Annotated in this window: 115 protein-coding genes and 2 pseudogenes; 51 read left to right on the top strand and 66 right to left on the bottom strand. The window is 73.1% G+C overall.

Annotated elements, in window-relative coordinates; all coding sequences use genetic code 11:
- Positions 1 to 202: 202 nt before the first annotated feature.
- The 3 genes from ACWDXC_RS35025 to ACWDXC_RS35015 all read left to right on the top strand — a co-directional run bounded on the left by ACWDXC_RS35025 (position 203) and on the right by ACWDXC_RS35015 (position 3,427).
- Positions 203 to 1,864: a bifunctional metallophosphatase/5'-nucleotidase gene (locus tag ACWDXC_RS35025; protein WP_449989365.1), complete on the top strand. Its 1,662-nt coding sequence runs from the start codon at positions 203 to 205 to the stop codon at positions 1,862 to 1,864.
- Between the two features lie 121 nt (positions 1,865 to 1,985).
- On the top strand, positions 1,986 to 2,867 hold the full coding sequence (locus tag ACWDXC_RS35020; protein WP_449989363.1) for an alpha/beta fold hydrolase: 882 nt from the start codon (positions 1,986 to 1,988) through the stop codon (positions 2,865 to 2,867).
- 116 nt (positions 2,868 to 2,983) lie between these two features.
- The gene (locus ACWDXC_RS35015) at positions 2,984 to 3,427 is read left to right on the top strand and encodes a pyridoxamine 5'-phosphate oxidase family protein (RefSeq protein WP_449989361.1); all 444 of its coding nucleotides are present in this window, start codon (positions 2,984 to 2,986) and stop codon (positions 3,425 to 3,427) included.
- Here the strand turns inward: ACWDXC_RS35015 and ACWDXC_RS35010 are convergent.
- Positions 3,396 to 4,628: an MFS transporter gene (locus tag ACWDXC_RS35010; RefSeq protein ID WP_449989358.1), complete on the bottom strand. Its 1,233-nt coding sequence runs from the start codon at positions 4,626 to 4,628 to the stop codon at positions 3,396 to 3,398. The genes ACWDXC_RS35015 and ACWDXC_RS35010 overlap by 32 nt on opposite strands.
- A 201-nt stretch (positions 4,629 to 4,829) precedes the next feature.
- On the opposite strand from ACWDXC_RS35010, the gene ACWDXC_RS35005 reads away from it, so the two are divergent.
- Together ACWDXC_RS35005 and ACWDXC_RS35000 are read left to right on the top strand one after the other, a co-directional pair.
- Entirely contained in the window at positions 4,830 to 5,630 is an 801-nt protein-coding gene (locus tag ACWDXC_RS35005; RefSeq protein WP_449989355.1) for a glycerophosphodiester phosphodiesterase family protein, read from the top strand.
- A 58-nt stretch (positions 5,631 to 5,688) separates the two neighbouring features.
- Positions 5,689 to 6,135 (top strand): DNA-binding protein, encoded by a 447-nt coding sequence (locus ACWDXC_RS35000; protein WP_219510722.1) that lies wholly within the window; start codon positions 5,689 to 5,691, stop codon positions 6,133 to 6,135.
- Here ACWDXC_RS35000 and ACWDXC_RS34995 read toward each other — a convergent pair.
- Positions 6,132 to 6,914, bottom strand: a complete 783-nt coding sequence (locus tag ACWDXC_RS34995; RefSeq protein WP_219510720.1) for an NAD(P)H-dependent oxidoreductase — start codon at positions 6,912 to 6,914, stop codon at positions 6,132 to 6,134. The two genes, ACWDXC_RS35000 and ACWDXC_RS34995, sit on opposite strands and share 4 nt — an antisense overlap.
- A 113-nt stretch (positions 6,915 to 7,027) precedes the next feature.
- Here ACWDXC_RS34995 and ACWDXC_RS34990 point away from each other — a divergent pair, with 113 nt between their 5' ends.
- From ACWDXC_RS34990 to ACWDXC_RS34980, 3 genes are all read left to right on the top strand, one after another.
- A complete protein-coding gene (locus ACWDXC_RS34990; protein WP_449989351.1) occupies positions 7,028 to 7,930 on the top strand; it encodes a helix-turn-helix transcriptional regulator in 903 nt (300 codons plus the stop codon).
- Between the two features lie 11 nt (positions 7,931 to 7,941).
- The gene (locus tag ACWDXC_RS34985) at positions 7,942 to 8,679 is read left to right on the top strand and encodes a VOC family protein (protein WP_449989348.1); all 738 of its coding nucleotides are present in this window, start codon (positions 7,942 to 7,944) and stop codon (positions 8,677 to 8,679) included.
- Between the two features lie 103 nt (positions 8,680 to 8,782).
- Positions 8,783 to 9,436 (top strand): hypothetical protein, encoded by a 654-nt coding sequence (locus tag ACWDXC_RS34980; protein ID WP_449989346.1) that lies wholly within the window; start codon positions 8,783 to 8,785, stop codon positions 9,434 to 9,436.
- 223 nt (positions 9,437 to 9,659) lie between these two features.
- On the opposite strand, the gene ACWDXC_RS34975 is transcribed toward ACWDXC_RS34980, so the two are convergent.
- The 5 genes from ACWDXC_RS34975 to ACWDXC_RS34955 all read right to left on the bottom strand — a co-directional run bounded on the left by ACWDXC_RS34975 (position 9,660) and on the right by ACWDXC_RS34955 (position 13,761).
- Entirely contained in the window at positions 9,660 to 10,421 is a 762-nt protein-coding gene (locus ACWDXC_RS34975) for a hypothetical protein (RefSeq protein WP_449989344.1), read from the bottom strand.
- The gene (locus tag ACWDXC_RS34970; protein ID WP_449989341.1) at positions 10,418 to 11,749 is read right to left on the bottom strand and encodes a vWA domain-containing protein; all 1,332 of its coding nucleotides are present in this window, start codon (positions 11,747 to 11,749) and stop codon (positions 10,418 to 10,420) included. The genes ACWDXC_RS34975 and ACWDXC_RS34970 overlap by 4 nt, the downstream gene beginning before the upstream one ends.
- The gene (locus tag ACWDXC_RS34965; protein WP_449989338.1) at positions 11,746 to 12,834 is read right to left on the bottom strand and encodes an AAA family ATPase; all 1,089 of its coding nucleotides are present in this window, start codon (positions 12,832 to 12,834) and stop codon (positions 11,746 to 11,748) included. The genes ACWDXC_RS34970 and ACWDXC_RS34965 overlap by 4 nt, the downstream gene beginning before the upstream one ends.
- 128 nt (positions 12,835 to 12,962) lie before the next feature.
- Positions 12,963 to 13,526 carry a GNAT family N-acetyltransferase gene (locus ACWDXC_RS34960; RefSeq protein ID WP_449989335.1) on the bottom strand — a complete coding sequence of 188 codons (564 nt, stop codon included), beginning with the start codon at positions 13,524 to 13,526 and terminating at the stop codon, positions 12,963 to 12,965.
- Positions 13,527 to 13,536: 10 nt separating this feature from the next.
- Complete coding sequence (locus ACWDXC_RS34955; RefSeq protein WP_449989332.1) at positions 13,537 to 13,761, bottom strand: hypothetical protein; 225 nt, start codon at positions 13,759 to 13,761, stop codon at positions 13,537 to 13,539.
- On the opposite strand from ACWDXC_RS34955, the gene ACWDXC_RS34950 reads away from it, so the two are divergent.
- The 4 genes from ACWDXC_RS34950 (at position 13,760) to ACWDXC_RS34935 (ending at position 16,924) form a co-directional block, all read left to right on the top strand.
- Complete coding sequence (locus tag ACWDXC_RS34950) at positions 13,760 to 14,560, top strand: alpha/beta fold hydrolase (protein WP_449989329.1); 801 nt, start codon at positions 13,760 to 13,762, stop codon at positions 14,558 to 14,560. The genes ACWDXC_RS34955 and ACWDXC_RS34950 overlap by 2 nt on opposite strands.
- A gap of 32 nt (positions 14,561 to 14,592) precedes the next feature.
- Positions 14,593 to 14,862 carry a metal-sensitive transcriptional regulator gene (locus ACWDXC_RS34945; RefSeq protein WP_357587878.1) on the top strand — a complete coding sequence of 90 codons (270 nt, stop codon included), beginning with the start codon at positions 14,593 to 14,595 and terminating at the stop codon, positions 14,860 to 14,862.
- Between the two features lie 70 nt (positions 14,863 to 14,932).
- On the top strand, positions 14,933 to 16,315 hold the full coding sequence (locus ACWDXC_RS34940) for an MBL fold metallo-hydrolase (RefSeq protein WP_449989325.1): 1,383 nt from the start codon (positions 14,933 to 14,935) through the stop codon (positions 16,313 to 16,315).
- A 42-nt stretch (positions 16,316 to 16,357) separates the two neighbouring features.
- Positions 16,358 to 16,924, top strand: a complete 567-nt coding sequence (locus ACWDXC_RS34935; protein WP_449989322.1) for a rhodanese-like domain-containing protein — start codon at positions 16,358 to 16,360, stop codon at positions 16,922 to 16,924.
- 10 nt (positions 16,925 to 16,934) lie between these two features.
- Here ACWDXC_RS34935 and map read toward each other — a convergent pair whose 3' ends face one another.
- Positions 16,935 to 17,717: a type I methionyl aminopeptidase gene (gene map, locus ACWDXC_RS34930; RefSeq protein ID WP_449989320.1), complete on the bottom strand. Its 783-nt coding sequence runs from the start codon at positions 17,715 to 17,717 to the stop codon at positions 16,935 to 16,937.
- Positions 17,718 to 17,805: 88 nt separating this feature from the next.
- Between map and ACWDXC_RS34925 the strand changes: the two genes are divergently transcribed.
- The gene (locus ACWDXC_RS34925) at positions 17,806 to 18,075 is read left to right on the top strand and encodes a helix-turn-helix domain-containing protein (protein WP_219510698.1); all 270 of its coding nucleotides are present in this window, start codon (positions 17,806 to 17,808) and stop codon (positions 18,073 to 18,075) included.
- Positions 18,076 to 18,086: 11 nt separating this feature from the next.
- On the opposite strand, the gene ACWDXC_RS34920 is transcribed toward ACWDXC_RS34925, so the two are convergent.
- A complete protein-coding gene (locus tag ACWDXC_RS34920) occupies positions 18,087 to 19,175 on the bottom strand; it encodes a GNAT family N-acetyltransferase (protein WP_449989318.1) in 1,089 nt (362 codons plus the stop codon).
- 30 nt (positions 19,176 to 19,205) lie between these two features.
- Between ACWDXC_RS34920 and ACWDXC_RS34915 the strand changes: the two genes are divergently transcribed.
- The gene (locus ACWDXC_RS34915; RefSeq protein WP_375073025.1) at positions 19,206 to 19,670 is read left to right on the top strand and encodes a MarR family winged helix-turn-helix transcriptional regulator; all 465 of its coding nucleotides are present in this window, start codon (positions 19,206 to 19,208) and stop codon (positions 19,668 to 19,670) included.
- 30 nt (positions 19,671 to 19,700) lie between these two features.
- Positions 19,701 to 20,813 (top strand): hypothetical protein, encoded by a 1,113-nt coding sequence (locus tag ACWDXC_RS34910; RefSeq protein ID WP_449989315.1) that lies wholly within the window; start codon positions 19,701 to 19,703, stop codon positions 20,811 to 20,813.
- On the opposite strand, the gene ACWDXC_RS34905 is transcribed toward ACWDXC_RS34910, so the two are convergent.
- Complete coding sequence (locus ACWDXC_RS34905; RefSeq protein ID WP_449989313.1) at positions 20,795 to 21,247, bottom strand: RidA family protein; 453 nt, start codon at positions 21,245 to 21,247, stop codon at positions 20,795 to 20,797. The two genes, ACWDXC_RS34910 and ACWDXC_RS34905, sit on opposite strands and share 19 nt — an antisense overlap.
- A complete protein-coding gene (locus tag ACWDXC_RS34900) occupies positions 21,244 to 22,359 on the bottom strand; it encodes an aminotransferase class V-fold PLP-dependent enzyme (RefSeq protein ID WP_449989311.1) in 1,116 nt (371 codons plus the stop codon). Before ACWDXC_RS34900 ends, ACWDXC_RS34905 begins: the two co-directional genes overlap by 4 nt.
- 182 nt (positions 22,360 to 22,541) lie before the next feature.
- On the opposite strand from ACWDXC_RS34900, the gene ACWDXC_RS34895 reads away from it, so the two are divergent.
- The gene (locus ACWDXC_RS34895) at positions 22,542 to 23,375 is read left to right on the top strand and encodes an IclR family transcriptional regulator (protein WP_449989310.1); all 834 of its coding nucleotides are present in this window, start codon (positions 22,542 to 22,544) and stop codon (positions 23,373 to 23,375) included.
- A 15-nt stretch (positions 23,376 to 23,390) separates the two neighbouring features.
- Here the strand turns inward: ACWDXC_RS34895 and ACWDXC_RS34890 are convergent, their stop codons facing one another.
- The 4 genes from ACWDXC_RS34890 to ACWDXC_RS34875 all read right to left on the bottom strand — a co-directional run bounded on the left by ACWDXC_RS34890 (position 23,391) and on the right by ACWDXC_RS34875 (position 26,301).
- Complete coding sequence (locus ACWDXC_RS34890; protein ID WP_449989307.1) at positions 23,391 to 24,377, bottom strand: alpha-ketoacid dehydrogenase subunit beta; 987 nt, start codon at positions 24,375 to 24,377, stop codon at positions 23,391 to 23,393.
- The gene (locus ACWDXC_RS34885; RefSeq protein ID WP_449989305.1) at positions 24,370 to 25,332 is read right to left on the bottom strand and encodes a thiamine pyrophosphate-dependent dehydrogenase E1 component subunit alpha; all 963 of its coding nucleotides are present in this window, start codon (positions 25,330 to 25,332) and stop codon (positions 24,370 to 24,372) included. Before ACWDXC_RS34885 ends, ACWDXC_RS34890 begins: the two co-directional genes overlap by 8 nt.
- 114 nt (positions 25,333 to 25,446) lie before the next feature.
- Entirely contained in the window at positions 25,447 to 25,908 is a 462-nt protein-coding gene (locus ACWDXC_RS34880; protein WP_449989302.1) for a DUF6463 family protein, read from the bottom strand.
- 120 nt (positions 25,909 to 26,028) lie between these two features.
- Positions 26,029 to 26,301 (bottom strand): hypothetical protein, encoded by a 273-nt coding sequence (locus tag ACWDXC_RS34875; protein ID WP_219512985.1) that lies wholly within the window; start codon positions 26,299 to 26,301, stop codon positions 26,029 to 26,031.
- 187 nt (positions 26,302 to 26,488) lie between these two features.
- On the opposite strand from ACWDXC_RS34875, the gene ACWDXC_RS34870 reads away from it, so the two are divergent.
- Positions 26,489 to 27,439 (top strand): AraC family transcriptional regulator ligand-binding domain-containing protein, encoded by a 951-nt coding sequence (locus tag ACWDXC_RS34870; protein WP_449989299.1) that lies wholly within the window; start codon positions 26,489 to 26,491, stop codon positions 27,437 to 27,439.
- Between the two features lie 65 nt (positions 27,440 to 27,504).
- The gene (locus tag ACWDXC_RS34865) at positions 27,505 to 28,662 is read left to right on the top strand and encodes an alpha/beta hydrolase family protein (protein WP_449989296.1); all 1,158 of its coding nucleotides are present in this window, start codon (positions 27,505 to 27,507) and stop codon (positions 28,660 to 28,662) included.
- Between the two features lie 21 nt (positions 28,663 to 28,683).
- Here the strand turns inward: ACWDXC_RS34865 and ACWDXC_RS34860 are convergent, their stop codons facing one another.
- Positions 28,684 to 29,259: a DUF2867 domain-containing protein gene (locus tag ACWDXC_RS34860; protein WP_219513023.1), complete on the bottom strand. Its 576-nt coding sequence runs from the start codon at positions 29,257 to 29,259 to the stop codon at positions 28,684 to 28,686.
- On the bottom strand, positions 29,256 to 31,181 hold the full coding sequence (locus tag ACWDXC_RS34855) for a fumarylacetoacetate hydrolase family protein (protein WP_449989293.1): 1,926 nt from the start codon (positions 31,179 to 31,181) through the stop codon (positions 29,256 to 29,258). The genes ACWDXC_RS34860 and ACWDXC_RS34855 overlap by 4 nt, the downstream gene beginning before the upstream one ends.
- A 57-nt stretch (positions 31,182 to 31,238) precedes the next feature.
- On the opposite strand from ACWDXC_RS34855, the gene ACWDXC_RS34850 reads away from it, so the two are divergent.
- Entirely contained in the window at positions 31,239 to 31,811 is a 573-nt protein-coding gene (locus ACWDXC_RS34850; RefSeq protein ID WP_449989291.1) for a TetR/AcrR family transcriptional regulator, read from the top strand.
- 35 nt (positions 31,812 to 31,846) lie between these two features.
- Here ACWDXC_RS34850 and ACWDXC_RS34845 read toward each other — a convergent pair whose 3' ends face one another.
- From ACWDXC_RS34845 to ACWDXC_RS34830, 4 genes are all read right to left on the bottom strand, one after another.
- Positions 31,847 to 33,127, bottom strand: a complete 1,281-nt coding sequence (locus ACWDXC_RS34845; protein ID WP_449989288.1) for a glycosyltransferase — start codon at positions 33,125 to 33,127, stop codon at positions 31,847 to 31,849.
- Positions 33,120 to 33,722, bottom strand: a complete 603-nt coding sequence (locus ACWDXC_RS34840) for a TetR/AcrR family transcriptional regulator (protein ID WP_449989285.1) — start codon at positions 33,720 to 33,722, stop codon at positions 33,120 to 33,122. The genes ACWDXC_RS34845 and ACWDXC_RS34840 overlap by 8 nt, the downstream gene beginning before the upstream one ends.
- Before the next feature lie 81 nt (positions 33,723 to 33,803).
- Positions 33,804 to 34,382, bottom strand: a complete 579-nt coding sequence (locus tag ACWDXC_RS34835; RefSeq protein ID WP_449989283.1) for a hypothetical protein — start codon at positions 34,380 to 34,382, stop codon at positions 33,804 to 33,806.
- A gap of 263 nt (positions 34,383 to 34,645) precedes the next feature.
- The gene (locus ACWDXC_RS34830) at positions 34,646 to 35,602 is read right to left on the bottom strand and encodes a LysR family transcriptional regulator (protein WP_364179944.1); all 957 of its coding nucleotides are present in this window, start codon (positions 35,600 to 35,602) and stop codon (positions 34,646 to 34,648) included.
- Between the two features lie 92 nt (positions 35,603 to 35,694).
- Here ACWDXC_RS34830 and ACWDXC_RS34825 point away from each other — a divergent pair, with 92 nt between their 5' ends.
- From ACWDXC_RS34825 to ACWDXC_RS34815, 3 genes are all read left to right on the top strand, one after another.
- The gene (locus ACWDXC_RS34825) at positions 35,695 to 36,864 is read left to right on the top strand and encodes an MFS transporter (RefSeq protein ID WP_449989280.1); all 1,170 of its coding nucleotides are present in this window, start codon (positions 35,695 to 35,697) and stop codon (positions 36,862 to 36,864) included.
- Positions 36,861 to 37,667 carry an alpha/beta fold hydrolase gene (locus tag ACWDXC_RS34820; RefSeq protein ID WP_449989277.1) on the top strand — a complete coding sequence of 269 codons (807 nt, stop codon included), beginning with the start codon at positions 36,861 to 36,863 and terminating at the stop codon, positions 37,665 to 37,667. The genes ACWDXC_RS34825 and ACWDXC_RS34820 overlap by 4 nt, the downstream gene beginning before the upstream one ends.
- 84 nt (positions 37,668 to 37,751) lie before the next feature.
- Positions 37,752 to 38,285: a signal peptidase II gene (locus ACWDXC_RS34815; protein WP_449989274.1), complete on the top strand. Its 534-nt coding sequence runs from the start codon at positions 37,752 to 37,754 to the stop codon at positions 38,283 to 38,285.
- Between the two features lie 16 nt (positions 38,286 to 38,301).
- On the opposite strand, the gene ACWDXC_RS34810 is transcribed toward ACWDXC_RS34815, so the two are convergent.
- Positions 38,302 to 38,931 (bottom strand): TetR/AcrR family transcriptional regulator, encoded by a 630-nt coding sequence (locus ACWDXC_RS34810; protein ID WP_449989271.1) that lies wholly within the window; start codon positions 38,929 to 38,931, stop codon positions 38,302 to 38,304.
- 66 nt (positions 38,932 to 38,997) lie between these two features.
- Here ACWDXC_RS34810 and ACWDXC_RS34805 point away from each other — a divergent pair, with 66 nt between their 5' ends.
- The gene (locus ACWDXC_RS34805) at positions 38,998 to 39,507 is read left to right on the top strand and encodes a hypothetical protein (RefSeq protein ID WP_449989270.1); all 510 of its coding nucleotides are present in this window, start codon (positions 38,998 to 39,000) and stop codon (positions 39,505 to 39,507) included.
- Positions 39,508 to 39,547: 40 nt separating this feature from the next.
- Here the strand turns inward: ACWDXC_RS34805 and ACWDXC_RS34800 are convergent, their stop codons facing one another.
- Together ACWDXC_RS34800 and ACWDXC_RS34795 are read right to left on the bottom strand one after the other, a co-directional pair.
- A complete protein-coding gene (locus ACWDXC_RS34800) occupies positions 39,548 to 39,943 on the bottom strand; it encodes a VOC family protein (RefSeq protein WP_449989267.1) in 396 nt (131 codons plus the stop codon).
- Entirely contained in the window at positions 39,940 to 40,776 is an 837-nt protein-coding gene (locus ACWDXC_RS34795) for a helix-turn-helix domain-containing protein (RefSeq protein WP_449989264.1), read from the bottom strand. Before ACWDXC_RS34795 ends, ACWDXC_RS34800 begins: the two co-directional genes overlap by 4 nt.
- A gap of 72 nt (positions 40,777 to 40,848) precedes the next feature.
- On the opposite strand from ACWDXC_RS34795, the gene ACWDXC_RS34790 reads away from it, so the two are divergent.
- Entirely contained in the window at positions 40,849 to 41,712 is an 864-nt protein-coding gene (locus tag ACWDXC_RS34790; RefSeq protein ID WP_449989262.1) for an alpha/beta fold hydrolase, read from the top strand.
- Between the two features lie 95 nt (positions 41,713 to 41,807).
- A complete protein-coding gene (locus ACWDXC_RS34785; RefSeq protein WP_449989259.1) occupies positions 41,808 to 42,584 on the top strand; it encodes a class I SAM-dependent methyltransferase in 777 nt (258 codons plus the stop codon).
- 3 nt (positions 42,585 to 42,587) lie between these two features.
- On the opposite strand, the gene ACWDXC_RS34780 is transcribed toward ACWDXC_RS34785, so the two are convergent.
- Positions 42,588 to 43,022, bottom strand: a complete 435-nt coding sequence (locus ACWDXC_RS34780; protein ID WP_449989257.1) for a winged helix-turn-helix transcriptional regulator — start codon at positions 43,020 to 43,022, stop codon at positions 42,588 to 42,590.
- 84 nt (positions 43,023 to 43,106) lie between these two features.
- Here ACWDXC_RS34780 and ACWDXC_RS34775 point away from each other — a divergent pair, with 84 nt between their 5' ends.
- Positions 43,107 to 44,264, top strand: a complete 1,158-nt coding sequence (locus ACWDXC_RS34775; protein ID WP_449989255.1) for an MFS transporter — start codon at positions 43,107 to 43,109, stop codon at positions 44,262 to 44,264.
- A gap of 18 nt (positions 44,265 to 44,282) precedes the next feature.
- Here ACWDXC_RS34775 and ACWDXC_RS34770 read toward each other — a convergent pair whose 3' ends face one another.
- A complete protein-coding gene (locus ACWDXC_RS34770) occupies positions 44,283 to 44,957 on the bottom strand; it encodes a carboxylesterase family protein (RefSeq protein ID WP_449989611.1) in 675 nt (224 codons plus the stop codon).
- A 190-nt stretch (positions 44,958 to 45,147) separates the two neighbouring features.
- Positions 45,148 to 45,774: pseudogene (locus ACWDXC_RS34765) on the bottom strand (carboxylesterase family protein); the annotation flags it as partial.
- A gap of 90 nt (positions 45,775 to 45,864) precedes the next feature.
- Between ACWDXC_RS34765 and ACWDXC_RS34760 the strand changes: the two are divergent.
- Entirely contained in the window at positions 45,865 to 46,464 is a 600-nt protein-coding gene (locus ACWDXC_RS34760) for a TetR/AcrR family transcriptional regulator (RefSeq protein ID WP_449989252.1), read from the top strand.
- Positions 46,465 to 46,494: 30 nt separating this feature from the next.
- On the opposite strand, the gene ACWDXC_RS34755 is transcribed toward ACWDXC_RS34760, so the two are convergent.
- Positions 46,495 to 46,848, bottom strand: coding sequence for a VOC family protein (locus ACWDXC_RS34755; protein ID WP_449989250.1), 354 nt, complete (start codon positions 46,846 to 46,848; stop codon positions 46,495 to 46,497).
- 98 nt (positions 46,849 to 46,946) lie between these two features.
- Here ACWDXC_RS34755 and ACWDXC_RS34750 point away from each other — a divergent pair, with 98 nt between their 5' ends.
- Positions 46,947 to 47,801, top strand: a complete 855-nt coding sequence (locus ACWDXC_RS34750; protein ID WP_449989247.1) for a cupin domain-containing protein — start codon at positions 46,947 to 46,949, stop codon at positions 47,799 to 47,801.
- Here the strand turns inward: ACWDXC_RS34750 and ACWDXC_RS34745 are convergent.
- Genes ACWDXC_RS34745 through ACWDXC_RS34730 form a run of 4 tightly spaced genes read right to left on the bottom strand, consistent with a single transcriptional unit; the run spans position 47,798 to position 53,704 of the window.
- Positions 47,798 to 48,379, bottom strand: coding sequence for a TetR/AcrR family transcriptional regulator (locus tag ACWDXC_RS34745; RefSeq protein WP_449989245.1), 582 nt, complete (start codon positions 48,377 to 48,379; stop codon positions 47,798 to 47,800). The two genes, ACWDXC_RS34750 and ACWDXC_RS34745, sit on opposite strands and share 4 nt — an antisense overlap.
- A gap of 41 nt (positions 48,380 to 48,420) precedes the next feature.
- Positions 48,421 to 48,933, bottom strand: coding sequence for a hypothetical protein (locus ACWDXC_RS34740; RefSeq protein ID WP_449989242.1), 513 nt, complete (start codon positions 48,931 to 48,933; stop codon positions 48,421 to 48,423).
- The gene (locus ACWDXC_RS34735) at positions 48,930 to 53,306 is read right to left on the bottom strand and encodes a hypothetical protein (protein ID WP_449989239.1); all 4,377 of its coding nucleotides are present in this window, start codon (positions 53,304 to 53,306) and stop codon (positions 48,930 to 48,932) included. The genes ACWDXC_RS34740 and ACWDXC_RS34735 overlap by 4 nt, the downstream gene beginning before the upstream one ends.
- Entirely contained in the window at positions 53,306 to 53,704 is a 399-nt protein-coding gene (locus tag ACWDXC_RS34730) for a YbaB/EbfC family nucleoid-associated protein (protein WP_357587809.1), read from the bottom strand. The genes ACWDXC_RS34735 and ACWDXC_RS34730 overlap by 1 nt, the downstream gene beginning before the upstream one ends.
- A gap of 187 nt (positions 53,705 to 53,891) precedes the next feature.
- Between ACWDXC_RS34730 and ACWDXC_RS34725 the strand changes: the two genes are divergently transcribed.
- Complete coding sequence (locus ACWDXC_RS34725; RefSeq protein WP_449989236.1) at positions 53,892 to 56,009, top strand: polyprenyl synthetase family protein; 2,118 nt, start codon at positions 53,892 to 53,894, stop codon at positions 56,007 to 56,009.
- On the opposite strand, the gene ACWDXC_RS34720 is transcribed toward ACWDXC_RS34725, so the two are convergent.
- On the bottom strand, positions 55,994 to 58,129 hold the full coding sequence (locus tag ACWDXC_RS34720) for an MMPL family transporter (RefSeq protein ID WP_449989233.1): 2,136 nt from the start codon (positions 58,127 to 58,129) through the stop codon (positions 55,994 to 55,996). The genes ACWDXC_RS34725 and ACWDXC_RS34720 overlap by 16 nt on opposite strands.
- Positions 58,130 to 58,210: 81 nt before the next feature.
- Here ACWDXC_RS34720 and ACWDXC_RS34715 point away from each other — a divergent pair, with 81 nt between their 5' ends.
- The gene (locus ACWDXC_RS34715) at positions 58,211 to 58,822 is read left to right on the top strand and encodes a hypothetical protein (RefSeq protein WP_449989231.1); all 612 of its coding nucleotides are present in this window, start codon (positions 58,211 to 58,213) and stop codon (positions 58,820 to 58,822) included.
- A 39-nt stretch (positions 58,823 to 58,861) separates the two neighbouring features.
- On the opposite strand, the gene ACWDXC_RS34710 is transcribed toward ACWDXC_RS34715, so the two are convergent.
- Entirely contained in the window at positions 58,862 to 59,545 is a 684-nt protein-coding gene (locus ACWDXC_RS34710) for a TioE family transcriptional regulator (protein ID WP_449989229.1), read from the bottom strand.
- Positions 59,546 to 59,636: 91 nt separating this feature from the next.
- Between ACWDXC_RS34710 and ACWDXC_RS34705 the strand changes: the two genes are divergently transcribed.
- Complete coding sequence (locus tag ACWDXC_RS34705) at positions 59,637 to 60,803, top strand: erythromycin esterase family protein (RefSeq protein ID WP_449989226.1); 1,167 nt, start codon at positions 59,637 to 59,639, stop codon at positions 60,801 to 60,803.
- Between the two features lie 25 nt (positions 60,804 to 60,828).
- On the opposite strand, the gene ACWDXC_RS34700 is transcribed toward ACWDXC_RS34705, so the two are convergent.
- The 3 genes from ACWDXC_RS34700 to trpB are packed head-to-tail and all read right to left on the bottom strand — an operon-like array spanning position 60,829 to position 63,589.
- Positions 60,829 to 61,584 carry a GntR family transcriptional regulator gene (locus ACWDXC_RS34700; RefSeq protein WP_357587798.1) on the bottom strand — a complete coding sequence of 252 codons (756 nt, stop codon included), beginning with the start codon at positions 61,582 to 61,584 and terminating at the stop codon, positions 60,829 to 60,831.
- A complete protein-coding gene (gene trpA, locus ACWDXC_RS34695; RefSeq protein WP_449989223.1) occupies positions 61,581 to 62,396 on the bottom strand; it encodes a tryptophan synthase subunit alpha in 816 nt (271 codons plus the stop codon). The genes ACWDXC_RS34700 and trpA overlap by 4 nt, the downstream gene beginning before the upstream one ends.
- The gene (gene trpB / locus ACWDXC_RS34690) at positions 62,393 to 63,589 is read right to left on the bottom strand and encodes a tryptophan synthase subunit beta (protein WP_449989222.1); all 1,197 of its coding nucleotides are present in this window, start codon (positions 63,587 to 63,589) and stop codon (positions 62,393 to 62,395) included. The genes trpA and trpB overlap by 4 nt, the downstream gene beginning before the upstream one ends.
- Positions 63,590 to 63,719: 130 nt before the next feature.
- Between trpB and ACWDXC_RS34685 the strand changes: the two genes are divergently transcribed.
- Together ACWDXC_RS34685 and sigJ are read left to right on the top strand one after the other, a co-directional pair.
- Entirely contained in the window at positions 63,720 to 64,439 is a 720-nt protein-coding gene (locus ACWDXC_RS34685; RefSeq protein ID WP_449989219.1) for a nucleotidyltransferase domain-containing protein, read from the top strand.
- 81 nt (positions 64,440 to 64,520) lie between these two features.
- Positions 64,521 to 65,408 carry an RNA polymerase sigma factor SigJ gene (gene sigJ, locus ACWDXC_RS34680; RefSeq protein ID WP_449989216.1) on the top strand — a complete coding sequence of 296 codons (888 nt, stop codon included), beginning with the start codon at positions 64,521 to 64,523 and terminating at the stop codon, positions 65,406 to 65,408.
- A 126-nt stretch (positions 65,409 to 65,534) separates the two neighbouring features.
- Here the strand turns inward: sigJ and ACWDXC_RS34675 are convergent, their stop codons facing one another.
- The gene (locus ACWDXC_RS34675; RefSeq protein WP_449989213.1) at positions 65,535 to 65,756 is read right to left on the bottom strand and encodes a hypothetical protein; all 222 of its coding nucleotides are present in this window, start codon (positions 65,754 to 65,756) and stop codon (positions 65,535 to 65,537) included.
- Positions 65,757 to 65,935: 179 nt separating this feature from the next.
- Between ACWDXC_RS34675 and ACWDXC_RS34670 the strand changes: the two genes are divergently transcribed.
- Positions 65,936 to 66,859 carry an aminoglycoside phosphotransferase family protein gene (locus ACWDXC_RS34670; protein ID WP_449989210.1) on the top strand — a complete coding sequence of 308 codons (924 nt, stop codon included), beginning with the start codon at positions 65,936 to 65,938 and terminating at the stop codon, positions 66,857 to 66,859.
- Positions 66,860 to 66,893: 34 nt separating this feature from the next.
- Here the strand turns inward: ACWDXC_RS34670 and nagA are convergent, their stop codons facing one another.
- The 6 genes from nagA to ACWDXC_RS34640 all read right to left on the bottom strand — a co-directional run bounded on the left by nagA (position 66,894) and on the right by ACWDXC_RS34640 (position 73,902).
- Entirely contained in the window at positions 66,894 to 68,018 is a 1,125-nt protein-coding gene (gene nagA, locus ACWDXC_RS34665; protein ID WP_449989207.1) for an N-acetylglucosamine-6-phosphate deacetylase, read from the bottom strand.
- A complete protein-coding gene (locus ACWDXC_RS34660) occupies positions 68,015 to 69,496 on the bottom strand; it encodes a glycoside hydrolase family 3 protein (protein ID WP_449989205.1) in 1,482 nt (493 codons plus the stop codon). Before ACWDXC_RS34660 ends, nagA begins: the two co-directional genes overlap by 4 nt.
- A 17-nt stretch (positions 69,497 to 69,513) precedes the next feature.
- A complete protein-coding gene (locus ACWDXC_RS34655) occupies positions 69,514 to 70,356 on the bottom strand; it encodes a carbohydrate ABC transporter permease (protein ID WP_219507085.1) in 843 nt (280 codons plus the stop codon).
- Positions 70,353 to 71,318: a carbohydrate ABC transporter permease gene (locus ACWDXC_RS34650; RefSeq protein WP_375072985.1), complete on the bottom strand. Its 966-nt coding sequence runs from the start codon at positions 71,316 to 71,318 to the stop codon at positions 70,353 to 70,355. The genes ACWDXC_RS34655 and ACWDXC_RS34650 overlap by 4 nt, the downstream gene beginning before the upstream one ends.
- Before the next feature lies 1 nt (position 71,319).
- Positions 71,320 to 72,633 carry an extracellular solute-binding protein gene (locus ACWDXC_RS34645; protein WP_449989201.1) on the bottom strand — a complete coding sequence of 438 codons (1,314 nt, stop codon included), beginning with the start codon at positions 72,631 to 72,633 and terminating at the stop codon, positions 71,320 to 71,322.
- Between the two features lie 69 nt (positions 72,634 to 72,702).
- Positions 72,703 to 73,902, bottom strand: coding sequence for an ROK family protein (locus ACWDXC_RS34640; protein WP_449989198.1), 1,200 nt, complete (start codon positions 73,900 to 73,902; stop codon positions 72,703 to 72,705).
- A gap of 130 nt (positions 73,903 to 74,032) precedes the next feature.
- Between ACWDXC_RS34640 and ACWDXC_RS34635 the strand changes: the two genes are divergently transcribed.
- A complete protein-coding gene (locus ACWDXC_RS34635) occupies positions 74,033 to 74,458 on the top strand; it encodes a MarR family winged helix-turn-helix transcriptional regulator (protein WP_449989196.1) in 426 nt (141 codons plus the stop codon).
- A 22-nt stretch (positions 74,459 to 74,480) separates the two neighbouring features.
- Here the strand turns inward: ACWDXC_RS34635 and ACWDXC_RS34630 are convergent, their stop codons facing one another.
- Positions 74,481 to 75,125, bottom strand: a complete 645-nt coding sequence (locus tag ACWDXC_RS34630; RefSeq protein WP_449989193.1) for a hypothetical protein — start codon at positions 75,123 to 75,125, stop codon at positions 74,481 to 74,483.
- 351 nt (positions 75,126 to 75,476) lie between these two features.
- On the opposite strand from ACWDXC_RS34630, the gene ACWDXC_RS34625 reads away from it, so the two are divergent.
- Positions 75,477 to 75,656: a hypothetical protein gene (locus ACWDXC_RS34625; protein WP_449989190.1), complete on the top strand. Its 180-nt coding sequence runs from the start codon at positions 75,477 to 75,479 to the stop codon at positions 75,654 to 75,656.
- An 18-nt stretch (positions 75,657 to 75,674) separates the two neighbouring features.
- On the opposite strand, the gene ACWDXC_RS34620 is transcribed toward ACWDXC_RS34625, so the two are convergent.
- Complete coding sequence (locus tag ACWDXC_RS34620; RefSeq protein WP_449989187.1) at positions 75,675 to 76,301, bottom strand: TetR/AcrR family transcriptional regulator; 627 nt, start codon at positions 76,299 to 76,301, stop codon at positions 75,675 to 75,677.
- Positions 76,302 to 76,402: 101 nt separating this feature from the next.
- Here ACWDXC_RS34620 and ACWDXC_RS34615 point away from each other — a divergent pair, with 101 nt between their 5' ends.
- Genes ACWDXC_RS34615 through ACWDXC_RS34605 form a run of 3 tightly spaced genes read left to right on the top strand, consistent with a single transcriptional unit; the run spans position 76,403 to position 78,813 of the window.
- The gene (locus tag ACWDXC_RS34615) at positions 76,403 to 77,368 is read left to right on the top strand and encodes an oxidoreductase (RefSeq protein ID WP_449989184.1); all 966 of its coding nucleotides are present in this window, start codon (positions 76,403 to 76,405) and stop codon (positions 77,366 to 77,368) included.
- A gap of 60 nt (positions 77,369 to 77,428) precedes the next feature.
- Complete coding sequence (locus ACWDXC_RS34610) at positions 77,429 to 77,884, top strand: RNA polymerase sigma factor (protein ID WP_364180208.1); 456 nt, start codon at positions 77,429 to 77,431, stop codon at positions 77,882 to 77,884.
- Positions 77,881 to 78,813: a hypothetical protein gene (locus tag ACWDXC_RS34605; protein ID WP_449989181.1), complete on the top strand. Its 933-nt coding sequence runs from the start codon at positions 77,881 to 77,883 to the stop codon at positions 78,811 to 78,813. Before ACWDXC_RS34610 ends, ACWDXC_RS34605 begins: the two co-directional genes overlap by 4 nt.
- Before the next feature lie 4 nt (positions 78,814 to 78,817).
- Here ACWDXC_RS34605 and ACWDXC_RS34600 read toward each other — a convergent pair whose 3' ends face one another.
- Together ACWDXC_RS34600 and ACWDXC_RS34595 are read right to left on the bottom strand one after the other, a co-directional pair.
- Positions 78,818 to 80,011: an FAD-dependent oxidoreductase gene (locus tag ACWDXC_RS34600; protein WP_449989179.1), complete on the bottom strand. Its 1,194-nt coding sequence runs from the start codon at positions 80,009 to 80,011 to the stop codon at positions 78,818 to 78,820.
- Position 80,012: 1 nt separating this feature from the next.
- Positions 80,013 to 80,570, bottom strand: coding sequence for a TetR/AcrR family transcriptional regulator (locus ACWDXC_RS34595; protein ID WP_449989176.1), 558 nt, complete (start codon positions 80,568 to 80,570; stop codon positions 80,013 to 80,015).
- Between the two features lie 108 nt (positions 80,571 to 80,678).
- On the opposite strand from ACWDXC_RS34595, the gene ACWDXC_RS34590 reads away from it, so the two are divergent.
- Complete coding sequence (locus tag ACWDXC_RS34590; RefSeq protein WP_449989173.1) at positions 80,679 to 81,386, top strand: response regulator transcription factor; 708 nt, start codon at positions 80,679 to 80,681, stop codon at positions 81,384 to 81,386.
- A gap of 30 nt (positions 81,387 to 81,416) precedes the next feature.
- Here the strand turns inward: ACWDXC_RS34590 and ACWDXC_RS34585 are convergent, their stop codons facing one another.
- Entirely contained in the window at positions 81,417 to 81,563 is a 147-nt protein-coding gene (locus ACWDXC_RS34585; protein ID WP_449989170.1) for a hypothetical protein, read from the bottom strand.
- Positions 81,564 to 81,881: 318 nt separating this feature from the next.
- Between ACWDXC_RS34585 and ACWDXC_RS34580 the strand changes: the two genes are divergently transcribed.
- A complete protein-coding gene (locus ACWDXC_RS34580) occupies positions 81,882 to 82,064 on the top strand; it encodes a hypothetical protein (RefSeq protein WP_449989167.1) in 183 nt (60 codons plus the stop codon).
- Positions 82,065 to 82,730: 666 nt separating this feature from the next.
- Here the strand turns inward: ACWDXC_RS34580 and ACWDXC_RS34575 are convergent.
- Complete coding sequence (locus ACWDXC_RS34575) at positions 82,731 to 83,297, bottom strand: TetR/AcrR family transcriptional regulator C-terminal ligand-binding domain-containing protein (protein ID WP_449989165.1); 567 nt, start codon at positions 83,295 to 83,297, stop codon at positions 82,731 to 82,733.
- 185 nt (positions 83,298 to 83,482) lie between these two features.
- On the opposite strand from ACWDXC_RS34575, the gene ACWDXC_RS34570 reads away from it, so the two are divergent.
- Both ACWDXC_RS34570 and ACWDXC_RS34565 read left to right on the top strand, forming a co-directional pair.
- Complete coding sequence (locus ACWDXC_RS34570; RefSeq protein WP_449989163.1) at positions 83,483 to 84,655, top strand: MFS transporter; 1,173 nt, start codon at positions 83,483 to 83,485, stop codon at positions 84,653 to 84,655.
- 48 nt (positions 84,656 to 84,703) lie between these two features.
- Positions 84,704 to 85,510, top strand: coding sequence for an alpha/beta fold hydrolase (locus ACWDXC_RS34565; RefSeq protein WP_449989160.1), 807 nt, complete (start codon positions 84,704 to 84,706; stop codon positions 85,508 to 85,510).
- A 239-nt stretch (positions 85,511 to 85,749) separates the two neighbouring features.
- On the opposite strand, the gene ACWDXC_RS34560 is transcribed toward ACWDXC_RS34565, so the two are convergent.
- Positions 85,750 to 87,279: an N-acyl homoserine lactonase family protein gene (locus ACWDXC_RS34560; RefSeq protein ID WP_449989157.1), complete on the bottom strand. Its 1,530-nt coding sequence runs from the start codon at positions 87,277 to 87,279 to the stop codon at positions 85,750 to 85,752.
- A gap of 88 nt (positions 87,280 to 87,367) precedes the next feature.
- Here ACWDXC_RS34560 and ACWDXC_RS34555 point away from each other — a divergent pair, with 88 nt between their 5' ends.
- Positions 87,368 to 87,913, top strand: coding sequence for a GrpB family protein (locus ACWDXC_RS34555; protein ID WP_449989154.1), 546 nt, complete (start codon positions 87,368 to 87,370; stop codon positions 87,911 to 87,913).
- A 62-nt stretch (positions 87,914 to 87,975) separates the two neighbouring features.
- Here ACWDXC_RS34555 and ACWDXC_RS34550 read toward each other — a convergent pair whose 3' ends face one another.
- From ACWDXC_RS34550 to ACWDXC_RS34540, 3 genes are read right to left on the bottom strand one after another with little or no spacing between them, the layout of a single operon-like run.
- Positions 87,976 to 89,400, bottom strand: coding sequence for a hypothetical protein (locus tag ACWDXC_RS34550; protein ID WP_449989152.1), 1,425 nt, complete (start codon positions 89,398 to 89,400; stop codon positions 87,976 to 87,978).
- Positions 89,401 to 89,436: 36 nt separating this feature from the next.
- Positions 89,437 to 90,123: a response regulator gene (locus ACWDXC_RS34545; RefSeq protein WP_449989149.1), complete on the bottom strand. Its 687-nt coding sequence runs from the start codon at positions 90,121 to 90,123 to the stop codon at positions 89,437 to 89,439.
- Positions 90,124 to 90,128: 5 nt separating this feature from the next.
- The gene (locus tag ACWDXC_RS34540; RefSeq protein WP_449989146.1) at positions 90,129 to 91,226 is read right to left on the bottom strand and encodes a sensor histidine kinase; all 1,098 of its coding nucleotides are present in this window, start codon (positions 91,224 to 91,226) and stop codon (positions 90,129 to 90,131) included.
- A 125-nt stretch (positions 91,227 to 91,351) separates the two neighbouring features.
- Here ACWDXC_RS34540 and ACWDXC_RS34535 point away from each other — a divergent pair, with 125 nt between their 5' ends.
- Both ACWDXC_RS34535 and ACWDXC_RS34530 read left to right on the top strand, forming a co-directional pair.
- Positions 91,352 to 91,741 (top strand): hypothetical protein, encoded by a 390-nt coding sequence (locus ACWDXC_RS34535; RefSeq protein ID WP_449989143.1) that lies wholly within the window; start codon positions 91,352 to 91,354, stop codon positions 91,739 to 91,741.
- A gap of 134 nt (positions 91,742 to 91,875) precedes the next feature.
- On the top strand, positions 91,876 to 92,541 hold the full coding sequence (locus ACWDXC_RS34530) for a maleylpyruvate isomerase family mycothiol-dependent enzyme (RefSeq protein ID WP_449989140.1): 666 nt from the start codon (positions 91,876 to 91,878) through the stop codon (positions 92,539 to 92,541).
- A 269-nt stretch (positions 92,542 to 92,810) separates the two neighbouring features.
- Here ACWDXC_RS34530 and ACWDXC_RS34525 read toward each other — a convergent pair whose 3' ends face one another.
- Together ACWDXC_RS34525 and ACWDXC_RS34520 are read right to left on the bottom strand one after the other, a co-directional pair.
- Complete coding sequence (locus tag ACWDXC_RS34525; protein ID WP_449989137.1) at positions 92,811 to 93,593, bottom strand: alpha/beta hydrolase; 783 nt, start codon at positions 93,591 to 93,593, stop codon at positions 92,811 to 92,813.
- Between the two features lie 122 nt (positions 93,594 to 93,715).
- Positions 93,716 to 93,997 carry a hypothetical protein gene (locus ACWDXC_RS34520; protein ID WP_449989134.1) on the bottom strand — a complete coding sequence of 94 codons (282 nt, stop codon included), beginning with the start codon at positions 93,995 to 93,997 and terminating at the stop codon, positions 93,716 to 93,718.
- On the opposite strand from ACWDXC_RS34520, the gene ACWDXC_RS34515 reads away from it, so the two are divergent.
- On the top strand, positions 93,989 to 94,669 hold the full coding sequence (locus ACWDXC_RS34515) for a tetratricopeptide repeat protein (protein WP_449989131.1): 681 nt from the start codon (positions 93,989 to 93,991) through the stop codon (positions 94,667 to 94,669). The genes ACWDXC_RS34520 and ACWDXC_RS34515 overlap by 9 nt on opposite strands.
- A 47-nt stretch (positions 94,670 to 94,716) precedes the next feature.
- Here ACWDXC_RS34515 and ACWDXC_RS34510 read toward each other — a convergent pair whose 3' ends face one another.
- Entirely contained in the window at positions 94,717 to 95,538 is an 822-nt protein-coding gene (locus tag ACWDXC_RS34510) for a helix-turn-helix domain-containing protein (protein WP_449989128.1), read from the bottom strand.
- Positions 95,539 to 95,638: 100 nt separating this feature from the next.
- On the opposite strand from ACWDXC_RS34510, the gene ACWDXC_RS34505 reads away from it, so the two are divergent.
- A complete protein-coding gene (locus ACWDXC_RS34505; protein WP_449989125.1) occupies positions 95,639 to 96,376 on the top strand; it encodes an SDR family oxidoreductase in 738 nt (245 codons plus the stop codon).
- Positions 96,377 to 96,402: 26 nt separating this feature from the next.
- Positions 96,403 to 96,615, top strand: a pseudogene (locus tag ACWDXC_RS34500) (SDR family NAD(P)-dependent oxidoreductase); the annotation flags it as partial.
- Here ACWDXC_RS34500 and ACWDXC_RS34495 read toward each other — a convergent pair.
- From ACWDXC_RS34495 to ACWDXC_RS34460, 8 genes are all read right to left on the bottom strand, one after another.
- Positions 96,565 to 96,753 carry a hypothetical protein gene (locus ACWDXC_RS34495; RefSeq protein ID WP_449989629.1) on the bottom strand — a complete coding sequence of 63 codons (189 nt, stop codon included), beginning with the start codon at positions 96,751 to 96,753 and terminating at the stop codon, positions 96,565 to 96,567. The pseudogene ACWDXC_RS34500 and the gene ACWDXC_RS34495 sit on opposite strands and share 51 nt — an antisense overlap.
- 32 nt (positions 96,754 to 96,785) lie before the next feature.
- Entirely contained in the window at positions 96,786 to 98,354 is a 1,569-nt protein-coding gene (locus ACWDXC_RS34490; RefSeq protein WP_449989123.1) for a CotH kinase family protein, read from the bottom strand.
- A gap of 6 nt (positions 98,355 to 98,360) precedes the next feature.
- Positions 98,361 to 99,038, bottom strand: coding sequence for a DUF4956 domain-containing protein (locus ACWDXC_RS34485; RefSeq protein WP_219507136.1), 678 nt, complete (start codon positions 99,036 to 99,038; stop codon positions 98,361 to 98,363).
- A gap of 6 nt (positions 99,039 to 99,044) precedes the next feature.
- Positions 99,045 to 99,962 (bottom strand): VTC domain-containing protein, encoded by a 918-nt coding sequence (locus ACWDXC_RS34480; protein WP_449989120.1) that lies wholly within the window; start codon positions 99,960 to 99,962, stop codon positions 99,045 to 99,047.
- Between the two features lie 138 nt (positions 99,963 to 100,100).
- Positions 100,101 to 101,567 (bottom strand): sensor histidine kinase, encoded by a 1,467-nt coding sequence (locus tag ACWDXC_RS34475; protein WP_449989117.1) that lies wholly within the window; start codon positions 101,565 to 101,567, stop codon positions 100,101 to 100,103.
- Complete coding sequence (locus ACWDXC_RS34470; RefSeq protein ID WP_449989115.1) at positions 101,564 to 102,265, bottom strand: response regulator transcription factor; 702 nt, start codon at positions 102,263 to 102,265, stop codon at positions 101,564 to 101,566. The genes ACWDXC_RS34475 and ACWDXC_RS34470 overlap by 4 nt, the downstream gene beginning before the upstream one ends.
- Before the next feature lie 234 nt (positions 102,266 to 102,499).
- Positions 102,500 to 103,567 carry an epoxide hydrolase family protein gene (locus tag ACWDXC_RS34465; RefSeq protein ID WP_449989112.1) on the bottom strand — a complete coding sequence of 356 codons (1,068 nt, stop codon included), beginning with the start codon at positions 103,565 to 103,567 and terminating at the stop codon, positions 102,500 to 102,502.
- On the bottom strand, positions 103,564 to 104,259 hold the full coding sequence (locus tag ACWDXC_RS34460) for an alpha/beta fold hydrolase (protein WP_449989110.1): 696 nt from the start codon (positions 104,257 to 104,259) through the stop codon (positions 103,564 to 103,566). The genes ACWDXC_RS34465 and ACWDXC_RS34460 overlap by 4 nt, the downstream gene beginning before the upstream one ends.
- An 85-nt stretch (positions 104,260 to 104,344) precedes the next feature.
- Here ACWDXC_RS34460 and ACWDXC_RS34455 point away from each other — a divergent pair, with 85 nt between their 5' ends.
- The gene (locus ACWDXC_RS34455) at positions 104,345 to 105,292 is read left to right on the top strand and encodes a helix-turn-helix transcriptional regulator (RefSeq protein ID WP_449989107.1); all 948 of its coding nucleotides are present in this window, start codon (positions 104,345 to 104,347) and stop codon (positions 105,290 to 105,292) included.
- A gap of 67 nt (positions 105,293 to 105,359) precedes the next feature.
- Here the strand turns inward: ACWDXC_RS34455 and ACWDXC_RS34450 are convergent, their stop codons facing one another.
- Positions 105,360 to 106,262 (bottom strand): LysR family transcriptional regulator, encoded by a 903-nt coding sequence (locus tag ACWDXC_RS34450; protein WP_449989104.1) that lies wholly within the window; start codon positions 106,260 to 106,262, stop codon positions 105,360 to 105,362.
- 188 nt (positions 106,263 to 106,450) lie between these two features.
- Here ACWDXC_RS34450 and ACWDXC_RS34445 point away from each other — a divergent pair, with 188 nt between their 5' ends.
- Entirely contained in the window at positions 106,451 to 106,756 is a 306-nt protein-coding gene (locus ACWDXC_RS34445) for a DUF1330 domain-containing protein (protein WP_449989102.1), read from the top strand.
- Positions 106,757 to 107,098: the final 342 nt, after the last annotated feature.

Genomic DNA, 107,098 nt, shown 5'->3' with positions numbered 1-107,098 from the left:
ATCATTCTCCTCGCTGTCATGCGGCGGCAGCCGATCGCCGGGGTCGTGTTCACCGGCCGGACAGGCCGATCTACCAGCCTTTCCTCCCGTTACATCCCCCTATCTAGGAGTATGCGTGCATTCCCTCCGTAAGTGGATCGTTGTCGCCTTAGGTGTCACTCTGGCCACGTCAGCCTCACCGGCACTGGCCGCGCCCAAGCCCGTGGACGTGCAACTGCTGTCGATCGCCGACTTCCACGGCTACATCACCCCGCAGAACAACGCCGCCGACGGCACGATCAAGGATGCGCAGGGGAACACCCTGGTGGTGGGCGGCGCGCCGTACCTGGCGACCCACCTCAGCAAGCTGAGGGAAGGGCACGCGAACACGGTCACGTTCTCCAACGGCGACAACTTCAGCGGCTGGCCCACGGAGGTGTCCTTCCACGCCGACGAGCCCACGATCGAGTTCCTGAACAAGATCGGGCTGGACTTCACCGCGGTCGGCAACCACGAGCTGGACCGGTCCCTGGAGTTCCTGCGCGACCACATGGGCGCGGGCCAGTGCTTCGGCGAGGCCGACGTCGACAGCTGCTTCACCGACTCCGACGGCCGCCGCTTCCACGGCGCCGACTTCGCCTTCTCCACGGCCAACATCACCGAGAAGGGCGACACCCGCCCGGTGCTCGAACCGTACGTGATCAAGAAGTTCCGGGGCATCCCCGTCGGGTTCATCAACCTGACCACGCCCACCACGGTGGACGGCTCCACCTCCTACCAGCCGTCGCTGGACAACCTGCCGCTGGTGGAGACGGCCGACAAGTACGCCGCCATCCTCAAGCGGCGCGGCGTGCGGGCCATCGTCGCCAACGTGCACGAGGGCGGCGCGGCCGGCGCCGACTTCAACGGCTGCGCCGACCCGATGAACGGGCCGATCTGGGACTTCGCCAAGAAGGCCTCGCCCGACATCGACGTCATCGTCACCGGCCACTGGCACGCGTACTTCACCTGCTCGGTCCCCGACCCCGCGGGCGACCCCCGCCCGGTCGTCGAGGCTGCCAACCACGGCCGCCTCATCAACGAGATCAACCTGAAGATCGACCGCCGCACCCGCGACGTCATCAGGTCCGCGACCACCGCGGTCAACCACCCGGTGACCCGCGACGTCACCCCCGACCCCGTCATGACGAAGCTGGTCGACCACTGGAACGCCAAGCAGAAGGAGACCTACGCCAAGCCGTACGGGACCATCACCGGCGACATCACCAGGACCCGCGACGCCACGGGGCAGAGCACGCTCGGCAACACCGTGGCCGACGTGGCGTACTTCGACTCCCAGCAGACCGAGGGCGGCAAGGCTGATCTGGCCATGGTCGCCGTGGCCCCGGTCAAGGGCTCGAACTCGCTGCGCGGCGACCTGAGGTTCGCCAAGGGGCCGAACCCCGCCGACAGCGACGGCCAGGTGCTCCTGGGCGAGTCGTGGGCGGCCTGGGGCTACGCCAACCCGGTGCTCACCGTCTCGGTCAAGGGCTCGCAGCTGGAGCAGGCCCTGGAGCAGCAGTGGCAGACCCAGGCCGACGGCACCGTGAAGTTCGCGCCGCTGGCCGTGTCGAAGAACGTCCGCTTCTCCTACTCGCCGGGCAGGCCGGTCGGGGACCGGATCAACCCCGCCGACGTGCTCATCGACGGGCAGCCGCTCGACACCGGCAGGACCTACCGGCTCGCCGCGCTGGCGTACACGCTGCTGGGCGCCGACGGTTACAGCGCCTTCGCCGGGTACACCGACGCGGTGCGCGGCAACCGTGACTACGACGCCATGCGGGCCTACCTGCGGCAGGGGCCGCTGACCCCGCCCGCCCTCGACCGGGCGGTGCCGCTGACGTAGCACTCCCCCGTGCGGAGGGGCTCGCGTCCCTCCGCACGTTCTAATGCCTTATCGCCGTGTTGACGCGTTAGAGCGCTGCCCGCTATAACTAACGCATCATCGGCGTTGAAAGGCATTAGGTATGACGATTCCCGTGCTCGCCCGCACCCTCCATCGGCATCTCGACGTCGACGGCGTCCGGGTCTTCTTCCGGGAGTCGCTGCCCGAGCGGGCCGACGCGCCCGTCCTGCTGCTCCTGCACGGGTTCCCGTCGGCCTCGCACCAGTACCGCAGGCTCATCGACGTGCTCGGGACCCGCTACCGGCTGATCGCGCCCGACTACCCCGGCTTCGGCCACACCGAGGCCCCGGCCGGCTTCACCTACTCCTTCGACCGGCTCGCCGACATCACCGAGGGCTTCGTGCGGAAACTCGGCCTCACCCGGTTCGTGGCGTACGTGTTCGACTTCGGCGCGCCCGTCGGGTTCCGGCTCGCCGAACGGCACCCCGAATGGATCGCCGGCCTGGTCGTGCAGAACGGCAACGCCTACGAGGAGGGCCTGTCCGACGGCGCCCGCGACTTCATCGCGCTGCGCCCCGACCGGCCCGGCGCCGAGGAGACCGTCCGCGCCCTGTTCACCCTGCCGGGCACCCGCGGCCAGTACGAGACCGGCGTCGCCGTCCCCGGCCTCGTCGCCCCCGACGGATGGACCCTCGACCAGCACTTCCTCGACCTGCCCGGCCGCAAGGAGGCCCAGGTCGCGCTCGCCTTCGACTACCACTCGAACGTCGAGCGCTACGGCGCCTGGCAGGAGTGGCTGCGCACGCACACCCCGCCCACTCTCATCACCTGGGGCGCGAACGACCCGTTCTTCCCCGAGCCCGGAGCCCGCGCCTACCTGCGCGACCTGCCCGACGCCGAGCTGCACGTCCTCGACACCGGCCACTTCGCCCTGGAGGACCACCTGCACGAGATCGCCCCGCTCGTCGCCGGGTTCCTCGACCGCGTGTGGCACGCCGGCTGAGCTCGGTGGCCATCCCCGGCCGCCATCCCCGGCGACGGCGGCCGGTTCGTCCCAGCCGGGGCGAGAAAGGACTTTGGTCCCTGTTTACGGCGCCGGGTGGGCGGCAGGCTGTTGTCGTGACATGCCACCACGACCGGGCGCCGGACGGGACGGGAGCCCGGCGTCTGCGGGAACTGCCCGAGGCCGAGGCGTTGCGCCTGCTGGCCGGGGTGCCGTTCGGCCGGATCGTCTTCACCCGCCAGGCGCTGCCCGCGGTCCGGCCGGTGAACCACCTGGTCGTGGACGGGCGGGTGGTCATCCGGTCCAGCCCCGGGACGGTCCTCAGCTCCCACGTGGCGGTGCCGGAGGCCGTGGTGGCGTTCGAGGCCGACGACCTCGACGGGCACGCGCGGCTCGGCTGGAGCGTGATCGTCACCGGGGTGGCGCGGCTGCTGACCGACCCGGCGGAGACCGAGCGGCTGAAGGCGCTGCTCCACCCCTGGGTGACCGGCGAGATGGACCAGGTGATCAGCATCCAGCCGGAGATCGTCACAGGCTTCGAGCTGGTTCCCGCACCGTAGCCCGGCGCACCACGGTCACCGTCAGCAGCACGGTCAGCGCCGCCGTGGCGGCCAGCAGCCCCAGGCCCACCCCGTACGAGCCGAGTTCGCCGTACAGGAAGCCCATCAGCAGCGGCGGCACGAACCCGCCCAGCCCGCCCGCGGCGCCCACCAGGCCGGTGACCGCGCCGACCTTGTCAGCCGGGGTGACCTGCGCGACCAGCGCGAACGTGGCGCCGCTGGCGGCGCCGAGCGCGGCCGCCAGCGTCAGGAACGCGATCGTGCCCACCGGCATGAGGCCGGGCGTCAGCGCCTGGACCGCCGCCGCGCCGCACACCACCACGAACACCCCCGTCAGCACGGGGATCGAGCCGATCCGGTCCGACAGCCAGCCGCCCACCGGCCGCATCAGGACCGCGAGGACCACGAACCCGGCCATGCGGTTGGCGGCGTCGGCCTGCTCCAGCCCGTAGCCGGTCTGCAGGTAGGCGGGCAGGTAGACGGAGAAGGCGACGTAGCCGCCGAACGCGACCGCGTACAGCGCGCACGCCTGCCAGGTGATCGGCAGCCTGGCCGTGGCCGCGAGCCTCCCGAGAAGCGGCTGCGGCGACACCGTCCGGCCGGGCGCGTCCCGCATCACCAGCCACGCGACGGCGGCGTACACCGCGAGGACGACCGCGGTGATCAGGAACGGCGTGGTCGCGTCCCCGGCCTCGACCAGCTTGACCGTCGTCAGGGCGCTGATCGCGGTGCCGCCCATGCCCACCCCGAACACGCCGATGGCCAGGCCGCGCCGCCGGGGCGGGAACCAGGCGTTCACGAACGGCACGCCGACCGCGAAGACCGTCCCGCCGACGCCCAGGAAGAAGCCCCCGGCCAGCAGCGCCGGCAGCGAGCTCTGCCCGGCCACGCCGATGAACAGCACGGGCACGATGGTGGCCGCGGAGATCAGCGGGAACATCACCCGCCCGCCGAGCCGGTCGGTGAGCGCGCCCACCGGGACCCGGCCCAGCGAGCCCACGATCACCGGCACCGCGACCAGCAGCGCCTGCTGCGAGGCCGACAGTCCGAGCAGGTCCTTGTAGCGCGGCCCCAGCGGGCTGAGCAGCGCCCACGCCCAGAAGTTCAGCGCGAAGCCGAGCGTCGCCAGGCCGAGCATGAGCATCGGCCTGGCCCCGCCGTGGGCCGCCTGTTCCTTCCCATCGGTTCCGGTCGTCGTCATCGTGTCCCCAAGGTGTCGTGCTGGATCGGCGGGCGCGGGTGCGCCGCGTGTCCATCCCAGTGCGGAAGCCCGGCGAGGGGCACGGACCAAAGTCCTCGTTAGGCGGGGACTTCCGGTCCCTCCCGCCGCTCTTGATCACGTGAGGTGCGGCGCATACGCTGCCGGTGCCGGTCACCCCTCATGTACGGAGTCCCGACCCTCATGACGATCTGGACGAAGGCGGCACTCGCCGCATCACTGGCCGCGATCTCCCTCACCGCCGTCCCGCCCGCCGCTCAGGCCGCTCACGCCGGGTCCGCCGTCGCCTGCCCCGCCGTGTTCGGCCACGGCGGCTACCCCTCCGGCGCGAACCCCTGGGAACGCGACCAGATCCGCCAGCCCAACAACGTCCGCGCCGTGAACGACCAGAAGGCCTGGGGCGCCGACGGCGTCGAAGGTGACGTCCAGCTCACCAGGAACGGCACCAAGGCTGTCATGTGGCACAACACCACCACCAACGGGCTGACCGGCACCCGGACGAACATCACCGCCCTGTGGTGGGCGGCCGGAGCCGACAACCTGCGTGACCGCCGCATCGCGCGCGGCCCGTACCAGGGAGAGCAGGTCTACACGCTGCGCCAGTGGCTCGACCACGTGCGCTCGCGCGGCCTGATCGCCCTGCTGGAGGTCAAGCCCGAGGCCAGGGCGGTGCTGTCCGACCCGGCGTACGCGACGGCCGCGTGGAAGGAGATCTCCGACCCGATCAAGGAACGCCAGGCCGCGCAGCGCATCCTCGTCTACTCCACGGACTCCTGGATCCAGGGCGAGCTGGCCCGCCGCCACCCCGGCCTGCTCAAGGGCTCCCAGGCCCGCTGGACCGACGGCGTCGGCTGGGAGGAGCCGCCCCCCGCCTGGACCGGCAACATCAGCCGCTGGCAGTCGGTCCTGAGCCAGGCGCCGCCGAGCGTGATGACGAACTACACCCGCGACTACCGCGCCTGGCTCAACGGCAAATGCTCTTAAACGTCCTGTTCAACACATCTTGTTGACAACAGGGGGTGGATCGTCCAGGGTGGGGTGCATGCCGACGACTCCTGAGCAGCACGCCGATCCCTTCACGCCGCCGCATCCGGGGCAGGCGCGGGCGCACCGCGAATACGCCGCGCTCCTGCGCATCGCCGAGCGCCACGCCGCCACCGACGCGCAGCGGCGGCGTCAGGCGCACGCCTCCGAGCTGTCGCCGCACGAGGCCGTCCGGATCGTGGCGTTCCTGCTGAGCGGCGCGGTGTCGCTCGACGACGGCGAGCCGGAGGTGGACCGGGCCGACATCGTCGCCGCCCTGAGCCTGGTCGCGCAGGCCCGCGCCGAGGCCGACGACCTGGAGTCCGGGCTGCTCCGGATGGCCAGGGGGCGCGGCATGACCTGGCAGGAGATCGCGTTCGGCCTGGGGCTCGGCACCCCGCAGGCCGCCCGGCAGCGTTACGAGCGGCTGGCCGGGCGGAGCGCCGCCCAGGACGACGAGCTCTAGCCGCGCGGGCGGACGTGGATGTCCAGCCCGGCCGTCCCCGGCGCCTCGACGCCCGGCAGCAGGCGCATGTCGCGGCCGTAGTCGCCGCCGGTGAGCGTCCGGTACGGGACGGGCTCGTCGGTGAACAGCCCGTCGAGCCGCCGCCCGTACTCCTGCGTCACCTGGGCGAACCGCTCGCGTGGCACGTCGACCGAGTCGTACACCGCGAACGGCTCCAGCGGCGTCATGCCGGTGAACCAGAACAGCCCGTGCTGGAGCGGGAAGAGCACGTCCGCCAGCCGCCCGTGGACGCCCCGGCCGGAGAACGCCGACTCGCGGGCGCCGATCGTCACCGAGGCCAGCGCCCGCCGCCCGGCCAGCGCGCCCTCGCTGTAGGGCGGCGGGACGGACGGCCCGTGGGCGAACTCGAACGTAAACACCCGGTCGATCCAGCCCTTCAGGATCGCCGGCACCGAGAACCACCACAGCGGGAACTGCAGGATCACCGCCTCCGACCAGCGCAGCTTCTCCTGCTCGGCGGCGATGTCCGCGGACAGCCGGCCCGCCAGCGTGGCCTCCCCCGACACGGCGAGCACATCCAGCCGCCGGTCCCCCACATGCTCGGGGAAGTCGTCGGCGTCCACCGCCGCCTTCCACTTCGCCGCGTACAGGTCGGTCACCCGCACCTCGTGACCCGCCGCGCGCAGCCGCTCGACGGCGAAGCGGCCCAGGGCGGCGTTGAGCGAGCGAGGCTCGGGGTGGGCGGTGACGACAAGGATCTTCTTCAGCGTTTCGGACATGTCACCCACGTTCGCCTGGGCGCGCCGAGGTAGCCAGAACCCGGCCGAGCCGGTGGTCTCACAGTCCTGGTACCGCGAGGGCCACCCATGCTGGACAACCCATACTGGACACCATGGACGGCACGTACACCATCGACCACGCGGACGGCGGGATCGGTGACGCCCGGCGGGCACTCGGCGCGTTCCTGCGCGCCCGCCGCGAGCGCGTCGCGCCCGAGCAGGCCGGGCTCACGGGGCTCACGGGGCTCACGGCTGGGCGCCGCCGCCGCGTGCCGGGGCTGCGCCGTGAGGAGCTGGCCCAGCTCGCCGGGATCAGCGTGGACTATTACGTACGCCTCGAACAGGGACGAGCCACCCAGCCGTCCCCCGAAGTGCTCGACGCGCTGGCCAGGGCGCTCGGCCTCGACGCCGCCGAGCGGCGGCACCTCACCACGCTGGTCGGCGCCGAGCACGGCGGCGAGCACGGCCCCGCGCCCGCCGCCCGGGTCGGCCCCACGCTGCGGCGCATGCTGGACGCCCTGACCGGCCTCCCCGCCTTCGCCACCGACCGCCGCCTCGACGTGGTCGCGTGGAACGCACTGGGCTCCGAGCTCATCGGCGGCCTCACCGGCCCCTCCCGCCGCGACCCGAACCAGGCCCGCTACCTGTTCCTCGACCCCGCCTCCCGCGACGTCCACCCCGAGTGGGCGGACCGGGCGGCCGAGGCCGTGGGCCAGTTGCGGGTCGCCGCCGGGCAGTATCCCGGCGACGCGGAACTGGTCGCCCTGATCAAGGACCTGTCGGAACGCAGCGCCGAGTTCCGCCGCATCTGGGCCTCCGGCGAGATCGTGATGTGCACGGCGGGGCGCAAACGGCTCCGGCATCCGGCGGCCGGGCTGCTGGAGCTGGACTACGAGACGCTGCACGTACCGGCGGGACCGGGCGAGACGGGCCTGGTGGTGCACGTGTTCAGCGGTGGGGAGGGCACCCCGGAGGCCGCCGCCCTGGCCGCCCTGGCGGCGGGCCGCCGGGCATAGGGTGGGGCGGCATGACGCTGCGACTTGTTCAGGTGAACTTCAAGGCCCGGGACGACTCGGCGCTCGGCAGGTTCTGGGCGGAGGCGCTGGGCTGGCGGCTCTCCAGCGAGGGACCCGGCGTGACCAACCTCGAACCCCACGGCTTCGACTGGCCTGACCCCGACGGCTTCTACATCGACTTCGTCGCCGTCCCGGACCCCGAGACCGTGCAGTACCGCGTGCACCTCGACCTCGCCACCACCTCCGCCGAACACCAGGCGGAGCTGGTCGCGCGGCTGACGGCGCTGGGGGCGACGCCTGCCGACGTGGGCCAGGGCGACGTGCCGTGGACGGTGCTGGCCGACCCCGAAGGCAACGTGTTCTGCGTGCTGGAGCCCCGGGAGGTCTACCGGGACACCGGGCCGATCGCCACGATGGTGGTCGACTGCGAGGACCCCCGGGCCCAGGCCCGGTTCTGGGGCGAGGCCACGGGCTGGACCGTGCACGAGGTGAGCGACGACCACGCGCGGCTGCGCTCCGCCGAAGGCACCGGCCCGTACCTGGAGTTCCTCCGTGTTCCCGGCCCGCCCGCCGTGTGGAACCGCATCCACATCGACCTGCTGCCGGACCCCGTCGAGGAGCAGGAGGCGGAGGTGGCGCGGCTGCGCGCGCTGGGCGCCACGGCCGCCGACGTCGGGCAGGGCGAGGTGTCGTGGAAGGTGCTGGCCGACCCGGAGGGCAACGAGTTCTGCGTCCTCGGACGTGGCTAGCGCCTCCGCGGCGATTCCCCGCGATTCCCGCGGTTTCCCGCGAAGGTGACCTGAGGAGTCAACTTCTGTTGTGTCCCGCGTCCAAGATCGCTAACGTGGGATCGTGCCTGGAAGCAGCGCCACCTCCTGGACCGCCGCCTACACCCGCCAGGTCGCCGCGAACATCCGCCACCACCGCCGGCGCCAAGGGCTGTCGGTGCAGGGCCTGGCCGACCGGTGCACCGCTCACGGCTACCCGCTGGAGCGCGGCAACCTCGCCAAGCTGGAGTCCGGCCACCGCGCCTCCATCACAGTGCCGGAGCTGCTCGTCATCGCCCACGCCCTGGCCACGCCGCCGCTGCTGCTGCTCGCCCCGATCGGCCGCACCGGCGAGGCGGTGGAGATCCTGCCCGGCGTGGAGGCGGCGCCGCAGGACGCCGTCTGGTGGCTGGACGGCACCGCGCCGCTGCCCGACGACCCGCCCGACCACGGCGACGCCGCCCGCGCCGAGCTGCGCACCCTGCGCGAGCTGCAGGAACTGCTCGCCGAGTGGACCAGGCGTGACCGCGCCGCGGCGGCGGCCGCCGCCAGGGCGGAGGACGAGCGGGAGCCGCGCCCGCAGGCGTGGGCCGAGGCGGCCCGCGTCCACGCCGCCCAGGCCGCCGACCTGGCCGAGAAGATCCGCCACGTGCGGGAGGTCGCCCGGCTGCGCGGCCTGCCGTTGCCCGAGCTGCCGCCGGGCCTGCTCCACCTCGCCGACCCGGACCCGCTTCCGTAGACCGCCCTGTCCGATTCCGGCCTGCCTAGACAGCCTTGTCCGGTTCCGGCTTGCCTGAGCGCCCTGTTCGCTTTCGGGTTTCTTTGGCCGGCCCCTTTCGTCTCCCGGTTTCACGCAGGGGTGGTCTTCGGGTAGTGCGGGCGGAGGACGGCCGCGGCGAAGATCGACCAGCGGGCCCGCAGCGCGTAGCCGGACGCTGGCGGCACGAGGCACGCCACCTGTCTCACGCCTCCCGGCCGGGCTCGTCGCCCTCGGTCAGGGCCCGCAGCACCTCGGCCTGCTCGACGCCGACGCCCTCGGCCCGCATCCGGGCCGCCTCCTCGCCCGTGAACCCCGCCGCGCGCCAGGCCGCCACCTCCTCCATCGGCACCCCCGCCCGCCAGAACTCGGTCATCAGGGCGATGGCGTCCTGTCCCGAGGCGAGCACCCGTTCGGCCTCGCGGGCGGACAGGCCGAGCGCTTCGAAGACCCGCGCCTGCCCCGCCTCGATGCCGCGTTTCGCCCACTCCACCGCATCGGCGCCCGTCCACCCCGCCTCCACGTAGGGGCGGGCCCGGCCTGCCGGGATGCCGGTGCGCAGCAGCTCCCGCATGCTGTGGGAGCGTTCCTCGTCGGCGAACGCGCCGCCCGGCCGCTCGCCCCGGTGCAGCAGCCGCCCCAGCCAGCCGCGCGGGTGCGGGCGTTCCCCGGCCAGGTGCCGGTCGGCCGCTTCCTCGGGCGAATAGCCCAGCTCGCGCCACTGCACCGCGTCCCGTGGGGTCATGCCGGCCCGCAGCCACAGATCCACGGTGAACGGGGTGGCTCCGGCGGTGCGCCACGACCGCGCGTCGGCGGCCGTGTAGACGCCGGACCCGCGCCACCGCTCGGCGGTGTGGATCGGGAAGCCGTCCTCGATCCACTGCCGGGCCTCGGCGATGGTGAACCCGCGCCGCCGCCATTCGTGCAGCGGCTCGGGGCGCGGCTCGTCGGCGTGGTCCGTGGTCATGAGTCTCCTTTCGACGGCACGTCCGCCGGCACGCGGGCCACGGACGCCCAGTCGGGCGCGTGCCCGCCGTCGCCGATCAGGCAGACCACCACCAGCGCCCCGGGGCGCCGCTCCGGCCACGGCGTCTCGCCGTCGGTCAGCACGACGACCAGGTCGGGCCGGGGCCGCAGGGCCATCGCCGCATCGAGGCCGGCCCGCATGTCGGTGCCGCCGCCGCCGGTCAGTTCGATGTCGCTCGCCCGGCGCACCACCTGGACGGGGTGCGGGCGGACGTCGCAGCAGAACGCCCGCAGCCGCCGGTGGGGACCGGCCACGCCGTCGATGATCCCGGTCACCTCGGCCAGCAGCCGCTTCAGCACGTCGTCGGTGACACTGCCGGAGGTGTCGATCAGCAGCACCGTGTCGGGGACCGCGCGCGCCATCGACGGCGGCACGATGTCGGCGTACGCGCCGGCGCGGCGCGACGGGCGGCGATAGCTGAAATCGACCTGCCCGGCCACCGTGCTCAGCCCGCGCCGGGTCATCGCGCCCAGGCGGGCCCGCCAGTTCACCGAAGGGCGCAGGCGCTCCTCGGCCCAGCGGCGCCACCCCGACGGCACCTCGCTGCGCGCGCTGATCCGGTCCTGGATGCCGGCCGCGATGGAGCGTTCGAGCAGGTCCCGGTCGAGCTCGGTGAGTCCTTCGCCGGAGCCGCTGTCCTCGTACGCGCGATCCTGCCCGTCCACCGCGCTGCCGCAGTCGATCGCCTCGGCCAGGGCTCGCCCGCCCCGGCCCATCGCCTGGGCCAGCACGTCGAGCATCGGCACGTACTCCTCGGCGGTGCGGTTGACCGGAAGCCCCAGCTCGGCGGGCGACACCACGCCGGCCGGGCCGCGGAGGTCGGCGGCCTCCAGGTCATCGTTGATCTCGGCGTCGGCGGCCTGGTTCCAGCGGTGGGCCTCCTCGTCGCGGACCGGGCCGACGGCGTTGCTGACCTCGGGGCTCACCTCGGGGCCCGGCTCCGGCCGCACCGGCGAGCGGGCCGCGTGGCCGCGCACCAGGTGACCGACCTGGTGCAGCATCCACCAGCCGATCTCCTCGACGGGGGTGGCGAGCGTGGTGCCCGGTTCCACGTACAGGTTCCAGCGGGTGTCGGCGGGGAAGGCGCGGAAGCCGGGGTCGGGGACGGGAGCGCCGGTGTCCTCGTCCAGGGCCGGTTCCAGCACGACCGGGTTGAGGGCGAAGACGGCCGAGGCGAGGTAGGGCGCCTGGTGCGCCGCCCACAGCCGCGCGGCGGCGATCCGGGCGCGCACCGCCTCATCGGTGGCGCGGGGGCGGTCGGGGGTCATGGCATGAGCCCCGCCGAGCGCAGCACCGGCGCGAGTTCGAGCATCGTCCTGGGCAGGGTCGCGCCCTCGGGCCGGCAGCGGGCCAGCGACCGGGCCGCGGTCGCCGCCACGTCGGGGGCCGTGCGCGCGACCCGGGCCACCACCGCCCAGGCCCGCTCCCACGTGCCGGCCGTGGCGTCCGAGCGCACGTACGCCACCACGGCGCCGAGCAGGGCGTGCAGCCGGTCGAGCCGTTCGGGCAGAGGGGCCCGCGGGTCGTCCAGCAGGGTCTGCGGGTCGGGCAGGTCGAGGTTGCGCCGCCAGGACAGCAGCTCGAACCCGGCCGCCTCACCGACCGAGCCGAGCACCAGCTCGGCCAGGACCGGCTCGTCCGCGCCCAGGTGCTCGCACGCGGCGACCGCCCCCGCGGCCATCTCCCAGCTGCGCGGGCTGGGCCAGCCGCGTCCGGCCCGATCGGGGCTGTCGGGCACCGCCAGCACGAGTTCCGGCCGCACCCGCAGGAACGCCCCGACCAGCGCCCGGGCCCTGGCCGTCTCGGCGGGCCCGGCCGTGTCCTTCACGTTGAACTCCGGTACGGGGAAGCCGCCGGTGAAGCCCTCGGCGATGTCCTCGGCCGACACACTCCAGGTCAGGTGAATGAGCCGGTTGGCCAGCGGCGCGGACAGGTCCCAGCCGTCGGCGGCCTGGTCCGGCGGGTTGGCGGCGGCCACGATCCGCACCTCGTCCGGCAGCACCAGGTCGCCGACCGTGCGCTCCAGCACCACCCGCAGCATGGCGGCCTGCACGGCCGGCGGCGCGGTGGTCAGCTCGTCGAGGAACAGCAGGCCGCCCCCCTCGGCGGCGAGCCGCTCGGCCCAGCGCGGGGGTGCGAACCAGGTGCCGCCCTCACGCAGCACCGGCAGCCCGGAGAAGTCGCTGGGCTCGCGGATCGAGCCGACCACGACCTCGACCGGCAGGCCGACGGCCGCGCCGAGCGCGGTCACCGCGGACGTCTTGCCGGTGCCCGGCGCACCCCAGAGGATGACCGGCAGATTGGCTGTCACGGCGACCGCGAGGGCCTCTCGTGTCACTGATGGAGCCGCCATGTCGTCCTCCTCGCCACTGCCCGGATGCGGCGCGCCCGACGGGCCGTCACCGCAGTGCCGTCATCCTAGGTTGACGATCCTCCGTGCGTCAACCAAAGATGACGCCACTCGGAAGGCGCCGGTGCGGATCAGGCGCGGAAGGCGGCCAAGGGGGCGGTGCAGAGGGTCTGCTCGGCGTCGTACTCGTGGAACGTGCTGACCGGCCGGAAGCCGAGGCGGGCGGCGAGCCGCAGGGATCGCGCGTTCGCGGACTGCGTCACGATCAGGACCGGCTGGTCGGGAAGCTCCGCCGCCGCGGCGCGCAAGGCGGCGGTCGTGGCCTCGAACGCGTACCCGGCCCCCCAGGCGTGGCGGCGCAGCAGGTAGCCCAGCTCCAGCTCCCCGCCCTCCTCGGTGACGTGGCCGTCGCGGTCGGCCGGCCGGCGGGACAGCATCAGCGAGCCGACGACCTCGCCCGTCGTGGTGTCCGCGACGATGAAGCTGCCGGGCGTGGAGGTCTCACCGGCGGCCATGACCGTGCCGAGATGCCGCTCGACCTCGTCCAGCGGCCGGGGGCCGCCGAGATGCGCCTGGACCTCGGGATCGGTCGAGAGCTCGATGAGCCCGTCACGGTCGGACGCGTATACCGCCCTGCGGAGCAGGAGTCGGTCCGTGCGGATTTCCTTGACGGACAGCGTGGGCGATTGGCTCATGAGCCCGTGATCATAGAACAAGGTCACCGAATGGTAGGGTGGCGGCCATGATCCAGAAGTTCATCCGTTCGCGCTGCAGCTGAAGCGGCCTGCGCCCGCCGGTCGCCGAGCGACCAGCGCACGCGTCTTCGTCATGCCTTTCAGCGAACGGACTGTTCTTCATGCGATCCAACCACTCCTCTTCGTCGTCGCCCACGTTCGTGCTGGTGCACGGCTCCGGCAGCAGCTCTTTCATGTGGGCCTCGGTCCAGCGTGAGCTGGCCCTGCTCGGTCACCGCAGCTACGCCGTCGACCTGCCGGGCCACGGCCTCGACGCGCAGTACCCCATCTCCTACCAGGCTCCGCAGGACCTCGACGCGTGGGCGGCCGAGCCGTCGACGCTGGCCGGGGTCACCCTGCAGGACAACGTCGACGCGGTCACCGGCGTGGTCCGGCGGCTGGCGGAGCACGGGCCGGTGGTGCTCGTGGCGGCCAGCCTCGGCGGCGTCACCATCTCCGGCGTGGGCAACGCGATCCCCGGGCTGGTGAGCCGGCTCGTCTACATCTCCGCCTGGTCGTGCGTACGGCTCCCCAACCCGATCGCGTACATGCAGGAGCCCGAGTTCGCGGACAACCTGATGGCCCCGCTGGCGGCCTTCAACGTCGGCGACCCCGCGCGGCTCGGCGTCGGCCGGGCCAACTACCGCACCGCCGACGTGGAGCTGCTCGACGCGCTGAAGGCCGCCACCCTGGCGGACGTCAGCGACGAGCGGTTCCGCGCCTTCCTCAACATCCTGCAGCCGGACGAGTCGATCGCGGTGATGACGGCCGACGCCCGCGTCGACGCCGCGACCTGGGGCACGATCGCCCGCTCCTACATCCGGCTCACCGGCGACCGGTCGCTGCCGGTGGCCATGCAGGACAGGCTGATCGCCGAGGCCGACGCCCTCACGCCCGGCAACCCGTACGACGTGCACACCCTGGACACGTCGCACGCGGGGTTCGTCTTCAGGCCCGCTGAGGTGGCCGCCCTGCTGGACAAGGCCGTGAGCTAGCCCACTATACGGGCGGGGGTATGCTCGGTGTCATGGAGATGACCCCCGCCCTCGTGGGCGACGCGTTGACCCGGTTGCGCCGGGCGCACGGGCAGTTGGCCGGCGTGATCTCGATGATCGAGGACGGCGAGGAGTGCGCCGACGTGCTCACCCAGCTCGCCGCCGTCTCGCGGGCGCTTGACCGGGCCGGATTCAAGATCGTGGCCACCGGGCTGCGGCACTGCCAGGCCGCCCGCGAGCGCGGCGACGAGCCGCCCATGACCGAGCAGGAGCTGGAGAAGCTCTTCCTGGCGCTGGCCTGAAGTCCCGCGACGCGGGAAGGCGATGAGCGCAATGTCTGACCCGGATACCCCCGGGGGTGTAGGAGGAATGATGAGCATCGACGTCCACGTCATCGCGACCTCGTCGCTGGGCGACCACAGCTATCTGGCCACCGACGGGCAGGCCGCGGTCGTGGTCGACCCGCAGCGCGACGTCGACCGGGTGCTCGCCCTGGCCGGCCGCGCCGGCGCCCGCATCACCCACGTCGTCGAGACGCACGTGCACAACGACTACGTCTCCGGCGGGCTGGAGCTGGCCAGGCTGACCGGCGCCCAGTACGGTTTCGCCGCCGCCGACCGCCCGCCGTTCCCGCACCTGCCGCTGGCCGACGGCGACGTCGTCGAGGTCTCGCCCGAGCTGCGCCTGCGCGTCCTGGCCACGCCCGGCCACACCTTCCACCACCTGTCCTACGTGCTGGAGGGCGCCGACGGCGTCCGGGGCGTGTTCACCGGCGGCTCGCTGCTGTTCGGCACCACGGGCCGCACCGACCTGCTGGGCGACGAGCACGCCGACACGCTCGCCCGCGAGCAGCACGCCTCCGTGCGCAAGCTGTCCGACCTGCTGCCCGGCGGCGCCGCCGTCTGGCCGACCCACGGCTTCGGCAGCTTCTGCTCGGCCACCCAGGCGTCCGGCGACGACTCCACCATCGAACGCGAGCGGCGGGTCAACCCGGCGCTGCGCCTGGCCGAGGACGAGTTCGTCAGCCGGACGCTGGCCGGGCTCGACGCCTACCCCGCCTACTACGCGCACATGGGCGTCATCAACCTGCATGGCCCCGATCCGGTCGACCTGCGCCGCCCGCCCGGCATCACCCCCGGCGAGCTGCGCGCGCGGCTGGAGGCCGGCGAATGGGTGGTCGACCTGCGCCACCGCACGGCCTACGCCGAGGCCCACCTGACCGGCACCGTCAGCCTCGGCCTGGACGGCCCGATGGCCACCTGGCTCGGCTGGCTGATCGACCGGGGCGCGCCGCTCACCCTCATCGGCGAGACGCCCGAGCAGGTCGCCGACGCGCAGCGGGAGCTCGTGCGCATCGGCGTCGACCGGGTCGCCGCCGCGGCCACCGGCACGCCCCGGCGGCTCGCCGACGACCCCGCCCAGGTGCGGGAGCTGCGCACGGCCACGTTCGCCGGGCTGGCGGCCGCGCTGGCGGGTGACGTGCCGGCCGGGCTGCCCGCCCCCGACGTGATCCTCGACGTGCGGCTCGGCAACGAGTGGGACGCCGCCCACATCGACGGCGCCGTGCACGTGCCGCTGCCCGAACTCGCCGCCCGCGCCGGCGAGATCCCCGCCGGGACCGTCTGGGTGCACTGCGGCAGCGGCTACCGCGCCACCGCCGCCGCCTCGCTGCTCGCCAGGACGGGACGCGAGGTCGTGCTGGTGAACGACGCCTTCGACCGCGCCGCCTCCGCCGGGCTCGCCATGGCCGCCTGACCCGCCGCGCGCCGCGAACGTACCGACCAGAAAGGCCAGCACATGACCACCCTCACCACCGCACAGGTCCGCGCCCTGCTCGACAGCGGCGCGGGCGTCCGGCTCATCGACGTCCGCAGCCCCGGGGAGTTCGCGGCGAGCCACATCCCCGGCTCGGCCAACGTCCCCCTCGACCTCATCCGCAAGCACGCCGCCGGCCTCGCCGCCCGGCACGACGACCACGTCGTCCTGGTCTGCCGCTCCGGCGTGCGCGCCCGCGACGCCCACGCGATCGCCGCCGCGGCGGGCCTGCCGGCCGTGAGCGTGCTCGACGGCGGCCTGACCGCCTGGCAGAGCGAGGGCGCCCCGCTGAACCACGGGCGCGGCGCCTGGGCGATGGAACGCCAGGTCCGCATGGTGGCGGGCACCCTCGTGCTCGCCGGGGTCGCCGGTGGCATGGCCTGGCGGCCGCTGACGTGGGTGGCCGGGGCGATCGGCGCGGGCCTGACCTTCTCCGCGCTCACCGACACCTGCGCGATGGCCAGGGCGCTGTCACTGCTCCCGTGGAACCGGACCGCCTCGGCCCGGCCCGAGGCCCAGACGCTGGCGGCGCTGACCGGCCGCCCGTGACCGCCGACTCTCAGGCCGTTTCGTCCGGTTCGCGCCGGGTGAGCACCAGGGCGGCGTCCTCGGTGATGGCCACCGTGTGCTCGGAGTGGGCCGTACGCGAGCCGTCGGCCGACCGGATGGTCCAGCCGTCGGGGTCGTAGACGATCCGGTCGGTCGTCCGGGCGAACCAGGGCTCGATCGCCAGCGTCAGGCCGGGCCGGAGCGCGAGGCCGCGCCCCGCCTTGCCCTTGTTCGACACGTGCGGCCCCTCGTGCATGGTGCGCCCGATGCCGTGCCCGCCGAACTCGGTGTTGACCGGGTAGCCGTAGTCGCCGGCCACCGCCCAGATGGCCGCCGAGATGTCGCCCAGGCGGTTGCCCGGCCGGGCCGCCTCGATCGCCGCCTCCAGCGCCTCCTCGGTGGCGCGGACGATCCGCAGGTCCTCCTCGGCGGGGGTTCCGACGATGACCGTACGGGCCGAGTCGGCCACCCAGCCGTCGATGCCGACCGCGAGGTCGGCCTTGAGCACGTCGCCGTCACGCAGGGTGTAGTCGTGGGGCAGTCCGTGCAGGACGGCGTCGTTGACCGACAGGCAGATGACGTTGCGGAACGGGCCGTCCCCGAAGGAAGGCGCGTAGTCCCAGTAGCACGACTCCGCGCCACGTCGTTTGATCATGCCGCGTACGTGGTGCTCAAGGTCGAGGAGGTTGACGCCCACGTCGGCGAGCCGGCCGACCTCGGAGAGCACTTCGGCGACGAACCGCCCGGCCACGTGCATGCGTTCGATCTCCGCAGGCGTCTTCAGTTCGATCACGGTTACCTCGCGTCCTAGAGTGTCGGTATAACTATACCGCCATCCAGGCGCTTGCCGGTATAGTTATACCGGCACTATCCTGGGGCGCATGGTCCGCCAACCGCTCACACGCGAGCAGATCGAAGCCGGCCGGCGTCTCGGCGCCCTCCTGCGCCACGCGCGAGCGGGACGCGACCTGGCCGAGGTCGCGCAGGCGGCCGGCATCTCGCCGGAGACCCTGCGCAAGATCGAGACCGGACGGCTCCCGTCTCCCGGCTTCGGCACGATCGTCTGCCTCGGCGAGGCGCTCGGCCTGCCGGTCGAGGAGCTGGCGGCCACCTGGCGCGGCAGCGACCTGCCCTTGGAGGCGGCCTCGTAGCGGCCCGCCCCTCACGCCACGCCCGCCGGCTCCCCCACGGCGTCGTTCGCGGGCGCCGGCTTGACGAGCGAGGCCGTCGTGCCGTCGGACGACTCCGTGCGGTAGCCCTCGGCGTGGTAGAGGGCGAGGTTGCGGCGGCTCCCGGCGCCGGTGGACAGCACGACGCGGCGGCAGTCCGCGTCGGCGGCGGCCTCGGCCCGGCGCAGCAGCCAGCGCCCGACGCCCTGTCCGCGCAGGTCCGGGGCGACGCCGAGCCGGCCCACGTGCCAGTCGTCGCCCGCGCGCCGGGTGCGCACCATGCCCAGCAGTCGACCGTCCCGCCACAGGCCCGTGCCCTGCCAGGCGCCCAGCCACGCGCGCACCTGCTCCAGCGACTCCCCCAGGGCGGGGATGTCCAGCGTGTCGTTGGCCTGCGCCTCGTCCACCCAGCAGCAGCGCTGGAGCACCAGGACCTCCGCCGCGTCGTCAGGAGTCAGCTCCCGGATGTACGAGCCCGGCAGCGGCCCCGGCGTCGAGCGGATCCGCTCGCGCATCGGGCGCAGGGCGTGGGTGAGGCCGACGAGCTCGTCCAGGATCCCGGCGGCGGCCGAGTCGCGGGCGGCGTCCGGGCGTAGCCGCCCGTTCTCCACCGTGTCGGCGATGCGCAGCGCGACCGTGGCGCCCAGCGGCACCATGCGCAGTGTCGTCACCACCTGCTTGGCGTGCTGGACCGCCCGGGTGCCCGCCGAGGTGTTGCCGTAGCTGACGAACCCCATCGGCTTCCACGCCCACTCGCGGCCGAGGTAGTCCAGGGCGTTCTTGAACGTGGCCGGCATGCCGTAGTTGTACTCGGGCGTGACGGCGATGAAGCCGTCCGCGGCGGCCACCATCGCGCTCCACCGCTTGGTGTGCTCCTGCCGGTAGACGCCGGACGACGGGTGCTCCTCCTCGTCGAGGAACGGCAGGGCCAGGTCGCCGAGCGCCACGGGCACGAGCTCCACGCCGAGTTCGGCTGCCCGGGGCGCGATCGCGCCGATCAGCCACTCCCCCACGACCGGGCCGAGGGCGCCGGGACGGGTGCTGCACACCAGGACGAGGACACGCGTAGTTTTCGTTGACATGGAAACGACCGTACCTGGTAACTTGTTTACATGTCAAAGAAGCAGTCTCACGCCACGGTGCGCTGGCTCGAAGCCGACGAGGAACGGGCGTGGCGTGCCCTGCGGCGCATGATGATCGCGGTCCAGACGCGCACCGCGCGCGACCTGGCCGAACTCGGCCTGTCCGACCCTGATTACGAGGTGCTGAGCACGCTGTCCGAACGCCCCGGCCGCACCAGCACGCTGCACGAGCAGGCCGCCAAGATGGGCTGGTCGCGCAGCCGCCTGTCCCGGCACGCCACCCGCATGGAGGCCCGCGGCCTGCTGCGGCGCGAGCCCGACCCGGACGACGGCCGGGGCTGCTACCTCGTCCTCACCGACCACGGCCTCGAAACGCTGGAGGACGCCGCCCCCGCCCACCTCGAATCGGTCCGCCGCCACGTCATCGACCGGCTCTCCCCCGCCGACCTGGCCGCCCTGGAAGAGATCGCCGGCAAACTGGAAGAACCCACCTGACCGGTGTGAAGCGTCCTAGGATGGGCCGCTATGCGGCTGGTCTGGGTCCTGCTTCTGCTGCTCACGGCGTGCGCCCCCAGCGCCGGATCACCCGCCCGGACGCCGGCGGACCCGGGCGGGTCGTGGCGGCTGACGCACACCTGGAACGGGTCCGGCGAGCACCGGTGGCACTCCGTCGCCGCCACGCGCTCGGGGCAGGCGTGGGCCTTCGTCGCGGGCGACCGGGCATTGATGATGCGGTGGGACGGGCGCGCCTGGCGGCGCACCGAGCCGCCCGGCGCCTTCACCCCGGCGGGCTACGGCTTCGGCTTCCGGACGTCACCGGAGGGTGACGACCTCTGGCTGGTGTCCGGCAGCGTGTGGCAGCGGGCGCGGGGCCAGTGGGTGAGACGCCCCCGGTCCTCTCCCTACGACGACCTCGACGTCAGGGACCTGGCGGTCCCGGCCAAGGGCGAGGCGTGGCTGGCCGAGACCGGCGAGTACGGAGGCTGGTACCTGCACCGGCGGGACGGCGGCAGGTGGAAGCCGGTGCGGAGACCCGCGGGCGAGGCGGGCTCGGCATGGCTGGAACGGGTCGCCGCCTCCGGGCCCGATCAGGTCTGGGCGATCCAGCAGGCCGGCGGCGCGACCCAGGCCATCCGGTGGGAGGGCTCCCGGTGGAGCGTCCACCCCCTGCCTCAGATCCCGGTCCCGTCCCCCAGCCCCACCAGCGCGGGCTGCGTCAGCACGGGGTGGCCGAGGTTCTCGATCCAGGCGCTGGCCGTGCCCCGCCGTGACGACGCCTGGGCCGTGGGCTCGGTCCTGGTGGAGAAGCCCGGCGCCTGCCTGCGCTACACGGCCAAGGAGGGCGTGGTCCTGCGCTGGGCGGGCGGCACGTGGAGACGGGTGGAACGCCCGATGCCCGGGACCGCGCTGACCGTCGCGCGGGCGGACACCGACGGCGGGGTGTGGATCGCGGCCAACCCCGACCAGGGGCGCAGACCGTACCTGCTGCACGTCAAGGACGGGCGGTGGACCGAGCACCCGCTCCCCGAGGGGCCGACCGAGATCATGGACCTCGCGCCGGTGCCCGGCACCGCCCGCGTGTGGGTGTACGCCAGGCAGGGCGGCCGGGTGTCGCAGCTCTACGAACTGGCCAGGTGACCCGGGCCGGGCCCCGGTGCCCGGAGGCCGCCGTTCACCGCGGCGACGGCCTCGATCTCCACCGTGAGCGCGGGGTCGGCCAGCGCGGCGACGACGGCCAGGGAGTGCGCCGGGACGTCGCCGCCGGGATACCACGCGTCGAACACCTCGTCCCGGGCCGCGCGGAAGCCGGGCAGGTGCTCCGCGCCGGCCACGAAGGTCAGCAGCTTGACCACGTCGTCCGGCCCCGCCCCGCACGCGTCCAGCACGGACCGCAGGTTGGCGAACGCCTGGCGGGTCTGCGACAGGGCGTCCGGGCCCGCGAGCGAGCCGTCCGCCAGGTTCCCCACCTGCCCCGAGACGAACACCAGCGTGGTGCCTCCCGGCACCGCGGCCACGTGGCTGTAGCGGCCGACGGGTGCCGGGACCCCGGCGGGGTTCCAACGGTTGATCATGACGCTCGCCTCTTCCGGTCTCGCAGCGCGTCGACGGCCCGTTCGACGTCGCCGCCGTCGTTGAAGTAGTGGAAGCCCACCCGCAGCCGGTCGCCGAGCAGGGTGGCGCGCACGCCCTCCCGGGCCAGCCGGGCCCGGACAGCGTCCGGGTCGCTGACGCGCACCACCGCGATGTGGCTCCCGCTGCCGGGAAGCGGGGCGCCGGCCTCCGCCTCGGCCACGCGCTCCCGGAACTCGGCGGCCAGCCGCAGGCAGTGGCGCTCGACCCGCTCGGCGTCGAGAGCGAGCAGGAGGTCCAGCGCGGGCAGCGCGCCGACCCAGGACAGCCAGGCGGGCGAGGTGTCGCAGCGCGCCGCGCTGCCGGCGGTGACGTACGGCCCGCCGAAGTACCCGTGCGGGGGCTCGGTGGACTTCCAGCTCGGCAGCAGCGGAACCAGCTCGCCGACGTGCTCGGGCGCGGTGACCAGCCAGGCGGCCCCGCGCGGGCACAGCATCCACTTGTAGCCGTGCACGGCGAGGTAGTCGGGGCGTACGCGGTCGAGGTCGAGGCGGAGCGCGCCGAGCGACTGGGTGGCGTCGACGAACAGCCGCGCGCCCACGCCGTCCGCGGCCCGGCGCAGCGCGGGCAGGTCGGCGCGGTGGCCGTCGATCGACAGCACGTCGCTGACGGCGAGCAGCGTGGTGCGCGGATCGAGCGCCGCCACCAGGTCCTCGGTCCGGGTGCGGCCGTCCCGGGGCGGCACCAGCGTCACCTCGTGCCCGGCGGACTCCAGTTGCCGCCACGGGAACAGGTTGCTCCGGAACTCCTGGGCGGGCACCACGATCCGGCCGGGCGGCAGGGACTTGGCGACCGTCGCGGCGGCCTCGGCGACCGAGCCCACGACGGCGATCCGCTCCTCGGCGACACCCAGCAGGCGGGCGACCGAGCTCCTGGCGGCGCCGGAGGCGCGGTCCCATTCCTGCCAGTCGAAGTCGCCGTACAGCCATGAGTCCAGGGCCGCCTGCAGCGCGTGCGCGACCTCGAGCGCGGCGGGCGGGCTCGCCGGCGTGTCCAGCCAGACGTGGCGCTGCAACGCGGGGAAGCGCGACCGGAACTGCTCGGAGCTGAGCATGTGATCCTTCCGGGTCCGTCGGTTCTGCGGTTGGCAGTATGGCCCGCGGCCCCGGGCACCGGCCCAGGGCCGGTCCGGCCTTTCGCTATAGTCGAAAACTCGCTTCGACGAACCCCGTGACCTGCCCGCTCATGGCATAGCGTGCGGGCGACCAGCCCGGGAGCCAGCATGACCAGCCCAGCATGACCAGCCAGCCCAGCATGACCGGCACCGCCCTGCCGCCATCCGCCGCCGAGAGCGACGGCAGCCTGCAGACCCTGCTGCGAGGCATCGACGTGCTGCGGGCCGTCGCCCTCGCGGGCGGCCAGGCCACGGCCAAGAGCCTCAGCCGGCAGCTCGGCCTCAGCCTCGGCCGCTGCTACCACATCCTGCGCACGCTCAAGGCGGGCGGCTACGTCGTGCGGCTGCCCGGCGGGCGCATCGACGTCGGCCCGGGCGGCGCCTCCCTCGGCAGGCAGCTGCGTGCCAGGTTCGAGCCCCTTCCCGAGCTGTTTGCGATCCTGGCCAGGCTGCACGCCCGGACGCGGGAGACCTCGTACGTCAGCGGCTGGCACCACGGCGTCATCACCCTGCTGCAGTTCATCGCCGGTGAGCAGGCGCTCGGCGTGCGCGGCCTGGACGTCGGCCACACCGGCGACACGCACGCCCGCGCCTCCTGCAAGGCGGTGCTGGCGCACCTGCCGCACGAGCAGATCGAGATCATGTTCCGCGGGGTCGAGCTGCGGCGGCTGACCGCGCGCACCCTCGGCGACGTCGACAGCCTGACCGTGGAGCTCGGCAACATCCGCAGGCAGGGCTTCGCGCTCGACCTGGAGGAGTTCAGCGACGGCATCTGCTGCGCCTCCGCCGCGTACTTCGGCCAGGACGGCGCTCCGGCGGGCTCGTACACGGTGTCGGCGCCCGCCACGCGGTTCAGGGCCGCCCAGCGCGACCTGGTCGCCGCCGTGCAGGAGGCCGCCGCCATCGCGACGAACCTCCTGCGCGGTCATCATTTGGCCGTGCCCGGCCGCGACTGACGGGACGCCCGCCCGTCACGCGGCCGTCGCGGGTGCGAACATCGAGAGGAGCCGCCCGGCCACCGTGTCACGGCCGGGGATCGCGGCCCGCTGGAGCGCGGGCGCGGCGGGGATCCGCAGGTCCTCGGTGGCGATCCGCAGCGGCGGCGCCGACAGCGGCACCCCGCGCTCGACCACCCGCGCGACGACCTCCGCGCCGAAGCCGCCGGTCAGGTTCGCCGCGTGGACCACCGCCAGGCGGCCCGTACGCGAGACGCTGTCCACGACGGTGTCCGTGTCGAACGGGTCGATCCAGCGGGCGTCGATCACCTCGACGCTGACGCCGGACGACTCCAGGACCCGGGCGGCCTCCAGCACCGTGTGCAGCATCGGCCCCCAGGTCACCACGGAGACGTCGGACCCCGCGCGGTGGACGCGCGCGCCGCCGATCGGCGCCCGGGGCCCGTCCTGGTCGACCGGGCCCTTGAGCGAGTGGTAGAGCTCCCGGCTCTCGATGACGACGACCGGATCGTCACAGCCGATCGCGGCCAGCAGCAGGTCGTAGGCGTCCTGCGGGGTGGCGGGCAGGCACACCCGCAGGCCGGGGACGTGCGCGAACAGCGCCTCCACGCTCTGGGAGTGCTGGGCGCAGGAACCGGGTGTCGCGCCCTGCTGGGTGCGTACGGTCATCGGCGCGGTCAGCCTGCCCCGGGAGACGTACCGGACGTTGGCCGCCTGGTTGATCAACTGGTCGAACGCGACGAATGCGAAGTCCGCCCACATGATCTCCACGATCGGCCGCAGCCCCATCATGGCCGCGCCCACGGCGCCGCCGAGGATGGCCGACTCGGAGATGGGCGTGTCGAAGACGCGCTCGCCGAACTCCCGGCGCAGGCGGCGGGTCACGCCGTGGACCCCGCCGGGGAGCGCGACGTCCTCGCCGAACAGCAGGGTGGCCGGGTCCTCCGCGAGGGCGCGGCGCAGCGCGGCGTTGACGGCCTGGGCGTAGGTGATCTCAGCCATGCACGTGCTCCTTCACGGTGGCGGGGTCGGCCGGCGGCGCGGCGAGCGCGGTGACCGCCGCGGCCGCGATCTCGGCACGCGCCCGGGCCTCGACCGCGGCGAGCTCCGCGTCGCCGGCCCCTGCCGCGCGCAGGGCCGAAGTCAGCACGACGATCGGCTCCGTGGCGCGGGCGGCCTCCACCTCGTCACGCGGCCGGTACGTCTGCGCGTCGCCGATGTAGTGGCCGACCAGCCGCTGGGTGTGCGCCTCGACGAGGACGGGCCCCCGGCCGGACCGGCAGGCGTCCACCGCCTCGGCGACCACGCGCCGGACGGCGCCGACGTCGTTGCCGTTCACCCACGAGCCCGGCATGCCGTACGCGGCGGCGCGCGAGACCAGGTCGTCGTCCCTGACCATCGCGGCGATCGGCGTCAGTTCGGAATAGTGGTTGTTCTCCACCAGGAAGACGACCGGCAGGTCGAAGGCGCTCGCCATGTTCATGGCCTCGTGGACGGCGCCCTGGTTCATCGCCCCGTCGCCGAACACCGCGAGCGCGACCCGGCCGGAGCCGTCGTACCGGGCGGCCAGCGCGGCGCCGACGGCGATGGGGGCGTGCGCGCCCACGATGGAGTTCTCGCCGTAGAAGCCGTGGTCGGGATCCGACAGGTACGCCGAGCCGGCCCGCCCGCCGTTGGTGCCGGTCTCCCGGCCCAGCAACTCGGCGAACAGCGCCGCCGGGTCGGCGCCGCAGGCCAGCGCCCAGCCGTGGCCTCGGTAGGTGGCGAACACGGCGTCACGCGTCAGGTCGAGCGCGGCGCAGGCGCCCACCGGGACGGCCTCCTGGCCGATGCACAGGTGGACCGAGCCGGCGATCCGCTCCTCGACCCGCAGGCGGGTGACGGTCTCCTCGAAGACCCGGATCCGCCACAGTCCGGCCAGATCCGCCAGCGCGGTCTGGGTAGGGGGATGAGGCAACTGGTCCACCTTTCCTGCGGGGGTCGTCACGGCATTCACTGTGCGTCCGTCCCCCTGTCGCCTCCACCGCGCGACGGCCCGCTTTCGACTATCTGCACATGAATGCACAGTGGATCAAAGCGTGCGGGGTGCTGACGGCTGCTGGGCGGTCGCCTCGGGTCCGGTGAGATCGCGCGGGTGAGCGGGCGGCCGGGCCGTGCCGGCACGGCGCGCGGCGACGAGGCCGAGCACGCCGATGGCGACCATCAGCCAGCCGCCCGTGACCGGGAACTCGATGACGCACAGCAGGGCGCCGCTGATGATCAGGTACCAGCCGACCTGGGCCGGGAAGCGTCCCGTGAGGTGGGCCAGCGTCCGGGCGAGGGTGCCCAGCGCCAGGAGCAGGATGCCGGCGGCGAAGAAGTAGAGCGTGTATTCGCGCTTGTAGTAGTCGGCGGCGGAGGTGTCGGCGGCGGAGGCCCAGAAGCCGTCGCCGGCCATGTCGGCCCAGGAGTTCGGCGTGGCGAGGGCGTAGGCGAAGTGCACGATCGCCAGCGCGATGATCAGGCGGGGGACCCATCGGGTCAGTGCGTTCATGTGGTGTGCTCCCACTCGTCCGGGCCAGGCGCGCAGGGTCGCGCTCGCTTACCAGGCGGACCATACCATACCGGATCGTATGGTTCTTTGCGCAGGTGAGCGAGCGCGCGCGGAGCCCGGTCAGCCCACTTGCTGGGCGCACTTGGACAGCGCCTGCTCGGCCTCCTTGTTCCCCGTCAGGCCCTTGATGTCGTCGGCCGATTTGAGGGAGCCGTCCATGTAGCTTTGCAGGCTCTTCGCGTCACCGTATTTCAGGGCGACGTCCGCCAGGCAGGACAGGGCCGGCTCGGGCATGCCCTTCATGTCCGCCTCGGCCTTCAGCTTCTCCGTGAAGCTCGCCTTGTCCACGCCGCCGCCGCAGGAGGCGAGGCCGAGGGCGAGCGTCGTCGCCACGCATCCCAGCATGACGGAACGGACGGTACGGGAAAAACGCATGATGCGACCTTTCTGAGGTGCGGGAATCCACTGAATTCAAGGAGTAATTCGGCCACCCGGACATTTCACGGGCGGCCCCTCGTTCCTTGATCGAAAAAGGTACCATACGGAATGGTATGCCCTGTCGGGACGTACAATTCCCGCTGTGAATGGGACAATTGCGGCATCAGCGGTCAAATACGTGCTGGGCGCAAGCGAGGACCCCGAGCGGCTGGCCCGGGAGACCGGCCTGTCCGATCACGAGCTCCCCTCCCGCGTCCCCGCCGACGCCGTGGACGAGCTCTGGACCCGGGCGGCGAGGCTGAACGGCGACCCGGACTTCGGGCTGACGCTCGGGCGGGCGTACCAGCCGGGCACGTTCGGCCTGCTGGACTTCCTGTTCCTGAGCTCGGACACGCTGGCGGGCGCATTCGGCGCCGCCGTACGGAACGTGGGGGTGCTCTCCACGGGCGGGTCGTACGGCTGGAACGAGCACGACGGGCTGGTCACGCTGAGCCGGAGCCTGCCGACGCAGAACAGGCACGCGGTCACGTTCCTGCTCGGCTGGCAGCTCGCGCTCGTCCGCGTGGCCGCCGGCAAGCCGATCACCCCCGTCCACGTCGGGCTGGCTATGCCCGCGCCGCGCCGTCACGGGGACCTGGCCGAGGCCTACGGCTCCCCCGCCGTCGACTTCGGGCGGCCGGCCAACTCGCTGACCTTCCGCCGCTCCGAACTGGAGATCCCGCTGGTCGGAGCCGATCCGGTGACGGCGGCGATGCTGCGGCGCCGGGCCGCGCAGCTCCTCCCCGCCGAGGAGAGCTGGCGGGACAGGGTGCGGGCCTACCAGGCGCAGCATCTCGGCGACCTCGAAGCCGCGGCCAGGCACTTCGCGATCAGCCCGCGCAGGCTCCAGGAACTGCTCAAGCGGGAGGGCACGAGCTGGCGGCGTGAGCTCGAAGCGGTCCGCGGCGACCTGGCGGTGGAGATGCTGGGCGACGGTAGCCTGCCGACGGCGGTGATCGCGCGGCGGCTCGGATACTCGGACGAGCGGGCCTTCCGCCGGGCCTTCCGCCGCACGCACGGAAGGTCGCCCCAGCAGCATCGCGGGGGCGCGTGAAAGGTCCCCCGGACCACGCCTCCGGTCCTTACCGGCCGCCGCGGCGCGGCCGTACCTTCGCCCCCATGACGCAGAACACCACGCTGCAGCGCAGCAACGCGACCCGCTATTTCTTCGACGACCGCGACATGGACTTCATCTTCCAGTGGTCGCTGGGCGCGGCGAAGACCGGCGGGCTGGACTTCGGCGAGCTGTTCCACATCGCCTCCCGGATCGAGGACGGCGACACGGCCGGCTGGGTGGCGGAGTTCGAGGGCTTCGGCGACGCCCAGCGGGCCCTGGCCGAGCGGTGGGCCGGACAGGGCCGCAGGCGGAGCGCCGGCGAGGTCCTGATGAAGGCCTACTACGCCTACCGGCAGGCGTGGCAGTTCGCCGGCCGCGGCGAGCGGTTCCTCCCGTTGATCTCCAAGTACGAGGACGCCTTCAGGCGGGCCGTGGAGCTGCTGGCTCTCCCGATGACCTTCATCGAGGTGCCGTTCGAGGGCGCGTCGCTGCCGGGCCTGCGGATCGACGCCGGCCCCGGCACGCCCACGTTGATCGTGATCGGCGGCGGGGACACGAGCAAGGAGGACATGTACCACCTGGCCGGGCGCAACGCCTGGGAACGCGGCTACACCACGGTCATCGTCGACCTGCCGGGGCAGGGCAGCACGCCGCTGCGCGGGCTGCACCTGATGGCCGAGACCGAGCGGCCCGTCGGCGCGATCGTCGACCACCTGGTGGGGACCTACGGGCAGGACACCGCGAAGCTGGCGATCATCGGGTTCTCCGGCGGCGGCTACATGATCAGCCGGGCGCTGATGTTCGAACGCAGGATCGCCGCCGGGGTCGCCAGCACCCCGATCCTCGACTTCGGCGCGGTGCTGCCCGTCGAGGTGGTCGAGGCGATGGCGACCGACGGGGCGATGAAGGAGAGCTTCCGGATGTACCTGTGGCGCTCCGGCCTGGCCGAGCCCGTGGACTTCGCCCGTCTGCTGGCGACCTTCACCACCGACCCGGGCGAGATCCGCAGCGCGTTCCTGTCGATCGCCGGGCTGGGCGAGTCGCCCGTCCTCGTCGACCAGGCGCGGCGGTTCCACGAGGCGCTGCCGGTGGCGCGCAAGACCCTGCTGGAGTTCGACGCCGCCTCGGGCGCCGACGCGCACTGCCAGGTCAACAACCCGACCCGGCTCGCCCAGGAGGCCGTGGACTGGCTCGACGAGACGCTCGGCGTACGGGCCTGACCAGCCGGGCCCCGTCGCCCGTCACGGGCTCCCGGCCCGCCAGCCCCTGCCGATCATCCGGACCAGCGCCGGGTCCACGACCAGGCGGCGGAAGGGCCGGATGACGGCCATGTACGCCCTGCCGAACAGGCCGTTCGGCTTGACCAGCACCGCCATCTGCCCCCGGTGGCCACCCGTGCCGTCCGGGACCCAGCCGATGTGCATGACGGTGTGCACGGTGCGGTTGGCCAGCTCCGCCGCCCATTCGGCGCCGGTCAGGTAGACGGAGGTGAGCGGCACCGCGCGGGGGTCCGGGCCGCGCGGGCCGTCACGCAGGTCGGCGGGCAGCCGGTGACGCAGCGACTCCACCCGCGTGCCGACGCCCGAGCCCGGCCCGTCCCAGCCGAACAGCGCGCCGAGCCTCCAGCGCAGCGCGAACAGCCACCGGCTCGGCCCGGAGAACCGGCCCGCGCCGCCCGCCATCTGGGCGACCAGCCGGTCCAGGTCGCCGGGGCCGCCGGGCGTGGGCAGCGCCCACACGTCCTCCAGCCTGAAGTCGGGTGCCACGGCGTGGATGCGCCACGGGACGGAGGTGTGGGCGGTGTCCGGAAGTCTCATGAGCGGGCGGCCTCCCATTCGGCCATCAGGGCGAACAGCGCGAACCTGTCGAGCACCGGCTGGTCGGGGCGGATCTCGCGATAGCGCTGGTAGACGTTGACCACGGCCCGCTCGGCGTCCAGCCAGGCGGCGTACTGCGCCAGGTCGATCCCGAACGCCGCCTCCCGCAGGTCCAGGCCCTTGGCGTGGGCGGCGTCCGCCTGCTCGACGACGTGGCTCAGGTAGTCGCGTACGGCGCGGACGCCGGCGGCGTCGGTCACCGGGCCGTGGCCGGGCACGACGGTCGGCGCGTCCAGCGCGATCATCGTGTCGCAGGCGGCGATCCAGTTGGCGATCGGCCCGCTCCACACGATCGGCGTGCAGCCGACGAACAACAGGTCGCCGGCGAACAGCACGCCCGCGTCGGGAACGTGCACGACCGTGTCGGCCCCGGTGTGCGCGGGGCCGAGGTCGAGCAGGCGCACCTCCCGCCCGCCCACCTCGACGCTCAGCCGCCGCTCGAAGGTCTGGTCGGGGGCGCGCAGCCGGATGCCGCCGAAGTCGTAGTCGCCGAAGCGCGCGCGCAGGTAGCGCGAGAGCGCCGGCCCGAGGTCCATCACCTGGAGGGCTGCCGTCAGCTCCGGCGGCAGCTCGGTCCGCATCTCGTGGGCGGTGCCCTCGGCGGCGATGACGCGCACCGAGCCGGCCAGCAGCTGCCCGCCGTGCGTGTGGTCGCCGTTGGCGTGGGTGAGCACGTGGTGGCTGATGGGGTGCCGATCGGTGACGGGCCGCATGCCGTCGAGCATCGCGGCGGTGAGCCGCAGGTCGTACAGGGTGTCGACCAGCAGCGACGCGCCGTCTCCTGCGACCAGCCCGGCGTTGCTGCGGCCGTAGCCGCCGTCCGGCAGCAGCCACGCCCACACGCCGTCGCCGACCTGGTGCAGACCTTCGGTGTACGGCACGGCGGAGCGGGCCGGGTTGACCCGCGCGGGACGCGGGACGGCGGCCGGGTCGGGCCGCCGCGGCAGCGGGTGCGGGGCGGCGGCGGCGCGCACGGTCTGCCGCACCTCCCCCAGCCCGTCGGCGCGCAGCCGCACCACGTCGCCGTCCTTGAGCCAGCCGCGGAACGCGCCGAGGTCGCCGAAGTCGAGGTGTTCGAGCAGGCAGCAGCCGGGCACGGTGCCGGAGCCGAGGACGTCCCCGGGCCGGAGCTCCACGCCGCGCGAGGCGTACGAGACGACCTCGGCGAAGGACCAGTCCATGGCGTCGGTGCGGCCCTCGCCGACCACCTCGCCGTTGACCTCGGCGCGGACGCCGAGCGCGAGCCTGCCGTCCGGGCCCGTGGGCAGCTCGTCGGGGGTGACCAGCCACGGCCCGAGCGTGGTCGCCCCGTCCTTGCCCTTGGCCTGCCCGATCTTGAGCTGGCTCTCCAGCCCTTGCAGGTCGCGGGCGCTCCAGTCGCACATCAGCGTGTAGCCGGCGATGTGGCTCCCGGCCTGCTCGGGGGTCAGGTCGCGGCCCGGGGCGCCGATCACCGCGGCGATCTCCAGCTCGAAGTCGAACCAGGCGCTGCCCGGCGATACGGGCACGTCGTCGTGCGGCCCGACGACGGTGGCGGGGTTGCCGAAGTAGAAGGCCGGGATCTCGTACCAGGTCGGTTCGAGCTCGCCGGAGGCGCCCATGGCGCGCAGGCAGCCGCGCATGTGGTCGAGGAAGCACAGGCAGTCGCGGATGGACGGGGGCGTGGGGATCGGCGCCTTCAGCGTGACGCCGGCCAGCGGGACGACCTCGCCCGGCTCTGCCAGTGCTCGCTCCCCCGCCTCCCGCAGCCCGCCGGCGAGCAGCCCGGCGAGCGTGACGCCGGGCGGGAGGGGGTGGACGAGGTCACCGTCGAGGACCCCGGCTCGGTCGCCGTCGGCGGTGGCATAGGTGACGAAGCGCACGATGCTCTCCTGTGTTGGCCAACATAGAATATGATTGCTAGCACACAAGGAGGGTGTGTGACAACGCGACGAGAGCAGACCAGCCACGAGAGCCGCGAGCTGATCCTCACCGCGGCCGCGGAGCTGTTCGCCGAGAAGGGCTACCGGCAGACGACGTTCGTCGACGTGGCCGAGCGGTCCGGGATCAGCAGGGGCTCCATCCCCTGGCACTTCGGCAGCAAGGAGGGGCTGCTCCTGGCCGTGCTCGAACGCTCGGTGGCGGCGATCCGCGCGGGCCTCGACGCCGACGAGCCGGATCCCGGGCCGCTCTGGGAGGCGGAGGACGAGTTCGAGGCGCTGTTCACCGCGCCGACCACCAAGCTGTTCGTCACGCTCCTGGTCGAGGCGCTGGAGCCGGGCTCCCCCATCCAGAGCCGCTACGCGGAGATCCACGCCACCCTGCGCGAGCACCTCCGGCGCAGGCTGCGACGGGCGCCGCTGCCCGCCGGGGTGTCGGCCGACGCGCTGGCCGTGGTGATCGTCGGCGCGGGCATCGGCATCTTCCAGCAGTGGCTGCTGGCGCCCGACCGGGTCGACGCCGGGCAGGCGCTCGCGACGCTCCGCACGATGGTGGCCGCGCTGGTGCCCTGATCGGCGTCCCGCAGGCGTCCCGCAGGCATCGCGGATCAGCGCCGTGTCGGCCCGCCGACGGCGCGGGCGGCCAGGGACTCCAGCTCGGCCACCGCCAGGTCGGCGGCCGTCTCGGCGGCGATCTCGTCCGCCAGCCGGCGCGCCTCGCGCCGGAAGGAGCCGTCGTGCAGGACCCGGCCGGCCGCGCGGGCGATCGTCCTGGCCGAGGCGCCCTTGCCCACGACCAGCCCGGCCCCGGCGTGCTCGACGCGGCGGGCGACCTCGCCCTGGTCCCGGCCGAGCGGCACGCAGACCAGGGGCACGCCCGCCGCCAGGGACTTGACGGCCGTGCCGTGCCCGGCGTGGGTGATCGTCAGCGCGGCGTGGGGCAGGACGGCGCTGTGCGGGGCCGTGGCGGTGACCAGCACGTTGCCGGGCGCGCGGACCGTCGCCGGGTCCACGGCCGGGCCGGTGGTCAGCAGCCCGCGCACCGGCAGCGTGCCGAGGGCCTGGGCGATGCGGTCGAGCAGCGCGCGCTGGTTCATGAACGTCGAGCTGAGGCTGACCAGCGCCAGCGGCGCGTCGCCCGGGGGCAGCTCCAGCTCCCCCACCCAGACGGGGTCGTCCAGCCGGGGCCCGGCGTGGCGGACGTGGTCGGGGAAGCGCCGCCCCGGGTAGTCGAGCGCGCGCGGCGACAGCACGAGGAACCGGTCGACGCGGGCGAACGCGCTGATGACCGACTCCACCGGCCGCAGCCCGTGGGCGGTGCGGGCCGCGTTGAGCGCCGGCAGGCCCTTGGCCCACGGCCTGAGCGTCATCTCCGCCACGATCCGGTCACGCAGGCGGGCCAGCGGGCCGGTGGCGGGCTTGAGGCCGGGCCCGAACGGCGGCGCCCCGGGGGTGGCGAACGGGTAGAGGGTCGTGCCGAGGGCGGCCACCGGGATCCCGGCGGCCTCACCGGCGGTGAGCGTACCCAGCAGGGAGAAGTCGGAGACCAGCACGTCGGCCGGGTGGGCGCGCAGCTCGGCCAGCGTGTCGCGGGCGAAGTCGGCCGCGGGCCCGCAGACGAGCCGGTCGCGCAGCCGGGCGAACGCGCCCATCGGCGTGCGGGCCTCGAAGTCCTTCAGCAGGTCCTGCGCCGGGTCGGTGGTGTCGCCCTGGGGCGCCGTCGTCCAGGCGACGGGCTCCGCGCCGGTGGCGGCGACCTCGTCGTGCAGCGACCTGTCCGCCAGCATCCGGACGCGGTGGCCGCGCTCGCGCAGCGCGCGGGCGACCGAGAGGGTGGGCGGCACGGCTCCGCCGCCGGACCAGGTGGCGAACAGGAAACTGCTACTCATGGTCACTCTTTCGCGGGTCGATCGAGGTCAGCAGGTCACGCATGGCGCGTTCGGCTTCGGCGCGGGGCAGGCCGAGGTCACGCCGCCACAGCTTCCACAGGCAGACGTCGGTGGCGGCGTAGTGCAGGTTCAGCGCGTGCTCGCGGGCGGGGCCGCCGGCGGGGAGCCGGTCGGCGAAGACGCGCTCCAGCCAGGCCCGGTGCTGGGCGCGGGCGTGGGCGGCGGCCCTGCCGATGGCCGGGACGCGGTCGACCTGCGCGATCCACAGCGTCACGGCGTCGCCGTCGCGCTCGTAGTCGTCGAACAGCGCCGCCACGATCGCCGCCACGTCGCCGGCCGGGGCCTGGCGGGTGTCGGAGATCCGGGCGGCGAGCCAGTCGGCGACGGCGTCGGCCAGCTCCTCCTTGCCGCCGAAGCGGTTGACGATCGTCTGCACGGACACGCCCGCCGCGTCCGCGACGTGCTGCAGCGTGACGTCGTCGTACCAGTGGCGCATCCACAGCCCCGCCGCCGCCTCCAGCACCCGCGCGCGGGTGGCCTCCACGGCGGCGGCGCGGGCTCCCATCCGGTACGGACGCCTGCTCCCAGTTTGCATGGAGTCATTACTATATTCAATTGGGTCGCCGGTCAAATGAAAAACGGGGCCCGCCGGTGACGGCGAGCCCCTGAACGCGATCTACCCCTCAGCGAGGATGACCGTGGCGTACCGGTATCTCGTGCTGCCGTTCTCGTCACCCCAGTGCGCGCGGCCGACCATGACCTCGCCGGGGGTGCCGTGCGAGTAGTGGCTGCTCTCCTTGAGGTTCCCCGTCCACACGTGGGCCGCCAGCCGCAACTGCCGCCCCTGCCAGTGGAGGGTGGCGGGCCGGTACCGCGTGCTGCCGTTCTCGTCCCCCGTGTGCCACCTGCCGGCGATCGCCTGGTCGGCGGGCGTCTCGTAGAACGAGCTGCTCTCCTTCTGCGGCTCGCTCCACGCCCCCGGCGAGACCACGGCCTGCTCCCCGTTGACGAGGACCCGGCTGCAGTAGTAGGTCGTGTAGCCGTTCTCGTCGCCGCTGTGCTTGCGCCCCGTGATCACCTCGTTCAGCGGGCAGGTGAACGCCACGCCGCTCGACTCCTTGAACGTGGAGGTGTGCTGGAGCTGGGTCGTGATCGTCACCTCCGCGCTCTGCGAGGTGGTCGCGGCCGCGGGGGCCGCAGGCAGGGCGGCCAGGGCGGCCGTCGCCGCTACAGCGGATAGCACCTTCTTGTACACGCTCTTCGTCCTCCGGTTTCGTTTCCGATGTCGTCCGGTGGGCACCGAGTGCGTGAGCTTTTCAGCGCACGCCATCCCGCGCGATCGGTGACGCCCCGTTTGTCCCGTACTGCGGGCACGGCGCCTGGAAGGCGCCGCATGGGATGGTGATCACATGCTGGCCGTTGAGGCGCCGCCGATTCGTCCGCCTGACGGGTGATCTCCGATCCGCCGCGCGGATTACCTCCCGCCGGTGCGCGCCGGAGGTCTCGCTCGCGTGAGGGTCAGCCGGTGGCCGGCGTGGGCTGGCTCGCCTCGGGCTCGGGCAGCCAGGCGTCGTCGGGCGCGGCGAGCCAGTCGTGGGCGGCGGCGAGGTCGTCCACGGCCCGGTGCAGGGCGCGCAGGCCGGGATGGTCGCCGTCGGCCCGCCAGATCATCATCCACGGGAACACCGCGACCGGCTCGACCAGCGGGCGCAGCACCGCGCCGGGGATCGCGGGCTGGGTGGTCAGGGTGAGGATGGGCGCGTCACGATCGCGGATGTGCTGGGCGAGCTCGTCGCCGCCCCGCACGTGCGGGTGCGCCATCGCCGGGTCGACCCCGAACGGCGCCAGCAACTGCAGGACGGCGTGCTCCCACCCGGGCGTCGCGTGGTCGCCGGCCCGGATGCACGGGCTGGTGCCGCGCAACGACTCCAGCGGCACGGCCGGCAGCCTGGCCAGGGGGTGCAGCTCGGGCACCAGCACCGCGATGGGCTCGTGGCGTACGGGACGCTGGCGCAGGCCCTCGAGCGCGCCCGGGCCGCGGCCGAACGTGACGTCCAGCCGCCCGTCCAGCAGCAGCGGCGACGCCGCCTCGGTGCCGTTGTGGAAGCGGGCGAAGAACTCCACCTCGGGCGCGAGCCGGCGCGCGGCGGCCAGCACCAGCGCGGGCGTGAGGCCGGAGCCGACGACGTCGACGGTGAGCGAGCGGGGTTCGCCGCGCAGCTCCAGCATGGTCGCGTCGTAGAGCCCGAGGATCTCGCGGGCCCGCGCCAGCAGGAGGCGGCCCTCCGGCGTGAGCGTCACCCGGCGGGTGGTGCGTTCCAGCAGTTTGCGGCCCACCCGGTCCTCCAGCCTGCGCACGTCGCGGCTGAGCGCCTGCTGCGCCACGAACAGGCGCTGGGCCGCCCGGCTGAAGTGCAACTCCTCGGCCACGGCCACGTAGTGGCGCAGCAGGCGGATCTCCACGTCGTCAGGCATGCCTCCTTCCTAGCCGATTGACGCAGCCGGTGCGTGAATCGGCTTCGAACAGGTGTTGGACCCGCGCGGGGGGCCAACACCAGGATCGAGGCATGGCCGGACGAGGAACGATCACGCTCAGCTACGGGCTGACGGGCGTCATGAACGCGCTGTGGGGCGCCACGCTCCCGGCGACCGACGCGCGCCTGGAGCTCGGGCCTGGCCGGGTCAGCGCGCTGCTGATGGCGCTGGCCGTCGGCGCGCTCGTGGCCATGCCGGTGGTGGGCCGCCTGGCCGACCGCTGGACCGGGCGGGCCCTGCTGCGCGTCTGCGCCCCGGCGGCGGCGCTCGCGCTGACCGGGCCGGCGCTCGCGGCGGACGCGGGGACGCTGATGGCCTCGGCGGTGGTGTTCGGGATGCTGTCCGGGCTGCTCAACGTGGCACTCAGCCTCCAGGCGGCGGCCGTCGAGCGGACGCTCGACCGGCCGATCATGGCGGGCGTGCACGGCGCCTGGACGCTCGGCGCGGTCGCGGGCGGCGCGGTCGTCACGGCGGCCCTGCGCGCGGGCGTCGACGTGCGGGTGCTGATGGCGGCGGGCGCGCTCGCCCTGACCGCCGCCCTGACCGCCGTGAAGGGCGCCCCGGACGCCCCCGCGCCCCCGGCCCCGCCCGTGCCCGGCATCCGGGCGCCGGGGCGGCTGCTCCTGCTGGGCGTGATCGGCGCGGCGGCGTTCGTCAGCGAGGGCGCCGCCACCGACTGGGCCGGGCTGCACGCCACGCGCGTCCTGGGCGCGGACCCGGCCACCGGCTCGCTCGTCTACACGGTCTTCTTCGTCGCGATGACGGTCGTGCGCTTCACCGGCGACGCCCTGCGCTCGCGGCTCGGCGCCGGCCGCACGATCCGGCTGGCCGGCTCGACCGCCACCGTCGGCTACGGCCTCGTCCTGCTCGCCGGCACGCTGCCCGCGAGCGCGCGGGTGGAGTGCGCGATGGCGGGCTGGGCGCTCGCGGGCGCCGGCATGGCCGTCGTCTGGCCGGTCGTGGCCAGCCGGCTGGGCGCCGCCGGCGGCGCCGCCCGCCGGCTGTCGGCCGTCACCACCATCAGCTACGGCGGCGGCCTCGTCGGCCCCGCCCTCATCGGGTACGTCGCGACGACCGCGACGCTGTCCCTCGCCCTGGTGATCCCGGCGGCGCTCGCGCTGCTCGTGGCCACCGTCGCCCCACCCCTGCTGAACGCGGTCACCAGGACCGCGTCCGACACCCTGTCCAGGAGGACATCATGACCGTTTCCAGGCTCCGCGTCCCGGACGCCCGCCTGCACTTCGAGGTACGCGGCCGGGGCCCGCTCGTGGCGCTCGTCGGCGCGCCGATGGATGCCGACGCCTTCGCCCCGCTGGCCGACCTGCTCGCCGCCGACCACACCGTGCTCACCGCGGACCCGCGCGGCATCAGGCGCAGCGTGCTCGACGACCCCGCCCAGGACTCCACCCCCGAGCTGCGCGCCGACGACCTGCACCGGCTGCTCGCCCACGTGGACGCCGGGCCCGCCGTGGTGTTCGGTTCCAGCGGCGGCGCCGTCACCGCGCTCGCCCACGCCCAGGCCCACCCCGGGCAGCTGCGCGGCGTCATCGCCCACGAACCGCCGCTCGTCGAGCTCCTGGACGACCGCGACAAGCTGCACGCCCAGACCGACGACATGGTCGCCGCCTACCTCGGCGGCGACGTCATCGGGGCGTGGGCGGCGTTCATGGCACAGGCGGACATCACGCTGCCCGAAGGGGCGCTGGAGATGATGTTCGGCGGCGAACGCGATCCGCAGCACGTCGCCGACGAGCGCCGCTGGTTCGCCCACGAGCTGCGCGGCACCACCCGCTGGCGGCCCGACCTGGGCCTGCTCCGCTCCGCGCCCGGCCTGGTCATCGGGGTCGGCGCGGAGTCGGCCGGGCAGCTCTGCGACCGCGCCTCCCGCGCGCTGGGGACCGCGCTCGGCCTCGACGCCGTCGTGTTCCCTGGCGACCACACGGGCTTCGCCGACGACCCCGCGGCGTTCGCCCCCGTCCTGCGCGCCGTCCTGGCCCGGCTCTGACAGCTCCGGGTACGTACACATGGGTCGGCGCTTTCGATCGATACGTGAGCGAAACCGCTAGATTGGGCGGGACAAGCTCATCGGATGGCGAGGTCGAAGGTGCCGATCGGACAAGATGCCCGCAGGCCGGGACGGTACGCGTGGATGCTGGCGCTGGGCGCGGTCGTGCTCGTGGTGGACCAGCTCTCCAAGTTCTGGGCCCTGTCGGCGCTGTCCGGCGGCCGGACCGTCACGGTGATCCCGGATCTGATCCGGCTGCGGCTGCTGTTCAACCCCGGCGCCGCGTTCTCCATCGGTGAGGGCGTGACGTGGGTGTTCACGCTGACGGCCGCGGCGGCCGTCGGCGGCATCCTCTACACCGGGCGGCGGCTGCGCTCGTCCGCCTGGACCGTCGTGCTCGGCGCGCTGCTGGGCGGCGCCGCCTCCCACCTGCTCGACCGCCTGTTCCGCCCGCCGGCGTTCGCGCAGGGGCACGTCGTCGACTTCATCGACTACGGCGGGCTGTTCGTCGGCAACGTGGCGGACATCGCCCTCACCGTGAGCTGCGCCCTGCTCGTGCTGCTCACCGTGCGCGGCATCCCCCTCGGCGCGGAGGCCGAGGAGCGGCCCTCCACCTGACCTCCCCGGCCGTCCCTCAGGCGCCTTCGGAGGTCAGCGCGGCCAGGTGGGCGCGGAGCACGGCGAGCATGGTGCCGGGGTCGAGCCGGTCAGGATAGAACGCGCCCTCCAGCGACAGCCCGTCGAGCAGCGCGCACAGGCGGCGGGCCTCCACCGCGACGTCCGCGCCCGGCCGCAGCCGGCCCGACCGGCGCCCGCCTTCCAGGACCTTGGTGGTGAGCGCGAGCAGCCCGTCGTACAGCTCGTCGGCGTGGGCGCGCAGCTCCGGCCGTGAGCGGGCGGCGGCGGCGAACGACAGCCAGACGACGGCCTCCGTGCGGCGCTCGTCGTCCAGCGGCAGCATCTCCGCCAGCATGCTGACGACGGTCTCGCGCCGCTCGCCCTCGCTGATCGGCGCGGCCGGGTCCAGCAGCAGCTCCGCGTGCGCGGTCAGCCGGGCCAGCAGCCGCGCGGCCATCTCCCGCATCGCGAACACCATCAGCTCGGTGTGCCCGGCGAAGTAGTGCCGCACCGAGCCGATGGCCAGCCCGGCCTCGGCGGCGACGTTGCGCAGCGACGCCTGCTCCAGGCCGTCGCGGCAGATCACGCGGAACACGGCCTCGGCGACGGCCTGCCGCCGTTCCTCCGGGTCGACGATTTTCGGCACCCCCTCTTTATAGCACGGCCATGCTATGTTCTGATTTAGCATGGTCGTGCTATCAGCGGAGGTGTCATGAGCGGAACCCTGCTCGCGGTGGTCGTCGTCGTCCTGGTCGTCGCCGTGGTGATCCGGCGGTTCCGGGGGGAGCCGCTCAACGCCCGGGACCTGTTCGTCCCGCCCGTCGCGCTCGTCGGCATCGGCACGTACACCCTGGTCAACAACGTGCGGCCGGAGGGGGCCGACCTGGCGTGGGTGGTGGCCGGGGCCGTCACGGGCCTGCTGCTGGGCGCGCTGCGCGGGCTCACCCCGCGCCTGTTCGTCCGCGACGGCCACCTCTGGCAGCGCTACACCGCCTGGACGCTGCTCGTGTGGGCCGCCTCCGTCGCGGTCAACGCCGGCCTCGGCGTCCTGGCCACGGCGGCGGGCACACCCGGCCAGATGCGCCCGATGACCCTGTCCATCGGCGTCAGCCTGCTCGGCGAGGGCCTGGTCCTGGCCCTGCGCGCCCGCGCCACCGGCGCCCCGTTCGCCCCCGCCGAGGACGGCTCCCCCCTCGACCGGCTCACCCGCCGCCGCCCCTGACCGGCGGACGGCAGCGGGGCCGGGCAGGCGTACGGGCGGCTCAGCGCGGGTCGCCGGTGAGGATCCACAGGTGGCCGAACGGGTCACGGACCCGGCCCGAGCGCTTGCCGTACGGCCGGTTCTCGATCGGCACGACCACCTCGGCGCCGTGGGCGGTCATACGCTCGCCGACGGCGTCCGGGTCGTCGACCTCGATCTCCAAGAGAACGGCGGAGCCGCCGAGGTCGTCGGGTGACAGCCACCCCCACGCGGAGACGGCCGGCGAGACGCGGAAGGACGATGCGCCGAGGCGGTGGTCGATCACGCTGGGCCGGCCGTCGTCCTCCCGGGGAGCGCTGAACACCTGCTCGGCGCCGAGGGCGGCCTGGTAGAACGCCGACGCGCGGTCCGGGTCGGGCACGACGAGACGGGGACGGAGACGAAGGTCGGAAGTCATGCGCCCATCGTCGGGCCGGGCGGAGGCAGGGGTATTGAAGATTTGGGAACCAGACCTTCGGCACGCAGCCACTCGGCCGGCGCGCACCCGGCCATGGCCCGCCATTCCCGGGTGAAGTGCGCCTGGTCGGCGAACCCCGACGCCGCGGCCACCGCCGCCAGGCTGACCGTCCCGGCGCGGGCGGCGGCCACGAGCCTGCCCCGGGCGGCCTCGAACCGGAGGAGCCGCTGATACTCCTTCGGCGTCACGCCCAGCCCGGCCCGGACCGTGGCGCTCAGGTGACGCCGGGAGCACCCGAGCAGCCGGGCCGCCTCCTGCACCCGGCCGGTCCCGGACAGCGCCGCCAGCGTGGCCCGCAGTCCGGGGCCGCCGGTGCTCGCCCGGTGCCGGGCCAGCCCGGCGATCAGCGCGCCTTCGACCAGGGCCCGGCGTTGCGGCCAGGACCGGCAGGCCACCAGCCGCTCGGGCAGGTGCGCCATCGCCGGGGCCACCTCGGCGAGATCGGCGACCTGCCCGGCCAGCGCCGACGCCGGCACCCCCAGCAGCGCGGCGGCGCCCGGCGGGCTCAGCGTCAGCCACACGCCGCGCGTCCCGCCCTCCTGCCTCAGCTCGGCCGGGTCCAGGTGCAGCCCGGCGACCACGGCCCGGAACCGTTCGCGCGAGGCGGGCCGCCCGAGCCACGCGATCTCCAGCGCGTCCGCCTCCGGGATCGTGACCGTCACCGTGGACGAGGGCAGCCCGCGATGGAGGCCGGCCGGTCCGGGGCCGAGCTCGTACGGGCTCAGCGTCGCCACGAACGGCGCCAGAGCGGCGGACCTCTGCTGAGCAGGCACGACGGTCACCTCTCCACCCTAGGGCGGCCTGGCCGCCCGTTTGGCGTGATCGCGCCGGGGAACCCGCGGTGGATGTTCAACGGCTTCACTCTCGACCACGTCGACGTCGGACCGGTGACGCTGCGCGTGCGCCACGGCGGGTCGGGCCCCGCGCTCGTGCTCCTGCACGGGCATCCGCGCACCCACGCCACCTGGCACAAGGTCGCCCCCGTGCTCGCCGAGCGGTTCACCGTCGTCTGTCCCGACCTGCGCGGGTACGGCCGTTCGACCGTCCCGGCCGACGAGCCGGAGCATGCGCAGATGTCCAAGCGCGCGATGGCGGGCGACGTCGCCACCCTCATGCGGACGCTCGGGCACCAGGAGTACGCGGTCGTCGGACACGATCGCGGGTCCTACGCGGGCTTCCGGCTGACCATGGACCATCCCGGCCGGGTACGGGCCTTCGTGAACATCGGCGGCCCGCCGATCGGCGAGGTGCTCGACCGGGCCGGGGAGACCTTCGCCCGGCTCTGGTGGCACTGGTTCTTCCTCGGCCAGACCGACAAGCCCGCGGACGAGGTGATCAACCGCGACCCGGACAGCTGGTACGGCGACCGGCCCGACCACGTGGCCGACGAGGCGTGGCAGGACTACCGGGCCGCCCGCCGCGACCCTCGGACCGTCCACGCCATGTGCGAGGACTACCGGGCGGGGCTCACGGTGGACCGGCGCGACGACGCGGCCGACAAGGCCGCCGGCAGGAAGATCGGCTGCCCGGTGCTCGTCGTGTGGGGCAGGCACGACGACCTGCCGGAGCTGTACGACGGCGACCCGGCCGCCCCCTGGCAGGCGTGGGCCGCCGACGTGCGGGGATGCGAGGTGGACGCGGGGCACAGCGTGCAGGAGGACAACCCCGAGGCGCTCCTGGCCGCGATCGTCCCCTTCCTGTCGCGCTAGCCGGCCCCGGCGTCGGGGCCGGTTGGCGCCGGAGCGGCCGGGGTATCTCCTCCGGGGCGTCGCGGCGGCACGGAAAGGCACGGAAGGGATTCCGAGTGGACCAGGACGAACGGTTGCGGCACAGCTCCTCGTTCGGCGCGGCGGCGGCCGCGTACGCCGAGCACCGGCCCGACTACGCGCACGGCGCGGTGCACTGGGCGCTCGGGCCCGCGCCCGGCCCGCGCGTGCTGGACCTGGGCGCCGGGACCGGCAAGCTGACCGCCACGCTGGTCGCGCTGGGCATCGAGGTGGTCGCGGTCGAGCCCGATCCGGCGATGCTGGCCGAGCTGCGCCGCGCGGTGCCGGACGCCCGCGCGCTGCCGGGCAGCGCCGAGTCGATCCCGCTGCCCGACGCGTCCGTCGACGCCGTGCTGGCCGGCAACGCCATGCACTGGTTCGACATGGCCGTCGCCGGACCGGAGATCGCCAGAGTCCTCGCGCCCGGCGGCGTCCTGGCCGGTCTGTGGAACCTCCTCGACGACCAGACCGACTGGGTCGCCGGGCTGGCCAGGGCCGCTGGGAGCGTGGCCGTGGGCCCGCGTGACACGCCCGCGAGCTGGCGGGCCGCCACGACGGGCATGCACCTGCCCCGGACCGGCGAGGCCCGGTTGGGCTCGGCCGAACAGGCGCTGTTCCCGCACGGGCAGAGCCGCACCGCCGACTCCCTCGTCGCGACGCTCGCCACGCGCGCCGGCATGCTCGTCCTGCCCGAACAGGAACGCCAGGCGGCGCTCGGCCGGATCCGCGCCTATCTGGCGGCCAGGCCGGAGACCGCTCTCGGCGAGTTCACCCTGCCGATGCTGACCGGAGTGCTCCGCGCCAGGCGCCTGTAGAGGTCAAACCTTCCGCACCAGCGTGCTCTCGGCGTCGAGGCGGGCGCCGTCGGCCCCGGCCGGCACGATCTCCGGCACCCGGACGCCGTGCCGGTCGACCAGCGTGGAGTGGGTCTCGCCGGGCGCGAACGCGTGACGCTCCCCCCACTGCCGCAGGGTGACGATGACCGGGAAGAGGTCACGCCCGGCGTCGGTGAGCACGTACTCCTGGCGACGGCCCGACGGCGCGGGGCGCTGCGCGAGGAGCCCGTGGGCGACGAGCTTGCGGAGCCGGTCGGTGAGGATGTTGCGCGCGATCCCGGTGCGTCGCTGGAACTCCGTGAACGACCGCGCCCCGTCCATCGCGTCGCGGACGACGAGCAGGCTCCACCGGTCGCCGACCAGGTCGAGGGTGCGGGCGACGGGGCAGGCTGGGTCGGTCCAGCCGGGGTCCTGCATCGGCGACTCCGTTCGGTTGCGGATTGAAACCATCATGCCGTACGGTCCAAACAGTTGCAATCTGCTACTGATTGGGTCGGTGTGATGGATGCGTGGCGGCGTACGCTGCTGGCGGTGGTGTGCGGGGTGGCGGTGGCGAGCGTCTACGCCGCGCAGCCGGTGCTGGAGCCGATGGGACGTGACCTCGGCGTGCCGGCCGGGCTCACCGGATGGATCGTGGCGATCGGCCAGCTCGGCTACCTGGCGGGGCTGGTGCTGCTGGTGCCGCTCGGCGACGTGGCCGACAGGCGCCGGCTCATCGCCGCGCACCTGGCGCTCACCTCGGCGGGCGCGACCCTGACGGCCTCGGCCCCCGCCGCCTGGGCGGCGCTCGCGGGGCTGGCGGTGGCCGGGGTGTTCGCGGTCGTCGTGCAGACCACCGTGGCCTACGCCGCGTCGGTCGCGCCGCCCGCCGAACGCGGCCGCACCATCGGGGTCGTCACCTCCGGCGTCGTGATCGGCATCCTGGGCTCGCGGGTCGTCACCGGCCTGCTCGCCGACGCGTGGGGCTGGCGGAGCGTCTACGCCGTGCTCGCCGCGCTGTCGCTCGGGCTCGCGGCCCTCGCCCTCCTCGCGCTGCCGGCGGAGAAGCGGCCCGCCCGGCCCGTCACGTACGGGCAGGCCGTCGCCTCGCTCGGCAGGCTGTTCGCGCAACGGACCTTCCTGACGTACGGGTTCGTGGCGTTCTTCCTGTTCGCGTCGTTCGGCGCGCTGTGGAGCGGGCTGTCGCTGCCGCTGGCGGACGCGCCGTGGCGGCTGAGCGAGAGCCAGATCGGCCTGTTCGGCGTCGCCGGGCTGGCCGGCGCGCTCGGCGCAGCACGCGCGGGACGGTGGGCCGACACGGGACGGGCGGTCCCCGTCAGCGGCCTCGCGCTCGCCCTGCTCATCGTCTCCTGGGCGGCGATCGCGCAACTCCCCCGGTCGCTGTGGCTGCTCGCCGCCGGGATCGTCGCCCTGGACCTCGCGGTCCAGGCCGTGCACGTGAGCAACCAGCACCTCCTCACGCTCGCGCACCCGGACCGCACGAGCGGCGTCATCGGCGGCTACATGGTCTTCTACTCGCTCGGCTCCGCCCTCGGCGCGGCCACGACCACCGCCGTCCTCACCACCCACGGCTGGGCGGGCTCCAGCCTGCTCGGCGCCGGGTTCGCCGCCTGCGCGCTCGCCGTCTGGGCCACCGGCAGCCGCGCCCGGCCCCGATGACCGGGCACGGCCGTCCGGTCACGGGAGATCGAAGGGGGCGGGGGTGTGGCCTTCCCAGATCTGGCGGGACGCCTCTTCGGGGTAGGGCAGCGTCTCCGACTCGGTGTCCAGGACGCGGGTGAGGCGCTCGGCGGGCCGGTGGGCGGGCCAGCCCGCGTCGCCCGTGGTGACGAAGCGGACCCACGCCTCCTGGAACTGGCGGGAGAGCGCGACGGTCTCGGGGGTGGGCCGGTCGCCGATGAGCTGGGCGCCGACGGGGCTGTCCAGCGTGCCGAACGCCAGCGGCATGTCCAGGCTGTGGCAGGCGCCCAGGATGCCGCCGCGGACCGGGGCGGTCCAGCACAGTTCGAACAGGTACGAGGTGCCGCCCGCTGCGGCGTTCGCCTCGGCCAGCTTCTGTGACGGCATGCGGAAGAGGGCGTCGGAGTACACCGTCTCCACCAGCTCCTCCGGGCCCGCCTGCGGGAACGCGGCACGGTAGGCCCGGGCGCCGTCCGGCTGCGGGGCGAGCAGTTCCAGGGCCGCGCGGGCGTCCTCCCCGGTGAAGGCGCCGTGCCGCCCGCTCATGACGCTGAAGTACCGGAACTCGTCCCGGGTGTGGCCGACGAGCAGTTCGGTCCCGCCGGCGCGCGAGCCGGTCAGCGCGGGCCAGGGCGTTTCCGGGAGGACCTCGCCGTCGACGACGGGGCACAGCGCGGTGCCGGTCTCCGTGAGGCGTCCCCAGCTCTCGCGGGTGCGCGTGGAGGCCGGCGTTGAAGGAGGTGAGCTCGGCGGCCAGGCGCCAGGGGTCGATGTCGCGCAGGGCCACGGCGGTGGGGGCCGCCGCGCCGATCCGGTCCGCGAACGCGGCGGTGACCTGCCGTGCCAGCGCGGGGGTGCTGTGCAGCCCCGGCACCGAGTGGGCGATGGCCCGCCGGAACAGGCCGCGCGCGGGCTTCATCGTCAGGAGGGCGGCGACCGAGCCCGCCCCGGCGGACACCCCGCCCACGGTGACCCGGCCGGGGTCGCCCCCGAAGGCGGCGATGTTGCGCTGCACCCACTCCAGCGCCGCGATCTGGTCGAGGAACCCGCGGTTGGGCGGTGCGTCGTCGAGGAACGCGAATCCCTCCGCGCCCACGCGGCAGTTGACGGTCACCACGACGACTCCCGCCTCGGCCAGCGCCGCCGGGTCGAACATCGGGTCGCTCGACGCCGCCGAGAGGTAGCCGCCCACAGGGATCCACACCAGCACCGGCAGTCCGGCCGCGCCGGGATCCGGGGTGCCGACGTTGAGCGTCAGCCAGTCGTCGCCCTGCGGGGGCACGTCGATCGGCAGGGACAGCGGCACCACGGGGCCGAACTCGACCGCCTGCCTCGTCCCCTCCCAGCGGTGCGGCGGCGCGGGCGCGGCGAAGCGGAGCGGGCCGACCGGAGGCCGGGCGTAGGGGATGCCGCGGAACACCGCGTGCCCCCGCCGCCTGCGCCCCTGCACCACGCCTTCCGTGGTTCGTACCGTCGGCTCTCCTGACATGGCGATTCCTTTCCTGGAGTGGACCCCAAGATTATGGGTCAGGTGTATTATGTCAAATGTATTGCAACAGCCCCCGAGGAAGGGCCGGCGATGCCGAAACAGGTGGACCACCGCGGACGCCGCGAAGCGATCGCCCGCGCGCTGTGGCGGGTGGTGGAGCAGCGCGGCGTCACGCAGCTGACGATGCGCGTGGTGGCGCAGGAGGCGGGCATGTCACTCGGGCAGCTGCAGCACTACTTCGCCTCCCGGACCGCCATGCTCTCCTTCGCCATGGACCTCGCGTCCGAACAGACGTCGGCGCGCGTGCATCAGGGGCTGGAGAAGCTCGGCGACCGTCCGCACCCCCGTGACGTGCTGCGGCTGACGCTCGCCGAAATGCTCCCCCTGCATGCCGACGCCCGCGCGACCAGCCGGATGAGCGCCGCCTACGTCCTGGAGGCGCTGCACGACGAGGCCGTGCACGAGCAGGCGCGCCGCGGCCTCGTCCAGGGGCGGGCCCTCGTCGAGCGGCTGGTCCGCCAGGCGATCGCCGACGGGCACATCGACTCCGGCCGCGACCCGGTCACCGAGACCAACCTGCTCCTCGCCCTCACCGGCTTCACCTCCCTGATCGAACTCGACGTGGTCGAGCCCCAGGACGCGCTCGCCGCGATCGACGCGCATCTGGACCGGTTGTTCAGCAGTACGTGACCTGCCCCGGGAGGCGGGGGCAGGCTCCGCTCAGCTCTTCCGCTCGCCCAGGACGCAGAACTCGTTGCCCTCCGGGTCGAGCAGGGTCACCCAGTGCTGCTCGTCCTGCACGGTGTCGGCGCGCCGGGCGCCGAGGGAGAGCAGCCGGGCGACCTCGGCCTCCTGGTCGTCGGGGCGGAAGTCGGGGTGGAGCCGGTTCTTCGACGTCTTGCCCTCGGGGACAGGCACGAAGAGCAGCCCCGGCATCCGGTCCGGTTCGGGCCGGATCTCGATGATCTCCTCGGTTTCGTCGACCACGATCCAGCCGAGAGCCTGGGCCCACCAGCGCCCGAGCGCGACGGGGTCGGCGGAGTCGACGATGATCTGTTCCCATTCCAGTGCCATGGGCTTGAGCATAGACAGGCTGCTTTGACAGTGATTCGGGCGGTCTGCTAGATCTAAACGGAATCGGAATCCGAATCCGTTTTACCGAAAGGGCTGCCATGAGCAAGGACCGCTTCTTCGTACTGGACGCCGGGGACTCCCGGCCCGCCCGCGCGCCTCTGCCGCCGCGGGCGAGCGTCAAGGCGAGCGCCGAGGACACCCAGGGCCGCTTCTCCCTCCTGGAGCTCCGCGGCGGCGACGTCCCCCCGCACGCGCACGACGACTACGACGAGTTCGTGTACGTCATCGCGGGCGAGCTCGGCGTCGACGTCGGCGGCGAATCCCATCACCTGACCGCGGGGATGTGCGTCCTGCTGCCGCGCGGCGTCACCCGCGCCATGCGTGACCTCGGCGGCGACGGCTCCCCCGTGCACGCGCTGCGGGTGTCGGCGCCGGGCGGCCGGGAGCGTCACCTGGAGGACGCCACCGGGGCGGACCCGCGGGACGACTGGGGCGACCCGGACCGCTGCTTCGTGCTGAAGCCGGGCGAGGCGCGTCCGGGGCGCGTCCCCGTGCCGCCCGCGTTCTCCGTCAAGGCGCGCACCGCCGACACCGACGGGCTGTTCTCGCTGCTGGAGGTGACGGTCGCGCAGCCGGTCCCCCGGCACACCCACCTGGTCGCCGACGAGTGCATCTACGTGCTGGACGGCGAGCTGGAGATCGAGTTCGACGGCGCGGTCCACACCGCGGGCGCGGGGCAGTTCGTCCTGCTTCCGCATGGCGTGCCCCACGCGATCCGGCCGGGCTCCACGCCGCCGCCCCGGGTCGTCCAGATCTCGTCACCCGGAGGCTGGGAGAGCGTGGTGGAGGCCCTGATCGAGCACAGGAACGAGGTGAGCAGGGCGGGCCGGTTCGACCCGGCGGCGCTCAACCGCCACACGCGCAGGCACCACGTCGTCTACGAGGAGAGCTAGCCGGTCGGCGAGGAGAGGCGGCCGGGCCGCAGCGCGTCGAGGGCGAGCCTGACGAACCGCCGCCAGTCGCCGCTGCCCGTGCGGATCACCGCCGCCAGCCCGCACACGATCATGTAGACGTCGGTCACCGTGGCGTCGTCGCGGACCGAGCCCGTCGCGCGCCCGCGGTCGAGCAGCGTGCCCGCCAGGCCCTCCAGCGCGGTCCGGCTGTCGCCGGACGGCTCGGCCGAACCCATGGCCGACTCGATCGCGCCGGACAGGCCGCGGTCCTTGGCCAGCACCTCGCCGATGCCCGACAGCAGCAGGTCCAGCCCCGCACCGGGGTCGGGCGCGGCCAGGCAGCGCTCACGGGCGAAGTCCAGGATCTCCGCGAACCGGTGCTGCGCCGCCGCCTCGACCAGCGCCTGCCGGGTGGGGAAGTGACGGTAGACGGTGCCGATGCCCACGTCGGCGGCCTTGGCCACCTCCGCCATCTGTACCTGGTCGCCGAGCTCGGCGAACAGCTCGCGGGCCACCTCCAGCACGCGTGCTCGATTCCGTTCGGCGTCGGTCCGCGACTTGCTCCGGCTGGCTGGCACGATCGCAGATTACCAGCGCCCCGGCGCTCACCCCGGCGGCGTCAGGCTCCGGCGCGGGCGTTCACGGTGATCAGTCCGGCGGTGTGCAGGCTGGTCAGGAGCGTCCAGTCGTCGGCGGGATCGAGCCACACCTGAAGGCCGGCCGGGCCGGACGGCCGAGGGAGAGGCCCGGCGGGCTCGTAGAAGGCGGAGACCAGGACCAGCGGGACCGGCGCCGTCCACCGGGCGGGCGCCGGGGGCTCGTGCCGGGGGCCGAGGAGCACGGCCCGCTCCTCGTCCGTGCACGCGCCGAGCCGCCCGGCCGCGAGCTCCGCCTGCAGCCTGACCTGGAGGTCGAGGGCGAGCCGGACGCGGGCGGCCGCGCGCCCGTCCTCTCCGGGCAGCTCGGCGTAGCCGGGGACGAGCATCGCGACCAGCTCGGCGGGCTCGCCCGCGTAGCCGCGGAGCCTGCCGCCCGCGTGGATCATCTCGAAGCGGTACGGCAGGCCGTCCGGTCCGGCCGGTGCGGGCGGGGGTGGCTCCGCCGACGACGGGTTGGCGATGATCACGCTCATGGGGTGCCTTCCGTGGCCCAGCGGGTGGCGGCGTACAGGGCGGTGAGCTGCTCCTTGTCGGCGGCCCGCCAGAAGATCTCGTCCATCAGGCTGCGGAAGGACAGGCTCCCCGCCTCGGTGCGGTCCTGCGCCGGGTCCCGGAAGTGCCCGGCGTGGGCGCCCAGCGGGTCGGGCTCGCCCCGGTTCGGCAGGTGGTCCAGCGTCGCGTTGCGGAACGCCGCCTCGACCAGGCCGAGCGACACCTTCACCTGCGCCTGGATCACGGCGGCGTCGAGCGAGCCGTCCCACAGCCGCAGCTCGATGTGGTCCGCCGCGGAGCCCGTCATGGCCTGCATGTTCACCGCGGACTCGTGGCCGCTGTTGCGGTGCCGCACCGGCCCGATCTCCGCGTAGCCCTCCGTGGGCACCGCGTTGGGACGGCAGTGCTTCAGGCCCCGGTGGCTGTCCGCCTCCGGGTTGTGCGCGAGCCTGAACAGCGTGTCGGTGTGGTGGCCGACGTGGACCAGCGTGCTGACGTAGTTCTCCACGATGTGGTCGAAGTCGTGCGTGCTCACGTGGACGTGCCCGCCGGTCCGGGGCCCGGCCGTGCCGCCGTGCGCCCGGATGATCTCGACGGCGGTGCGCAGGTTCGCCCAGGTCGCCGGCTCGTCGTACAGGATGGGCGAGACCAGCTCGCCCGCGACCGTGCCGTCCTGCTCCAGCGCCCACAGGCCGAGCCCGCCGTTCGCGCCCGCGCTGTAGCCCCGCTTCTTCATCGTGTGGTAGCCGTGCTGCACGGCGTCGCCGGTCAGCCCCGCCTGGTGCAGGGCGCGGGCGATGTCCTCCAGGCGCCGGGAGGAGACGCCTTCCGGCAGCTCGAACTCCAGCTCCAGCCCGAACCCGCGCCCGCCCTCCCGTGCGCCCAGCGACGCCGTGGCGTCGTCGAGCATGTACGGGATCACCGGCTCGCCGCTCACGGCCCGCTCCACGGCCCGGTCGTACGCGTCACGGAACGCCGCGAAGTCCCTGGTGTACGACACTTCCGGGCGATCCGGCCAGCGCTGCCAGGCCCGGACGCGGGACTCCAGGGAGGCGACGCGCTCCAGTTCCATCGCGGCCAGCGGGTCGGGGCCCGCCAGCAGGGAGCGGACGCGGCGCAGGACGGGGTTCTGCTCGGGGCGCGCCTGCTGGGCCGCGTCGAGCTCGCGGCTCGCGGCCCGCAGCGCGTCCCGGTGCGCCGAGGGCGGAAGATCGTGCAGGCCGGGCGGGACGGCCGGCGGCCGGGGCGCGGCGGCTCGGGCGTCCCCGATCAGGGCGTCGAGCACCTGCTGCCGGTCGACCGGCGCGAACAGGTCGAAGCCCCGCTGCCGCACCTCGGCGGCCCGGTCCGCCAGCCGTTCGACGGAGTAGCCGAGGCCCGCGTCCACGGCCAGGCGGCGCAGCGGCTCGAACACCGGCAGCCGCGACGGCGCCTCCGACCCGGTGATCTCGGCCAGCCGGGACAGCGCCCGCGCCGCCTCGTCCGCCGGCCGCGTGACGCCGTGCTCGGCCGCGACGCGCAGCCCGTCCCACAGGTACGGGTCCCGCGTCCGGTGGGCGGTGAGCAGGTCGGCCAGCTCGCGCGGGCCGGACACCCGCGTCAGGTCGGCGCCGTGCCGGTGCGCGTCGGCGGCCAGGTGGAGCAGCTGCTCGACCGAGTCCCCCTGCCCCACCTCGCCGGCCAGCCGCTCCAGCGGCGGCGTGTCGCCCTCCTGGCGGGCGGCGAGGTCGTCCAGGAGCGCGAGCAGGCGCGCCTCCGGCTCGCTCAGGCCGGTCAGTGCGTGCCGCTCGGCCAGCAGCACGCCGTCCCACAGAGCCGGGTCCTCGTGCCGGAACGCGTCCATGGCCGCCAGGAAGTCCGCCTCGCTCATCGCCCCGCGCGGGAAGTGGCCGTTCTGGTGAGCCGCGCGGAAGACCGGCAGCAGCTCCCTGATGTCGCGGATGCCGTACCGGTCGAGCACGGGCTTGGTGAAGTTCCTGACCCGGCTGGAGGTGACGGGCTCCCCCATCACGTCGATCATGATCCCGATCGTGCGCGCCTGGTCGGCGTTCGCGTCGTGGAAGGAGAACCGGAGCTGGTTCCTGAACCCCGTCCAGCGGTACGAGTCCGCCCCCATCATCCGGTCGAGCACGGCGGTCAGTGACGCGCGGTCGGTCGCGGCTTCCGGGGCCATCTCGTACCGCCGGGCGTCGCCGAACACGTCGACCAGGGCGTCGATCTCGCGATCCAGGCCGAGGTCGCGGGCGAGATCCTGGACGGCGCGCGCCGGGTCAGGCCCGCCGAGGCTGCGGCTCATGTGGGCCAGGGCGCGGGCGGTCGCGTCGTCGCGCCGGGTGGTGGACAGCCGCTCGGCCAGTTGCCGGCCTTCGGTCAGGAGGACCTCGTCGGACGGGCCGCTGAGCAGCCGTTCGATCCGGTTCTGCGGGCCGGGGGTCCAGCGGTGGACGATCGCCGCGGCCTCGGCGAAGTTCCGGGGGCGGGGGTCCGCGATCGGCGAGTGAACGTCGGGCCCGTGCTGCGGCCCCGCTGGATACGCCCTGTCCTGCACGGCGGTCCCGCCCGCCGCCGGTGGCGCGCCCTCGCGCACCGGCCCCGTGGGGGCATGCTCGGCCGCGAGCATCGACGCCACCGGCCGCTCCCGCTGAGACGCCGCACCCTCGGGGGCCGCCCCTTCGGGCCGGTCGCGGGTGGTCGCCAGGGCCCCTGCTTCCGGGCGGCCGGGGGCCGCCGCTTCCGGTTGGTCGCGGGGTGCGGTGGGGACTTCCGGTTCCGGCCGTGGGGGCGGGTTCTGGTCGCGTGCTGGTGGGGGTGCGTCCGTGCGGGGGTGTTCGGGCCGGTCCGGTCCGGGCTCGCCGCCGGTGGCGGTCTCGGGCGACGCGACGATCGTCGCCGGGACGGTGGCCGGGACCAGGGAGGCGCGCGGAAGCTCCCCCGGGCCCGCGGCATCGGCGCGGGCGGTGGTGGCCGCGCTCTGGCTGTACGGGGTCCGCTCGGCGGGAAGGCTCTGCGGGGCGCGCTCGGCCGGCAGGTTACGAGCCCGCTCCCCCGGCGGGTCCTGCGGGGCCCGCTCGGCCGGGCGGTCCTGCGAGGCGCGCTCGGCTGGACGGGTGTGCGGGGTGCGGTCACCGGGATGGGGCTGCGGTGCGCGGTCGCCGGGCGGTTGGTGCGGGGGGCGCGTCGTCGCGGCACGTTCGGCGGGGGGCAGCGGCGTGTCGTGGCGCCGGACGACCTCGCCGGCGAGGGCGCCGTTCGGGAGCACCTGCGGTCCGGCGTCGTCCGGGGCTCTGGGGGCGGGCGGCGGGGTGGTGTCGGCGTGGGCGGCCCCGGCGAGCGAGGTCTCCCCGAGGGCGGGCCGGGCGGGAGGCGGTGAATCGCCGGCCGGGTGCGCGGGGCCGCCGATCTCGCCGATCGCCGCCATCGGCAGGTAGCTCACCCGGGCCGACGCCGGGATGTCGAGCCCGCCCGCCACGCCGGAGATGAACGCGTAGCCGAGGTGGGAGGCGTCCAGCTGCCCGCTGGCCGCCAGCGCGGGGACGGCCCCGGCGGTGCCCGCCGCCCCGCCCAGCAGCGCCTGGCCGTACATGCTCTGCCCGATCGCCACGATCTTGTCGCGGACGGCCAGCTCCGCCCGGGACGCGACGTACACCATCTGCTTGCTCAGCAGGCGGGAGAGGGCGGCGTTCGCGCCGCCGAACAGCACGCCGGTGAGGGCGCCGCTGCCGGTCGACATCGCCAGCGAGGCGAGGTCGAAGTCCCCCGCCTCGCGGTCGCCCCAGAGCTGCTGGGCCACCTGCACGCCGAGGTCCAGGCCGCCCATGATCCCGGCGAACTTCAGCGTGTTCAGCAGCATGAGCCGTTTGATCGTCTGGATGCTCACCTGGGTCATCAGCGTGTGGTGCCTGATGAGCGCGAGGACGGCCGGGCCGTTGACGTAGATCCACACCAGCAGCCTGACGATCATCACGCCGAGCAGCGCCAGCGCCGCGTAGATCATCCACTCGGCGTGCTGCATCCGCACGCCGTGCGTGCGCAGGGCCTCCGCCTCCTCGCGCAGCGCCCGCTCCAGCACGTCGAGCACCGCTTCGCCGGAGACGGAGCCGGCCTCGCCGCCGAGGGACTCGAAGGCCTTCTCGAACGCCTCCTTGGCGACGCCCTCCCATTCCCCGCTGCGCAACAGCCGGGTGACCGCGCCGGCGTCCTCGGCCTTGATCCCGGCCAGCAGGTCCGCCAGCCGCTCCAGCGCCTGCGCCTCGGCGAGGAGCCCGCCGACGTCGGCCCCCGGGAACGCGCCGCCGGTCAACGGCTTGGCCAGCGGCTTGACCACGTCGGGCACCAGGCTGAGGTCCAGCCCCATCAGCGCGCATCCCCCCGCGGCTGCGCCGGGCCGGCACCGGGGAGGAACGCGTCGAGGTCCGTGCCCTCGCCGAACAGGTCCTCGAACGGGAGGTCCGGCACGAACGGCGCCATCAGCTCCTTCATCTCGCCGGACACCTGCGTGGTCGCCCGCCCGATCTGCTCGACGAGCACGGCGGACAGCTCCGAGGGCGACAGCCTGCGGTAGACGCGGGGGTCGAACTCGATGGACCGGACCTCGCCGCGCGGGCCGACGGTCACGGTGACCAGGCCGTCCTTCGACGTGGCCGTGGCCGACAGCTCCCGGGCCCGCTCGCGCATCCTGCCGAGCTGCTCGGTTTGCTGGTTGACCTCCTGGACGAGTTGCTCCAGCAGCCGCCACGGCTCGTCTGTCGGCATTCGTATCCCTCATGTCCCGTCTGCAACACCAATCCCACAATTACCATCGTTTCCCCGGTTTTGTGGGACTTGTCGAGTACGGGCGCGGACCGGGCCGATCCGGTGGCAGTGACGGCATGCCATCCCTCATCATGACGGTGAGCGACGGTGTGCATGCGTATCGTCACCGACCTGAAGGGTGGACGCCGTGGGGGTTGAGCCGATCGTCGAGACGGGCACGCAGACGCTTCCCGGCCCCGGTCTCGATCACGAGGAGTGGCGCTTGGCCGCAGTCCTGCGTGACGAGGGCGGGGTCGAGCACCGGCTGACGGCCGGCTTCCAGGTCCGGCGCGCCACCCGTCCCGGCGGCGGCCCGCTGGTCGCCCACGGGTGCGAGTGGGCGACGTGCGTGCCCGGGCAGCCCGCGTACCGGGCCTTCACCTGGTGCGACGACGGCGGGGTCGAGCTGACGCGACAGGAGGCGGCCGACGGGTGGGACCCGCGCATCGGCGAGGCGGTACGCGAGGCGTGCGCGGGCGGGCGCCCGATCCTTCCCGCCCGGCTGCTGCCCGGCCCGGCCCGCGTGGCGGACGATCGCACCGGCCTCGACTTCGGCGGCGTCGCCGAGCTGCGGGCGGCCGGGGACGACGGCTGCCGCGTCGTGCTGCGCGGCGACGGCGACGAGTGGGAGCTGACCGCGCGCCCGCTCAAGCCGGCCGTGGCGGCGTCCGGCGCGGAGCTCGTCACCCGGCTCGCGGTGGAGGCGACCTGGCGGCGGCCGGAGCACCCACCGGTCCCGCTGACCGGGATCGCCCTGTACCGGCACGGGCCCGCCCCGGCGCGGGACGGCCACGCGCGGATCGCCGTGCACCTGGACAACGGGTGGGACGTGGTGGCCGCCGACGACGGGCTGCTGCTGGTCGCGCCCGACGGCACCCGCGCCGGCAGCCCCGTCACGCTGGTCCCGGGCGAGAGCTGGATCTCCACGACGACGCTGCACGCCTACCCGGTCGCCTGGCGGATCGAGGCGCCCGGCGCCGGCCTGTCGCTGCGGGTGGCCGCCTGCTTCCCGGAGCAGGAACGCCAGGCGGCGTTCGGGCTGGGCGCCCTGTTCGACGCCGCCGTCACGGCCGAGGGCGAGCTGGGCGGCGAGCCGGTGCGCGGCGCCGGCTGGCTGGAGATCCAGCCCGACCACCGCATCACCGACTTCGAAGGGCACGTCGAACGGCTGCGCGACATCACCCACGCCGAGGTCGTACGCCTGTATCCCGACGAGCCCGACCCGGACGCCATCGCCACGCTGGCCGGCCTCTCCCCCGCCGGCTCGTGGCCGGTCGAGGCCGTCGCCGGGTCGCTGCACCGCGCGCTGGTCGCGCCCGTCCGCCACCTGGCCGACGCGATGGGCAAGGGCTGGCGCAGCTACGCCGCGCTCGCCGCGATGGAGATGCAGGGCGTCGACAGCCGCCACTACCGGGCGCTGGCGGCGCTCGTCGAGCTGATGCACACCGCCAGCCTCATGGTGGACGACGTCGAGGACAACGCGCCGACGCGGCGCGGCCGGCCCGCCGTCCACACGGTGTTCGGGCAGGCCACCGCCATCAACACCGGCACCCACACCTATCTGGTCTTCGACCTGGTGGCACGCCATCTGCTGCCCGGCGACCCGGACCGGCGGCTGCGGCTCTACCAGGCGTACCTCGACGGCATGCGGCGCAACCACGCCGGTCAGGCACTCGACATCGCCGGGCACCACGACGTGATGGAGCTCGCCGTGGCCACCGGTGACGCCGCCGTCGTGCTGGAGCGGGTGCGGACCACGCACCGGCTCAAGACGGGCGGGATGGTGCGCGGCGTGGGCGAGTTCGGCGCGATCCTCGGCGGCGCCCGGGGCGAGCTGCTGGACGCCGTCAGCGCGTACTTCGAGGCCGTGGGGCTGGCGTACCAGATCACCGACGACGTGGCCGACCTGCGGGCGGTGCTGGTCGCGGACGGCCGTCCTGGCGCCCGCGTCGCCAAACTCCCCGGCGAGGACATCCGCGAGGGCAAGGTCACCTACCCGCTCGCCCACGCGGTCGCGAGGCTGCCGCGCGACCGGCTGCGGGAGGTGTGGGAGATCGTCCGGGCGGGCGGCGCCGACCCGGTCGCGGCGGCCGAGGTCGCCCGCGCCGTGGACCGCTGCGGCGCCACCGAGGCGAGCCTGGCCGACGCGCGCACGGCCGTCGACCAGGCGTGGCGGCCGCTGCAGGCCCTGCTGCCGGTCAACCACCACACGGTCATGATGCGCGCCCTCGGCCTGTACGCGGCCAGCCGTCACCTGGACGAGTGACGCGCGAACGGCAGCCACCAGTTGCGGTCGCCGAACAACCGCATGAGCGCCGGTACGAGGACCAGCCGGACGATGGTCGCGTCGATCACGATCGCGACCGCGACCGTGAGCCCGAGCTGCACCAGATGGCGGCTGTCGGCCGTGAGCAGCGCCGCGAACGTGGCGACCATGCAGGCGGCGGCCACGGTGATCGGCCTGGCGGTGTGCGTCAGGCCGTCGGCCACGGCGGCGGTGTTGTCGCCGTGGGCCTGGTAGTGCTCGGCGACGCGATGGATGAGGAAGATCTCGTAGTCGATCGACAGGCCGAACACCAGCGTGAACGCCAGCAGCGGGACCAGCGTGTCGACCTCGGCGCCGACCAGGCCGGGAAGGTGGCGGGTGGCCAGGGTCAGCAGGCCGAAGGCGGCGAGGACGGCCAGCAGGTTCATCACGACGGCCTTGACCGGCAGCACGACGCTGCGGAACGTCACCAGCAGGAACACCAGCGAGCAGCCCAGCACCAGCGGGATCACGGTGCCGAGCTGGGCGGCGGTCTCGTCCATGAGATCGGCGAAGATCACCGTGGGCCCGGTCACGTACACCCGCTGGCCGGACGGCAGCGTCGCGGGCGCGAGCCGCCCGGTGATCTGCCGGGCCAGCTCGGTCGTGGCCGGGTCGTCGAGGCTCGTCCGGGTGAAGACGGTCACCACGGTGAGGTCGCGGCCGTTGTCGAGCGAGGCGGCCAGCGACACCCTGGCATCGTCCTTGAGCGCGGCGACCAGCGCGAAGGCGTCGACCGGCGGCGTTCCGGCGGGGTGCGGCAGCACGACGGCCAGGCCCGAGGCGATGCCGTCGGCCTCCATGTGCGCCAGGCCGCGCGCGAAGTCGCTGCCCGCGAGCGCCGGCCGGTCCAGGTCGAAGCCGAGCCGCACTCCGGTCAGCGGGGCGGCGGCCAGCAGCAGCGCCCCGGAGCAGGCCAGCGTGTAGGCGACAGGATGGCGCATGAGGTGCCGCGCCCATCGGGCCCAGCCGTCACCGCCCGCCGGAGCGGCGGCGCGGCGGCGGAGCAGCCACCTGTCGGCGGCCACGAGCAGGGCCGGTAGCAGCGTGACGGCGACCACGGCGGCCACCACGGCCGTCACGCTCACCGCCACCGCCATCGTGCGGATCATGGGCGTACGGACGACCAGCAGCGCCGCCGACGTGAGCGCCACCCCGAGCGCGCACCAGGCCGCCGTGCGCCCGGCGGTGGCCACCGCGGCCCCGGCCGCGTCGTGCCGGTCGTGCCCGGCGGCCCGCGACCGGCGGTAGCGCAGCAGGATCAGCAGCGCGTAGTCGAGGCCGAGCCCCAGCCCGACGGTGGCCGCCACGGCCAGCATGAACGTGTTGACCGTCACGCCCAGCAGACTCGCCGCGCCCAGCAGGCCGAGGCACGTCACGGTCACCGCCCCGGCCACCGCCAGCACCGCCACGGCCGCCCCGATCGCGCCCAGCCCGGCCGCCAGCGCCAGCAGCGACAGCGGCACGGCCAGCAGCTCGGCCCGCCGGAGGTCGGCCAGGTCGGCCTGCTTGACCACCGTGAGCAGCGCGCCCTCGGCCACCACGTGCACCTCGACGCGCCCTCCGGAAGCCCGCCCGGCCGCGTCACCGGCCGCGCGCAGCAGCGACGGCAGCGCCTCCTGCCTGGCGCGCTGGTCGCCGTTGACGCCGAGGAGCGCGTACACGCGCCGCCGGTCCTGGCCCGGCACGGCGGGCAGCAGCCGGACCCCGCCCACCAGGGGCCGGGCGGCCACGGCGCGCGTGGCGTCGTGGAGGGCCCGCTGGTAGGGGCCGTCGGCGTCGGTGAGCGTCGCGGAGGCGAACACCATCAGCATCTGCTCGCCGCCGAGCTGCGGAAAGCCCTGCTGCAACAGCCGCGCGGCGTCGGCCGAGCCCGACCCCTCGACCCGGACGGCGGGCGCGGCCGAGCGTTCGACGAGGCCGGGGACCAGCACCGCCGACCCGGCCACGAGCGCCAGCCACGCGGCGAGGATCACCCGGCTGCGGCGCGCCGCCAGCACGCCCAGCCGCCACCAGAGCGAGCGACGCTCCCGGCGCTCGGCGGCCGACTCCCCGGCCGACGCGTGTGAGGACACCGCCACGATGCCGCCTCCTGGTTAACGGGGCCAAAAGCGTGTTACAAAGAGTAGTCAATCAGCTCCAGGCAGTTATCGGGAGGATGCGTGTCCCAGTCACGTCCCGGCCGCGTTCGCGGTCTCGCCGTCGCGGTCGTCGTCGCCGGTCTCGCGGTGCCGTTCCTGGCCTCCACCGGCTCCGCCGGGGCCGTCGCCCGGCAGGTGGCCCGCCCGGCGGCGCAACCGGCGGCGGCAGCCGCGGCCGTGCTGAAGTGCGACGTGCGCACCGCGCCCAAGCACCCCATCGTCTTCACCCCCGCGCTGCGCGACGCGGCGGCGCGGCACACCGAGGGGCAGGGCGTCCTCCTCCTGGAGAACTGCACCTCGCCCTCGGGCACGATCACCGACATCAAGTCGGGGCGGCTGGAGGTGAGCGGCAGCGCCACCGCGAGCTGCCGCGGCGTCGCCGACCTGACCGCGACCGGCACCGCCACCTGGCGCAACGGCCAGGGCACGAGCGTGGGCACCTCCACGCTCACCGCCTCTCACCCGGGCAGCGCCACCCTGGCCGACAACCTGCTGAGCGGCACCGTCGCCTCCGGCCGGCTCAAGGGCCGCACCTTCAGCGGCAGCGGCACCATGACCTCCGACCTGAACCAGTGCACGACCGCCGCCGGATTCACCCAGCTCACCGGCACGGGCCAGATCTCCTTCACCTGACCCCGGCGACCGGCCTGCTCGTCCGCCGCCCCGCCCGGGTCAGGCTTCCCGGGCGCGGAGGTAGGCGTCCAGCGCGGCGGCGGCGCCGAGCATGGCCCGGCCCCGCGCTGACAGGCGGGCCTGCCACTCGCGCAGCGTCGCCTCCAGCGGGGCGACGCCTCCGGCGGCGCGGACCTGCGCGATCAGCGGGGCGATCTGCTCCAGCAGGTAGCCGCCCCGCCTGAGCTGGTGGGCCAGCCGGGCGTCCCGTACGTCGGCCGCGCCGTAGACCCGGTAGCCCGTCAGCGGGTCGCGGCGCGGCCGGACGATCCCGGCCTTCTCCCATTTGCGCAGCGTGGCGGGCCGCAGGCCGAGCTTCCTGGCCAGCGGGCCGATGAACGTGTCGCCGCGCTCCTGCGGCACGGGCGCCAGATCCCGCAGCGCCGCCTCGACGGCCTGGAGCGTGCGGCGGTCGTCGAGAAGCACCCCGTGGCTCTCGTCCACGAGCAGCAGCGCGTCCTCGACGGCCCCCCGGTTGACCGCCTGCATGATCGACGTGGCCGTCTGGTGGCCGTGCCCCGGCACGAGGGCGAGGAACGCGCGCAGCGCCTCGGCGTGCAGCGGCGTGTAGGCGCGGTAGCCGTGGGCGGTGCGCCCGGCGGCGGGCAGGATGCCGGCGTCCTCGTAGTTTCTGATCGCCTGCGTGGACAGGCCGTGCTCGCGCGCCAGGTCCACCGGCCTCATGGATGCATCACCGTTTGAAGGTCCATCCCGCACAGGTCCCGGAATTTCGCGCGAAAGTTTACACCGGCTGTTCAACGATACCGTCGAAGGCATGGATTTCAAGGACATGGCCCGGCCGCTCGACGGCGCGGGCGTCTCGGCCTTCCTCCGCTCGCTGCCCGCTCGGCCCCTGCTGCTGGGGCTGGGCGAGGCCAGGCATTTCGTGAACGAGCTGGGCGAGGCGCGCAACGAGATCTTCCGGCATCTGGTGGAGCACGAGGGCTACCGGGGATTCGCACTGGAGAGCGACTGCCTCATGGGCCTGCTCGTCGACGACTACGTCACCACGGGCGCGGGCACGCTCGACGACGTCATGGAGCGCGGCTTCAGCCACCGGTTCGGCACGGTCCCGGCCAACCGCGAGCTCGTCCGCTGGATGCGCGCCTACAACGAGGAGCACGACGAGAAGGTGCGGTTCTTCGGCTTCGACGGCCCGCTGGAGTATTGGGCGGCGAGCCCCCGCCAGGCCCTCACCGGCCTGCACGCCCTCCTGGACGGCCCGCTCCCCTGCACCGCGGAGACCCTCGACACGCTGCTGGGCGCGGACGAGCGGTGGTCGGACGAGGCCGCGGCCATGGACCCGTCCCGGTCGATCGGCCGGTCCGCCGAGGCCCACCGGCTACGGGTGATCGCCGACGACCTGGTGGCGCTGCTCGCCACCCAGGCGCCGGCGCTGAGCGCCGCCGACCGGGAGCTGGCGGCCCTGTACGGGCGCACCGCCGTCGGCCTGCTCCGCTACCACCACTGGATGGCCGACACGGCGCCGACCCGGTGGGCACGGCTGTCGGCCCTGCGGGACGCGATGATGGCCGACAACCTGCGCGCCATCGCCGCCCGGGGCCCGGTCCTCGTCTACGCCAGCAATTTGCACCTGCAGCGGCACAAGAGCCTCATGTCCTTCGGCGACCACGAGCTGCAATGGTGGAGCGCGGGCGCGCTCGCCGCGACGGATCTGGGCGACCGCTACGCGTTCCTGGCCACGGCCTTCGGCACGGTCGGCGACGACACCCCGTCCCCGGACACCGTGGAGGGGCTGCTGTCCACGCTCCCGTGGGAGCACGCCCTCGTCGACGCCCGCCGCTTCGCCGAGGCCGTCCCGGCCCCGGACAAGCGCGTCTCCCGCGACTTCGCCTATTTCTCCCTCGACCCGGCCCACCTCGGCCTGATCGACGGCATCGTCTTCCTCAAGAAGGCCGTCGACCTCCAGGTCCTCGACTGACCAGGCTCCCCCGGCCGGGCGCCGGTCAGCTCGCGGGGCCCCAGGTGAGGGAGAGGCCGGTGGCGGCCCGTTCGGTGCGGATCTCCATCATGCTGCCGAGGATAGTGGCGTGGTCCGCCACCACGGGCGTGCCGTCGAGCGTGAACGTGACGCGGGTGCTGACGAGCACCGGGCTGCCCTCCGGCTCGTGCAGGTGGCGGGCGGCGGCGGGGTCGAGCACGCCGGGCCGCACCACCTCCGACGCCCGCGCGACCGTCACCCCGGCGTCGGCGAGCGCCGTGTAGAGGGAGACGGCGGTGAAGTCGCGGTCGCGGATCCCGTCGGCCACCGGCCGCCGCACCCACGACACCTGGTGCACGGCCGGGCGTCCGGCGAACTCGCGGACCCGCTCCAGCCGCAGCGCCGAGTCGCCCGGCCGCAGCCGCAGCTCGGCGGCGACGTGGGCGGGAGCCCGGCGCACCGCCCGCCCGGCCACCGACGTGCGTACGTCGTGACCCTGTTTGCGCAGGTCGTCGGCCAGGCTGCGGAGCGAGTCGAGCTGGTATCCCAGGTGGGGCGGGGCGACGAACGTGCCCTTGCCGGGCTGCTGCACGATCAGCCGCTCGTCGCTCAGCTCACGCAACGCCTGGCGCAGCGTCATGAGGGTCACCCCGTAGGAGGCGCTCAGCTCCCGTTGCGGCGGCAGGGCCGTGCCGGGGGCGTAGTGTCCCGACCGGATCTTCGCGGCGAGGTCGGCGGCGATGGCGCGGTATCTCGCCTCGTGCCCGGCGTCGGGGGTCATCGGGGTCGGTCACACTCCTGGTCGAGGGCTTGCCGCAGGCTCGTGAGGAAGGCCCGCAGGTCGTCCGGCCCGGCCCCGTCGAGCACCCGTCGCATAACGGCGGCGCCGACCACCACGCCGTCGGCGTGCCGGCGGGCCTCGCGTGCCTGGTCCGGGGTGGAGATCCCAAAGCCTAGCAAGACCGGCCGGTCGCTGACGTGCCTGATCCGCGCGGTGAGCCCGGCCGCCGAGGCGGCCAAGGCCGCCCGCTCGCCGGTGGTGCCCATCAGCGACACGGCGTAGACGAAGCCGCGGCTGCGCTCGCAGATTTGTGCCAGCCGTGGCCGCGGGGTCGTCGGGGACGCCAGCAGGGCCAGCTCGATCCCGGCGTCGGCGGCCACGTCCGCCAGCTCGTCCGCCTCGTGCACCGGCAGGTCGGGCACGATCAGGCCGCTGACGCCGGCCCGGCGCAGCGCGGCGCAGAACGCCTCAGGGCCGTCGTTGAGCACCAGGTTGTAGTAGGTGCTGGCGACCAGCGGCACGCCCAGGTCGCGGACCTCGGCCAGGTCGGCGAGGATGCGGCGGGTGCTCGCTCCACGGGCCAGCGCCGCGTCGCTCGCCTGCTGGATGGTGGCGCCGTCCAGCGTGGGGTCGGAGAACGGCAGGCCCAGCTCGATCGCGTCCGCCCCGGCGTCGGCGAACGCCCGCAGGTAGCCGGTCCAGCCGGGCGCGATCCCGCCCGTGACGTACGGCATGAGCAGGCCTCGGCCGGTGGCGCGGCGGACCCGCAGGTGGCGCTCGACCGCTCCGGCGGTCAGGGTCGGGTTCGTCACAGCAGCTCCTTCAGGGTCGAGACGTCCTTGTCGCCGCGGCCGGACAGCGTCATCAGCACCGTCGAGCCGGCGGCCAGCTCGCCGTCCGCCGCCGCGCGGATCACCCAGGCGAGGGCGTGCGCCGACTCGAGCGCCGGGAGGATGCCCTCCGTACGCGCCAGCCGAACCGCCGCCGCGACCGCCTCGTCGTCGGTCACCGTGACGTAGCGGGCCCGGCCCAGGTCGCGCAGGTGGGCGTGCTCGGGGCCGACGCCCGGGTAGTCGAGCCCGGCGGCGATGGAGTGCGGCTCGACGATCTGCCCGTCGCCGTCCTGGAGGAACAGCGAGCGGCAGCCGTGCAGGACGCCGAGCCGGCCCTGGCTCGCCCCGGCGCCGCCGTCCGCCTCGACCCCGACCAGCCGCGCCGAGGTGCCGGAGAAGCCGGCGAACGTGCCGGCCGCGTTCGAGCCGCCGCCGACGCACGCGACCACGTGGTCCGGCACGCCGGCAGGCAGCTCTGCCGCGCACTGCGCGCGCGCCTCGTCGCCGATGACCCGCTGGAACTCCCTGACCATCCACGGGTACGGGTCCGGCCCGACGACCGAGCCGATGCAGTAGTGGGAGTCGCCGGTCGCGCCCACCCAGTGGCGCATGGCCTCGCTGGTCGCGTCCTTGAGGGTGCGGCTGCCCGAGGTCACCGGGACGACCTCGGCGCCCAGCATGCGCATGCGGAACACGTTGAGCGCCTGGCGTTCGATGTCGCGTTCGCCCATGAAGACCGTGGCCCGCAGGCCGAGCAGCGCTGCGGCGGTCGCGGTGGCCACGCCGTGCTGCCCGGCGCCGGTCTCGGCGATCAGCCTGCGCCGTCCCATCCGGGTGGCGAGCAGGGCCTGGCCCAGCACATTGTTGATCTTGTGGGACCCGGTGTGGGTGAGGTCCTCGCGCTTCAGGTACAGCTCCACCCCCAGCGCCTCCGACAGGCGGCGGGCCGGGGTGAGCGGCGTCGGCCGCCCGGCGTGCACGGCGAGCAGCCGCGCCAGCAGGCTCCGGAACCCGGGATCCGCCCACGCCTCCCGGAACGCCTCGTCCACCTCGCGGCACGCCTCCACCAGGGACTCGGGCGCGTAGCGCCCACCGTACGCGCCGAACCGCCCCCGGGCGTCCGTCGTCGCGCCCTGCGGGACCAGCTCGCGCCAGGGCAGCAGATCACGCATACCTAGCTCCGATCGTTCTATAACTCTTCAGTGTGTTCTAGAACAGTGTGACACCGATCGCCCTGGGACGCCACCACGGCCCCGTTAACCGGTTGCCGTCGTCGCGCCCGGGGTGCTGGAGTGGGCCTCGATGAGCACGGACAGCGGCACGGCGCCGTCCGCTCCCCGCCTCGCCGGCATCCGGTCCCGCTGGCTCGCCGCCGCGACCGCGGGGCTCCGCGACGATCCCGCGGTGGCCGGGGCCGCCCTGGTCGGGTCGCTCGGCGCGGGCCGGGCCGACGACTGGAGCGACGTCGACCTGCTCGTGGTCGTCGACGACCCGCTCCTCGACGACTACGCGCTGCCCGGCCGCCTCCCCGCCGGCCCGGGGACCATGACGGCCGCCTTCGACGCCCGGCAGAACGGGCTGCGCGGCACCAGGGCGTTCAGCGCGTACCAGATCATCGACGGGCTCCCGCTCTGCGTCGACTGGCACATCCACCCGAGTTCGCGGGCCGGCTGGCCCGCCGACAGCACGGTCGTCCTCGACCGGCGCGGCTTCGACCGGCTCCCCGCCGCCTTCGCCGACCTGCTTGCCGCAGGCGAGCGAGAGACCCCCACCCCCAAGCGGCCGGTCGAACACCAGGTGGCGCGGCTGGTGATGATCCCGATCGCGGGCAAGCGGATCGCCCGCCGCTCACCCGGGACCGCTCAGCTGATCGAGTTCCTCGGCGGTTCGCCGGGGGCCTCGTGGCGGGACCACCTCGCCGCGCTGCGCCGGCTGCTGGACGGCTTCACGCCGCTCGACCGGCCCGGCGACCTCGCCGCCGGGCACTCCTACCTCGACCTCGTGGAGGACGCGCTGGACTGACGCCGAGGCGTACGCGGTCACCTTTCGCTGGTTGGATACGTCACCTGTTGTGATGTGACTGAGACGAGAGGAACGCGACCGATGACCTCCCCTGACTTCCTGGCCGACCAGTTCCAGGGACACCGCCCCCATTTGAAGGCCGTCGCCTACCGCATGCTGGGCTCGCTGAGCGAGGCCGAGGACGCGGTGCAGGAGGCGTGGCTGCGGCTGGCGCGTTCGGACTCGGGTGACATCGACAACCTGGGCGGCTGGCTGACCACCGTGGTCGGCCGGGTGTGCCTGGACATGCTCCGCGCCCGCAAGTCCCGGCGCGAGGAGTCCTTGGAGGAGCGCCTGCCCGACCCGGTGATCAGCAGCACGGACGCCACCGACCCGGAGCAGGAAGTGCTGCTCGCCGACTCGGTCGGCCTGGCGCTGCTGGTCGTGCTGGAGTCGCTGAGCCCCGCCGAACGGCTGGCCTTCGTGCTGCACGACATGTTCGGCCTGCCGTTCGAGCAGATCGCGCCCATCGTCGACCGCACCCCCGTGGCGGCCAAGAAGCTCGCCAGCCGCGCCCGCCAGCGCGTCCGCGGCGCAGCGCCGAACCCCGACCCCGACCTGAACAGCCAGCGCCGGGTCGTCGACGCCTTCCTCACCGCCGCCCGCGGCGGCGACTTCGCCGCCCTGGTCTCCATCCTCGACCCCGACGTGGTCCTGCGCGCCGACGGCGGCGTGCTCACCGGCGGCATGAAGGTCATCCGCGGCGTCGCCGCCGTGGCCGGCCAGCTCGCCACCTTCCAGCGCATGGCCACCACCAGCAACACCCAGCCGGCGCTCGTCAACGGCCTGGCCGGCCTGGTCAACACCGTCGACGACCAGCTCATCTCCGTCATGAGCTTCACCATCTCCGACGGCAGGCTCGCCACGATCGACATCCTGTCCGACCCCGACCGCCTCGCCCGCCTCGACCTCACCCGCCTGGAGCCATGACCCCTGGGGGCCGGGGCCGGCGTGGGTGAGGGGTCAGGCCCGCAGGCAGTGCAGGACGGCGCGGACCCGCCGGTGATCCTTGTCCGGCGGGGACAGGCCTGCCGTCCGCACTGCCGTACGTCCAGGTCACCGTCCGTGTCCGCTCCGCTTGGCGTGCTTGCTGCCCCAGCCGGCCAGGAGGGCTCCTGTGACGGCGGCGGCCACGTGGCAGGCGAGCCACACCCCGAACCCTCCGGGCAGCCCGCCGAGCAACCCGGCGTCGTCATGGTCGGCCAGCAGCCGGATGGCGCCCTGGGCCCCCAGGACCAGCAGCAACATGCCGATGATCAGCACGGTCACGTACTTCATGCGCTTCGTCTCCTTTTGTGGTGCGTTCGAACCATAACACCTGCTTGGTGCGATCGCACCACAAGCGCGGCACGCGGTAGGGTAGGTCCGTGCTTTGACGCCGGCCCAGCGACCGGGCCCCTCCGCGCTTTCCTTCGTTCGTCGCACGTTGACCCGAATCCACGAAGGAGATCCCTTTCATGACCACGTCGGCCTCCATCGAGGTCCCCGACCAGTTCGCCGCCTCCTACGGAGCGAACAACGCCGACGCCCGCGCCTGGCTCGCCGGACTGCCACGCCTGGGCGGCGAGTTCCTGGACCGCTGGCGGCTGCGGCCCGACGGCCCGGCCGCGTACGGCATGGCCTCGCTGGTCTTCCCCGTGCGCCAGCCCGACGGGACGCCCGCCGTCCTCAAGCTCCAGCAGCTCCGGGAGGAGACCGCCGGCGCCGCCGCCGGACTGCGGGCCTGGAACGGCAACGGCATCGTGCGCCTGCTCGACCATGACGAGCGGAGCGGCACCCAACTGCTGGAACGCCTGGACGCGACCCGGACGCTCTCATCGGTGGCCGACGACGACGCGGCCATGCGGATCCTGGCCGACCTGATGGCCCGCCTGACCTCGGTCCCCGCCCCCGGCGACCTGCGCCGGCTGTCCGACATCGCCGCGGCGATGCTCGACCAGGCGCCGCAGGCCGCCCCCGCACTGCGCGACCCCGACGAGCAGCGGCTGGTGCGCACCTGCGCGTCCGCCGTGGCCGAACTGATCGGCGAGCCCGGCGACCGCCTCCTGCACTGGGACCTGCACTACGACAACATCCTGGCCGGCGAACGGGAGCCGTGGCTGGCCATCGATCCCGAACCGCTGGCCGGCGACCCGGGGTTCGAGCTGCTGCCGGCCCTGGACAACCGGTGGGATCAGGTGGAGGCCACCGGCGACGTGGCTCGCGCGGTGCTGCGCCGCTTCGACCTGCTGACCGAGACGCTCGGCCTCGACCGGAACCGCGCAGTCGGCTGGACCCTCGGCCGCGTGCTGCAGAACGCCCTGTGGGACATCGAGGACGGCAAGCCCACCCTCGAACCCGCCCAGGTCGCCATCGCCACCACCCTGCTGCACCGACGATGACCAGCGCGGCGACACGACCCCTGAGCCCGGGCGGTCAGGCCGGGTAGGTGGTCTGCGGGTGCAGGTGGGCGTCCAGGATGACGAGGTCGGCGCGGTGGCCGGGCTCCAGGGCGCCGCGGCCGGGGAGGTCGAGGACGGCGGCCGGGTTGGCGGTCGCCATGCGCAGCGCGGTGTGGACGGGGACGTGGGCCGCTCGCACCAGGTGGCGGACGCAGTCGGTGAGGAAGGCGGTCGACCCGGCGAGGCGGTCGGTGCCGGCCAGCCGGGCCGTGCCGCCGGAGACGTCGACGGTGCGGTCGGCGAAGGCGTAGCGGCCGTCGCCGAGGCCGGCGGCGGCCATGGCGTCCGTGACGAGGACGGCGCGGGTGCCGTCACCGGTGGCCAGGGCCAGGACGGGCGGCAGCACGTGCTGCCCGTCGGCGATGAGCTCGTAGGTCAGCCGCGGGTCGGTGAGGGCGGCGGCGACGGGGCCGGGGGCGCGGTGGCCGAGCGGCGGCATGGCGTTGAACAGGTGGGTGACGTGCCGGGCGCCGGCGTCGGCGGCGGCGCGTACCTGGTCGTAGGTGGCGTCCGTGTGCCCGATCGCGAACACGCAGTCGCCGGAGTAGGCGGCGATGAGGTCGAGCGCTCCGGGCAGTTCGGGCGCGATGGTCATGACGGTGGGGAGGCCGTCGGCGATCTCCAGCAGGTCTTCGAGGAGGGTCCGGTCCGGCAGGCGCAGCGCGGACTCGGTCTGGGCGCCGCGGCGGGCGGGGGCGAGGAACGGGCCCTCGAAGTGCACGCCCACGAGGTTGGGCACGCCGGGGTCCCTGGCCGCCTCGCACACCGCCCGGGCGGCGGCCCGCATCAGGGGCTGGTCGACCGTCGCCACGGAGCCGAGCATGGCGGTGGTGCCCCGCCGCAGGTGGGCCTCGGCCGCCGTGCGCACGTCGGCGGGGTCGCCGGTGTAGACGGCCGCGCCGCCGCCGCCGTGACAGTGCAGGTCGACCAGGCCGGGAGCCAGGTACGCGCCGCCGACGTCCACGATCGGCGCACCGCCGGCCGGGTACGGCGGGCCGTACCCGAGGGCGGTGATCCGGCCCGCGTCGGTGCGCAGCCAGCCGGGCTCGACCCGGTCGGCGAGCACGAGCCGGGCGTTCACGAAGAGCCGGGCGGTCACCCGCGCCTCCCGGTGAGCGCCTCGACGGCGGCCTCGGCGCAGACCCGGGAGGCGCCGAACGTGCGCACCCAGCCGCGGGCGGCGGAGAAGTCCAGCTGGGGGAAGCCCATGTCCAGGACGACGACGTCCGGGGTGGTGGCCAGGATGCGGTCGAGGATCGGGGCCTGCCACTCGAACCGGTGCGGGCTCCTGACCAGGATCACCACGTCGCCCGAGGCGCCGTACTGCTCGCGGAACTCCGAGATGGCCGCGTGCACGATCCCGGGGCCGTTGTACGTGCCGGCCGCCACGGTCACCTGTTCGACGGTGCGGCCGGGCGTGGCCAGCAGCGTCTCGACGTTCCCCGGCCCGCCGCCCGAGGCGGGTGAGGCGACCGGTTCGAGGCGGACGACGAGGGTGGCGTCCCCGCGCAGCAGCGGGTCCCCCGACACCCGCACCGCCCGCCGCGCCAGCCGCAGCCCGAGCCCGCTGTCGGCCTCGCCGTCGAGCGGGCTGTCCGGGGCGCCGCGCCGGCCCATGCGCCGCAGCCGGTCGGCGGCCTGTTCGAGGCGTTCGGCGGGGAGGTCGCCGGTGCGCACGGCCTCGGCGATGGCGTGGGCGGCGGTCCTGACGTCCTCGCCGTAGGCCCACGCGCCCAGGCACAGGGCGTCGGCCCCGGCGCGCAGGGCCAGGACGGCGGCTTCGCCCAGCGGCGCGACGTCGGCCACGCCGCGCATCTCCAGGGCGTCGGTGATCACGACGCCGTCGAAGCCCAGTTCGTCGCGGAGCAGGCCGGTGATCACCGGTGCGCTGATCGACGCCGGAAGCTCGTCCAGGGCGGACACCCGGGGGTGGGAGACCATGATCGAGTCGACGCCGGCCGCGATCGCCGAGCGGAACGGGTCGAGGTAGTGGTCGACGAGCTCGTCCCGGCTCAGGTCGAGGTCGGGGGTGCCGAGGTGGGCGTCGGTGCCGCTGAGGCCGTGGCCGGGGAAGTGCTTGGCGCAGGCGCTCACCCCGGCGGCCTGGAGCCCCTCGATCCAGGCGGCGGCGTGCGCGGCCACGTGCGCCCGGATGCCGCTGAAGCAGCGTACGCCGTTGGGGCTGAAGGGGTTGACGGCGGTGTCGACGGCGGGGGCGAGGTCCCAGGTCACCCCGGCCGCGCGCAGCGCGAGCCCGATCTGGTGGGCGCAGGCCCTGGTCGCGTCGAGGTCGTCGATCCGGCCGAGGGCGAGGTTGCCCGGCGTGGAGATCCCGCCGGCCGCCTCCAGCCGGGTGACGTCGCCACCCTCCTCGTCGATCGCCAGGTGCAGGGACGGGGAGAGCTCGCGCAGCCCGGCGGTGAGGCCGCGCAACTGGTCCTGGTCGACGATGTCCTTGCCGAACAGGACGAACCCGCCGAGGCCGGCGGCCACCGGCCCGTCGATCCAGCGCGGGACGACGGGACGGCCGAGAGCGGGGAAGAGTACGGCGTGTGCGAGCCGTTCGAGGTGATCCATGAGACTCCTGTCGGGTGTCAGCCCTTGACCGCGCCCGCCGCCAGCCCGCCGACGAGCCGGCGCTGGAGGAAGAGGAAGAAGACGAGGACGGGCAGGGAGAAGATGGCCGAGGCGGCGATCGTCTCGCCGTAGTCGACCTGGGGCGCGGTGCTGAACGACACGAGCCATACGGGCAGCGTGTAGTTCTCCTGCGACCGCATGAGCACGTACGCGAAGAGGTAGTCGTCCCAGGCGTTGATGAACGCGAAGACCGACGTGACGACGATCCCGGGGGCGAGCAGGGGAAGCACCACCCGGCGGAAGGCCTGCAGCCGGTCGCAGCCGTCGATCATCGCCGCCTCCTCCAGCTCGACGGGCACCCCGGCGACGAAGGCGCGCAGGTTCCACACGGTGAACGGCAGGACGAAGGACAGGTACGTGAGGACGAGCCCGGGGAGCATGTCGAGCGCCCCGATGTCCCGCAGCATCAGGTAGAGCGGGATGACCATCGCCGAGCCGGGGATCATCTGGACGAGGACGAGCACGGCCAGCAGGGTCCGGCGCCCGCCGAAGGCGAAGCGCACGGTGGCGAACGCCGCCGCCACGGCCACGGCCATCGACAGCACGACCGTGATCAGCGACACGACCAGCGAGTTGCGCAGGAAGGTCAGGAACTCGGGCGCGGCCAGGGTCCTGGTGAAGTTCTCCGTGCTGGGCGGCCACGGCACGAACTGCGGCGTCAGCGACAGGACCTGCCCCGGCGGCTTGAACGCGGTCGCGAACATCCAGTACACGGGGAAGATCATGACGACGGCGGCGAGGACGACCACCGCGTCGACGGCCAGCCGGCGGCGGGTGCGGAAGTCGCGCAGGGCGTTCATGCCACCTCGCCCCCCTTCGTGAGACGGCGGACGTACAGGACGGCGAAGACCGACAGGAGCACGATCGTGATGACGGAGATCGCCGACCCGGCTCCGTAGTCGTTCGCGGTGAAGGCCTGGACGTAGGCGTAGACCGAGACGGTCGTCGTCTGGCCGGACGGCCCGCCCTGCGTCAGCACCCAGAACGGGGTGAAGGAGTTCACCGACCAGATCACCTCCAGGACGACGAGGACGGCGAGCACGGGCCGCATCAGCGGGAGCGTGATGCGGCGCAGCGTCTGCCACGCCCCCGCGCCGTCGATGCCGGACGCCTCGTACAGGGCCGACGGGATCTGGAGCAGGGCAGCGTACATCGTGAGGATCACGAACGGCAGCCCCTTCCAGACGATGAGCACGATGATCAGTACGAGGGCCGGCCCGGGCTCGGAGAACCAGTCGCGCGCGGTCAGGTCGCCGAACACGCCGAGCTGGGTCAGCATCCAGTTCGCCACGCCGTACTGCGGCTGGAACAGCCACTGCCAGATGAGCGCGGCCGAGACCATCGGCATGGCCCAGACCAGGACGAGGCAGACCACGAACACGAGCCTGGCCCACGCCGAGGTGCGGGTCAGCGCCCTGGCCAGCGCGAAGCCCAGCGCCATCATGGCCGCGACGCAGGCGGCGGTGACGACGACGGTGCGCCCGAGCACCGCCCAGAAGGCGGGGTCGGCCAGCACGTCGGTGTAGTTGGCCACGCCCACGAAGGGCGCCTCGCCGGTGAACAGCGAGCGGGAGTCGAACTTCTGGAACGACAGGACGACGAGCCGGACGACCGGATAGCCGAGGGTCACGGCCAGGACGATCACCGCCGGCGCGACCAGCCCGTAGGGCAGCCGGGAGCGGCGGTCGCGCGCCGGGGCGGGCTCGCGGGACTCACCCCGGTCCGGCCCGAGACTCACCGCCCCCTGAGTCTGGAGTGCCATGTCAGGAGGTCGTCCCCGTCGCGTTGAACGCCTTGGCGATGTGGGCGTCGTACTCGGCGGCCCGGGCGGCGATGTCCTTGCCGGCGGCGATGTCGGAGAAGAACTGCTCGTTGTAGCGTTCGCCGTCGAGCGTCGCCTGGCCCGGGGTCACCGGCAGCGCGTGGTTGCTCTTCACGGCCTCGGCGCCGGTCGTGAGCGCCTCGGTCACCCCGTCGGCGGGCATGAACGCGGGCGAGATCGGCATGAGGTTGAGCTTCTGCGCCATCAGCCCCTGGAACTCGCGGCCGGTGACCACCCGCAGCCAGTCCTTGGCGGCGTTCGGCCTGGTGGTCGCCGCCGAGACGCCGATGGTCGAACCGGCGACGATCGTCGGCAGCGGCTTGCCCTTCTCGTAGCCGGGCATCACGAAGTAGCCGAGCTTGTCCTTCAGCTTCGGGTTCTTCTCCAGCACCTTGTCCGGCTCCCAGGCCCGGACGTAGAGCATCGCCGTCTGCTCGTCGGCGAAGAGCTGGGTCTGGTCCGGGCTGTTGGTGTTGCTGCCGACGGACGAGGGCGTGGAGCAGGTGTTCTGGAAGTCCTTCCACTCCCGCAGCCCCTCCTGGGCCTGGGGCGTGCTCATCGCGCCCTTCCAGGTGTCGCCGTCGCGGGTGGCCACGTCGCCGCCCTTGCCGAAGACGAACGGCGCGCCGGCGAACCAGTACTGGCCCGGCATGTAGAAGCCGGAGAAGTTCTTGGTGCCGGAGTTCTTCTCGGCGAGCGTCTCGCAGGCGCTCTTGAGCTCCTCGATCGTGGCCGGCGGCTCGTCGATGCCCGCCTCTGCGAACAGGTCCTTGTTGTAGAGCACCACCTTGGTCCCGCCGTACAGCGGGGTGGCGTACAGCTTGCCCTGGTGGGTGGAGGGCTGGGCGAGACCGTCGAGCCAGGTGGCCGACTCCTCGAAGCCGGCCTTGTCCGCCGTCAGGTCGAGCAGCGCTCCCGAGTACGACTGCAGCGGGGTCTGCGTGTTGCCCATCTCGACGACGTCCGGCCCCTTCCCGGACGCCAGCGCGGTCGTGATCTTGGTGGCGATGCTGTCCCACTGCTGGATCTCGACCTTGACGTCGATGCCCGGCTGCTTCTTGGCGAACGCCGCCTTGGCCTGTTCGATGATCTCGGAGTCGCCGGGCCCGCCCGTCATCATCCAGACGGTCAGGGTGCCGGACTCCGGCCCGCTGTCACCGGAGCCGCCGCCCGCGCCGCCGCACCCGGCGGTGAGTACGAGCAGGCCGGCCAGAGTCAGTGCGCCGTGGACGACGGCGGTCCTCCTGGTTCGCATCGGGGGTTCCTTCCATGGGGGATGTGAGGGGGTTCGTGGGGGTGGCTGGTTCGGGCGTCCGCAGGCGGGTCAGCCGGGATGGACGGGCGCCTCTTCGAGGGCCTTGACCGCGCGGGCCCGGTCCACCTCGATCTGGTTGATGTGCTCCTCCAGCACGCCGAGCGAGGCGTACAGGTCGCCGAGCGCGATGGCCAGCGCGCCGAGCAGGCCCGCCTGGCCGCCGAGCATGGTGCGGCGGACCCGGGTGCTGACGCCGACGAGGTCGAGCACCTCGCCCTGGACCTCGTCGAGCGCCGACTCGGCCAGGCCGTCGCCGAACCCGCCGGTCACGATGACCGTGCGCGGCTCATAGGCCAGGGCCACGATCGACACCAGGTGGACGAGCGCGTCGCGGATGCGCTGCCGCAAATCGCCGAAGCGCTCCGGCTCCTCCAGGATCTGCCTGGCGTGCGTCACGTCGTACCCGGCGGCGCGGGCGTGGGCGACCAGGCCGGCGCCGGAGACGAGGTCACGCAGCCGGGTCTTGGTGCCGGGGATGAGCAGCCGCCCGAACTCGCCAAGCAGCCCGTCCTTGCCGGACAGGACCTGGCCGTTCATCGCCGCCGCGGAACCGAGGCCGGTGCCCAGCGTGAGCAGCACCGCGGTCTCCTTCTCGGCCAGCGCACCGTACTGGAGCTCGCCGACCAGGGCCAGCTTGGAGTCGTTGTCCAGCGTCGTCGGCACGGCGATGCGCTCGCGCAGGGCGTCGACGAAGACCGTGCCGTGGAGCTGCGGCAGGTTGTGCGAGCCGACGACCCGTGACCTGTCGCCCGACACCACACCCGGCAGTCCCACGGCGACCGCGCCGAGCGGGCCGTGCTGCCCCGATACCGCGCCGGCCAGCTCGTGGATGCGCTCGGCCATCCAGCCGGCCAGCCGCTCGCCGTCGAACGCGAGCGGGGTGGGGTGCTTGGCCCGGACCAGCGTGTTGCCCAGCGCGTCGGCGACGGCGAAGCGGCAGTTGGTGCCGCCGAGGTCGATGCAGCCCACCAGGTGCACGGAGCCGTCGAACCGGACGAGCGTCGACGGCCTTCCTCTGCCGCTGGCCGGCTGCACGGCCGCATCCCGGGCGAAACCGCGTGAACGCAGGTCGTCCACGATGCGGAACACGGTGGCACGACTGAGCCCGGTGCCCTCCACGATCTGTCCACGCTCCAGGGAACGCCCGGAGAGCAGCGTGGACAGGACCGCGCTGCGGTTGGTGGCACGAGGTTCGGTGGCAGAGTGCATTTATTTCTCTCAGCTTGAACAAAAATGTTGGCCGTGAGTGTAACCACAGGACCACGCGGTTGTCACCACCCAGCTCTTGCGTCCGGCCCCGCTGGTTTGTAATGCAAAGCACGACGGGTAGCGTGAGCACATGACTTCCGACGCCCTCGTGGACGCCCTCGTCCGCAACACCTTCGAGGTGGTCGGCGTGCTCACCCGCATCGGAGCCGAGCACGACCTCTCGCTCACCCAGCTGCGGGTGCTGGGCATCCTGCGCGACCGCCGCCCGCGCATGACCGAGCTCGCCGCGTTCCTCGGCCTCGACAAGTCCACCCTGTCCGGCCTCATCGACCGCGCCGAGCAGCGAGGGCTGGTGGCCCGGGGCAGGAACGCCCAGGACCGCCGCGTCGTCGACGTGTTCATCACCCCGGCGGGGCTGGAGCTGGCGGAGCAGGTGTACGACGAGGTGCGGCGCGCGCTGACGCCGGTGACGGACCGGCTCGACCCGCAGGACGGCGACCGGCTCGCCAAGCTGCTGCACGGCCTCCACTCCCCCGGCCGGGACCTGGCGCCCTGATCCCGCGCTCGCCGCGGGTCGTTCAGCCCTCCGCGCGTTCGGCCACCCGGCGTCGCAGCTCGCGGACCCGCTCCAGGGCCGCGTACTCCTCCGCCACCTCCTCGTCGTCCACCGAACCGGCGCCCCAGTTACGCGGGTCGCTCAGCTGCTTCTCCGCCCGGCGCACCGCCTGGAGGTGTTCGCGGTGCAGCACCTCCAGCATCGACGCCCCGCAATGCCGCGCCTTCGCGGCGGGAGCCGTCCCGGGGAGCCGGAAGACCGTCGAACGGCCCTCCCGGAGTTCGCTGAGCCGATAGCAGACGACCTGGTCAGGCGTGTCGAACAGGACGGCGGGGATGCCGAAGAGCGGCATCAGGTCAGGATCCTCGGCCAGGAGCCGCAGCTCGGTGCCGTTCATGCTGTTGGCGGTCGCCGCCGGGCCTCCCCGGTCCGGCGGGACGGCCGGCTGCCACGGCTGGTTGGTGAAACGCGCGCGCAGCTCAAGCCGCCACATCCCGCCGTCGACGACGACGAACAGCTCCTCGGGGAACGTGACGCCGTAGCATTCACGCAGCACCTCGCGCCGGTCGTGCCCGGCCTCGTGCAGGGCCCGTGCCAGCCGGGCCATCGACGGATAGTCGTCGCGTGACGCCTCGGCCCGCAGCCGGTCGACGGTCTCAGGGGTCATCGTCACATCCTCCAGGGTCGCCGCCGGCGCCAGGAACCGAGCGGGACGGTCGCTGACGTACGGGCATGGAACGGCGCGACGTCGAGACCTTCCTCACCCTGGCAGGCCTGGCCACCGACCACCCGGAATCCGCGACCCCCAGCCGCAAGAGCGCCCCGGGCGTCCGCCGGCAAGCGCGTCCTACGCCAAGAAGTGCCGCAGCCGCACAGGCATCATCGCGGACCAGGAAGGCGCCGGCCACACGTCCGTCGCTCACCCTGCCACCGGTCGGCCTGGCGATCCCCTGCAGCATGGCCCCGAACTCCCAGCAGTGGCACGCTTGTCGCCCTGACCCTGTCGGAGGTCAGGACCATGCCGCTCAGCCTGCTGCGACAGAATGCGGGAGGCTGGGAGCTGCTCATCCATCTCGCGCTCACCCTTGAAGTGTCGTTGCGGGAACCGGTCGGGCTGCACGATCGGGACGGCAGGCAGCAAGGGAGCCTGGACGGCCTGGATGCCGTCGCCAACCAGTCCCCGGTCCCCGCCGCCTGAGGCTCGATCCCCAGGCCGCTACCCGTCCGCCGGGCGGGGTGACGTCGTCCGCAGAGCGCCGGCGTGGGCAGCGGCCAGGGTCACCTCCACCGCCCGGTCGGCGGTCGTCTCGTCGACCGGATCGGCGGTGATGAGCAGGCGCAGGTAGATCGGCGCGGCCAGGGTCTTCAGCAGCTCGGCCGGATCGGTGCCGGCGGGGAGCTCGCGGCGCTCGACGGCGCGGGTGACCACGGGTTCGGCGCGGGCGAGGCGGTCGTCGAAGACGTGGCGCCGCGCTGCGGCGATCTCCGGGAGGTGGGCCGCTCCGGTGAACATGGCGGCGAGGATGGCCTGCCCGGTCGGGCTGGTGAAGGTCTGGACGATCGAGCGCGCCAGCGCCCGCAGGTCGGTCTCGATCGCGCCGGTGTCGGGAACGGGGACGTCCATCGCCATGTGCTCGGCCAGGGCGTCGGTGAGCAGGCTCTCGCGATCCTTCCAGCGCCGGTAGACCGTCGTCTTGTGGACCCCGGCGCGCTGGGCGACGTTCTCGACGCTCAGCGCGGCGTAGCCCTTGTCCACGAGCTCGGCGAGCGTGGCGGCGTGCACGGCGGCGCGCACCTTGACGCCGCGGCCGACCGGCCGGGCCGGGGGGTGATCAGGCTGCATTGCAACTCCAAGTTGCGATATTCGCAGGATGGATGACAGGATGACTCTATCGCAACTTTGAGTTGCGATACATTCGCCTGCGTCCCCTGAGGTGACACACCATGCGCAACCCTCCCCCTTGGACCTTCCACGCCATCCCCGACCAGAGCGGACGCGTCGCGGTGGTGACCGGCGCCAACAGCGGCATCGGCTACGTCACCGCCCGCGAGCTGGCCCGCCGGGGCGCGCACGTCGTTCTGGCCTGCCGTGACCCCGGGCGCGGCCGGGCCGCCCTCGCCCGCATGCGCGACGAGACGGGCAGCGCCCGCCTGGAGCTGCGACGGCTGGACCTGGGCAGCCTGGCCGCCATCCGGGAGTTCGCCGCCGGCTGGGACCTCGGCCGCCTGGACCTGCTCGTCAACAACGCCGGGGTGGCGATGGTGCCGTACGCCAGGACCGCCGACGGGTTCGAATCGCAGTTCGGCGTCAACCACCTGGGCCCCTTCGCCCTGACCGGCCTGCTCCTGCCGCACCTGCTCGCCGCGCCTGACCCGCGGGTGGTCACCGTCAGCAGCGAAGGCCAGCGCTTCGCCCGTTTCGACCTGGACAACCTCAACGCCGAACGCCGCTACCGCACGGCGTTCGCCTACGTGCAGTCCAAGCGGGCCAACCTGTACTTCGCCGTCGAGCTGCAACGCCGGGCCGACGCCGCCGGGCGCAAGCTGCGCAGCATGGCCGTCGCCCCCGGTCTCACCCGGACGAACGTGCTCACCGGCGGCGCCAACAGCGGCAGGGGACGCCTGTACGCGACCCTCACGCGGCTGCTGGTGCGCGCGGCCTTCCGGCCCACCCCGGAAGGGGCGAAGACCTCCCTGTACGCGGCGACCGAGCCGGATCTGCCGGGCGGCAGCTACGTCGTCCCCGACGGCGTGCTGCAACTGCGCGGCGAGCCCACCCGCCGGACCCGCGAACGCGCCGTCCGCGACACCGCCACGGCCGCCCGGCTCTGGCAGCTCTCCGAACGGCTCACGGGCGTCACGTACGCGCTGTCCACCGCGGCGGCTCCGCTGCCGGGAAATGGTCTGTGACCATCGGGCGTATCGGCTCGTCCTCAATGACGTGACTGTCGTTCAAGCCCGGAGGCCCCCATCATCGAGGAGCTGTACCGCGAGTACTGGCCGCTCGTGTGCGGGTTCCTCCAGCGGCGCACCCGAGACCCCCATCTGGCCGAGGACCTCGCCCAGGAGACGTTCATCAAGGCCACCAGGGCGTTGCTCGGCTGGCGTGGTGAGAACCCCGGCGCGTGGCTGCTCGCCATCGCCCGCAACGTCCTCATCGATCACGCCCGGCGTCGCCGCCTGGAGCTGCCGTTGCCCGACCCCGGCGAGCTGGCGGTGCCCGCGCTCGACGTCGCCGCCGTCGACGTCCGCGAGGCCCTGGACCGGGTGCCCGAGCAGCACCGGAGGCTGCTCCTGCTGGTCTACATCGAAGGGTTCTCGCTCGTGGAGGTGGCCGCGATGACCGGGAAGAGCACATCGGCGGTGAAGACCGCGATCTGGCGGGCCCGCGCCGCCTTCGCCGACAGCTACGGAGACGACGCATGACCGAGCAGCCCGAACCCCTGCTGATCCCCGAGTTCGACCCCAAGGCGACCCGGCGCGCGATACGCCGCGGCATCCGCAGGACCGCCGTGCTCGTGCTGGGCGCCCTCGCGGCGCTCGTGCTGGTGGCGACCCTCGGCTCGGCGCTGATCCAGACGCGCGGTGACCGGGAGGGGCGGATGGTCCAGGTCCTCGGCACCGCGCTGCAGATCGCCAAGCCCGCCTACACGGTCACGTCCTGGACGTGCTGCCGGACGGAGCCGCTGTCGATGTCCTTCACGGTGACCGCCGCGCCGATGCGCGCGCACGGCGGGTTCGGCCTGCAGAGCCGGCCGGATTTCACCGTACGGCAGAACCTGTTCGGCGGGGTCGAGGAACTGCCGTGGGCGCAGCTGGCGAACACCACGCTGACCCAGGCGCTGTTCAACATGGGCACCCAGCTCCAGCGCAAGCCGGACATCCGGCAGGTTCTGGCGAGGTTGCCGCAGGACATGAACGCTCTCGCCGTGGTGGAGTTCGAGCGGCCGCTCACGGCCGACTCGATGGTCGGCTTCGCCCGGCAGTACGGTGGGTGCCCGGAGAAGGTGGTGTACGAGGCCCGTCCAGGGGCGACGCCCATCACCTGGGGCAGCGACATGACCACGTTCCTGGGCGTCGCCCCGGAGAGCCAGGTGACCAGGTGCAGTGATCTTCCCCCGGAGGACCTGGCGGCCTTCCGATCCTGGGTGAAGACGCTGAGGCAGCACGACGAGCCCAATCTGCGCCGGTTCGACCTGACCCTGGCGCGGCTGCGCAAGGCATCGGGCGAAGGGCTCGCGTACGGCTACGTCGACCAGCTGGCGACCGTCAAGCAGCTCAGGAAGATCATCGAGGATCCGCAGGTACGCGCGGTGCGGCTGGCCGACGTGACCTTCGACCTCGAGCGCCCCTGACGCGTCATGCGGCGAGGTGCTCCGGGCGGACGCCCAGGCCGATGAAACGCCCCAGGAGGTGGCGCAGCGGCGGCAGCGTCCGGAACGCCGTGAGGACCGGCGGCACGTGCCGGGTCGTGTCGTCGCCCAGGTCCTTGGGGTAGAGGTCGCGCAGGATGCCGAGCTGGAAGGCCTGGGTGATCCGCGCGGCGCGTGCTCTGCGTGCCTGCACCCGGGCCAGGTCGGCGTCCTGCGGCGCGCCGTCCCGGGCGAGAAGCGGGCCGAGCAGGTTGGCGGTGGCCACCGCGTCCTGCACGGCCAGGTTGATGCCCACGCCGCCCGCGGGCGACATGGCGTGGGCGGCGTCCCCGATGCACAGCACTCCTGGCCGGTGCCAGCGCGGCAGCCGGTCCACCCGGACGCTCAGGTGGTGCACCGCCTCCCAGTCGTGGATCTCCCCCACGCGCTCGCGCAGGGCGGGGGCCAGGTGCGCCACCCGGTCCCGGAACGCCGGCAGCCCGGCTGTCCTGAGCTCGTCGAAGGCGCCGGCCGGGATCGCGTAGGCGAGCTGCCAGTAGTCGCCACGGTCGATGGAGATCAGCGCCCCCTTGCCGCCCTGGAAGAACGGCACGTCGTCCTGCGGGTGGCGGGGCAGGCGGAACCAGAGCACGTCCATGGGCGGCGAGGCGCTGACCGGGGTGAGGCCGGCGGCGGCCCGTACGGTGGAATGGCGGCCGTCGGCGCCGATCACCAGGTCGGCGCGCACCTCCACGGGACCGTCGGCGGTGTCGGCCAGGACGCCGGTCACCCTCCCCCGCTCGGTGAGCAGTCCCGTGGCCCGGGCCCGGCGCAGGAGGCGGAAGGAGGGGTAGGCCGTGGCCTTTCCGGCCAGGAAGTCCAGCACGTCCCACTGCGGCATGAACGCGATGTAGGGGCAGCGCACGTTCAGCCGGCTGAAGTCGGCGAAGGTGACGTCCCGGCCGCCCAGGTTGACCGTGACCTGCGGCATCCTGGTGTGCGGGAGGTCCAGGAACTCCTCGATCCAGCCCAGCTCGGCGATCAGTTGCAGGGTGGAGGGGTGGACGGTGTCGCCGCGGAAGTCGCGCAGGAAGTCCGCGTGCTTCTCCAGCACAATCACCTCCACGCCCTGACGGGCCAGCAGCAGCCCGGCCATCATGCCCGCGGGGCCGCCCCCGACGACGCAGCACTGTGCGCGCATCTCATCCTTCTTCCGGAAAAAGCAGCCCGACCAGGGCCGCGACGTCGATGGGGGTGCCCAGCCGCCGGTTGACGGCGACGGTGGCGAACAGGGTCCTGGCGGCCGTGACCGTGTCGTGCGGGCGCAGCTCGCCGGCCTGGACGCGTTCGAGCAGGAAGTCACCGATGAGTCGCTGGCCCTCGCCCACCAGCGCCGCCAGCGGCACGCGGGCCTGGGCGGAGCTGAAGAACACCGCCATCAGCTCGGCGTTGTCGGCCAGCAGCCGGTCGAACGCCGCCAGCGTCTCGGCCAGCACCACGAGGGCCGGCCGTGGGTCGTTCTCCTGCTCGGCCCGCAACTCCCGCAGGCGCGGCAGGAAGCCCCGCTCCGACAGGAGCGTCTCCACCATCGCCTCCTTGCTGTCGAAGTAGCGATACAGCAGCCCCGGCGTCACCTCGGCGGCCTGGGCCACGTCCTTGACCGTGGCCCCGTCCACGCCCTTGTCGGCGAACACGCGCAAGGCCGCGTCCAGCAGCCGCTCCCGGCGCCATGCCGCCTGCTCACTTCGCGTCCTGGACACTGCCCCACCTCATTGAGTAAACGTTTATTCACCCTAGCATGCGCACCAAGAAAACGAAAAGGGCATCCGGTAGGCAAGGGGCAGAGTCCCCCCGTTCGAGGAGCCCCGATGACCGCAACGTCCCCGTCCCGACGTCGTGCCACTCCGTGGGGGCGGGCGCTGGCGGCGCGGGCGCCGATCCCGAGCCGCCTGCCGGCGTACCGGGAGACGATCAAGGTGGTGGTGGTCGGCGACGAGCGGCTCGGGCCGGCGCTCCTGCGGGCCGCGAGCGGCCTGGAGGTCGCAGGAGAGACGGCGACCGCCGAGGAGGCGGCGGGGCTCCGCGCCGACGTCGTCCTGTTGTACGCGCGGGCGCCCGGCGCCGTCACGGCCACCCGGATCCTGGCCGGAGGCGGGCACAAGGTCCTGGTTCTAGGGGTACGGGAGGAGATCGGCGACTATGCCCGAGCGGTGCTGCGGGCGGGGGCGGCCGGGCTGCTGCCACACGACACCCCGCCGGCCCGGGTGCTGTCGGCGGTCCGGGCGGTCGCGGAGGGCGACGTCCTGCTGGCCAGGGCCGTGGTGGCGGCGCTGACGCGGTCCCCGCTCGACCAGGCCCCCGGCCCGGGCGTGCTGACCAGCCGTGAGGCCGAGGTGATCGCGCTGGTGGCGCGGGCGCTGTCCAACAAGGACATCGCCGCGTTCCTGTGGATCAGCGAGGCCACCGTCAAGACGCACCTGAACCGGGCGATGGCCAAGCTCGGCCTGTCCAGCCGCGCCCACGTGGTGGCCTACGCCTACGACCGCGGCCTGGTCAGGCCCTCGGGGACGCCGTGACCCCTCCGGCGGAGGGGTCACGGCGGCCGGTCACCCCGCCGGTCTCAGCAACTGGGCGAGGATCTCACTGATCTTGAGCGCGGCGGCCAGCCTGCCGCCGCGCCCGTCGTACTTGATGGGGGGCCCGCCGGGCGGCTCGTGCTGTTTGAACAGCACGTCCGGCGTCTCCGGCTCCACGGAGTACGCGTAGCGCTCCCTGGTCGATCCGGGGAAGACCTGCTCGTGGATCTTGTTCCAGTCGTAGCGCTGCCGCGCGCCGGAGACCGGCGTGCGCTGCGCCTTGGGCGGGGACGCGCGATGGTAGGCGTTGCGGTTGGTGGGCCGCCGCGATGCGAACGGGCGCCATCACCGCTCCGTCAACGGGGCTCTGGGGGCGTGCACGATCTGCTCCTCCTGCTGGGGTGAGTGGAGACCGGCACGTCCGCCCGTGCCCCGATCTTCACCCCGCAGAGTAGGGATCACCCCCTGCACCCTGTCGTCAACCCGCTGCGGTATTTGCGGCCGGCCGCAGGGCTCCACCTGTCCACCACGGAAGCGGCCACGGTGCTCGGCTGCGCCAAGGCCGCCTTCTTCGTCCGCCTGCACCGGGCGCGCCGCCGGCTCCAGGCGGCGGTCGAAGCCACCGGCACCAGCACACCCCGCAAGCCCGTGACCGTTCCAGGAAGGAACCTGCGATGAGCCGCAAGCCCGACGCGATGGACCTGCTCGCCCTGGCCCGCCCGGCCTCGCTGGACCGCGGATCACCCGTCTCCGCTGACGACCTGCTGCTCAGGGCCACCGCCGAGGCGCCACCAGAACACGGCAGGACAGCGCCCGCCCGGCCACGGCCGCGGACGAGCGCGCCTGGCGGGCGGCGGGCGCTCCCGCCCAGGTCAAGGGGCACTGCGAGACCAGCGGGTCGTGCGAGCCGATCCCGGTCGCCGACGAGCCGAAGGACTGCGCGTACAGCCTGAGCCTGAATCCCGCGGGAACCTATCCCGACACCTCGGTCAGCGAGTTCACCATGGCGGACCTGGCCGCGATCCCCACCGATCCGGCCCAGCTCGTGAAGCGGTTCCGGTGGGCAGAAGGGGCATGTCCGTGGACTTCGGCGGTGCGGGCGGCTCCCTGGTGTACTCCGGCAAGCCGCGCAAGGAACTGCCGGTCTACGACAGGCACATCCTCGACCCGGCGACGAGGGTGACGTTGGCGCGCGTCTCCCCCGCGGCCCGCACCGCCCTGGGAGCGACCAAGGGGGAGGTCATGGGTTACCAGGCCCGCGGTCCCGAATCGGGCTGGACCGGACCGCCCGCCTCCCCGCCGAAGGGGTCGCACGGACGAGGTTCTCGGCGGCGCGGCGTCGGGTTACTTCGGTAGCAGGTGCGACACGAGCGAACGCGCCCATTCGGGCGAAAGGGGCTGGTCGGTGAAGACGGCCCGGTAGTAGAGCGGGGCGAGCAGGGTCTCTATGGCGCGTTCGATGCTCGGAACCTCGTTGCCCCGCGCCTGCTCCCGTTCGATGATGGCTTCGAGCTGTCGCTGCCGCTCCATTCGGCACACGCCGGCGCCTTCCCCGCCCGTGCCGACGATGGCGCGCACCAGCGCGAGGGTGTCCGGGTCGCTGAGGTCCCTGGCGAGGTCGTACGCATAGCGTTCCAGGTCCTCGCGGAGGCTGCCGGTGTCGGGGACGACGACATCGCCGGAGAAGCGGCTGGTCGCGACGTCGGCGAGCAGCTCGCCGACGGAGCCCCAGCGGCGATAGACGGTTGTGGCGTGCACGCCCGCGCGCGCGGCGACGACCGGGATCGTCAGCGCGTCGCCGGCCTCGTCGGCGAGCAGTTCCTTGACCGCCTGGTGGACGGCCGCCCGGACCCGGGCTGAGCGACCTCCGGGCCGGCTGTCGGTGCGCGGTGGAGAGCTCTGAGCTGGCATGTCTCCATTATTGCATCGATCACTGCTTTTAATTCGCAGTAATCACTGCGTTTGTGGTACGTTTTCCGCCACTAACGCAACGATCACTGCGAGGTTCCATGTCTGCCTGCGATACCGCGTCCTCTGGCACCGCACCGCCTGTCGCCGGTCCGCACCGCCGGCCGTGGCGGGGCGCCTTCTCGTCCGTGGGCGCCGTCCTGGTGCTGTTCCTGGCCGCTTCCAGTGCGCCGTCACCGATCTACGTGATCTACCAGCAGCAGTGGCGGTTCACGGCGTGGGTGCTGACCGTGGTCTTCGCTCTCTACGTGTTCGGCCTGCTGGCCTCGTTGCTGGTCGTGGGAGCGCTGTCGGATCATCTCGGTCGCCGGCCGGTGCTCGCCGCGGCGATCGGGCTGGAGGCGGTCGCGCTCGTGTTGTTCCTGGTCGCGGGGGACGTGTGGGTGCTGTCCGCCGCCCGGGTGCTGCAAGGTGTCGCGACCGGGGTGGCGACGACCGCGCTGAGCGCCACTCTGGTCGATCTCGAACCGGAGTCGGCTCGCGGCCGGGCGGGCGTGGTCACGTCGGTGGCGCCGTTGACCGGGCTGGCTCTGGGCGCGGTCGGCAGTGGTGTGCTGGTGGAGTTCGGTCCGGCGCCGACCCGGTTGATCTACGCGCTGCTGCTCGGAGGCATGGTTGCGGCGGCGGTGGTCGTCGCCCTGCTGCCGGAGACGTCGCTGCGCAGGCCGGGAGCGCTGGCCTCCCTGCGCCCCCGGGTGGCGATGCCCGCACACCTGCGCGCCGACATCGTCCCGCTGGTGCCGGCGATGATCGCCACCTGGGCGCTGGCCGGCATGTATCTGTCCCTCGGCCCGTCGGTCGCCGCGGAGCTGCTGGGGCTGCGCAGCCATCTCATCGGCGGTGTCGTCGTGACGTTGCTGGCGGGGACGGCGGCGCTCGCGGTCGCCCTGCTTCGCTCCCGCCCGGCGGCCTCGCTGCTGGCCCCCGCCGCGGCGCTGCTCGGGCTCGGCACGTTGATCTCGCTCGCCGGGGTGGCGGGCGAGGTCGTCTGGCTCGCCGCGGCCGGCACCGTCGTCGCGGGCATCGGCTTCGGCGGGTCGGTGCTGGCCACGTTCGGCACGTTCGCCAGGATCGCCAGGCCACACGAGCGCGGTGCGGTCTTCGCGCTGGCGAACATCATCAACTATCTGGGCAACAGCGTGCCCGCCGTGCTCGGCGGCATCGCCGTCACGGCCCTGGGGCTGAGGTCCGCCACCGTGATCTACGCGCTGGCGATCGCGCTGATCACCTTCTCCGCCTTCCTCCTGCGCCTGAACCAGCTACGGCGCCAGTCCCCCATGGCCACGGTCCCCTGCCATTGAAACCCCGACGAAGACATCCCTGCAAATTTCGCGAAATGAGGACGAATCATGACGACTACGCACAGGATCAGGCAGGACCGGGAGGTCCGGCGACCCGCTGGCACGACGATCCGCTACACGGCCAGCGGTCCGGCGGGAGGACCGGCGCTGGCTCTCATTCATGGCTGGGCGTGCGACCGCGGCGACTTCGACGCGGTGACCGGCCATCTGCCCGACGACCACCGCGTGCTGGCGATCGACCTCGCCGAGCACGGCGAGTCGCGGTCGGCGCGCGAGGTCTGGACGATAGAGGAGTTCGCCCGCGACGTGGCCGCGGTGCTGGAGGCGGAGTCGGTGGACAAGGTGGTCGTGGCCGGGCACTCCCTCGGCGGGGCGGTCGCCGTCGAGGTGGGCCGGCTGCTGCCCGGCAAAGTCTCGCACGTGGTCGCGCTCGACGCCTTGCACTACCTGTCCCTGTTCCCGGCGATGAGCGAGCAGCAGGCCGAGGCGATGCTGCGCGTGTTCAGGGAGGACTTCGCCGCGGGCGTACGGGGCCTGGTGGAGGGAGGCTCGCCGGCCGGGACCGACCCGGCCCTCAAGGACGCGTACTTCGAGAAGATGGCCGCCGTGCGTCAGCCCGCCGGGCTGCGTTCCATCGAGGGCCTGGTGCGCTGGGACATGGACGCGGCGCTGCGCGAGACGAAGCAGCCGATCACCGTGTTCGCGATCCGTGACCTCATCACGCAGGATGCGATCGACCGCTACGGTGACCGGCTCGACATCGTGCTCGTCGACCTGGGCAGCCACCACTTCCCGGTGGAGTCGCCGGAAGGCACCGCGAAGCTCCTGGCCGGCGTGACGCCCTCCCCTGCCTGACCCTTGCCGAATTCAGGTGACCTGCCCGGCCCGCGCGCCTCGTTCCGGTGGCGCCACGAGGCCGCCGGTCCTTCTTCCGGTCGAGGAGTGGGCGCAGCAGGCGGTCGGCTTGGCGGAGGACGGCCCGCAGGTACTGGCGGGTGGCGGCGGGCGTGTCCGGGTCGATGAGCATGCGGTACATGGCCGCCCCGACGATCATGTCGATCACGGTGTCGAGGCCGGCGTCGTCCGCGTGGAGGTCATCGGAACTCCACCCGCCCCAGGCCCGTGCCGGATGTCGGCGGCACGAAGTGGGGGGTGTGCCCGGGCCGCAGCCGCCAGCCGGGGGTGAGGACGGTCTCCATGTACCGGCGCAGCTCCCGCACCCCTGCCTCGCCGGGCGTCCCGTGGGTGAACGCGGCGGCGACCGGGCCGGACTGGTAGCGGGTGTTGTCGTGGGCGAACAACGGCACGGTGGCGGGGTCGGCGGCCAGCAGGCTCTGGATGCGCCGGGCGGCATCGAGCTGGCGGGTCGTGTCGGCGCCGCCGATGGTCATCTGGCGGACCTGGTCCGTGGCCAGGTGGGGCAGGGTGTAGAGGGTGTCGCCCATGAACAGCACGCTGCCGGAGTCGAGGCGCAGCAGCACGCACATATGGCCCGGCGAGTGGCCGGGGGTGGGGAGCAGGACGAGGCTGCCGTCGCCGAAGTGGTCCTGGGCGGCGGGGAACGGGCCGAAGGCGCCGGAGTCGAAGGCGGGGAAGGACAGGTTGTCCTTGACCAGGTCGAAGGAGTACGGGTAGACCGTGCCGTGCTCCCAGTCGCGGCGGTCCAGCACCACCGTCGCCTGGGGCAGGCCGCGCAGCCCGCCGGCGTGGTCGTCGTGGACGTGGGTGAGGAACACGGTGGTGATCTCCCTGGCGTCGTAGCCGAGCCGGGCCAGGCGTACCCGCAGGTCCTGCTCGGGGGCCAGCCTGTACTCGTCGCGCTGGGTCAGCAGGCGTGAGACCATCTGGTTGTGGTTGTAGTACCCGTCGTGGTCGTGGGCCTGTTCCCAGTTGACGCCGCTGTCGACCAGCAGGAGGCCGTGCCGGGGGTGGTCGATGAGGTAGGCGAACACCGGCACCGCGATCTGCGCCTTGTCCACCAGGGTGCGCAGGTAGCCGTTCAGCCCTTCCCAGCCGTCGAGACCGCCGTAGAACTGGCCGTACGTGACGATGGTGTCGCCGGTGTGAATCGGGAACACCCGTACGGCGCCGTCGTCGATCCGCCGCCGCGCGCCCGGGGCACGCGCGGCCGCCCGCCGTTCCTGCTCGCCCCGCGCCAGCATCTCGCGTCGCTGCCGTTCCACCCGATCGACGGACAGTACGCCCAGCGCTCCCAGCACCAGCCCGGCGCCGCCTGACAGGAAGGCGCGCCTGGTGCTCCGCGCCTCCCGGCCGCCCGCCTCCCGGTGCCCGCGCAGGAAGGTGACCACCGCCCCTGCCAGGCAGGCGACGGCGGCCAGGGCGAGCAGCACCGGCAGGTCCGTGACGTAGTAGACGACCGCGAGGTAGAGCCCGAGGGTGCCCAGGCCGGCCAGGACCCCGAGGTACGCCGGCACCCGGCGCCGTGCCGCCGGCCGGCCGAACACGCCGGGCCACAACAGCCCGACCACCGCCCCGGCCAGCAGCAGTCCGTAGACCACCAGCAGCGGCACCGGCACGTCCTTCATCCGCAGCACGACCAGCCAGGCGGCGGCGACCGCGAACGCGGGAACGAGTAACCCGATCTTGCCCAGAAGCTTCAGCATCCCGGCCACCCCAATTCGTATACGCATACGGATGCGTTTACATAATAGGCCGTAGTCCTCGCGCGCCCGCAGCAGGGACAATCAAGCCATGGGCGATTCGATCGAGGTCGTGGACCATGACCCGTCCTGGCAGGCGGAGTTCGCCGCGATCGGGAAGACGTTGCGCGGGGCACTCGGCGACGGCGCCCTACGGGTGGACCACATCGGCTCGACGTCGGTGCCCGGCCTGGCCGCCAAGCCGGTCATCGACATCCAGATCTCGGTACGCTCGCTGGAACCGCTGGACGCCTACAGGGTTCCGCTGGAGCGGCTTGGCCTGAGGCATCGGGTGGACAACCCCGAGCTGACCAAGCGCTACTTCCGCGAGGCCCCGGGCAGCCGCCGCACCCACGTTCACGTACGCGAGCTCGGCAGCTTCTCCCAGCAGCTGCCCCTGCTGTTCCGCGACTACCTGCGCGCCCATCCTGACGCCGCGGCGGAGTTCGCCGAGGTGAAGCGGCGGTGCGCGCGGCAGTTCCGTGATGACCGGCAACGGTATGTCTCCGCCAAGGAGCCCTTCGTCTGGGACATCGTGCGCCGCGCCGACACGTGGGCCCAGCGCGTCGGCTGGCGACCGGGCCCCAGCGACGCCTGACCCGACCGACGCCACCACCCCGCCACCGCGCGGAGTCGTGGACGGACCCCCGTGACGCCGGCTCACTGCTTCTGACCAGGTAAGACACCGCGGAACCCGCGCGGTCCGACCCGGCGGGTGCGGAGCCTGGCGAGCGCGACGATCAGCAGCGCGATCGAGGACCAGGCGGCCCAGTCGCCCAGGCTGGTGTAGACGGTGGAGGCGCCCCGCTGCGGCAGCGCCGCGTACACCGTGTTCACCGTGTTCACCCCGGGCTCGCCGCTGCGGCCCTCGGCCAGCACCCGCCCACGGGTGTCGCTCACCGTGAGGAACCCCTGGCGGGCCGCGCGAGCCACCGACAGCCCGCTCTCCACGCCGCGGACCATCGCCATCCGGCTGTGCAGCCAGGCGTCGTCGTCGAAGTCCCAGGCGGGCGCGAGCAGCGCGGTGGCGCCGGCCTGGCGGTACTGCCGCACCAGCCACGGGAAGTCGAGGTCCTTGCAGATGATCAGCCCCAGGGTGGTCCGGTCGAGGAAGGCCAGCGCCCGTCCAGGGGTGAACTCCGACTCCAGCCCGGGTATCAGGTGGTGCTTGTCGTAGCGGACGCCGGTCGGGGTGGCCAGCGCGGTGTTCGTCCGCGTCGCGCCGGCGCCGAGCGCGACGCCGGTGACGACCTCCACCCCCGGCCCGGCCAGTGGCAGCCGAGGGGTGTCGGCCTCGAACGTCTTCTCCGGCAGCACCACGATCTCGGCCCCGCGGGCGGCGGCCGCGTCGACGGCCCGGCCGTAGCGCCGGAGCAGGTCGCGCCCCTGTGGGGAGTCCAGCTCCTCGGTGTCACGCGGGTGGTCGGTGGAGATCAGCGCGACCGTACGGTGCCCCTCGCCGCCCTGGCCGTCGCCGAGCCGGGTGAAGCCGTACGCCGCCACCAGCGCCGCCAGCGCGCCCGCGGTCACCGCGACGTGGAGCCGGTGCGTCGCGCCGGGCGCGAGCAGCGCGGCCACGGCGGCGGGCGCGAACAGGAGCAGGAAGGTGATCCCCCACACTCCCGTGACGGACGCCGTCTGCAGGACGGGCAGCACGTCGGCCTGGGTGTAGGCCAGGCTCCACCAGGCGCCGTGCGGACCGGCCCGCGCCATCAGGTATTCGACGCCGACCCACAGCGCCGGCACGGCGAGCGCGGCCGTCAACGGCCGCCGCCGCGCCAGCAGCGAGCGGTGCAGCAGCACGCCGAGGCCGTACAGCAGCGCCGGCCCGCCGAGGAGACCGGCCGCCACCAGGGCGGGCATCTCGAGCGTCCCGGCGAAGTACGGCCACAGCTGAAACTGCCCGCCCAGCCAGGCCAGGGCGCCCGAGGCGAACGCGAGCCCGGCCCCCACCCGGGGAGCGGCGACCAGCACGGGCAAGGGAGCGAGCCAGGTCAGCCAGGCCACGGGGTGCAGGCCGGTGCCGAAGTGCAGCAGGACAGCCGAGGCCAGAGCCGCGACGAGCGGGATCAGGGCACGTCTCATGGCGACGATGTTGCTGGAGGCGACCCCGATGGCGCGTCAGTCCTGAGTATGATCCCCGAGGTCACTCTCACCGGCGACCACCAGGCCGCATTCGTAGGCGAACACCGCCGCCTGCACCCGGTCCCGCAGGCCCAGCTTCGTCAGGATGCGGCTGACGTGCGTCTTGACCGTGTGCTCGGTGACCACGAGCGTGGCGGCGACCTCGGCGTTCGACAGGCCGCGGGCGACCAGCCTGAGCGTTTCGCGTTCCCGCTCGGTGAGCGCCTCCAGCCGTCCCGCCAGGCGCGGCATCGGGTCGTGGGCCGGCCGTCTGACCAGGGTCTCCAGCAGCCTGCGGGTGGCGGCGGGAGCCAGCAGCGCCTCACCGGCGGCGACGGTGCGCACCGCGTGCGCCAGCTCGTCGCGGCGGATGTCCTTGAGCAGGAAGCCGCTCGCGCCCGCGCGTACGGCGTCGTACACGTACTCGTCCAGATCGAACATCGTCAGCACGAGCACCTTCGCGGAGGTGGTCGCGCAGATCTCACGGGTGGCGTCGATGCCGTTCCTGCCCGGCATCCGCACGTCCATCAGGACGACGTCCGGACGCAGCCGCCCGGCCAGCGCGATCGCCTCGTCGCCGTCGGCCGCCTCCCCCACCACCAGCATGTCCGATTGAGCAGCGAGGATCAGGCCGAACCCGGCCCGGAAGAGATCCTGGTCGTCGGCGATGAGCACGCGCAGCATGTGCGCTATTCAAGCGGAAAGACGGCCCTGACCACGTATCCGCCGGCTGGTCCCGGCCCGGCGGTGAGTGTCCCGCCGCACGCCGCCGCGCGTTCCCGCATGCCGATCAGACCGTAGCCGCTGCCGCCACGGTGCGGGCCGCCGCCCTCGTCAGCGAGCTCGACGACCAGGTCCTGTGCGGTCCATCGCAGTCGCAGCCGTACGGCGTCCACCCCGGCGTGCTTGCGCACGTTGGTGAGGGCTTCCTGGACGATCCGGTAGACGGCGGCTTCGAGGCCGGCGGGCACCGGCCGCCGCTCGCCCTCCACGGTGATGTCCACGTCCAGGCCGCTCCGCCCGGCCAGCGAGGCGAGCCCGTCCAGGCGCGGCCGCACCGGCCCGGGGTCCTCCCCCGCCGGGACGGCCGAGGTGCGCAGGGCCGAGAGCAGGCCGCGCAGCTCGGTGAGCGCCCCCCTGCCGGTGTCGGCGATCGCGTCGAAGACGGCCTCGGCCCTGGGCGCGTCGCTCCGGACGACCACGGGCCCGGCCTCGGCCTGCACGACCATCAGCCCGACGGCGTGCGTGATGATGTCGTGCATGTCCCGGGCGATCCGCGCCCGCTCCTCCGCCACCGCAGCGGCGTGCTCCTGTTCGAGGCGGCGTGCCCGCTCGGCCAGTTCCGCGGTACGCGACCGGCTCGCCCGCGCACTGGTGCCGAGCGCGTACGCGGCCACGAAAGCGATGCCGACCAGGCGGAACGTCTCGCTGTCCTCCCCCGGCAGCGCCAGGGACACCCCGACGACGGCGACGATCGCCGGGATCGCGGCCAGCCGCTGCCACGCGGGGCTGCGGTCGGCGATGGTGTGGACGGCGACCAGCGGGCCGAACGGGAGGAACGGCTTCTCCCAGAAGACCATGACGCTCATCGCGGCACCGACCAGCAGCGCCACCGTCATGGGCGCGCGCCTGCGCCAGTAGACGGGCGCGGAGGCGACCACGCCCAGGGCGACGATCCACCACGCCTTCGGGCCGGACACCAGCAGCGGGCCGAGGGTGGCCGCGGTGGTGACCGCCGCGATCACGCCGTCGCCCCGCCGACCGGACAATCCACCGATCCAGGCCATCGGCCCATTATCGATCCCGGGCGAACGCCCGCGGAAATGAACCGAGCACGGGCCTGCGGCTCCTGTGTGATCATTGGCGAGTGCGACCTACGGGTAAGACCTCCCGGCCATCTGTTCTGAAATGGGTGCTCATCGGGGCGGCCATCGGCGCCACGCCTTTCCTCCTGCTGTACGCCGTCGTGATGGTCCCCCAGTGGATCACCGATCACCGCTTGGCGAGCTTCGAGGAGCGAACCCTCGAACATCCGATGCCGCCGGGCACGACGTTCGCCGGGTCCGAACCTCAGGGGCCCCTGATCGGGGACTCCGGCGACTGCTGGCTCGGCTTCACCTTCAACCTCCGCACCGAACGCCCACCCGAGGAGATCAAGCGGTACTACGAGGCGGCTCCCTTCATGCGGGGTGACACGGACCTCTCCGAGCCGAGCGTCATCGTCCTGCGGAAGTCCGCCGGCCACGTGTCGGTCGCCGTCGACATGACGTCCTCCGGGACCTGGGACCTCCGCTGCTGGTGAACGCCTCGCACGGCCGTGGCCCCGAACCGGCAAGTCACCGATGATTTCGCGCCCTGGCGGAAGTCTTCACCTTCGACCTTCCTGACCGACCTGACGCGAGGACTCCAGTGACTGACGAGAAAAGGCCGTCCGACATGACCGATCCGGCACCGGGAGCACGCGGCAGCCGTGCGGCTGACCTCTGGCCGCTGGTGCATGCCGAGCGAGCGGCTCTGGCGGGCGACCTGGCGGGCCTGACCGACGAGCAGTGGGAGACGCCGTCGCTGTGTGCCGGGTTGACGGTGCGGGAGGTGCTGGCGCACCTCACCGCAGGGGCGAGCCTCAACGGCGTGCGATGGCTGGCAGGGGTGATCCGCTACCGGTTCGACTTCGACAAGCAGGTCGCGATGCGGCTGGCCGAGCAGCTGGGCGCGACCACGGCCGAGACGCATGACAGGTTCCGCCGCGTCATCACGAGCACCACCAAGCCGCCGCTCCCGGTCATCGCGATGCTGGGCGAGACGGTCGTGCATGCCGAGGACATCCGGCGGCCGCTGGGCATTCGCCATGACTACCCGATCGAGACCCTCACCCGGGTGGCCGAGTACTACCAGGGCTCGGACCTGGTCGTCGCCGCAAAGAGACGGATCACCGGCCTGCGGCTCGCCGCCACCGACGGCCCCTTCGCCACGGGCTCCGGCCCGCTGGTGTCCGGCACCACGCTGGCGCTGGTGATGGCCACGACCGGACGCTCGGTGTTCTGCGACGAACTTGACGGCGACGGCGTCGGCATCCTGCGCGATCGGCACGACATGACCTGACCCGGGCCCGGCGCTCACGGCAGGTTGCACGGATCCACCTGCACAACAGCCCCCGCCGTCCCCCTGTCAGGCGGCGCGGACGGCGTCCCACCGGCGGACGTGCTGAGGACGGCCGTACCGCCGGGCCCTCCAGCACCGCCCGGGGCCGCCCGCAGCAGAACCCCTCCCGTCACCAGCGCCGCCACCGCGCAGCCGCTCCGGGGCGATGTAGCCGGGCGAGCCCGACCGGGTCAGCGTCGCCTGCCCCTCGACGATGGCGATGCCGAAGGTCAGGGCAGAAGCCGTTGAACATCCCGAAAAATCCGCTCGGTGGCGGCGATCGCCGCCTCGTCGAGATTCTGGATGAAGCCGTGCTCCAGGCCCTCCTCCCGCCTGCTTATCACCTCGACACCGGCCTCGCGCAGCCGCCCGGCATAGGCTTCACCCTCGTCACGCAGGGGGTCGCGCTCGGCGGTGATCACCACGGCGGGCGGCAGGCCGTGCAGGCTGGGCGCGCTCAAGGGGCTCGCGGCCGGGTCGGCGGGATCGGGCGTCCAGCAGGAGATCGCCTCGCGCAGGAACGCCGGGTCGAGCCCCCACCCGCCCTGCTCCCGGACGCTCGCCGACGCGAGCGTGAGGTCGGTGTTCGGACAGATGAGCACCTGCACGGCGGGCAGCGGCTCCCCGGCGTCGCGCAGCCGCAGGCACGCCATCGTGGCCAGGTAGCCGCCGGCGCTGTCCCCGGCGACGGCCCACGGCTTCGCCCAGCGCAGCACCCCGACCGCGTCGTCGATCGCCGCCGGGTAGGGGTGTTCGGGTGCGAGCCGATAGTCGACGGCCAGCACCTCCACGTCGCAGGCGGCGGCGATCCGGCGGCAGGTGCGATCGTGGCTGTCGAGGTCGCCCAGGATGAACGCGCCGCCGTGCAGGAACACGATCATCGGCCGCGGCTCGTCGGCCGGCCGGTAGTGGCGCAGCCGCAGCTCGCCGGGGCCGCTCAGGTCGCTGACGTGCGGCAGGTCGGGTCCGGGGACGCGGGTACGTGGAGCGCGCAACGCATTGAGATCAAGCACAGCCTGACATCCTTCCTCATCGGCTGACTCACGGAGAGCACGGGCCTCCTGGATGCCACCGGTGTCCCGGTTCAGCCGATCGCGCGTGCCTTCGCCGGACTTCGGGGTGATCGAGGCGCCGGCTATCGAGCCTGGCCGCTGCCGAACACCTCGGCGACCAGACGCTGCGTCGCCTGCTGGAATGCCGCGCCCACGGACATGTCGGCGTCGTCCACGTAGTTCAGCGCGGCGGTCAACGTCCGGCCTCCGTCGGGTGTGCTGTACATCAGGGCCGCGTGGCCCGCCATGCCGCCGTTGTGCGTGATGACCTTGCCGCCGCCCGGCGTCTCCTGGACGAACACGCCGGCGAGGCGATCAGCACCTGCCGGGCGGCCGGCGACCCGGAGGGCGAAGCGGTGGGGCATCACTTCCTGGGCCACTCGCTCGAACGCCGAGGCGACGTCCACGGCGCCCACGACCACTATCGACAGGCACTGGAACTGTTCGAGAAGGCGGACAACCGCGTCGGCGCGGGGGTCCTCCTGATCGACATGGGCGAGACCTACAGGCAACTGGGCAAGCCCGACCTGGCCCGCGACCACCTGACGCAGGCCCAGCGGATCAACCACGAGATCGGCAGCCAGGCAAGCCTCTGGAACGCCCAGCTCGCCCTCGGCAACCTCCACACCGACCAGAGCGAGCACGACGCCGCCCGCCGCGCCTTCGAACGCGCCTACGCGATCAGCCGCGACCTCGGCCCGCACCTGCAGGCGGAGACCCTGAACGCCCTGGGCGCCGCCGCACGAGCCATGGGCGACCACCATCAGGCCCTCATCGATCACGACGCCGCACTCGCTCTGGCGACGGAGATCGACGATCCCCACGAAGCCACCCACGGCCACCTCGGCCTGGCCAGGGCCCGTCACGCACTCGGCCATGCCGCCCTGACCCGTACTCACGCCCAGGAGGCGGCCGCCTGCTCGAAGAGCTCGGCAACCCCGCCGCTGACACCGCCAGGGCCCTCCTGTGACGATCTTGGCTTACCTGTTCAGAAGGCCCGCCGGCACCGCGCCGATTGCTCACGTCCAGGTTTCTGAAGGAGGAGCCGACCGCGGACCGCGGCGGCGGCTTCCCGCTGTCACCCCTATTGGTCGGCGGTCGCGGCGAGGGTGCCGAGCAGGGCGAGCGCGTCCGCGCTCGCAGAGCCGGGCTCGGCATGGTAGACGACGAGCTGCTGCCCGGGTGCGGCCCGTACGTCGAAGGCATGCATGCGCAGGGTGAGTTCGCCCACGTCGCGGTGGCGGAAGGCCTTCACCTCGGCGCGTTTGCCCCGAGCCTCGTTCGCCCGCCACAGTTCGGCGAACTCGCGACTGTGCGCCAGCATCGAACCGAGCACCTCGCGTACGCGCGGATGGTGCGGGTCCTGCCCGTACAGCAGCCGGAAGCCGGCAACGGTGTTGACCGCGGCGGCCTCCCAGTCCTTGTAGAACCAGCGCGCGTCCGCATCGCGGAACAGCTTGTCCAGCAGGTTCGCCCCGCCACGGAACTCCTCGAAGAGCGCGTAGCCGAGCCGGTTCCCGGCGAGGACGTCGTACGCTCGCCCGAGCACCAGCGCCGGGTTGTCCGGCCAGCCGTCCAGCAGTTGCAGCAGCTCGGGATCCGCGCGCTCGGGGGTGGACCGCGCGGGCCGCGGGGTCAGCCCGGCGAGCCGGAAGAGATGCGCGTGGGCGTCGCCGTCGAGGCGGAGTGCGGTCGCCAGCGCGTTCAGCACCTGCGGTGACGGGTTCCGTTCCCGTCCCTGCTCCAGCCGCACGTAGTAGTCCGCGCTCACACCGGCCAGCAGTGCGACCTCCTCACGCCGCAGCCCCGGCACCCGCCGCCGTGGCCCGGCGGGCAAACCTGCCTCTTCGGGGCGTACGCGTGCCCGCCTGCCGCGCAGGAAGTCACCAAGGTGCCGCTCGGTCATACGTTCAGCGTAGGAGGGAACGGGCGGCCGAGGGTGGGTGCGGGACTCCCATGCACACGGCGGCCTGTGGCGGACCAGCAGACTGCCCGAGTCTCGAAGCATGACAAAGACACCGGAGCAGAAGGTCGTACTGGTGACCGGCGCGAGCAGCGGCATCGGCGCGGCCACCGCCCGCACACTCGCGACCGCCGGACACCACGTGGTCCTCACCGCCCGCCGCACCGACCGGATCAAGGCGCTCGCCGCCGGCCTGTCCGCGGCCGGCCACTCCGCCGAGGCCCGCCCGCTCGACGTCACCGACAGTCCCGGCTTCCATGAGGTGGTCGGGGAGGTCGTGAACGCGTACGGCAGACTCGATGTGCTGGTCGCGAACGCCGGAGTCATGCTCCTGTCCCGGTTGGACGCACTCCTGGCCGAGGAGTGGGACCAGATGCTGAACGTCAACGTTCGCGGCCTTCTCCACGGCATCGCCGCTGCCCTGCCGATCTTCCGCGGCCAGGGCAGCGGCCATTTCGTCACGGTCGCCTCGATCGGCGCCCACCAGGTCGTGGAGACCTCCGCGATCTACTCCGCGACCAAGTACGCCGCGTGGGCGCTCACCGAGGGGCTGCGGCTGGAATCCGAGCCGGGCATCCGGGTGACCACCGTTTCCCCCGGCGTGGTCGACACCGAGCTGGCCGACCACATCACCGACCCGCTCGCCGCTGAGTTCATGCGCACGTACCGAGCCGCCTCGATCCGCCCCGAGGACGTCGCGAACGCCATCGCGTACGCCCTCGCCCAGCCCTCCGACGTGGACGTCAACGAGATCGTTCTCCGTCCGTCCGCGCAGCGCTGACGGACCTGTCGCCAAAGGACGGCAAGATGAGCAAGACCTGGTTCATCACCGGCGCCTCCCGCGGCTTCGGGCGCGTGTTCACCGCCGCGGCACTGCGACGCGGCGACCGCGTGGTGGCGACCGTGCGGAACCTCGCGGCCCTCGACGACCTGGCGGCCGAGTACGGGGCGGACCTGCTGCCGCTCCGGCTAGACGTGACCGACCGCGCCGGCGTCACCGACGCGGTCCGGCACGCCTTTCCTGATGTGGTGGATGCCGCCGAACCGCCGCTGCGGGTGCTCTTCGGGGCCGCCGCACCGGGGATCGTCACCGCCATCCATGAGCGGCGGCTCGCGGATCGGAAGCAGTGGGAGCAGGCCGAGGGCGCGGGGCCGCACGCTGTCCCCGCGCCCTTGAGAAGCGCCGGCGTTCAGGCTCCGCTGATCGCCTTGTCCGAGCCCAGGCTCTCGGTCCGCGCCTGCAGGAACGTCCGCAGTGTGTTCGCTTCGGTTTCGATCGCGGCCGTGTCGGCTCCATTGTTCAGTTTGTACGAGCTGACCAGGTTGTCGAGCAGCTTGGTGGCGCTGCCATCGGCCAGGAGTTTGTTGTACAGGTTTCTGTACTGCTCCTCGTAGACCTTCTTGAAGGTGGCGTTCTTGAGGAACTTCTCCTTCAGCGGGTGGCCCATGGTCATGCCGCCCCTGGGCCGGTCGCCCTGCGGGGGCTCGCCGTTCTGGCGAGGGCGGCCACGGCCGAATCCCATGCTGATGCTGTCGTGGACGCCCGCCGTGGTATCGCCGCTGAAGGCGAGGTTGAGATCCCACGTGATGACGGTGAACTTCTTGCTGCCCGAGTCGTACCAGAGGTAGTAGTTCTTGCCCGGCCCGGCCATGTCGTCGAAGTTGACCATCAGGTTCTGCAGGGCCAGATAGCGGGCGAACGACTCCACGTCCAGCCGGTCGGCGAGGCCGGCGGCGAACTCGGCGTCGGAAGCCTCGTTCACCCATTTGACCAGGTCGATGACAGGCTGAAGGTCCTTGCCGCCGATCTTGTTGATCTGCTTGAAGTCGTTGACGTATTCGGTCTGGTCCTCGCCCTTGTAGGTGAAGGAGCCGGTGGCCAGCGACTTGTACAGGACGCCGTCGCCCAGGGTCTCGGCGTAGCCCTCGTCGAGGTACTCCACCAGCAGGCGCGGCGTGGAGGAACGCCCGTTCACGTTGAAGGAGCTGTACGTGGAGCGCTGTGTCGGCTCGCCGGCGGCGCCGACGACCGAGATGCCGAGCGCCTCGCTCAGCATCGTCGTCGAGCCTGTCGCAGCGGGCCGCACAGCCACCTGCGCGTGGCCCTGGTAGCGGCGGCCCTCGACGAACTCGTCGAAGCTGATCAGCCAGGGCAGCTTCTCGGGCTCCTCCGCCTTGAGCTGAGCGCCGAACATCCCGTCGCCCGGCCGCCCGTTCGTTTCCGGCTGCCCGTTCGTCATCGGCTGTCCGTTTCCCTGCGGCTGCTCACCGCCAGGCGGCTGGAAACCTGCGGGAGGTTCGAGGCCCTCGGGCGGCTGTCCGCCGGGGAAGCCGCCCCGCCCGCTGCTGCGGGACTTGCCGTTCCAGGTCAGACCCATGAGCGTGGAGTTGCCTTTGAGCCGGACGCCCACGCTGGGGATGCGGGTCCCGTCGATGGTCAGATCCGCCTCGACGTACTTCTTCTCGCCGCTGGCGTAGTACTCGGTCAGCATGTCCTGGTACGCCGCGTCGGTGAAGGTCAGCTTCACCTCGTGCGCGACCGTGGTGTCGAACAGGTCCTTGGTCCCGGTGAGGTTCGTCGTGACGGTGTCGGCCGAAGCGGTCCGGGCGGTGGTCACGTACGGGCGGATCGTCCCGCTGCCGAACACGCCCCAGCACGCGGCCAGGAAGGCGGTGCACAGCGCGACGAGCTTCCAGTTGTGCCGGAGCTTGATCGGGATTCGGTGGCGTAGCCGTCGCCGGTTGGTGGGATGGGTCATGGCCGCCTACAGGTCGGTCTGGTCGTACCCGGTGAGCACGGTGACGGACTGGCCGTGGTTGCGCTCGCGCAGAGCCGAGATGAGGTCGGCGGGCTCACTGCCCTTCTTGATCCTCACGGTGTACATGAGCTCGGTGAGCGCGCCGCCGCGGATCGATTCCATGCTGACCAGTTCGAACTCGTCGGTGTGCCGCACCAGCACGTCCTGGACCGTGGCGGTGAAGTCCTCGTCGGCCGGCACCTGCACCTTGACCACCTGGCGGCGCACGTTGAGCGCGAACCAGTCGAACCGCTGCATGAGCATGATGATCAGGGAGATCGCCACCGCCGCGACGATCGCCAGCAGGTAGAAACGCGTGCCGACGGCCATGCCGACTCCCATGACCAGGAAGATGAACCCGACGTCGCGGGTCTCCTTGATCGCGTTGCGGAACCGCACCACGGACAGCGCGCCGACCAGGGCGAACGCCCGCGCGATGTTCGAGCCGACGACCAGCATGATCAGCGAGATGAGCATGCCGAGGATGACGAGCGTCTGCACGTACGACTGGCTGTAGGAGACGTTGCGGTGCGTCGCCCGGTACACCCAGCCGATCATCGCGCTCAGCACGAACGACAGCGACATCGCGATCGCGATGTCGGCCACGCTGAACGTGCCGGACAGATCCTGGAAGGAGAAGTCCATCAGGGGTCAGGCCTCCATGTGAGCCATCGACCGCTCGCGGCCGGGAAGATGATCGTGGTCGGGCATGTGATCGTTGCCGGGAACGTGGAAGACGGAGCGCGGCGCCAGCCCGTAGGCCTCGATGCTCTGGCAGTACTTGGACACCCGCACCACCTGCAGGCTCCGCTTGGCGGTCAGGTCGGTGAGCCAGTACGGGACCCGCTCGTTCGCCTTGACTTCCATGATCGCTTTGCGGGCGGGGACGATGAGCCGGTTCTCCGCATCGGCGGCGAAGTGGAAGTCACGGTCCCGGCCTCTGATGCGGCGGTCGAAGGTGACGCGCAGCCCCACGTCGGCATCACGCCCCATGTAGGCGTGGCGGGTGTAACCGGTCATCGCGGTGGCGCGCAGCTCCAGCCGGGAGACCAGGTCGAGCACCTCTTCCAGGAAGGCCCGCTGGGACGGCTCGTGGTCGACCATCTGCCGCCCGTCGCACAGCCGCAGCGCGTCAGCGTACGGCAGGCGGACCCGGCGCTTCTGGGTGACCCGGTTGACGCGCTGCTTGATCTCGACGAACACCGGGGTGTCCGGCGCCGCCGCGAACCGGTCGCCGTAGTGGCGCACCCGCAGTTTCCTGCGGAACTTCAGGCCCTCGATCTTCTCCCAGTAGAAGCGCAACTGCCGGGTGTCGTAGTAGACGCTCCAGATGTTGTAGCCCTCGTCCGGGCAGTGCCGGTCGCGGTCGAGCCGGTTCCCCAGTTCCTCGCGCAGTTCGTCGACCCGGTCCGCGTCGATCAGGTATTTGATCTCGTACCGGTTGAACGCGTGCAGTTTGCTCGGGGCGCGCAGCCGATGGCCGGCATCGCCTTCCGGCAAGTCGCTCGAAGCGGTGGATTTTCCGGTCTGACCTTGGAAGACGTCTCGCTTGCGGAATCTTCGCAGCATGTCCCTCCTTCGGTGTCAGAGCACATCTGACAGCACGAAGCTGGGAATAGTGTGTGAATCGCCCGCCAATCAGAGATGAACAATTTGTTCCCATCCCTGCCCGTCATGGCCTGGCTGATATGCGAATTCACGGCAGGGTCAGCCGTCCTGAGGCCGGTACAAAGGCAACAGGACGCGGAACGTCGCTCCCGCGCCGGGCGCGCTGCGCGCCTCGATCCTGCCCGCGTGCGCCTGCACCAGCGCGGCGGCGATGGCCAGCCCCAGCCCGGTGCCGCCGTACGCGCGCGAGCGGCTCGGGTCCGCGCGATAGAACCGGTCGAACACATGGGGCAGATCGTCGGGGGCGATGCCCTGTCCCTCGTCGCGCACCTCGACCAAGGCCGCGTCGGTATCCGCGCCAGGTCCTGATCCCGCATGCACGGCCCCGTGAGGTGCGGCCTCGCCGGCGGTCCGGCGCCTGACCGCGACGCGCACCGCGGTGCCCGCCGCCGTGTGGGTGATCGCGTTTTCCACCAGGTTGGCGATGACCTGGTGCAGGCGGTGTTCGTCGCCGCGTACGAGCACCGGGTCGTCGGAGATGTGCAGATGGATGGGGCGCTCGCGGTCACGGGCCTGGGCGGCGTGCACCACATCACCCGCGAGGACCCGGAGGTCCACCACAGTGGGCTCCAGCGTGGGTTCCTGATCCAGGCGGGCCAGCAGAAGCATGTCCTCGACCAGTACGCCCATCCGTTCAGCCTCGCCCTCGATCCGGCGGAAGAGCCGCTCGGCCGCCGGGTCCCGCGTCCGGTGCCCGTGGTGGTACAGCTCGGCGAAGCCGCGGATGGACGTGAGCGGCGTACGCAACTCGTGCGAGGCGTCGGCGACGAAGTGACGCAGCCTCCGCTCGGACTGCTCCCGCTCGCGCAGCGCGAGGGCCAGGCGCTCCAGCATCACGTTCAGGGTCCGGCCCAGCCGGCCGGTCTCGGTGTGCGGATCGGTGTCGTCGACCCTGCGATCGGTGTCCCCCTCCGCGATCGCCTCCGCTGTACGCTCGATCCGGTTCAGCGGACGCAGGCCCAGCCGCACCACGAACCAGGCGACCGCGCCCAGCAGCGACAGCACCAGGACGCCGGCGGCCAGCTCGATGACCAGCAACTGCCGCACGGTTTCCCGGTTGGCCGCCAGCGACATCGACACGGCCACCCGCCCGCCGCCCGGCACGCTCGCCACGAGCACACGCCACTCCTCCGAGCCGGTCCTGCCGGCCACCGTGACGGGACGAGCCGGCAGCGCCGCGGCTTCCTGGGCCGTCAGGGCGGGCCCGTCGGAGAGGCCGGGCGGCATCTGCCGCACCACGCTTCCGTACGCGTCGTAGAAAGTCATCCGGAACTGTGTCGGCAGCTCCATGTCCCCGAGACGCCGAGGAGGCGGCGCCGTGGGCGGAGGGCGCCGGCCGAGGGTGAGGACCAGTTCGGTCAACTGGGTGTCCACCCGAGCCAGCAGCACCCGATCCAGGAGCAGCACCCCCGCCACGGCGAAGACGGCCAGGCCGGCAGCGCACAGGCCCAGCAAGGCGGCCAGCAGCCGATGCCGCAGCGACCACGAACGCCGAACCAGCCTCATGAGGAATCCTGCAGGCGATATCCCAGCCCACGCAACGTGTGGATCAACGGCCGGCCTTCCGCGTCGATCTTTCGCCGAAGGTAACTGATGTAGGACTCGACGATCCGGCTGTCACCGTCGATGTCGAAGTCCCACACCCGTTCCAGAATCTGTCCCTTGCTGACGACCCGCTCGGCGTTGATCATCAGATAGCGCAGGAGGCTGAACTCCGTCGGCGAGAGATGGATGGCCCGCCCCGCCCGCCGCACCAGATGAGCCTCCTCGTCGAGCTCCAGATCCGCATAGCGGAGCACCTGGTCGTCGACCTCTTCCGGCACGGGCCGGACCCTGCGCAGGATCGCCCGCAGCCGCAGAACCACCTCCTCCAGGCTGAACGGCTTGGTGACGTAGTCGTCCCCACCCGCGGTCAGGCCGGAAATCCGGTCCGACACGGCATCCTTGGCGGTGAGAAAGAGCACCAACGGACTGTCCTGCGCCTCCCGCAACCTGCGAGCGACCGTGAAGCCGTCCAGATCAGGCAGCATCACATCCAGCACGATGATGTCGGGCCGCTCGGACGCCACCGCCTTCAGCGCCGCCCGTCCACTGGACGCGGTTCGCACGTCGAAACCGTTGAGACTCAGCGCCTCGGACAACAGCTCCCGGATGTTGGGCTCGTCGTCAACGACCAGGACTTTCGCGGGCACGGACTCGTTCATGGATACCGTTCTACGGCACCTGTGTAAGAGCAGCCTGAAAGGCCACGACCCGAGCGTGCGAGGCGCGAAGTCGGGCCGCGTCCCCCACTCCCCCACAATCCCAGCACCCACCGCGCCTACGCCTCGGCCATCGACCGCGTCATCACCTCCTGGCTGCTCTGGTGCCAGACCACGCCGCGTCCGCTCCAAGGGCGGCGCGATCACGTGGGTGTACGGGGACAGCGGCACCGTGCGTCATCGGTGGGCGGTGAAGAACGTACGGAGGTCGTCGGCGAGGAGTTGAGGCTCCTCTTGCGCGGCATGATGCCCGCCTTTGTCATAGGTGTTCCAGTGCATGATGGCGCTGTGGTCGCGTTCGGCGAGCGGGCGGATGGAGGGGAAGAAGTCGTCGGCGAAGCAGGCGACGCCCAGCGGGATCGCCGACGGCCCGGCGGGCGGTCTGTTGCCGTGATAGCCGATCAGGGCTGAGCTGCCGGCGGTGTCGGTCAGCCAGTGGATGGCGGCGTTGGTGAGGATGCAGTCGTCGCTCACCGTGTCGCCGAACAGCTGCAGGTTCCACGCGAGCTGACCGGCCGGGGAGTCGGCGAGCGCGTGCGCCAGGGTCTGCGGCTGGGTGGACTGGAGTGCGAGGTAGGCGCTCCGGCGGGCCATGAAGCGTTCCAGGGTGGCCAGCTTCTCCTGGTCGTCCGGTCCCAGCAGGGCGCGCTCCGCCGGATCGCCGGAGGGCAGGGAGAAGATCTGGGTGACGTGCACCCCGACGACGCGGTGCGGGTCGAGGCGTCCGAGCTCGATGGAGATCATGGAGCCGATGTCGTTGCCGTGCGCGCCGTAACGCTCATAACCGAGTCGCCGCATCAGCTCTGCCCATGCTGCGGCGACGCGGCGATGGTTCCAGCCCGGCTCATGCGGTACGCCGGAGAACCCGAAGCCGGGCACCGAGGGGATGACGAGGTGGAAGGCGTCGCTCAGCCGGTCGATCAGCGGCAGGAACTCCACCGTCGACATGGGCCAGCCGTGGGTGAGGATGAGCGGCAGGGCGTCCGTATGGGCCGATCGGATGTGCAGGAAGTGTACGTCGAGCCCGTCGATCCCGGTCGTGAACTGGGGATGGGCGTTGATCCGCCGCTCCCAGGCCCGCCAGTCGTAGCCGTCGCGCCAGTACTCGACCAGGTGCCGGACACGGTCGGCGGGCACGCCGAGCTCATGGCCGGGCAGCGGGCGGGTGAAGCGGGTGGCGGCCAGCCGGGCGCCCAGGTCGTCCAGGCTTTCCTGGGGAATCCGCACGCGGTACGGGCGCATCATGACGCCACCTGGTGCAGCACTCGGGCCAGCTCCGCAGGTTCGGTGATCATCGGCCAGTGCCCGGCGTCCAGCGTGATCATCTCCAGGTCCGGCAGGTTCGGCGGGCCGCCCGGGTCGCCTGTGCAGGTGATGTAGGTGCGGGGCAGTCGTTGTGCCGCGCTGAGGTCGGCCGGAGCCGGATCTCGGTAGGTGCCGATGGGCTGGCCGGCGCCACGCGCCCGCAGCCACGCCCGATCCTCGGGAGTGAGCCCGTGCGCGCCGAAGCCGGCGTCGATGACCTCGTCGCTCATCACCGGGATCCGCCCGTCCCGGACGGTCTGCATGATCGCTTCGACGACGGGCGCGGGCGTGCTGTCGAACAGGCTCTTGCCGGGTTCGGGCAGCAGCGCGGCGAGGTAGACCACGCGGGCGATCCGTCCGGGAATCGTGGTGGCGGCGATCGTGGCCGGGGCGCCGCCGTAGGAGTGCGCCACGAGCACCACCTCGCGCAGCCCGGCGTACTCGATCGCGGCCGTGATGTCGCGGGCATGCGTGCTGAGCGTCGTGTCCGGCGAGCCCAGATGCGCGCGGTCGCCGAAACCGGTGAGCGTCAGGGGATGCACCTGGTGGCCGTACGCGGTCAGCAGCGGCGTGACGCGCTCCCAAGCCCACGCGCCGAGGAACGAGCCGCCGACAAGAACGATGGTCGACACCGGGCCGACTCCTTTCGATCGATCTTTTACGGGCGCAGGCTAGGAAGAATTGTGGACGCTTTCTGCCCTCATTAAGATCGCGTCCGTGTCCCGTCCCGCGACCCGCGTCCTGGCGCTGCTGGAGATCCTGCAAGATCGCGGCCTGGTGCCCGCCGACGAGCTGGCCCGGCGTCTGGACGTCGACGCCCGCGCCGTCCGCCGCTACATCGCCGCCCTGCGTGACATGGACATCCCCGTCGAGTCCGTCCGCGGACGCTACGGCGGCTACCGGCTGGCCCGCGGCGTACGCCTGCCGCCCCTGATGCTCACCGACGACGAAGCCGTCGCCGTCGCGGTCGCCCTGGCCACCGGCAAGCAGCACGAACAGGCGGCAGCGCCCGGCCCGACCGACCGGGCGCTGGTCAAACTCAACCACGTCCTGCCCGCACCCCTGCGCCGGCGCGTCACGGCGCTCGTCGACGCCACCTCCGCGACGGCAGGCCCGCTGACCCCCGAACCGCACCTGGCGCTGACGCTCGCCGCGGCCGTCCACGCGCGGCACACCGTCCGGATCGAGCACACCCGCGGCGCCCGCGAGGTGGACCCGTACGGGCTCGTCGTGCACGCACGCCGCTGGTACCTGGTCGGACACGACCATCTGCGCGCCGCCATCCGCATGTACCGCCTGGACCGGATCAACGGCGCCGCCGAGCTGCCCGGCACCTTCGTCCCGCCCGACGGTTTCGACCCTGTCGCCCACGTGCTGCACGCGCTGACGCTCGGCGCCTGGACCCACCGCACCGAAGTATGGCTCGACACCGACCTGGACACCGCCCGCGGCCGACTTTCCGCCACCTTCGGCGACCTGCACCCCTGCCCCGACGGCGGCGTGCTCCTGGTCAGCGGCGCGGAAGACCTGCCCGCCATGGCACGCATCCTCACCGGCCTGCCCTGGCCCTTCACCGTCCGCAATCCGCCCGCGCTGATCACGGCGCTCGCCGAACACGTCACCACGCTCACCCAGGCCGTCGCCCGCTCCCGTCCAGCACCGTAACCACCCACGCCCTGCACCCCCTGCGCAGCGCCAGGCGCGGCGTCCGTCTTGCTTGACCTCGTGCGCGTCAGTCCGGCAGCCAGTGCATCTCGTGCGCCAGCGTTCTGGCGACGGCACGGACGCGGCGGTGCAGCGGCGACTGCTCGCGCGGGAGGACCAGGTGGATCGTCAGGCTGGGCGCGCCCCGCAGCGGTCGCCAGGTGAGACCGGGCGGTGCCGCCGTGATCGCGGCTTCTCCGGCCGGGGCGAGGGTGACCCCGTCGAGCAGGTCGCGCTGAGACATGTCGAAAGCGACTGCGGGCGTGTGGAATTGAGGGTGTGGCCGGAGGTCTCGGAACAGCGCGGACAGCTGATCGTGGATCACCGGGTTGGCCGCACGATCAGGGAGCCGCAGCGGGTACGCGGCCGCGTCGGCGATCTCGATCTCCGGGTGTTCGGCCAGCGGATGGTGCTGCGCCAGCTGGACCCCGACGCGCATACGCCGCAGCAGGAACCGGCGCACGCCACGGCCAGGCTGTTCGCCACGGGTGATCCCGGCATCGATCCGGCCATCGGCGACCGCGAGGGAGATCTCCGGTGTCGCCATCGGTACCGCGCCGACCTCGAGCCCGCTGTTGCCGCGAGTCAGCCTGTCCACCAGGGCCGGTACCGTCTCGGCCCCGGCGCTGAGGCTGTATCCGATGCGCAGCGTGCCCAGCTCACCGGCCGCCGCGCTCCGGGCGGTGTCCCATGCGCGGTCCAGCGCCGCCAGCGCGGGCGGCGCGGACTCCGCCAAAGCCGCACCGGCCGGGGTCAATGCGACGCTACGCGTGTTGCGGACCAGCAGGGCCGTACCGAGTTCCGCCTCCAACCGGCGCATCCGGGCGCTGAGTGCGGGCTGTGCGATGCCGATCCGTGCGGCTGCGCGGGTGAAGTTCAGCTCCTGCGCCAGCACCAGGAAATAGCGCAGGCTCACCGTATCCGGCGCCACGTGCCCTCCGTGCCGATTGATAACGATCCGTTCTGAGTCTATCCCGTACCGGTCTTTCCCTCGACCGCGTACCAAGCCCTAACCTGCGCATATGACGGTTCAACCGGCCGCAGTACCCGTCGCCGGGATCGGTCGATCTGAAGGTCAATGCGAAGTCGGACGTGTCCGGCCCAATACAGGAGGTTTCCATGGCCAAGGGCTACTGGGTCAGTGTCTACCCCGCTATTTCCGACCCTGAGGGGCTGGCTGCCTACGACAAGCTGGCCGGTCCGGCCGTCCAGGCTGGAGGCGGGCGCACCATATCCCTCCTCCCGTCCCAGGGCGGTCGAGTCGTCGCCCACGAGGCCGGAATTTCGCAACGCGTCGTTCTGATCGAGTTCGACAGCTTTGACCAGGCCGTCGCGGCATACGAGAGTGAGGCGTACCAGAAAGCGCTGGTGGCCCTCCCCGACGGCTTCAAGCGCGACTTCCGCATCATCGACGGCATCGACTGACCTCGACGGCCTGCATGAGGCCACGGGCAGCCTGCCGTGTCCTGCTCAACCCCATCGGCCAGGTCCTGGCCTGGCAGCTCCCGCCCGTGCGCTCGACCGGCCCCGGCCGGCCGCCGGTAGCGGGAAGACTTCCTCCATAGGATCTCAACCCTCCCCCGGCGATCGACGGGCCGAGAGCTACCATTCCCGCAGGCGCCGCGTCGTCGTCCAACGGCAGCCCGGTGCCGTGCGGCGGGCTACTCCATGTCCTAGGCCGTGTTTCAAAGGATCGTGAGCCAGTCGTTGATGGCAGCGATGTGGACGGTGGCTGCGTAGCGGACGGCGAGCTTGTCGTACCGGGTG

The sequence above is a fragment of the Nonomuraea sp. NPDC003214 genome, from assembly GCF_053590035.1.
This window is presented reverse-complemented; position numbering and strand designations above follow the sequence as displayed.

Excerpts from the sequence above, each read along its gene's own strand:
- ACWDXC_RS34645 (WP_449989201.1), bottom strand. The coding sequence starts at position 72,633 with ATGCGAACCAGGAGGACCGCCGTCGTCCACGGCGCACTGACTCTGGCC.
- ACWDXC_RS34510 (WP_449989128.1), bottom strand. The coding sequence starts at position 95,538 with ATGACCGAGCGGCACCTTGGTGACTTCCTGCGCGGCAGGCGGGCACGC.
- ACWDXC_RS34935 (WP_449989322.1), top strand. The coding sequence starts at position 16,358 with ATGACCACCCTCACCACCGCACAGGTCCGCGCCCTGCTCGACAGCGGC.
- ACWDXC_RS35000 (WP_219510722.1), top strand. The coding sequence starts at position 5,689 with ATGCCGACGACTCCTGAGCAGCACGCCGATCCCTTCACGCCGCCGCAT.
- ACWDXC_RS34995 (WP_219510720.1), bottom strand. The coding sequence starts at position 6,914 with ATGTCCGAAACGCTGAAGAAGATCCTTGTCGTCACCGCCCACCCCGAG.
- ACWDXC_RS34625 (WP_449989190.1), top strand. The coding sequence starts at position 75,477 with ATGCCGCTCAGCCTGCTGCGACAGAATGCGGGAGGCTGGGAGCTGCTC.
- ACWDXC_RS34925 (WP_219510698.1), top strand. The coding sequence starts at position 17,806 with ATGGTCCGCCAACCGCTCACACGCGAGCAGATCGAAGCCGGCCGGCGT.
- ACWDXC_RS34780 (WP_449989257.1), bottom strand. The coding sequence starts at position 43,022 with ATGCAGGACCCCGGCTGGACCGACCCAGCCTGCCCCGTCGCCCGCACC.
- ACWDXC_RS34590 (WP_449989173.1), top strand. The coding sequence starts at position 80,679 with ATGACCGCAACGTCCCCGTCCCGACGTCGTGCCACTCCGTGGGGGCGG.
- ACWDXC_RS34490 (WP_449989123.1), bottom strand. The coding sequence starts at position 98,354 with ATGACCCATCCCACCAACCGGCGACGGCTACGCCACCGAATCCCGATC.
- sigJ (WP_449989216.1), top strand. The coding sequence starts at position 64,521 with ATGACCTCCCCTGACTTCCTGGCCGACCAGTTCCAGGGACACCGCCCC.
- ACWDXC_RS34700 (WP_357587798.1), bottom strand. The coding sequence starts at position 61,584 with ATGACCCCCGACGCCGGGCACGAGGCGAGATACCGCGCCATCGCCGCC.
- ACWDXC_RS34705 (WP_449989226.1), top strand. The coding sequence starts at position 59,637 with ATGGATTTCAAGGACATGGCCCGGCCGCTCGACGGCGCGGGCGTCTCG.
- ACWDXC_RS34970 (WP_449989341.1), bottom strand. The coding sequence starts at position 11,749 with ATGACCCCCGACCGCCCCCGCGCCACCGATGAGGCGGTGCGCGCCCGG.
- ACWDXC_RS35005 (WP_449989355.1), top strand. The coding sequence starts at position 4,830 with ATGACGATCTGGACGAAGGCGGCACTCGCCGCATCACTGGCCGCGATC.
- ACWDXC_RS34945 (WP_357587878.1), top strand. The coding sequence starts at position 14,593 with ATGGAGATGACCCCCGCCCTCGTGGGCGACGCGTTGACCCGGTTGCGC.
- ACWDXC_RS34485 (WP_219507136.1), bottom strand. The coding sequence starts at position 99,038 with ATGGACTTCTCCTTCCAGGATCTGTCCGGCACGTTCAGCGTGGCCGAC.
- ACWDXC_RS34560 (WP_449989157.1), bottom strand. The coding sequence starts at position 87,279 with ATGCTGAAGCTTCTGGGCAAGATCGGGTTACTCGTTCCCGCGTTCGCG.
- ACWDXC_RS34750 (WP_449989247.1), top strand. The coding sequence starts at position 46,947 with ATGAGCAAGGACCGCTTCTTCGTACTGGACGCCGGGGACTCCCGGCCC.
- ACWDXC_RS34555 (WP_449989154.1), top strand. The coding sequence starts at position 87,368 with ATGGGCGATTCGATCGAGGTCGTGGACCATGACCCGTCCTGGCAGGCG.
- ACWDXC_RS35020 (WP_449989363.1), top strand. The coding sequence starts at position 1,986 with ATGACGATTCCCGTGCTCGCCCGCACCCTCCATCGGCATCTCGACGTC.
- ACWDXC_RS34735 (WP_449989239.1), bottom strand. The coding sequence starts at position 53,306 with ATGGGGCTGGACCTCAGCCTGGTGCCCGACGTGGTCAAGCCGCTGGCC.
- ACWDXC_RS34790 (WP_449989262.1), top strand. The coding sequence starts at position 40,849 with ATGTTCAACGGCTTCACTCTCGACCACGTCGACGTCGGACCGGTGACG.
- ACWDXC_RS34805 (WP_449989270.1), top strand. The coding sequence starts at position 38,998 with ATGAGCGGAACCCTGCTCGCGGTGGTCGTCGTCGTCCTGGTCGTCGCC.
- ACWDXC_RS34465 (WP_449989112.1), bottom strand. The coding sequence starts at position 103,567 with ATGATGCGCCCGTACCGCGTGCGGATTCCCCAGGAAAGCCTGGACGAC.
- ACWDXC_RS34505 (WP_449989125.1), top strand. The coding sequence starts at position 95,639 with ATGACAAAGACACCGGAGCAGAAGGTCGTACTGGTGACCGGCGCGAGC.
- ACWDXC_RS34920 (WP_449989318.1), bottom strand. The coding sequence starts at position 19,175 with ATGTCAACGAAAACTACGCGTGTCCTCGTCCTGGTGTGCAGCACCCGT.
- ACWDXC_RS34615 (WP_449989184.1), top strand. The coding sequence starts at position 76,403 with ATGCGCAACCCTCCCCCTTGGACCTTCCACGCCATCCCCGACCAGAGC.
- ACWDXC_RS34685 (WP_449989219.1), top strand. The coding sequence starts at position 63,720 with ATGAGCACGGACAGCGGCACGGCGCCGTCCGCTCCCCGCCTCGCCGGC.
- ACWDXC_RS34975 (WP_449989344.1), bottom strand. The coding sequence starts at position 10,421 with ATGACCACGGACCACGCCGACGAGCCGCGCCCCGAGCCGCTGCACGAA.
- ACWDXC_RS34845 (WP_449989288.1), bottom strand. The coding sequence starts at position 33,127 with ATGAGTAGCAGTTTCCTGTTCGCCACCTGGTCCGGCGGCGGAGCCGTG.
- ACWDXC_RS34600 (WP_449989179.1), bottom strand. The coding sequence starts at position 80,011 with ATGCGCGCACAGTGCTGCGTCGTCGGGGGCGGCCCCGCGGGCATGATG.
- ACWDXC_RS34655 (WP_219507085.1), bottom strand. The coding sequence starts at position 70,356 with ATGAACGCCCTGCGCGACTTCCGCACCCGCCGCCGGCTGGCCGTCGAC.
- ACWDXC_RS34550 (WP_449989152.1), bottom strand. The coding sequence starts at position 89,400 with ATGAGACGTGCCCTGATCCCGCTCGTCGCGGCTCTGGCCTCGGCTGTC.
- ACWDXC_RS34900 (WP_449989311.1), bottom strand. The coding sequence starts at position 22,359 with ATGCTCAGCTCCGAGCAGTTCCGGTCGCGCTTCCCCGCGTTGCAGCGC.
- ACWDXC_RS34620 (WP_449989187.1), bottom strand. The coding sequence starts at position 76,301 with ATGCAGCCTGATCACCCCCCGGCCCGGCCGGTCGGCCGCGGCGTCAAG.
- ACWDXC_RS34800 (WP_449989267.1), bottom strand. The coding sequence starts at position 39,943 with ATGACTTCCGACCTTCGTCTCCGTCCCCGTCTCGTCGTGCCCGACCCG.
- ACWDXC_RS34445 (WP_449989102.1), top strand. The coding sequence starts at position 106,451 with ATGGCCAAGGGCTACTGGGTCAGTGTCTACCCCGCTATTTCCGACCCT.
- ACWDXC_RS34650 (WP_375072985.1), bottom strand. The coding sequence starts at position 71,318 with ATGGCACTCCAGACTCAGGGGGCGGTGAGTCTCGGGCCGGACCGGGGT.
- trpB (WP_449989222.1), bottom strand. The coding sequence starts at position 63,589 with ATGCGTGATCTGCTGCCCTGGCGCGAGCTGGTCCCGCAGGGCGCGACG.
- ACWDXC_RS34755 (WP_449989250.1), bottom strand. The coding sequence starts at position 46,848 with ATGGCACTGGAATGGGAACAGATCATCGTCGACTCCGCCGACCCCGTC.
- ACWDXC_RS34960 (WP_449989335.1), bottom strand. The coding sequence starts at position 13,526 with ATGAGCCAATCGCCCACGCTGTCCGTCAAGGAAATCCGCACGGACCGA.
- ACWDXC_RS34950 (WP_449989329.1), top strand. The coding sequence starts at position 13,760 with ATGTGGGCCTCGGTCCAGCGTGAGCTGGCCCTGCTCGGTCACCGCAGC.
- ACWDXC_RS34825 (WP_449989280.1), top strand. The coding sequence starts at position 35,695 with ATGGCCGGACGAGGAACGATCACGCTCAGCTACGGGCTGACGGGCGTC.
- ACWDXC_RS34840 (WP_449989285.1), bottom strand. The coding sequence starts at position 33,722 with ATGCAAACTGGGAGCAGGCGTCCGTACCGGATGGGAGCCCGCGCCGCC.
- ACWDXC_RS34990 (WP_449989351.1), top strand. The coding sequence starts at position 7,028 with ATGGACGGCACGTACACCATCGACCACGCGGACGGCGGGATCGGTGAC.
- ACWDXC_RS34730 (WP_357587809.1), bottom strand. The coding sequence starts at position 53,704 with ATGCCGACAGACGAGCCGTGGCGGCTGCTGGAGCAACTCGTCCAGGAG.
- ACWDXC_RS34640 (WP_449989198.1), bottom strand. The coding sequence starts at position 73,902 with ATGCACTCTGCCACCGAACCTCGTGCCACCAACCGCAGCGCGGTCCTG.
- ACWDXC_RS34815 (WP_449989274.1), top strand. The coding sequence starts at position 37,752 with ATGGCGAGGTCGAAGGTGCCGATCGGACAAGATGCCCGCAGGCCGGGA.
- ACWDXC_RS34905 (WP_449989313.1), bottom strand. The coding sequence starts at position 21,247 with ATGATCAACCGTTGGAACCCCGCCGGGGTCCCGGCACCCGTCGGCCGC.
- ACWDXC_RS34740 (WP_449989242.1), bottom strand. The coding sequence starts at position 48,933 with ATGAGCGTGATCATCGCCAACCCGTCGTCGGCGGAGCCACCCCCGCCC.
- ACWDXC_RS34670 (WP_449989210.1), top strand. The coding sequence starts at position 65,936 with ATGACCACGTCGGCCTCCATCGAGGTCCCCGACCAGTTCGCCGCCTCC.
- ACWDXC_RS34545 (WP_449989149.1), bottom strand. The coding sequence starts at position 90,123 with ATGCTGCGCGTGCTCATCGCCGACGACCAGGATCTCTTCCGGGCCGGG.
- ACWDXC_RS34890 (WP_449989307.1), bottom strand. The coding sequence starts at position 24,377 with ATGGCTGAGATCACCTACGCCCAGGCCGTCAACGCCGCGCTGCGCCGC.
- ACWDXC_RS34955 (WP_449989332.1), bottom strand. The coding sequence starts at position 13,761 with ATGAAAGAGCTGCTGCCGGAGCCGTGCACCAGCACGAACGTGGGCGAC.
- ACWDXC_RS34895 (WP_449989310.1), top strand. The coding sequence starts at position 22,542 with ATGACCAGCCAGCCCAGCATGACCGGCACCGCCCTGCCGCCATCCGCC.
- ACWDXC_RS34760 (WP_449989252.1), top strand. The coding sequence starts at position 45,865 with ATGCCGAAACAGGTGGACCACCGCGGACGCCGCGAAGCGATCGCCCGC.
- ACWDXC_RS34565 (WP_449989160.1), top strand. The coding sequence starts at position 84,704 with ATGACGACTACGCACAGGATCAGGCAGGACCGGGAGGTCCGGCGACCC.
- ACWDXC_RS34575 (WP_449989165.1), bottom strand. The coding sequence starts at position 83,297 with ATGCCAGCTCAGAGCTCTCCACCGCGCACCGACAGCCGGCCCGGAGGT.
- ACWDXC_RS34940 (WP_449989325.1), top strand. The coding sequence starts at position 14,933 with ATGAGCATCGACGTCCACGTCATCGCGACCTCGTCGCTGGGCGACCAC.
- ACWDXC_RS34470 (WP_449989115.1), bottom strand. The coding sequence starts at position 102,265 with ATGAACGAGTCCGTGCCCGCGAAAGTCCTGGTCGTTGACGACGAGCCC.
- ACWDXC_RS34630 (WP_449989193.1), bottom strand. The coding sequence starts at position 75,125 with ATGACCCCTGAGACCGTCGACCGGCTGCGGGCCGAGGCGTCACGCGAC.
- ACWDXC_RS34675 (WP_449989213.1), bottom strand. The coding sequence starts at position 65,756 with ATGAAGTACGTGACCGTGCTGATCATCGGCATGTTGCTGCTGGTCCTG.
- ACWDXC_RS34635 (WP_449989196.1), top strand. The coding sequence starts at position 74,033 with ATGACTTCCGACGCCCTCGTGGACGCCCTCGTCCGCAACACCTTCGAG.
- ACWDXC_RS34985 (WP_449989348.1), top strand. The coding sequence starts at position 7,942 with ATGACGCTGCGACTTGTTCAGGTGAACTTCAAGGCCCGGGACGACTCG.
- ACWDXC_RS34915 (WP_375073025.1), top strand. The coding sequence starts at position 19,206 with ATGTCAAAGAAGCAGTCTCACGCCACGGTGCGCTGGCTCGAAGCCGAC.
- ACWDXC_RS34830 (WP_364179944.1), bottom strand. The coding sequence starts at position 35,602 with ATGCCTGACGACGTGGAGATCCGCCTGCTGCGCCACTACGTGGCCGTG.
- ACWDXC_RS34660 (WP_449989205.1), bottom strand. The coding sequence starts at position 69,496 with ATGGATCACCTCGAACGGCTCGCACACGCCGTACTCTTCCCCGCTCTC.
- ACWDXC_RS34880 (WP_449989302.1), bottom strand. The coding sequence starts at position 25,908 with ATGAACGCACTGACCCGATGGGTCCCCCGCCTGATCATCGCGCTGGCG.
- ACWDXC_RS34820 (WP_449989277.1), top strand. The coding sequence starts at position 36,861 with ATGACCGTTTCCAGGCTCCGCGTCCCGGACGCCCGCCTGCACTTCGAG.
- ACWDXC_RS34710 (WP_449989229.1), bottom strand. The coding sequence starts at position 59,545 with ATGAGGCCGGTGGACCTGGCGCGCGAGCACGGCCTGTCCACGCAGGCG.
- ACWDXC_RS34860 (WP_219513023.1), bottom strand. The coding sequence starts at position 29,259 with ATGAGACTTCCGGACACCGCCCACACCTCCGTCCCGTGGCGCATCCAC.
- ACWDXC_RS34540 (WP_449989146.1), bottom strand. The coding sequence starts at position 91,226 with ATGGCCTGGATCGGTGGATTGTCCGGTCGGCGGGGCGACGGCGTGATC.
- ACWDXC_RS34965 (WP_449989338.1), bottom strand. The coding sequence starts at position 12,834 with ATGGCGGCTCCATCAGTGACACGAGAGGCCCTCGCGGTCGCCGTGACA.
- ACWDXC_RS34865 (WP_449989296.1), top strand. The coding sequence starts at position 27,505 with ATGACGCAGAACACCACGCTGCAGCGCAGCAACGCGACCCGCTATTTC.
- ACWDXC_RS34910 (WP_449989315.1), top strand. The coding sequence starts at position 19,701 with ATGCGGCTGGTCTGGGTCCTGCTTCTGCTGCTCACGGCGTGCGCCCCC.
- ACWDXC_RS34775 (WP_449989255.1), top strand. The coding sequence starts at position 43,107 with ATGGATGCGTGGCGGCGTACGCTGCTGGCGGTGGTGTGCGGGGTGGCG.
- ACWDXC_RS35010 (WP_449989358.1), bottom strand. The coding sequence starts at position 4,628 with ATGACGACGACCGGAACCGATGGGAAGGAACAGGCGGCCCACGGCGGG.
- ACWDXC_RS34605 (WP_449989181.1), top strand. The coding sequence starts at position 77,881 with ATGACCGAGCAGCCCGAACCCCTGCTGATCCCCGAGTTCGACCCCAAG.
- ACWDXC_RS34475 (WP_449989117.1), bottom strand. The coding sequence starts at position 101,567 with ATGAGGCTGGTTCGGCGTTCGTGGTCGCTGCGGCATCGGCTGCTGGCC.
- ACWDXC_RS34530 (WP_449989140.1), top strand. The coding sequence starts at position 91,876 with ATGACCGATCCGGCACCGGGAGCACGCGGCAGCCGTGCGGCTGACCTC.
- ACWDXC_RS34480 (WP_449989120.1), bottom strand. The coding sequence starts at position 99,962 with ATGCTGCGAAGATTCCGCAAGCGAGACGTCTTCCAAGGTCAGACCGGA.
- ACWDXC_RS34520 (WP_449989134.1), bottom strand. The coding sequence starts at position 93,997 with ATGCCCCACCGCTTCGCCCTCCGGGTCGCCGGCCGCCCGGCAGGTGCT.